General features: G+C 70.8%; 111 protein-coding genes, 1 tRNA gene and 1 pseudogene (1 of these 113 running past the window's edge). 73 read left to right on the plus strand and 40 right to left on the minus strand.

Annotated features, from left to right (window positions below):
- Positions 1–278 precede the first annotated feature (278 nt).
- From ACIBLA_RS07950 to ACIBLA_RS07960, 3 genes are all read left to right on the plus strand, one after another.
- The gene (locus ACIBLA_RS07950) at positions 279–1,040 is read left to right on the plus strand and encodes a DeoR/GlpR family DNA-binding transcription regulator (protein ID WP_399198087.1); all 762 of its coding nucleotides are present in this window, start codon (positions 279–281) and stop codon (positions 1,038–1,040) included.
- 237 nt (positions 1,041–1,277) lie between these two features.
- Positions 1,278–2,231: a 1-phosphofructokinase gene (gene pfkB, locus ACIBLA_RS07955; RefSeq protein WP_399198088.1), complete on the plus strand. Its 954-nt coding sequence runs from the start codon at positions 1,278–1,280 to the stop codon at positions 2,229–2,231.
- A 58-nt stretch (positions 2,232–2,289) separates the two neighbouring features.
- A complete protein-coding gene (locus ACIBLA_RS07960) occupies positions 2,290–4,296 on the plus strand; it encodes a fructose-specific PTS transporter subunit EIIC (protein WP_399198089.1) in 2,007 nt (668 codons plus the stop codon).
- Between the two features lie 18 nt (positions 4,297–4,314).
- Here ACIBLA_RS07960 and ACIBLA_RS07965 read toward each other — a convergent pair whose 3' ends face one another.
- Positions 4,315–5,088 (minus strand): DUF6227 family protein, encoded by a 774-nt coding sequence (locus tag ACIBLA_RS07965; RefSeq protein ID WP_363242172.1) that lies wholly within the window; start codon positions 5,086–5,088, stop codon positions 4,315–4,317.
- Between the two features lie 145 nt (positions 5,089–5,233).
- The gene (locus ACIBLA_RS07970; protein ID WP_363242171.1) at positions 5,234–6,265 is read right to left on the minus strand and encodes a P1 family peptidase; all 1,032 of its coding nucleotides are present in this window, start codon (positions 6,263–6,265) and stop codon (positions 5,234–5,236) included.
- A gap of 82 nt (positions 6,266–6,347) precedes the next feature.
- On the opposite strand from ACIBLA_RS07970, the gene ACIBLA_RS07975 reads away from it, so the two are divergent.
- Positions 6,348–6,590, plus strand: a complete 243-nt coding sequence (locus ACIBLA_RS07975) for a hypothetical protein (RefSeq protein ID WP_363242227.1) — start codon at positions 6,348–6,350, stop codon at positions 6,588–6,590.
- A gap of 3 nt (positions 6,591–6,593) precedes the next feature.
- Here the strand turns inward: ACIBLA_RS07975 and ACIBLA_RS07980 are convergent, their stop codons facing one another.
- The 6 genes from ACIBLA_RS07980 to ACIBLA_RS08005 form a co-directional block, all read right to left on the minus strand.
- On the minus strand, positions 6,594–7,073 hold the full coding sequence (locus ACIBLA_RS07980; protein WP_363242226.1) for an MscL family protein: 480 nt from the start codon (positions 7,071–7,073) through the stop codon (positions 6,594–6,596).
- A 165-nt stretch (positions 7,074–7,238) separates the two neighbouring features.
- Entirely contained in the window at positions 7,239–7,805 is a 567-nt protein-coding gene (locus ACIBLA_RS07985) for a hypothetical protein (protein WP_363242170.1), read from the minus strand.
- Between the two features lie 237 nt (positions 7,806–8,042).
- The gene (locus tag ACIBLA_RS07990; protein ID WP_399198090.1) at positions 8,043–8,903 is read right to left on the minus strand and encodes an S-methyl-5'-thioadenosine phosphorylase; all 861 of its coding nucleotides are present in this window, start codon (positions 8,901–8,903) and stop codon (positions 8,043–8,045) included.
- 108 nt (positions 8,904–9,011) lie between these two features.
- Positions 9,012–9,431 (minus strand): FmdB family zinc ribbon protein, encoded by a 420-nt coding sequence (locus ACIBLA_RS07995; RefSeq protein WP_363242168.1) that lies wholly within the window; start codon positions 9,429–9,431, stop codon positions 9,012–9,014.
- A gap of 66 nt (positions 9,432–9,497) precedes the next feature.
- Positions 9,498–10,844, minus strand: coding sequence for an MFS transporter (locus ACIBLA_RS08000; protein ID WP_399198091.1), 1,347 nt, complete (start codon positions 10,842–10,844; stop codon positions 9,498–9,500).
- A gap of 350 nt (positions 10,845–11,194) precedes the next feature.
- Positions 11,195–12,766 (minus strand): potassium/proton antiporter, encoded by a 1,572-nt coding sequence (locus ACIBLA_RS08005; RefSeq protein ID WP_399198236.1) that lies wholly within the window; start codon positions 12,764–12,766, stop codon positions 11,195–11,197.
- A gap of 282 nt (positions 12,767–13,048) precedes the next feature.
- Between ACIBLA_RS08005 and ACIBLA_RS08010 the strand changes: the two genes are divergently transcribed.
- Complete coding sequence (locus tag ACIBLA_RS08010) at positions 13,049–15,871, plus strand: penicillin acylase family protein (RefSeq protein WP_399198093.1); 2,823 nt, start codon at positions 13,049–13,051, stop codon at positions 15,869–15,871.
- Positions 15,872–15,913: 42 nt separating this feature from the next.
- On the opposite strand, the gene ACIBLA_RS08015 is transcribed toward ACIBLA_RS08010, so the two are convergent.
- Positions 15,914–16,510, minus strand: coding sequence for a 5-formyltetrahydrofolate cyclo-ligase (locus ACIBLA_RS08015; RefSeq protein WP_363242165.1), 597 nt, complete (start codon positions 16,508–16,510; stop codon positions 15,914–15,916).
- 105 nt (positions 16,511–16,615) lie between these two features.
- Between ACIBLA_RS08015 and galU the strand changes: the two genes are divergently transcribed.
- The 7 genes from galU (at position 16,616) to ACIBLA_RS08050 (ending at position 22,049) form a co-directional block, all read left to right on the plus strand.
- Positions 16,616–17,518: a UTP--glucose-1-phosphate uridylyltransferase GalU gene (galU, locus tag ACIBLA_RS08020; protein ID WP_363242164.1), complete on the plus strand. Its 903-nt coding sequence runs from the start codon at positions 16,616–16,618 to the stop codon at positions 17,516–17,518.
- Between the two features lie 4 nt (positions 17,519–17,522).
- A complete protein-coding gene (gene glp, locus ACIBLA_RS08025; protein WP_363242163.1) occupies positions 17,523–18,863 on the plus strand; it encodes a gephyrin-like molybdotransferase Glp in 1,341 nt (446 codons plus the stop codon).
- Positions 18,864–18,934: 71 nt separating this feature from the next.
- A complete protein-coding gene (gene moaC / locus ACIBLA_RS08030) occupies positions 18,935–19,468 on the plus strand; it encodes a cyclic pyranopterin monophosphate synthase MoaC (RefSeq protein WP_363242162.1) in 534 nt (177 codons plus the stop codon).
- 20 nt (positions 19,469–19,488) lie between these two features.
- Positions 19,489–20,049, plus strand: a complete 561-nt coding sequence (locus ACIBLA_RS08035) for a molybdenum cofactor biosynthesis protein B (protein WP_399198237.1) — start codon at positions 19,489–19,491, stop codon at positions 20,047–20,049.
- Complete coding sequence (locus ACIBLA_RS08040; protein ID WP_363242161.1) at positions 20,046–20,669, plus strand: GNAT family protein; 624 nt, start codon at positions 20,046–20,048, stop codon at positions 20,667–20,669. The genes ACIBLA_RS08035 and ACIBLA_RS08040 overlap by 4 nt, the downstream gene beginning before the upstream one ends.
- A gap of 142 nt (positions 20,670–20,811) precedes the next feature.
- Entirely contained in the window at positions 20,812–21,915 is a 1,104-nt protein-coding gene (gene glpR, locus ACIBLA_RS08045; RefSeq protein WP_399198095.1) for a gephyrin-like molybdotransferase receptor GlpR, read from the plus strand.
- A gap of 60 nt (positions 21,916–21,975) precedes the next feature.
- A tRNA-Ala gene (locus ACIBLA_RS08050) sits at positions 21,976–22,049 on the plus strand.
- A gap of 235 nt (positions 22,050–22,284) precedes the next feature.
- Here the strand turns inward: ACIBLA_RS08050 and ACIBLA_RS08055 are convergent.
- Complete coding sequence (locus ACIBLA_RS08055) at positions 22,285–23,295, minus strand: NAD(P)/FAD-dependent oxidoreductase (protein ID WP_399198096.1); 1,011 nt, start codon at positions 23,293–23,295, stop codon at positions 22,285–22,287.
- A gap of 155 nt (positions 23,296–23,450) precedes the next feature.
- Between ACIBLA_RS08055 and ACIBLA_RS08060 the strand changes: the two genes are divergently transcribed.
- The gene (locus ACIBLA_RS08060; RefSeq protein ID WP_399198097.1) at positions 23,451–24,191 is read left to right on the plus strand and encodes a class I SAM-dependent methyltransferase; all 741 of its coding nucleotides are present in this window, start codon (positions 23,451–23,453) and stop codon (positions 24,189–24,191) included.
- Positions 24,192–24,206: 15 nt separating this feature from the next.
- Here the strand turns inward: ACIBLA_RS08060 and ACIBLA_RS08065 are convergent, their stop codons facing one another.
- Positions 24,207–24,809, minus strand: a complete 603-nt coding sequence (locus ACIBLA_RS08065) for a DUF998 domain-containing protein (RefSeq protein ID WP_363242157.1) — start codon at positions 24,807–24,809, stop codon at positions 24,207–24,209.
- A 161-nt stretch (positions 24,810–24,970) separates the two neighbouring features.
- On the opposite strand from ACIBLA_RS08065, the gene ACIBLA_RS08070 reads away from it, so the two are divergent.
- Together ACIBLA_RS08070 and ACIBLA_RS08075 are read left to right on the plus strand one after the other, a co-directional pair.
- Positions 24,971–26,479, plus strand: a complete 1,509-nt coding sequence (locus tag ACIBLA_RS08070) for a TIGR00366 family protein (protein WP_363242156.1) — start codon at positions 24,971–24,973, stop codon at positions 26,477–26,479.
- 38 nt (positions 26,480–26,517) lie between these two features.
- On the plus strand, positions 26,518–27,717 hold the full coding sequence (locus ACIBLA_RS08075) for a winged helix DNA-binding domain-containing protein (RefSeq protein WP_399198098.1): 1,200 nt from the start codon (positions 26,518–26,520) through the stop codon (positions 27,715–27,717).
- Positions 27,718–27,738: 21 nt separating this feature from the next.
- Here the strand turns inward: ACIBLA_RS08075 and ACIBLA_RS08080 are convergent, their stop codons facing one another.
- Positions 27,739–29,004 (minus strand): cytochrome P450, encoded by a 1,266-nt coding sequence (locus ACIBLA_RS08080; protein ID WP_399198099.1) that lies wholly within the window; start codon positions 29,002–29,004, stop codon positions 27,739–27,741.
- A gap of 176 nt (positions 29,005–29,180) precedes the next feature.
- Between ACIBLA_RS08080 and ACIBLA_RS08085 the strand changes: the two genes are divergently transcribed.
- Together ACIBLA_RS08085 and ACIBLA_RS08090 are read left to right on the plus strand one after the other, a co-directional pair.
- Entirely contained in the window at positions 29,181–29,687 is a 507-nt protein-coding gene (locus ACIBLA_RS08085) for a DUF5949 family protein (protein WP_363242154.1), read from the plus strand.
- A 364-nt stretch (positions 29,688–30,051) separates the two neighbouring features.
- Positions 30,052–30,732, plus strand: a complete 681-nt coding sequence (locus ACIBLA_RS08090; RefSeq protein ID WP_399198100.1) for a vitamin K epoxide reductase family protein — start codon at positions 30,052–30,054, stop codon at positions 30,730–30,732.
- Positions 30,733–30,850: 118 nt separating this feature from the next.
- Here the strand turns inward: ACIBLA_RS08090 and ACIBLA_RS08095 are convergent, their stop codons facing one another.
- The 4 genes from ACIBLA_RS08095 to ACIBLA_RS08110 form a co-directional block, all read right to left on the minus strand.
- Entirely contained in the window at positions 30,851–31,192 is a 342-nt protein-coding gene (locus ACIBLA_RS08095) for a hypothetical protein (RefSeq protein WP_399198102.1), read from the minus strand.
- A gap of 140 nt (positions 31,193–31,332) precedes the next feature.
- The gene (locus tag ACIBLA_RS08100; RefSeq protein ID WP_399198103.1) at positions 31,333–32,070 is read right to left on the minus strand and encodes a hypothetical protein; all 738 of its coding nucleotides are present in this window, start codon (positions 32,068–32,070) and stop codon (positions 31,333–31,335) included.
- 279 nt (positions 32,071–32,349) lie between these two features.
- On the minus strand, positions 32,350–32,589 hold the full coding sequence (locus ACIBLA_RS08105; RefSeq protein WP_363242150.1) for a chaplin: 240 nt from the start codon (positions 32,587–32,589) through the stop codon (positions 32,350–32,352).
- A 225-nt stretch (positions 32,590–32,814) separates the two neighbouring features.
- A complete protein-coding gene (locus tag ACIBLA_RS08110; protein ID WP_363242149.1) occupies positions 32,815–33,057 on the minus strand; it encodes a chaplin in 243 nt (80 codons plus the stop codon).
- 230 nt (positions 33,058–33,287) lie between these two features.
- Here ACIBLA_RS08110 and ACIBLA_RS08115 point away from each other — a divergent pair, with 230 nt between their 5' ends.
- From ACIBLA_RS08115 to ACIBLA_RS08155, 9 genes are all read left to right on the plus strand, one after another.
- Positions 33,288–34,040 (plus strand): hypothetical protein, encoded by a 753-nt coding sequence (locus ACIBLA_RS08115; protein ID WP_399198104.1) that lies wholly within the window; start codon positions 33,288–33,290, stop codon positions 34,038–34,040.
- Between the two features lie 106 nt (positions 34,041–34,146).
- Complete coding sequence (locus ACIBLA_RS08120; protein ID WP_399198105.1) at positions 34,147–35,340, plus strand: glycosyltransferase family 4 protein; 1,194 nt, start codon at positions 34,147–34,149, stop codon at positions 35,338–35,340.
- The gene (locus ACIBLA_RS08125; protein ID WP_399198107.1) at positions 35,337–36,974 is read left to right on the plus strand and encodes a sugar transferase; all 1,638 of its coding nucleotides are present in this window, start codon (positions 35,337–35,339) and stop codon (positions 36,972–36,974) included. The genes ACIBLA_RS08120 and ACIBLA_RS08125 overlap by 4 nt, the downstream gene beginning before the upstream one ends.
- A 1-nt stretch (position 36,975) precedes the next feature.
- Positions 36,976–38,391, plus strand: a complete 1,416-nt coding sequence (locus ACIBLA_RS08130; protein WP_399198108.1) for an O-antigen ligase family protein — start codon at positions 36,976–36,978, stop codon at positions 38,389–38,391.
- 335 nt (positions 38,392–38,726) lie between these two features.
- Positions 38,727–40,262 carry a lipid II flippase MurJ gene (locus tag ACIBLA_RS08135; RefSeq protein WP_399198110.1) on the plus strand — a complete coding sequence of 512 codons (1,536 nt, stop codon included), beginning with the start codon at positions 38,727–38,729 and terminating at the stop codon, positions 40,260–40,262.
- Entirely contained in the window at positions 40,252–41,046 is a 795-nt protein-coding gene (locus ACIBLA_RS08140; RefSeq protein WP_399198112.1) for a polysaccharide deacetylase family protein, read from the plus strand. Before ACIBLA_RS08135 ends, ACIBLA_RS08140 begins: the two co-directional genes overlap by 11 nt.
- Positions 41,043–42,230, plus strand: coding sequence for a glycosyltransferase (locus ACIBLA_RS08145; RefSeq protein WP_399198113.1), 1,188 nt, complete (start codon positions 41,043–41,045; stop codon positions 42,228–42,230). The genes ACIBLA_RS08140 and ACIBLA_RS08145 overlap by 4 nt, the downstream gene beginning before the upstream one ends.
- Before the next feature lie 7 nt (positions 42,231–42,237).
- Entirely contained in the window at positions 42,238–42,960 is a 723-nt protein-coding gene (locus ACIBLA_RS08150; protein ID WP_363242143.1) for a lipopolysaccharide biosynthesis protein, read from the plus strand.
- Positions 42,960–44,186 (plus strand): GNAT family N-acetyltransferase, encoded by a 1,227-nt coding sequence (locus tag ACIBLA_RS08155; RefSeq protein ID WP_399198114.1) that lies wholly within the window; start codon positions 42,960–42,962, stop codon positions 44,184–44,186. Before ACIBLA_RS08150 ends, ACIBLA_RS08155 begins: the two co-directional genes overlap by 1 nt.
- Before the next feature lie 51 nt (positions 44,187–44,237).
- Here the strand turns inward: ACIBLA_RS08155 and ACIBLA_RS08160 are convergent, their stop codons facing one another.
- Positions 44,238–45,449, minus strand: coding sequence for a glycoside hydrolase family 26 protein (locus ACIBLA_RS08160; protein WP_399198115.1), 1,212 nt, complete (start codon positions 45,447–45,449; stop codon positions 44,238–44,240).
- Positions 45,450–45,598: 149 nt separating this feature from the next.
- Between ACIBLA_RS08160 and ACIBLA_RS08165 the strand changes: the two genes are divergently transcribed.
- Together ACIBLA_RS08165 and ACIBLA_RS08170 are read left to right on the plus strand one after the other, a co-directional pair.
- Complete coding sequence (locus tag ACIBLA_RS08165) at positions 45,599–46,921, plus strand: ATP-grasp domain-containing protein (RefSeq protein WP_363242140.1); 1,323 nt, start codon at positions 45,599–45,601, stop codon at positions 46,919–46,921.
- 58 nt (positions 46,922–46,979) lie between these two features.
- A complete protein-coding gene (locus ACIBLA_RS08170; RefSeq protein WP_399198116.1) occupies positions 46,980–48,281 on the plus strand; it encodes an FAD-dependent oxidoreductase in 1,302 nt (433 codons plus the stop codon).
- Between the two features lie 65 nt (positions 48,282–48,346).
- Here ACIBLA_RS08170 and ACIBLA_RS08175 read toward each other — a convergent pair whose 3' ends face one another.
- From ACIBLA_RS08175 to ACIBLA_RS08185, 3 genes are all read right to left on the minus strand, one after another.
- Positions 48,347–49,321, minus strand: a complete 975-nt coding sequence (locus ACIBLA_RS08175; RefSeq protein ID WP_399198117.1) for a chaplin family protein — start codon at positions 49,319–49,321, stop codon at positions 48,347–48,349.
- Positions 49,322–49,457: 136 nt separating this feature from the next.
- Positions 49,458–49,691, minus strand: coding sequence for a chaplin (locus ACIBLA_RS08180; RefSeq protein ID WP_363242137.1), 234 nt, complete (start codon positions 49,689–49,691; stop codon positions 49,458–49,460).
- A 276-nt stretch (positions 49,692–49,967) separates the two neighbouring features.
- Positions 49,968–50,378 (minus strand): rodlin, encoded by a 411-nt coding sequence (locus ACIBLA_RS08185; RefSeq protein WP_399198119.1) that lies wholly within the window; start codon positions 50,376–50,378, stop codon positions 49,968–49,970.
- Positions 50,379–50,596: 218 nt separating this feature from the next.
- Between ACIBLA_RS08185 and ACIBLA_RS08190 the strand changes: the two genes are divergently transcribed.
- Both ACIBLA_RS08190 and ACIBLA_RS08195 read left to right on the plus strand, forming a co-directional pair.
- Positions 50,597–51,007: a rodlin gene (locus tag ACIBLA_RS08190; RefSeq protein ID WP_363242134.1), complete on the plus strand. Its 411-nt coding sequence runs from the start codon at positions 50,597–50,599 to the stop codon at positions 51,005–51,007.
- Positions 51,008–51,198: 191 nt separating this feature from the next.
- Positions 51,199–51,606, plus strand: coding sequence for a rodlin (locus ACIBLA_RS08195; RefSeq protein ID WP_363242133.1), 408 nt, complete (start codon positions 51,199–51,201; stop codon positions 51,604–51,606).
- Positions 51,607–51,671: 65 nt separating this feature from the next.
- Here the strand turns inward: ACIBLA_RS08195 and ACIBLA_RS08200 are convergent, their stop codons facing one another.
- The gene (locus tag ACIBLA_RS08200; RefSeq protein ID WP_363242220.1) at positions 51,672–52,151 is read right to left on the minus strand and encodes a GNAT family N-acetyltransferase; all 480 of its coding nucleotides are present in this window, start codon (positions 52,149–52,151) and stop codon (positions 51,672–51,674) included.
- Between the two features lie 40 nt (positions 52,152–52,191).
- Here ACIBLA_RS08200 and ACIBLA_RS08205 point away from each other — a divergent pair, with 40 nt between their 5' ends.
- Complete coding sequence (locus ACIBLA_RS08205) at positions 52,192–52,992, plus strand: exodeoxyribonuclease III (protein ID WP_363242132.1); 801 nt, start codon at positions 52,192–52,194, stop codon at positions 52,990–52,992.
- Here the strand turns inward: ACIBLA_RS08205 and ACIBLA_RS08210 are convergent.
- Complete coding sequence (locus tag ACIBLA_RS08210; protein ID WP_399198120.1) at positions 52,977–53,657, minus strand: MerR family transcriptional regulator; 681 nt, start codon at positions 53,655–53,657, stop codon at positions 52,977–52,979. The two genes, ACIBLA_RS08205 and ACIBLA_RS08210, sit on opposite strands and share 16 nt — an antisense overlap.
- 143 nt (positions 53,658–53,800) lie before the next feature.
- Here ACIBLA_RS08210 and ACIBLA_RS08215 point away from each other — a divergent pair, with 143 nt between their 5' ends.
- The 4 genes from ACIBLA_RS08215 (at position 53,801) to ACIBLA_RS08230 (ending at position 57,396) form a co-directional block, all read left to right on the plus strand.
- Positions 53,801–55,306: a flavin-containing monooxygenase gene (locus ACIBLA_RS08215; protein ID WP_399198121.1), complete on the plus strand. Its 1,506-nt coding sequence runs from the start codon at positions 53,801–53,803 to the stop codon at positions 55,304–55,306.
- The gene (locus ACIBLA_RS08220; protein WP_363242129.1) at positions 55,303–56,235 is read left to right on the plus strand and encodes an alpha/beta hydrolase; all 933 of its coding nucleotides are present in this window, start codon (positions 55,303–55,305) and stop codon (positions 56,233–56,235) included. Before ACIBLA_RS08215 ends, ACIBLA_RS08220 begins: the two co-directional genes overlap by 4 nt.
- Positions 56,232–57,113, plus strand: a complete 882-nt coding sequence (locus ACIBLA_RS08225) for an SDR family oxidoreductase (RefSeq protein WP_363242128.1) — start codon at positions 56,232–56,234, stop codon at positions 57,111–57,113. The genes ACIBLA_RS08220 and ACIBLA_RS08225 overlap by 4 nt, the downstream gene beginning before the upstream one ends.
- A gap of 91 nt (positions 57,114–57,204) precedes the next feature.
- Entirely contained in the window at positions 57,205–57,396 is a 192-nt protein-coding gene (locus ACIBLA_RS08230) for a hypothetical protein (RefSeq protein WP_363242127.1), read from the plus strand.
- A gap of 103 nt (positions 57,397–57,499) precedes the next feature.
- Here the strand turns inward: ACIBLA_RS08230 and ACIBLA_RS08235 are convergent, their stop codons facing one another.
- Positions 57,500–60,955 carry a S41 family peptidase gene (locus ACIBLA_RS08235; protein WP_399198122.1) on the minus strand — a complete coding sequence of 1,152 codons (3,456 nt, stop codon included), beginning with the start codon at positions 60,953–60,955 and terminating at the stop codon, positions 57,500–57,502.
- A 181-nt stretch (positions 60,956–61,136) separates the two neighbouring features.
- Between ACIBLA_RS08235 and ACIBLA_RS08240 the strand changes: the two genes are divergently transcribed.
- Positions 61,137–61,709 carry a TetR/AcrR family transcriptional regulator gene (locus tag ACIBLA_RS08240; protein WP_363242125.1) on the plus strand — a complete coding sequence of 191 codons (573 nt, stop codon included), beginning with the start codon at positions 61,137–61,139 and terminating at the stop codon, positions 61,707–61,709.
- Positions 61,710–61,882: 173 nt separating this feature from the next.
- Positions 61,883–64,135 carry an MMPL family transporter gene (locus ACIBLA_RS08245; RefSeq protein WP_363242124.1) on the plus strand — a complete coding sequence of 751 codons (2,253 nt, stop codon included), beginning with the start codon at positions 61,883–61,885 and terminating at the stop codon, positions 64,133–64,135.
- A 47-nt stretch (positions 64,136–64,182) separates the two neighbouring features.
- Here ACIBLA_RS08245 and ACIBLA_RS08250 read toward each other — a convergent pair whose 3' ends face one another.
- The gene (locus ACIBLA_RS08250; RefSeq protein ID WP_363242123.1) at positions 64,183–64,596 is read right to left on the minus strand and encodes an SsgA family sporulation/cell division regulator; all 414 of its coding nucleotides are present in this window, start codon (positions 64,594–64,596) and stop codon (positions 64,183–64,185) included.
- A 224-nt stretch (positions 64,597–64,820) separates the two neighbouring features.
- On the opposite strand from ACIBLA_RS08250, the gene ACIBLA_RS08255 reads away from it, so the two are divergent.
- The 6 genes from ACIBLA_RS08255 to ACIBLA_RS08280 all read left to right on the plus strand — a co-directional run bounded on the left by ACIBLA_RS08255 (position 64,821) and on the right by ACIBLA_RS08280 (position 70,514).
- Positions 64,821–65,927: an energy-coupling factor ABC transporter permease gene (locus ACIBLA_RS08255; RefSeq protein ID WP_399198123.1), complete on the plus strand. Its 1,107-nt coding sequence runs from the start codon at positions 64,821–64,823 to the stop codon at positions 65,925–65,927.
- Between the two features lies 1 nt (position 65,928).
- Positions 65,929–66,690 (plus strand): cobalt ECF transporter T component CbiQ, encoded by a 762-nt coding sequence (gene cbiQ / locus ACIBLA_RS08260; protein ID WP_363242121.1) that lies wholly within the window; start codon positions 65,929–65,931, stop codon positions 66,688–66,690.
- The gene (locus tag ACIBLA_RS08265) at positions 66,687–67,451 is read left to right on the plus strand and encodes an energy-coupling factor ABC transporter ATP-binding protein (RefSeq protein WP_399198124.1); all 765 of its coding nucleotides are present in this window, start codon (positions 66,687–66,689) and stop codon (positions 67,449–67,451) included. Before cbiQ ends, ACIBLA_RS08265 begins: the two co-directional genes overlap by 4 nt.
- A gap of 44 nt (positions 67,452–67,495) precedes the next feature.
- Positions 67,496–68,698, plus strand: a complete 1,203-nt coding sequence (locus ACIBLA_RS08270) for a serine hydrolase domain-containing protein (RefSeq protein ID WP_399198125.1) — start codon at positions 67,496–67,498, stop codon at positions 68,696–68,698.
- Between the two features lie 7 nt (positions 68,699–68,705).
- Positions 68,706–69,497, plus strand: coding sequence for an SDR family NAD(P)-dependent oxidoreductase (locus ACIBLA_RS08275; RefSeq protein ID WP_363242118.1), 792 nt, complete (start codon positions 68,706–68,708; stop codon positions 69,495–69,497).
- A gap of 204 nt (positions 69,498–69,701) precedes the next feature.
- The gene (locus ACIBLA_RS08280) at positions 69,702–70,514 is read left to right on the plus strand and encodes an alpha/beta fold hydrolase (protein WP_399198126.1); all 813 of its coding nucleotides are present in this window, start codon (positions 69,702–69,704) and stop codon (positions 70,512–70,514) included.
- Between the two features lie 40 nt (positions 70,515–70,554).
- On the opposite strand, the gene ACIBLA_RS08285 is transcribed toward ACIBLA_RS08280, so the two are convergent.
- Positions 70,555–70,776: a DUF397 domain-containing protein gene (locus ACIBLA_RS08285; protein ID WP_363242116.1), complete on the minus strand. Its 222-nt coding sequence runs from the start codon at positions 70,774–70,776 to the stop codon at positions 70,555–70,557.
- A gap of 3 nt (positions 70,777–70,779) precedes the next feature.
- Complete coding sequence (locus ACIBLA_RS08290; RefSeq protein WP_399198127.1) at positions 70,780–71,640, minus strand: helix-turn-helix domain-containing protein; 861 nt, start codon at positions 71,638–71,640, stop codon at positions 70,780–70,782.
- A 257-nt stretch (positions 71,641–71,897) separates the two neighbouring features.
- Between ACIBLA_RS08290 and ACIBLA_RS08295 the strand changes: the two genes are divergently transcribed.
- Entirely contained in the window at positions 71,898–72,275 is a 378-nt protein-coding gene (locus ACIBLA_RS08295; RefSeq protein WP_363242114.1) for a recombinase family protein, read from the plus strand.
- Between the two features lie 4 nt (positions 72,276–72,279).
- A complete protein-coding gene (locus tag ACIBLA_RS08300) occupies positions 72,280–72,735 on the plus strand; it encodes an ATP-binding protein (protein WP_399198128.1) in 456 nt (151 codons plus the stop codon).
- Between the two features lie 432 nt (positions 72,736–73,167).
- Here ACIBLA_RS08300 and ACIBLA_RS08305 read toward each other — a convergent pair.
- Together ACIBLA_RS08305 and ACIBLA_RS08310 are read right to left on the minus strand one after the other, a co-directional pair.
- Positions 73,168–73,350: pseudogene (locus ACIBLA_RS08305) on the minus strand (IS5/IS1182 family transposase); the annotation flags it as partial.
- 194 nt (positions 73,351–73,544) lie between these two features.
- Entirely contained in the window at positions 73,545–74,507 is a 963-nt protein-coding gene (locus ACIBLA_RS08310) for a helix-turn-helix domain-containing protein (protein WP_399198129.1), read from the minus strand.
- Between the two features lie 367 nt (positions 74,508–74,874).
- Here ACIBLA_RS08310 and ACIBLA_RS08315 point away from each other — a divergent pair, with 367 nt between their 5' ends.
- The 4 genes from ACIBLA_RS08315 (at position 74,875) to ACIBLA_RS08330 (ending at position 76,954) form a co-directional block, all read left to right on the plus strand.
- Complete coding sequence (locus ACIBLA_RS08315) at positions 74,875–75,015, plus strand: hypothetical protein (RefSeq protein ID WP_399198130.1); 141 nt, start codon at positions 74,875–74,877, stop codon at positions 75,013–75,015.
- Between the two features lie 271 nt (positions 75,016–75,286).
- A complete protein-coding gene (locus ACIBLA_RS08320) occupies positions 75,287–75,742 on the plus strand; it encodes a DUF4333 domain-containing protein (protein WP_363242109.1) in 456 nt (151 codons plus the stop codon).
- A gap of 44 nt (positions 75,743–75,786) precedes the next feature.
- Complete coding sequence (locus tag ACIBLA_RS08325; RefSeq protein WP_399198250.1) at positions 75,787–76,053, plus strand: hypothetical protein; 267 nt, start codon at positions 75,787–75,789, stop codon at positions 76,051–76,053.
- A gap of 598 nt (positions 76,054–76,651) precedes the next feature.
- Entirely contained in the window at positions 76,652–76,954 is a 303-nt protein-coding gene (locus ACIBLA_RS08330) for a HEAT repeat domain-containing protein (protein ID WP_399198238.1), read from the plus strand.
- Between the two features lie 2 nt (positions 76,955–76,956).
- Here ACIBLA_RS08330 and ACIBLA_RS08335 read toward each other — a convergent pair whose 3' ends face one another.
- Positions 76,957–78,516: an MFS transporter gene (locus tag ACIBLA_RS08335; RefSeq protein ID WP_363242108.1), complete on the minus strand. Its 1,560-nt coding sequence runs from the start codon at positions 78,514–78,516 to the stop codon at positions 76,957–76,959.
- A gap of 120 nt (positions 78,517–78,636) precedes the next feature.
- The gene (locus tag ACIBLA_RS08340; protein ID WP_399198131.1) at positions 78,637–80,376 is read right to left on the minus strand and encodes a lyase family protein; all 1,740 of its coding nucleotides are present in this window, start codon (positions 80,374–80,376) and stop codon (positions 78,637–78,639) included.
- Positions 80,377–80,692: 316 nt separating this feature from the next.
- Here ACIBLA_RS08340 and ACIBLA_RS08345 point away from each other — a divergent pair, with 316 nt between their 5' ends.
- Positions 80,693–81,955 (plus strand): FAD-dependent oxidoreductase, encoded by a 1,263-nt coding sequence (locus tag ACIBLA_RS08345; RefSeq protein ID WP_363242106.1) that lies wholly within the window; start codon positions 80,693–80,695, stop codon positions 81,953–81,955.
- Between the two features lie 38 nt (positions 81,956–81,993).
- On the opposite strand, the gene ACIBLA_RS08350 is transcribed toward ACIBLA_RS08345, so the two are convergent.
- Positions 81,994–83,043: an aldo/keto reductase gene (locus ACIBLA_RS08350; RefSeq protein ID WP_363242105.1), complete on the minus strand. Its 1,050-nt coding sequence runs from the start codon at positions 83,041–83,043 to the stop codon at positions 81,994–81,996.
- Positions 83,044–83,242: 199 nt separating this feature from the next.
- Here ACIBLA_RS08350 and ACIBLA_RS08355 point away from each other — a divergent pair, with 199 nt between their 5' ends.
- The 3 genes from ACIBLA_RS08355 to ACIBLA_RS08365 all read left to right on the plus strand — a co-directional run bounded on the left by ACIBLA_RS08355 (position 83,243) and on the right by ACIBLA_RS08365 (position 86,015).
- Positions 83,243–83,986 carry a hypothetical protein gene (locus tag ACIBLA_RS08355; RefSeq protein ID WP_399198132.1) on the plus strand — a complete coding sequence of 248 codons (744 nt, stop codon included), beginning with the start codon at positions 83,243–83,245 and terminating at the stop codon, positions 83,984–83,986.
- 61 nt (positions 83,987–84,047) lie between these two features.
- A complete protein-coding gene (locus ACIBLA_RS08360) occupies positions 84,048–84,935 on the plus strand; it encodes a DUF4132 domain-containing protein (RefSeq protein WP_399198133.1) in 888 nt (295 codons plus the stop codon).
- Positions 84,936–85,064: 129 nt separating this feature from the next.
- Positions 85,065–86,015 (plus strand): SDR family NAD(P)-dependent oxidoreductase, encoded by a 951-nt coding sequence (locus tag ACIBLA_RS08365; RefSeq protein ID WP_399198134.1) that lies wholly within the window; start codon positions 85,065–85,067, stop codon positions 86,013–86,015.
- A gap of 35 nt (positions 86,016–86,050) precedes the next feature.
- Here ACIBLA_RS08365 and ACIBLA_RS08370 read toward each other — a convergent pair whose 3' ends face one another.
- From ACIBLA_RS08370 to ACIBLA_RS08385, 4 genes are all read right to left on the minus strand, one after another.
- The gene (locus tag ACIBLA_RS08370; protein ID WP_363242101.1) at positions 86,051–86,467 is read right to left on the minus strand and encodes an ankyrin repeat domain-containing protein; all 417 of its coding nucleotides are present in this window, start codon (positions 86,465–86,467) and stop codon (positions 86,051–86,053) included.
- 13 nt (positions 86,468–86,480) lie between these two features.
- The gene (locus ACIBLA_RS08375) at positions 86,481–87,332 is read right to left on the minus strand and encodes an EamA family transporter (RefSeq protein ID WP_399198135.1); all 852 of its coding nucleotides are present in this window, start codon (positions 87,330–87,332) and stop codon (positions 86,481–86,483) included.
- On the minus strand, positions 87,329–87,838 hold the full coding sequence (locus ACIBLA_RS08380; RefSeq protein WP_399198136.1) for a YbaK/EbsC family protein: 510 nt from the start codon (positions 87,836–87,838) through the stop codon (positions 87,329–87,331). Before ACIBLA_RS08380 ends, ACIBLA_RS08375 begins: the two co-directional genes overlap by 4 nt.
- Before the next feature lie 67 nt (positions 87,839–87,905).
- Positions 87,906–88,895: a helix-turn-helix transcriptional regulator gene (locus tag ACIBLA_RS08385; RefSeq protein WP_399198137.1), complete on the minus strand. Its 990-nt coding sequence runs from the start codon at positions 88,893–88,895 to the stop codon at positions 87,906–87,908.
- A gap of 154 nt (positions 88,896–89,049) precedes the next feature.
- On the opposite strand from ACIBLA_RS08385, the gene ACIBLA_RS08390 reads away from it, so the two are divergent.
- Positions 89,050–89,511, plus strand: coding sequence for a VOC family protein (locus ACIBLA_RS08390; protein WP_363242097.1), 462 nt, complete (start codon positions 89,050–89,052; stop codon positions 89,509–89,511).
- 72 nt (positions 89,512–89,583) lie between these two features.
- Complete coding sequence (locus ACIBLA_RS08395; protein ID WP_399198138.1) at positions 89,584–90,789, plus strand: epoxide hydrolase family protein; 1,206 nt, start codon at positions 89,584–89,586, stop codon at positions 90,787–90,789.
- 20 nt (positions 90,790–90,809) lie between these two features.
- On the opposite strand, the gene ACIBLA_RS08400 is transcribed toward ACIBLA_RS08395, so the two are convergent.
- Both ACIBLA_RS08400 and ACIBLA_RS08405 read right to left on the minus strand, forming a co-directional pair.
- The gene (locus ACIBLA_RS08400) at positions 90,810–92,435 is read right to left on the minus strand and encodes a penicillin-binding transpeptidase domain-containing protein (protein WP_399198139.1); all 1,626 of its coding nucleotides are present in this window, start codon (positions 92,433–92,435) and stop codon (positions 90,810–90,812) included.
- 146 nt (positions 92,436–92,581) lie between these two features.
- Complete coding sequence (locus ACIBLA_RS08405) at positions 92,582–94,303, minus strand: phospholipid carrier-dependent glycosyltransferase (RefSeq protein WP_363242094.1); 1,722 nt, start codon at positions 94,301–94,303, stop codon at positions 92,582–92,584.
- 85 nt (positions 94,304–94,388) lie between these two features.
- On the opposite strand from ACIBLA_RS08405, the gene rsmI reads away from it, so the two are divergent.
- From rsmI to ACIBLA_RS08465, 12 genes are all read left to right on the plus strand, one after another.
- The gene (gene rsmI / locus ACIBLA_RS08410) at positions 94,389–95,303 is read left to right on the plus strand and encodes a 16S rRNA (cytidine(1402)-2'-O)-methyltransferase (RefSeq protein ID WP_399198140.1); all 915 of its coding nucleotides are present in this window, start codon (positions 94,389–94,391) and stop codon (positions 95,301–95,303) included.
- Positions 95,304–95,431: 128 nt separating this feature from the next.
- Complete coding sequence (locus ACIBLA_RS08415; RefSeq protein ID WP_399198141.1) at positions 95,432–95,923, plus strand: hypothetical protein; 492 nt, start codon at positions 95,432–95,434, stop codon at positions 95,921–95,923.
- Positions 95,924–95,965: 42 nt separating this feature from the next.
- The gene (locus tag ACIBLA_RS08420; protein ID WP_399198142.1) at positions 95,966–96,850 is read left to right on the plus strand and encodes a TatD family hydrolase; all 885 of its coding nucleotides are present in this window, start codon (positions 95,966–95,968) and stop codon (positions 96,848–96,850) included.
- A gap of 151 nt (positions 96,851–97,001) precedes the next feature.
- Positions 97,002–98,348 (plus strand): ubiquitin-like domain-containing protein, encoded by a 1,347-nt coding sequence (locus ACIBLA_RS08425; RefSeq protein ID WP_399198143.1) that lies wholly within the window; start codon positions 97,002–97,004, stop codon positions 98,346–98,348.
- Positions 98,345–99,217 (plus strand): 16S rRNA (adenine(1518)-N(6)/adenine(1519)-N(6))-dimethyltransferase RsmA, encoded by an 873-nt coding sequence (gene rsmA / locus ACIBLA_RS08430; protein WP_399198144.1) that lies wholly within the window; start codon positions 98,345–98,347, stop codon positions 99,215–99,217. The genes ACIBLA_RS08425 and rsmA overlap by 4 nt, the downstream gene beginning before the upstream one ends.
- Complete coding sequence (locus tag ACIBLA_RS08435) at positions 99,214–100,158, plus strand: 4-(cytidine 5'-diphospho)-2-C-methyl-D-erythritol kinase (protein WP_399198145.1); 945 nt, start codon at positions 99,214–99,216, stop codon at positions 100,156–100,158. The genes rsmA and ACIBLA_RS08435 overlap by 4 nt, the downstream gene beginning before the upstream one ends.
- Entirely contained in the window at positions 100,155–100,973 is an 819-nt protein-coding gene (locus ACIBLA_RS08440) for a hypothetical protein (RefSeq protein ID WP_399198147.1), read from the plus strand. The genes ACIBLA_RS08435 and ACIBLA_RS08440 overlap by 4 nt, the downstream gene beginning before the upstream one ends.
- A gap of 112 nt (positions 100,974–101,085) precedes the next feature.
- The gene (locus tag ACIBLA_RS08445; RefSeq protein ID WP_363242084.1) at positions 101,086–101,517 is read left to right on the plus strand and encodes a hypothetical protein; all 432 of its coding nucleotides are present in this window, start codon (positions 101,086–101,088) and stop codon (positions 101,515–101,517) included.
- Positions 101,514–103,700 carry a tetratricopeptide repeat protein gene (locus ACIBLA_RS08450; RefSeq protein WP_399198148.1) on the plus strand — a complete coding sequence of 729 codons (2,187 nt, stop codon included), beginning with the start codon at positions 101,514–101,516 and terminating at the stop codon, positions 103,698–103,700. Before ACIBLA_RS08445 ends, ACIBLA_RS08450 begins: the two co-directional genes overlap by 4 nt.
- Complete coding sequence (locus ACIBLA_RS08455; RefSeq protein WP_363242083.1) at positions 103,697–103,966, plus strand: hypothetical protein; 270 nt, start codon at positions 103,697–103,699, stop codon at positions 103,964–103,966. The genes ACIBLA_RS08450 and ACIBLA_RS08455 overlap by 4 nt, the downstream gene beginning before the upstream one ends.
- The gene (locus tag ACIBLA_RS08460) at positions 103,959–104,585 is read left to right on the plus strand and encodes a DUF6879 family protein (RefSeq protein ID WP_399198149.1); all 627 of its coding nucleotides are present in this window, start codon (positions 103,959–103,961) and stop codon (positions 104,583–104,585) included. Before ACIBLA_RS08455 ends, ACIBLA_RS08460 begins: the two co-directional genes overlap by 8 nt.
- Positions 104,586–105,425: a methionyl-tRNA formyltransferase gene (locus tag ACIBLA_RS08465; RefSeq protein WP_399198150.1), complete on the plus strand. Its 840-nt coding sequence runs from the start codon at positions 104,586–104,588 to the stop codon at positions 105,423–105,425.
- A 7-nt stretch (positions 105,426–105,432) separates the two neighbouring features.
- On the opposite strand, the gene ACIBLA_RS08470 is transcribed toward ACIBLA_RS08465, so the two are convergent.
- The gene (locus ACIBLA_RS08470; protein ID WP_399198151.1) at positions 105,433–105,996 is read right to left on the minus strand and encodes a GNAT family N-acetyltransferase; all 564 of its coding nucleotides are present in this window, start codon (positions 105,994–105,996) and stop codon (positions 105,433–105,435) included.
- A 90-nt stretch (positions 105,997–106,086) separates the two neighbouring features.
- On the opposite strand from ACIBLA_RS08470, the gene ACIBLA_RS08475 reads away from it, so the two are divergent.
- Positions 106,087–106,788: an alpha/beta fold hydrolase gene (locus ACIBLA_RS08475; RefSeq protein WP_399198152.1), complete on the plus strand. Its 702-nt coding sequence runs from the start codon at positions 106,087–106,089 to the stop codon at positions 106,786–106,788.
- A 127-nt stretch (positions 106,789–106,915) separates the two neighbouring features.
- Here the strand turns inward: ACIBLA_RS08475 and ACIBLA_RS08480 are convergent, their stop codons facing one another.
- Together ACIBLA_RS08480 and ACIBLA_RS08485 are read right to left on the minus strand one after the other, a co-directional pair.
- Entirely contained in the window at positions 106,916–107,539 is a 624-nt protein-coding gene (locus tag ACIBLA_RS08480) for a DinB family protein (RefSeq protein WP_363242073.1), read from the minus strand.
- A 13-nt stretch (positions 107,540–107,552) separates the two neighbouring features.
- Positions 107,553–108,356 carry a helix-turn-helix transcriptional regulator gene (locus ACIBLA_RS08485; RefSeq protein ID WP_363242071.1) on the minus strand — a complete coding sequence of 268 codons (804 nt, stop codon included), beginning with the start codon at positions 108,354–108,356 and terminating at the stop codon, positions 107,553–107,555.
- Between the two features lie 87 nt (positions 108,357–108,443).
- On the opposite strand from ACIBLA_RS08485, the gene ACIBLA_RS08490 reads away from it, so the two are divergent.
- From ACIBLA_RS08490 to ACIBLA_RS08510, 5 genes are all read left to right on the plus strand, one after another.
- Positions 108,444–108,812: a nuclear transport factor 2 family protein gene (locus ACIBLA_RS08490; RefSeq protein ID WP_399198153.1), complete on the plus strand. Its 369-nt coding sequence runs from the start codon at positions 108,444–108,446 to the stop codon at positions 108,810–108,812.
- Between the two features lie 36 nt (positions 108,813–108,848).
- Positions 108,849–109,412 carry a YciI family protein gene (locus ACIBLA_RS08495; protein ID WP_363242218.1) on the plus strand — a complete coding sequence of 188 codons (564 nt, stop codon included), beginning with the start codon at positions 108,849–108,851 and terminating at the stop codon, positions 109,410–109,412.
- Positions 109,413–109,612: 200 nt separating this feature from the next.
- Complete coding sequence (locus ACIBLA_RS08500) at positions 109,613–110,161, plus strand: hypothetical protein (protein ID WP_363242069.1); 549 nt, start codon at positions 109,613–109,615, stop codon at positions 110,159–110,161.
- Between the two features lie 274 nt (positions 110,162–110,435).
- On the plus strand, positions 110,436–111,305 hold the full coding sequence (locus tag ACIBLA_RS08505) for a DUF4097 family beta strand repeat-containing protein (protein WP_399198154.1): 870 nt from the start codon (positions 110,436–110,438) through the stop codon (positions 111,303–111,305).
- A 121-nt stretch (positions 111,306–111,426) separates the two neighbouring features.
- Positions 111,427–111,560, plus strand: the 5' portion of a protein-coding gene (locus ACIBLA_RS08510; RefSeq protein ID WP_399198239.1) for an ATP-binding cassette domain-containing protein. It continues 883 nt past the right edge of the window; 134 of the gene's 1,017 nt are visible here — the first part of the coding sequence; it begins with the start codon at positions 111,427–111,429; its stop codon lies off the right edge, out of view.

A 111,560-nucleotide genomic window follows, 5' to 3' on the forward strand; every position in this document is an offset into this window, starting at 1 on the left:
CGGACACTCAGGCTGATTTGTGGCGCGTGAACAAGAAGGCCTCAGCGGATCCAACGAACCCTGCACGCGCCGTAAATCATGCCGTCCGGACATACCCCTCCGGAGACCCCGCACCCCGCCCCGGCCAACGAACCCGCACCCCAAAAACCCCCGCAACCGCCGGACGGCAACCCGCACCCCCAAGCCCCCCACGCCCACATGTGTTTACTTCCACGACCCGCCGCCGTAATCTGACCCGCGAAACCACAGACTCGGGCATCGATCGGACGTAAACCCACATGTACGCACCGGAGCGGCAGCAAGAGATCCTGCGCCTCGCCTGTGAGGGCGGCCGTGTCGACGTGCTGTCGCTCGCCGAGGAGTTCCAGGTCACCGCCGAGACCGTACGCCGCGACCTCAAGGCGCTCGACCGCGCCGGTCTCGTGCGCCGGGTGCACGGCGGCGCCATCCCCGCCGGCCGCCTCGCCTTCGAACCCGACCTCGCCGAGCGCGAGTCCACCGCCGCGGACGAGAAGGACCGCATCGCGCGCGCCGCGCTCGCGGAGCTGCCCCAGACCGGCAGCGTGATCCTCGACGCGGGCTCGACCGTCGCGCGGCTCGCCGCCGAGTTGCCGCTGGACAGCGAACTCACCGTCGTCACCCACGCGTTGCCCGTCGCCGCGCGCCTCGCCGACCACCCCGGCATCGACCTGCACCTCGTCGGCGGCCGGGTCCGGCACCGTACGCGTGCCGCCGTCGACGCGTGGGCCCTGCGGGCGTACGGCGAGATCCGCGCCGACGTCGTGTTCCTCGGCACCAACGGCTTCTCGCCGGCCGGCGGCCTCACCACCCCCGACCTCGCGGAGGCGGCCGTCAAGAGCGCGCTGGTCGCCGCGGCACGCCGCGTCGTACTGCTGGCGGACTCGGCCAAGCACGGCCAGGAACACTTCGCCCGCTTCTGCGCCCTCGCCGACGTGGACCTGCTGATCACCGACACCACCATCCCTCCCGACGCGCGCGCGGCGATCGAGGGCACGGGCACGGAGGTGCTGAGTGTCTAGGCCGTGTCCGCAAAGTCCCGTCCGGCTCACGACGCCCGGCACGCGCGCTCGCCGCGTGGCGGTCAGCGTTCTCGATGGCTGCCGAGTACGTCCGGGCCATCGACAACGCAGATCCTCCGCCTTGCGATCGCACGCACCAGCCGCCGTGAGCCCCGCCCTCCGGGCGGACGACGCCACTTTGCGGACACGACCCAGGACTTCGTCCCCGACGGCCTTCAGGAGCCGGAAGGCACCCGCATGATCCTCACCGTCACACCGAACCCCAGCCTGGACCGTACCTACGAGATACCCGCCCTGGACCGCGGCGAGGTCCTGCGTGCGACCGTCGAGCGGATGGACCCCGGCGGCAAGGGCGTCAACGTCTCGCGGGCGGTCGCGGCGGCCGGGCACCGTACCGTCGCCGTGCTCCCCCTCGGCGGCGCCCCCGGCGCCCTCGTCGCCGAACTCCTCGCCGGCCAGGGCATTGATGTCGCCCCCGTGCCGATCGTCGGCGCGACCCGCTCGAACATCGCCCTCGCCGAACCGGACGGCACGCTGACGAAGATCAACGCGCCCGGCCCCGAACTCACCCCCGCCGAGTCGGAGGCGCTGCTGTCCACGCTCCGCGCACACGACGTGGGCGCCGCCGGGGACTGGATCGCCTGCTGCGGCAGTCTGCCGCGCGGGCTCGGCCCGCGCTGGTACGCCGAACTCGTCGCCCGCGCACACGCCGCCGGCGCCCGGATCGCGCTCGACACGTCCGGCGCCTCGCTGCTGGCCGCGCTCAAGGAGCGCCCGGACGTCGTGAAGCCCAACGCCGAGGAACTGGCCGCCGCCGTCGGCCGCCCGCTGGCCACCGTCGGCGACGCGCTGAAGGCGGCGGAGGAACTGCTCACGTACGGCGCCAGGTCCGTCCTCGCCAGCCTCGGCGCCGACGGCCAGCTTCTGGTCTCCGGCGCGGGCGCCCACTTCGCGAACGCCCCCGTCGCGACGGTCCGCAGCAACGTCGGCGCCGGTGACGCCTCCCTCGCGGGCTTCCTCGCGGCGGGCGGCACCGGCCCGGAGGCGTTGGCTTCGGCCGTCGCCCATGGCGCCGCCGCCGTCCAACTGCCGGGCAGCGTGATGCCGTCGCCCGCGGATCTGGACCCGCGGGCGGTCACCGTGTCCGCCGACATCCCCCTGGACCGTCCCCTCTCGGAGCCCGCCCCATGACCTGTCCCCGTACCTCTCCCCGTACGTCCCCGAACCGTCCCCCACGAAGGAGCCCGCGATGAGCGACATGATCACCGCGGACCTGGTCGACCTCGACCTGGCCGCAGAGACGAAGGAAGCCGCGGCCCGCTCGCTGGCCGAACGCATGGTGGCCCGGGGCCGGGTCACCGACCTGGACGGCTTCCTGGCCGATGTGGCGGCTCGCGAGGCGCAGATGCCGACCGGGCTCGACGGCGGGATCGGCATCCCGCACTGCCGCAGCGAGCATGTCACCGAGCCCACGCTGGCGTTCGGCCGCCCGGCCGAGGGCATCGACTTCGGGGCGCCCGACGGCCCGGCGGACCTGATCTTCCTGATCGCCGCCCCGGCGGGCGCGGACGACGCGCACCTGACGATCCTGTCGGCTCTGGCCCGCCGGCTGATGGACCCGGACTTCACGGCGGCGCTGCGCGCGGCGACGGACCCGGCGGCGACCGCGAGCCTGATCAGCGGCGACACCGCGCCGTCGGCGCCCACGGCGGCGCCGGAGCCGGAGCCGGAAACCGCCGCCCCGGCCGAGGAACCCCCGCCCGCCCCCTTCCGCGTCGTCGCCGTCACCTCCTGCCCCACCGGCATCGCGCACACTTACATGGCCGCCGAGGCACTGGAACAGGCCGGCCAGGCCGAGGGCGTCGAGGTGGTCGTCGAACCACAGGGCTCCGCCGGGTTCACCCGGATTGACCCCGCCGTCATCGCCGCCGCCGACGGCGTGATCTTTGCGCACGACGTACCGGTACGGGAGAAGGAACGCTTCGCTGGCAAGCCCACCGTCGACGTCGGCGTCAAGGCCGGCATCAACCGCCCCGCCGAACTGATCGCCGAGGTCCGCGACAAGGCCGCCCGCGGCGAGACCACGGCCCCCGCCGGCACCGGCTCACCCGTGGACGAGGCGGGCGGCCCCGGCGAGGGATACGGCACCAAGCTGCGCAAGTGGCTGATGTCCGGCGTCAGTTACATGGTCCCGTTCGTTGCGGCGGGCGGCCTCCTCATCGCCCTCGGCTTCGCCATAGGCGGCTACACCATCGACAAGGCGCCCTCCGTCGCCGAGCACTTCGTCTGGACGGACTCCACCAGCTGGGCGGCCCTGCTCTTCCAGGTCGGCGGACTCGCGTTCAGCTTCCTGGTCCCGGTCCTGGCGGGTTACATCGCGTACGGGATGGCCGACCGCCCCGGTCTGGTCCCCGGCTTCGTCGGCGGCTCCATCGCGCTCACCATCAACGCGGGCTTCCTCGGCGGTCTGGCCGCCGGTCTGATCGCCGGTGGCACGGTCATGGCGATCCAACGGGTCAAGGTGCCCGCCGCGCTGCGCGGCATCATGCCGGTCGTCGTCATCCCGCTGATCTCCTCCGCCGTCGTCGGTTTCCTGATGTTCCTGGTGGTCGGCAAGCCGATCGCCGAGTTGCAGAAGGCCCTCACGGACTGGCTGTCCGGGCTCTCCGGCGCCAACGCGATCATCCTCGGCGTCGTCCTCGGTCTGATGATGTGCTTCGACCTGGGCGGACCGCTCAACAAGGTCGCCTACGCCTTCGCGGTCGGCGGCCTCGCCAACCCCAACGACGGCAGCCTGAAGGTGATGGCGGCCGTGATGGCGGCCGGTATGGTCCCGCCGCTCGCCATGGCGCTGGCCACCGTCGTACGCGGCGCCCTCTTCACCCGCACCGAGCGGGAGAACGGCAAGGCCGCGTGGGTGCTCGGCGCCTCGTTCATCACCGAGGGCGCGATCCCGTTCGCCGCCGCCGACCCGCTGCGCGTCATCCCGTCGGCGATGGCGGGCGGCGCGGTCACGGGCGCGCTGTCGATGCTCTTCGAGTGCACCCTGCGGGCCCCGCACGGCGGGATCTTCGTGCTCCCGCTGATCGGCAATCCGGTGCTCTATCTGATCGCGATCCTGGCCGGTACGGCCGTCAGCGCCTCTCTGGTCATCCTGCTCAAGGGCATGGGCAGGCGCGGTGGGAAGGACCCCGACCGGGACGGCGTCCCCGACACGGAGTCCGGGACCGCGCCCAAGGTCCCGGTCACCGTCTGAGCGGTCGCACCCGTCCTGTCATCTCACCCGCGCGCGAAGCTCCATGGCTTCGCGCGCGGCGCTCTGCGCGGCGTACACCTCACACATATGGCGCCCGTCGGGCGTCGCCGTGTGCTCGACCTCCCACAGGCTCGTCTCCGTGCCGTCGAACAGCAGGAACGCGTGCTCGTAGAGCGTGAACCCGGCGTCCTTGCCCTCGACATGGCCGTGCCGGCCGAAGACCTGGGTGATCTGGTGGGCGAAGGCGGCCCGCAGCGGTCCCGCGACCTCCTCGCCCGGTCTGTCCACGTTCTCCGCGCGGCGCAGCACGCGGCGCGCGTGGTCGGCGGAGTTGTCGGGGAGATAGACGCGGGGCAGTGGTGTCAGCGGCGCCGTCAGCAGGCCGCTGAGCAGTTCGAGATCGGCCGCGAGGTCGGACTCGAAGCTGGGATCGAGACTGGCGCCGAGACCCGGTTCGAAACGGGACTCCGCGCGGTCGGGGCGGTGCAGTCGAGAAGCGGCCAGGCGCACCTCGTACTCGTCGGTGTAGAGCTCATGCTGTTCGGCGCCGTCGCGCCCGGTGTTGTGGACCAGCTCCCAAAGGGTGAGGGCGGTGCTGTCGGCAAGCAGGTAGGTATGCCGGTAGGTCTCGCGATGCAGTCCCGCACTGTGGTGCGAGGACCGCAATGAACTGGCGTGCGCCAGAGCGGAGTCGAGCCGCTCGATCACGGCGTCGGGCAGATCGAAGGAGTTGAGTGCCCGACCCAGGAGACGCTCAAGATGCGTCTCGCTTGTCTCATATGGATCGTTCAAGGTGGGTCTCCAGGCCGTCGCCACATGTCACTTGGTGATTGCATAACGTAGCCCCTGGGACTGACATTGCGTCCCAAGTTCGGTAAAACGATTGGGGGCGCGCGAGAAGTTCCCTCACGCCCCCTCAACTCCCTTGCGCCGTCGGTCAGTCCGTGCCGTACAGATCGCGGTACGAGGGGAACGTACCGCCCGGCCCGTCGACACCCTCGGCCACCACCATCGCCCGCACGATCGCCCTGGTCACAGCGTCGGCCCCGGCTGCGAGCAGTTCGTTGAGCGCCAGCGGATTCCCGGTGTCGAGCGTGCGTTCGCCAGTGGCGAGCGTGAAGACCGTGTCGCCGTCGTTGAGCAGATGTACAGGACGGACGGCGCGCGCGATGCCGTCGTGCGCCGTACCCGCGAGCTTCTGCGCCTGTGCCTTGGAGAGGTCGGCGTCGGTCGCCACGACGGCGAGCGTGGTGTTCAGCGGAGGCCGCCCGCCGCGCTCACGCACCTCGGCGAGACGCGCGAGGGCCGCCTCGTGCACACCGGCCGCCGGATAGTCGGGACGGCCCTGGAAGTACCGCCCGTACAGCACCCCCGTCAGCGGATCGACCGCCGAGCCCGCCGCGTTCGCCACGACCAGCGCCGCGACGGTGATCCCGGACGCCAGCAGCACGCTCGCCGTACCCACCCCTCCCTTCAGCTGCCCCACCACGGCCCCGGTCCCGGCACCCACCGCCCCCTCGGCGACCGGTGCCCCCGCTGCCGTACCTGCCGCCGCCTCCACCGCCGCACGGCCCGTGGCGGCGTCGGGGCGGGCCCGCCAGTCGCCACCGCGCCCGAGGTCGAAGACACAGGCGGCCGGTACGACCGGCACCACCTGGGACGGATCGGGCCCGACCCGGACACCCCGCCCCCGCTCCTCCAGCCACGCCATCACCCCGGAGGCGGAGTCGAGCCCGTACGCGCTGCCGCCGGTCAGCACGACCGCCTCGACGCGCCGCACCAGATTCCGCGGATCCAGCGCGTCCGTCTCACGGGTGCCGGGACCACCGCCCCGTACGTCCACGGCGGCGACCGCTCCGCCCTCCGGTGCGAGGACGACCGTTGTACCGGTGAGCGCCCGCTCCCCGGTCACCCGCGCGTGGCCGACCCGGATCCCCGCCACATCCGTCAATGCGTCATTGGTTGCCATGGACCCCATGCGTACCACGTCGGCGAACCCCGCCACGGCGGATCACCCCGTCCGCCACACCCGCCGCCGTACGCTGGACACCATGAGCACCGCCCGCACCCCCGGATCGCGAGACACCGCCACGGAGCCGCCACGCCCGGCCCCGCCCAAGCCGGCACCCCCGAAGCCGGGCCCGCCCAGGCCGCCGCTCGTCTTCGACGACCCGCTGGACCGGCAGTCCTCCGACGACACGGACACCGGATGGGGCGAGCGCCCGGCCGCGAGCGGCGACAGCGCCGCCGACCTGGCCCGCTTCCTCGACGAGAAGCCGCCCCACCACATCTGAGCCCTAGGGAGTGTCGCTCCGGCCCGGCCCGCGCTGCTGAGCCACCAGGGCGTCCCTGATCTCCTTCAGCACCTCCAGCTCGCTCACCTCCAGAACTTCCTCCACCTGCTCCTTGGCGGCCTGCTGCCTGGCTCGCCTGGCCAGATACTTCGCCATGGGCAGGACCATCAGGAAGTACACGACGGCGGCGGTGATCAGGAAGCTGAGCGTCGCGCTGAGCACCGTCCCCCACATGATCGGGATGCCCGACACGACCTCGCCCGCTGCGTTGGTCTCGCACGGGGACTTGAGACATGAGGTGTAGCGGTCCAGGTCTTTGGTGCCGAACGCGCCGACGACCGGATTGATGACCCCCTTCACCAGGGAGTTCACCACGCTGGTGAACGCGGCGCCGATGACCACCGCGACCGCGAGGTCGATCACGTTGCCACGCGTCAGGAAGGCCTTGAAGCCCTCCAGAACGCTCTCCTTCTTGTCGCTCACCAGTGAGCCCTTCCTCGTGTGTGCCATGGGGGCGGCGATCGGGACCGCCAATCGCCTGGACACCATGGGCAACTCGCGCCCCGGCTGTCCAATCCGCCCATGCTTTCGTGTGACCAGTCTGCTCATCAGCACGACGACGGAAAGCTCGGGTCGGCTCAGAGCGGCTCAGCACAGCGTCACCGCCAGCCGGGAGTTCGTGCTCGCCCCCGCCAACTCGGCCGCCACATCACGTGCGACAGTCAGCAGGACCAGCGCGCCACCGTCGGCGGCGCTCTCCAGCGCCTGCGGAACGGACTCCACCAGGACGTCCCTGGCGAGCACCCGTGCGTCCGACTCCGCGCCGCCGGGGGAGTGGGGAGCGGCGATCACATCGACCCGGTCGCCCGGACGCAGCAGCCGGACCGTCGCCACATCCGCGATCCGCACCGGAGCGGTCACCAACTCCACCTTCTCCGCGCCCGGTTGAGCAGCCGCGCCCGCACCGGACGCGCCACCCGCCGCCGCACGGGCGGCGGCTTCGGCGCGCTCCTCAGCTCCGGCCGCGACACCGGGACCGCCCGCACCCGACGCCGCCAACGCGGCGGCCGTCACGGCCAGCCCGGCCGCCATGGCCCGCCTGCGCCGGAGCAGCGCCCTGCGCAGCCGCTGCCCGCCGCCCCGCACCCGCAGCGGATCGAACGCGGGCACCCCGCACGGCGCGGGCGCGGCGGCCACGGACGCGGGCACCGGCACGGGCGGAAGGAACGGAGGATCCGAGGGACGGGTGACGAAGGAACGAGGAAGGGAGCGCGAAAGGGAACGGGGGAGAGAACGGGAAGAGGAACGGGACATGGCAACCACCGCCTGCCGTGAGGAGTTTCTGCTGGTCGCTCCTCACGATCCACGCCCGGCCGAAATCCTGCCGAAGCCTGTGGACAACTACCCGAATGTGAATATCTCGCTCACCCGAACGAGGCCCGCTTCAGACGTTTACGGCAGCTCAAGCCCCGTATCGATACCGTCCAGCGCGTGCGAGCACAGACAGTCCCGCGTCTCCCCGGCCTGGAGCCCGCCCACCGTGTCGAACAGCACCGTGCGCAGCCGGTCCACGTTGGCGGAGAAGACCTTCAGCACCTCCTCGTGCGAGACACCCTCACCCGCCTCGGCACCGGCGTCCAGGTCGGTCACCAGCGTCAACGACGTGTAGCAGAGCCCCAGTTCACGGGCGAGCACGGCCTCGGGGTGACCCGTCATTCCGACCACCGACCAGCCCATCGCCGCGTGCCACCGCGATTCGGCGCGGGTCGAGAAGCGCGGTCCCTCGACGACCACCAGCGTCCCGCCGTCCACCGGCTCCCACTCACGCCCCCGCGCCGCGGCGAGCGCCGCCCTGCGGCCCTCGGGACAGTAGGGGTCGGCGAGCGAGATGTGGACGACCTTCGACGCCCCTCCGCCGGGCAGCTGCACACCGTCGTAGTACGTCTGCGTACGCGCCTTCGTACGGTCCACCAGCTGGTCGGGTACGAGGAGCGTCCCCGGCCCGAACTCCACCCGCAGTCCGCCCACCGCGCACGGGCCGAGCACCTGCCGCACGCCGACGGACCGCAGCGCCCAGAGATTGGCCCGGTAGTTGATGCGGTGCGGTGCGATGTCGTGCGCCCGCCCGTGCCGGGGCAGGAACGCGACGCGCCTTCCCTCGACATCGCCGAGGAACAGCGAGTCGCTGGGCGGTCCATAAGGGGTGTCGACGGTGACCTCGGTCACGTCGTCGAGGAATGAGTAGAGCCCCGAGCCGCCGATGACGCCGATCTCCGCGGTCTCCGAGCCCTGTGCGTTCGCCTTGGTCGCCATGACGATCACCCTAGCCGGGCTCCCAGGGCGCGCGGGGGGCCGGGCGCGGGAACGCCAAGGACCCCGCCGTACCGAACGGCGGGGTCCCGGACAGGAAGAGTCAGGTGATCAGGCGGCGGAGGAACCGCTGGAGCCGGAGCTGCCGCTCGAAGCGCCGGACTTCGAGCCGGAGGAGCCCGAGCCCGACGAGGACGACGAGGAGCCGTTCGACGACGAAGGGGACGAAGCCGACGCCGACTTCGAGTCCGACGACGAAGAGCTGGACGACGAGGACGCCTTGTCGCTCGAACCGCCCGACTCACCCGAGCCGTTCGACGCGCCCGCCTTGGCCGGCGTGCTGCTCGACGACGAGCCGCGACTGTCGTTCCGGTAGAAACCGGAGCCCTTGAAAACGATGCCGACCGCGGAGAACACCTTCTTCAGGCGTCCTCCGCACGCGGGGCACACGGTGAGGGAATCGTCGGTGAATTTCTGCACCGCCTCAAGGCCCTCGCCACAATCGGTGCACTGGTACTGATAGGTCGGCACTTGTTCCTCCTGGCACTCTCACTCAATGAGTGCTAACGACGCTCCATAGTGACGTATTCCGCTGGATCAGTCCACTGCCACCGGCACGCGGTGACCCATTCCACGCGCGACGACGCGCCCCGACGCCTTCGGCGTGAGCCGCGAGCGCAGGGCGACAAGCGTGGCCAGAGCCAGCGCGGTGCCCACCAGAGGCACCACGAATCCGGCGCTCGCGCCATGCGCGTCCGCCAGCTGACCGGCCGCCGACACCGCCCCGGCCTGGCCCAGCGCGACCGCTCCCGTCAGCCAGGTGAAGGCCTCCGTACGAGTCCCCGCGGGGATCAGCGACTCGATCAGGGTGTAGCCGCTGATCAGCGCGGGCGCGATGAACAGCCCGACCAGCAGGCCCAGTCCGGCGAGCAGCGGCACCGAGTGCACGGCCCACAGCCCGGAGGCGGCCAGCGCCAGGCCCAGATAGCCGGTGATCAGTCGGCGGCGGGGGCCGATCTTCCAGGCGACGGCACCGCACGCGATACCGGCGAGCATGTTGCCGGCGGCGAAGACTCCGTACAGAAGACCGTTCGCGCCGGGGTTGCCGATCTCCTCGGCGAAGGCCGAGAGTGAGACCTGCATACCGCCGAAGACCGAGCCGATACCGAGGAAGACCACTGCCAGTACACGTACGCCGGGCACGGACAGCGCGGACACACGCGCGCCCGCCGAACCGTCCGAGTCGCCGGCGCTCCTCCGACCCGCCGCACCGTGCTGCCGTGCGGGCTTCGGCTGCGTGCGCCGCTGCGCGGCGAACAGCAGCCCGCCCACCAGGGTCAGCGCCGCCTCCGCGACCAGCCCTGCCGCCGGATGGACACCGGTGCACAGCGCGGTCGCCAGGACGGGCCCGATGACGAAGGTGAACTCGTCCGTGACGGACTCGAAGGCGGCGGCCGTCGGCAGCAGCCGCGCGCGATCGTCGGAGCCGCCGAGCACAGCCGCCCAGCGGGCCCGCACCATCGGCCCCACCTGCGGCACCGAAGCACCTGTCGGTACGGCGGCGACGGACAGCGCCCACAGGGGCGCGCCCGCCAGCGCGAACGCGGTCAAGGCGGCGACGGACGCCGCGTGCAGCAGCACTCCGGGCAGCAGCACCGCGCGCTGCCCGAACCGGTCGGCGAGCTTGCCGTTCTGCGGCGCGAACAGCGCCATGGAGACGCCGGTGACGGCGGCGACGACGCCCGCGGTGCCGTACGAACCGGAGGTGTACTGGACGAGCAGGACGATGCCGATCGTCAGCATCGCGAAGGGCTGCCGCGCGGCGAAGCCCGGAAGCAGAAACGTCCAGGCGTCCGGCGTACGCAGCAGCTGCCCGTAACCGGGACGGCGAGCGGGGGCCGTTCCCTCGGAGGCGCCGGCGGTGGTGTCGACCGTGTCGGACACGGTCCTTGCCTTTCTGCCGCCTGGTGGCACCCCCGGTGAAGGGCGGGGGCTGCCGAGAGCTGTCCTCTTGCGCGGAACTGCGGTAGATACCCAGGGTCCACTGGAGGGGACACCACGGCCGCCATACGGTCGCGCCAGCTCTGCGTCAGGCAGAGTTGGTCGATCAAGTCAGTGCGTCACGTCCGCTTGACGCGACAGGCACGGACCTCATCGTACCTGGGAAATAGCAGGAAGATCCCGGCCCGTACCTGTGATTGAGGCCTCCGGAGAGCGCGGCCTTCGATTCCCAGGCCGTGCCTCGATCCCCATCCCGTCCCCATCCCCGAGGGGTATCCCCGTCGGGGTCCCCGTCAGCCGAGCCTTCGGCCGACTCCGCTCCCCGGCTTCCCCCGCACCCCCGACTTCCTGGTCGGCCCACCGGCCCCGGCCGCGCCGCCACCGGGCCCACCCGGCCCCCCAGTACCGTTCGTCCCCAGCCAGTCGGCCAGCTTTCCGCCCTGCCCGACGGCCCGCAGCCGCCGCTCGGCCGCGTCCCGTACCGGATCGGTCGCCACCACCAGCAGCTCGTCCCCCCGCCGCAGCACGGTGGACGGCCCCGGCACGAAGCTCTTGTCCTCCCGTACGACCAGCGTGACCGCCGACCCCGGAGGCAGCCGCAGCTCGCCGACCTCCACGCCGTGCATCTTCGACCGGTCCGGGATCGCCACGGACAGCAGATGACCGCGCAGCCGCTCCAGCGGCGCCGACTCGACCCCGAGATCGGCCGCCTCCGAGGGATCGCCGAGGTGCAGGGTCCTGGCCACCCAGGGAAGCGTCGGCCCCTGCACGAGCGTGTAGACGACGACCAGCACGAAGACGATGTTGAAGATCCGGTGGCTGCCCTCGATCTCCGAGACCATCGGGATCGTCGCCATGACGATGGGCACGGCGCCGCGCAGCCCCGCCCATGACATCAGCGCCTTCTCCTGCCAGGGGATCCGGAACGGCGCCAGGCTGACCAGTACGGACAGGGGCCGTGCCACCGCGGTCAGCACCAGGCCCACTATCACCGCGGGCCAGAAGTCGTCACCCAGTTCGTGCGGCGTCACCAGCAGCCCGAGCAGAACGAACATGCCGATCTGCGCGAGCCAGCCAAGACCCTCCGCGAAACCGCGCGTCGCGGGCGCGTGCGGCAGCTTGGAGTTCCCCAGCAGCATCGAGGCCAGGTACACGGCGAGGAATCCGCTGCCGTGGGCCATGGCCCCGGCCGCGTACGCGACGACGGCGATGGCCATGACGGCGATCGGATACAGGCCGGAGGCCGGCAGCGCCACCCGCCGGAGCCCGAAGGCGCCCAGCCAGCCGACCGCGATCCCGATGGCGGCGCCGATGGCCAGTTCCAGGAGGATCTCGCCGACCAGTACGTACCAGTGCTCCACCGGTCCGACGGTCGACAGCGCCACCACCATGATCACCACGGGGGCGTCGTTGAAGCCCGACTCCGCCTCCAGCGCACCCGTCACCCTCGACGGCAGCGGAATCTTCCTCAGTACGGAGAAGACGGCGGCGGCGTCCGTGGACGAGACCACGGCGCCGATGATCAGCGCCTGCCGCCAGTCCAGGCCGACGAGATAGTGCGCGGCGGTCGCGGTGACGCCGACGCTCACCGCGACACCGACCGTCGACAGGGCGACGGCGGCCGGCAACGCGGGTTTGGCCTCTTTCCACTTGGCGCCGAGGCCGCCCTCGGCGAGGATCACGACCAGGGCGGCATAGCCGATCACCTGGGTCAGCTCGGCGTTGTCGAACTTGACATTGAAGATGCCGTCCTGGCCCATGACGACGCCGATCCCGAGGTAGAGCAGCAGGCTGGGCAGCCCGCTCCGGGACGAGATCCTTACCGCGGCGACCGCGATCAGCAGCACGAGCGAGCAGATGAGCAGGAGTTCATTGAGCTGGTGGACAGTCAGCGGCCGATCCTTCCCCTCGCGCACCGGATCGTCTTCCCGGCAGTCGGCACTTCGTTACCTTACCTAATCTTTAACGTTTTCTTGACGCGATCGATCGCCCGTGCGATCGATCGGTGATTTCCTGTGTGATCGTCCGAGGAGTCCCGCCGGGTCATGCTCCTGGTCGTACTAGTGACACCGCGTCGGAACGGGTGAAGCGCTGCGCCTATGGTTGCTGCAGCATTCCAGGACCGCCCTGCCCCTCGAAGGACAGCGATGCCCGCCAACTCAACGCCCCCTGCCACCAAAAAGAAGGGGCGACGCGCCCGCTTTGTCGTGATCGTCCTGGTGCTCGCTCTGGTAGCAGGCGTTGGGTACGGCGCCTACTGGGGCGTCAGTACCGTGCGTGCCTCGCTCCCGCAGACGACCGGCACGATCAAGCTGCCTGGGCTCGACGGCCGGGTCGAGATCAAGCGCGACAGTTACGGCATCCCGCAGATCTACGCGAACACCGACAAGGACCTGTTCCGCGCACAGGGTTACGTCCAGGCGCAGGACCGCTTCTGGGAGATGGACGTCCGGCGCCATATGACCGCGGGCCGGCTCTCCGAGATGTTCGGCAAGGGGCAGGTCGCGACGGACGAATTCCTGCGCACACTCGGCTGGCGGCGGGTGGCACAGGAGGAGTACGACACCAAGCTCTCGGACGAGACGAAGAAGAACCTCCAGTCGTACGCGGACGGTGTCAACGACTACCTCAAGGGCCGCGACGGCAAGGACATCTCCGTCGAGTACGCCGCCCTGGGCTTCACCAACGACTACACGCCCGCGAAGTGGACCCCCGTCGACTCGGTGGCCTGGCTCAAGGCGATGGCGTGGGACCTGCGCTCCAACATGCAGGACGAGATCGACCGTTCGCTGCTCACGAGCAGGATGGACGAGGATCAGATCAAGGACCTGTATCCGGAGTATCCGTACGACAGGAACCAGCCGATCGTCACCGACGGCGCGGTCGACCCGCTCACGGAGGAGTTCGACCCCAAGGCCGAACCCGGCGGCACGACGGGCGACGGTACGGGAACGGGCACAGGTACAGGGACAGGGACAGGGACAGGCGCAGGTACGGGCACCGGTACCGGCACCGACGCGGGCGCCGCCACCCAGGGCCTGGAGTCCCAGCTCGACGCCCTCTCCGGCACCCTCGACGAGATCCCCGCCCTCCTCGGCCCCAGCGGCAGCGGCATCGGGTCCAACTCGTGGGTGGTGTCCGGTCAGTACACGACGACTGGCAAGCCGCTGCTCGCCAACGACCCGCACCTCGCGCCCCAGCTCCCTTCCGTCTGGTACCAGATGGGCCTGCACTGCCGCAGCTTCACCAAGGACTGCCAGTACGACGTCGCCGGCTACACCTTCGCCGGGATGCCGGGCGTCATCATCGGCCACAACAAGGACATCGCCTGGGGCATGACCAACCTCGGCGCCGACGTGACCGACCTCTATCTGGAGAAGGTCGACGGCGACACCTACCAGTACGGGAACGAGCAGAAGAAGTTCACGACCCGTCAGGAAACGATCAAGATCGCCGGGGCCAAGAGCCAGACCATCACGGTCCGTTCCACCAAACCGGTCCGTTCCACCGATCCGGGCCGCCCCGCCGAACCGGGCCGCCCGGTCGTCTCCGACCGCAACGCCGAGCTGCGCAGAGTCGGGGACAAGGCCCCCGTCAACAACGCGGCGCCCGACCGTCGCGACGGCTACGCGGTCTCCCTCCGGTGGACCGCCCTCGATCCGGGCAGATCGATGGACGCGGTCTTCCAGCTCAACAAGGCCAAGGACTTCGCACAGTTCCGCTCGGCGGCCGAGAAGTTCGAGGTCCCTTCCCAGAATCTGATCTACGCGGACACCAAGGCCAACATCGGTTACCAGGCGCCCGGCCGGATCCCGATCCGCGCCAAGGGTGACGGCTCGCTGCCGGCCCCCGGCTGGAACACGGACTACCGGTGGAAGGACTACGTCCCCTTCGACGAGCTTCCTTACGAGGAGAACCCGAAGCGCGGCTACATCGTCACCGCCAACCAGGCCGTCATAGGCGAGGACTACAAGCATCCGCTGACCGAGGACTGGGGTTACGGCGCCCGCAGCCAGCGGATCAACGACCTCGTCAAGTCGAAGATCAAGGACGGCGGCAAGATCTCCATGGACGACATGCGCACCATGCAGACCGACAACCGCAGCGAGATCGCCACGCTCCTCATGCCGTACCTGCTGAAGATCGATGTCTCGGACCCCTCCGTCCGCGAGGCCCAGAAGCTCCTCGAAGGCTGGGACGGCACCCAGGAGCCGGACTCGGCGGCGGCGGCGTACTTCAACGGCGTCTGGCGCAATGTCCTCAAGCTCGCCTTCGGGAACAAGCTTCCCAAGGAGATGCGCGTCGAGGACGAGTGCCTCAACGTGCGCCCCGCCGACAGCACGGGCCCGGTCGACGACCTCGCGGAGCTGGTACGGGAGTGCGGCCAGCGCTCCGCGGACTCGGCGCAGCCCGACGGCGGCGACCGCTGGTTCGAGATCACCCGCAAGATCCTCAAGGACGAGGACAACGAATGGTGGCAGTCCCCGAAGACGCGTACGGAGAAGGCCACGGAGACCCGCGACCAACTCCTGTTGCGCGCCCTCACCGACGCGCGCTGGGAGTTGACCGCCAAGCTCGGCAAGGACGTCTCCACCTGGAGCTGGGGCCGGCTGCACCAGCTGAACCTGGAGAACCAGACCCTTGGTACGGAGGGTCCCGGCATTGTCAAGACCCTGCTCAACCGCGGCCCGTGGAACCTGGGCGGCGGTGAGGCCGCGGTCAACGCCACCGGCTGGAACGCGGCCGGCGGCTACGACGTCATGTGGGTGCCGTCGATGCGGATGGTCGTCAACGTCGACGACTGGGACAAGTCCCGCTGGATCAATCTGACGGGTGCCTCGGGCCACGCGTACAGCGCGAACTACACCGACCAGACCGAGAAGTGGGCCAAGGGGGAGCTGCTCGACTGGTCGTTCAGCAGCAGAGCCGTGGAGGAGAGCACGGGGGACACCCTGACGCTCGCGCCGTAAGGCGCCAAGTCACCAAGGCGCTCTGCCGCCCCGTCGCGCCTCTCACGCGCTCTCGAAGCGCCTGGTCCCGCCCGGAGTCACCACCACGTGCACGGGGCGGTCGTGCGGCTCCTCAGGGACCCGCTCGACCACCTCGTGGTCGTACAGCAGCACCGCGAGTACGGCCCCATCCCCGGCCTCCGCCCCCGCGCCCTCCAGCCGGGCCAGGACCCGGTCGTACGACCCCCCGCCCCGCCCCAGCCGCATCCCGCGCGCGTCCACCGCGAGTCCGGGAAGCAGCACCACCCGCGCCTGAAGCACCGCGCCCACGCCCAGCCGCGCACCGTCCGGCTCCAGCAGCCCGCGCCCCGCGCGCACCAGCCGTTCGGCCCCCTCGTACGCCGCCCAGTCCAGATCGTTGTCCGGCAACAGCACCGGCAGGAGGACCCGCACCCCCCGCTCCCGCAGCGTGTCGAGCAGCGCGCGCGTGCCGGGCTCGCCTCCTACGGAGACGTACGCGGCGACGGTGCCGGCCCCCGCGATCTCGGGAAGGTCCAAAGCCCGCCGGGCGAGAACCGCCGAGGCGGCCTTGACGTCCTTCTCGGACAGCAGACGCCGGGCGGCAAGGAGTTCCCGCCGCAGTGCGGGTTTTCCTGACATGTCGTTGCTCACCGAACTTCGCAAATCTCTCGAATGTGTATGTATAGAGAGAAAGTTAACCGGAGCCACATCTTCCCCTCATCTGTGGCGGATAGGGTGCTCGGCATGACTCAGTCGCCCCCCAGGATCAGCAAGGCTGTCATCCCCGCCGCAGGCCTCGGCACACGGTTCCTGCCTGTCACCAAGGCCACTCCCAAAGAGATGCTGCCGGTCGTGGACAAGCCCGCGATCCAGTACGTGGTCGAGGAAGCCGTGATGGCAGGGCTCTCCGACGTTCTCATGGTCACCGGACGCAACAAGCGTCCCCTGGAAGACCACTTCGACCGCAACTACGAGCTGGAGGAGGCGCTCACCCGCAAGGGAGACACCGAACGCCTCGCCAAGGTGCAGGAGTCCAGCGACCTCGCCACGATGCACTACGTGCGGCAGGGCGACCCCAAGGGCCTCGGCCACGCCGTCCTGTGCGCCGCCCCGCACGTCGGCGACCAGCCCTTCGCGGTGCTCCTCGGCGACGACCTGATCGACCCGCGCGACCCGCTGCTGTCCCGCATGGTCGAGATCCAGGAGCGCGAGGGCGGCAGCGTCATCGCCCTGATGGAGGTCGAGCCCGACCAGATCCATCTCTACGGATGTGCCGCCGTCGAGCCCACCGCCTACGGCGACGTGGTCAAGGTGCACGACCTGGTCGAGAAGCCCGACGCGGCGGACGCCCCCAGCAACTACGCCATCATCGGCCGTTACGTCCTGGACCCCGCCGTCTTCGGGATACTGCGCGAGACCGAGCCCGGCCGGGGTGGTGAGATCCAGCTCACTGACGCGCTCCAGCAGCTGTCCGCCGACGAGAAGGTCGGCGGCCCGGTCCACGGCGTCGTCTTCAAGGGACGCCGCTATGACACGGGTGACCGTGGCGACTATCTGCGTGCCATTGTCAGACTCGCGTGCGAACGTGAAGACCTGGGACCGGACTTCCGGACCTGGCTGCGCAGTTACGTCAACGAGGAGATGTAGGACCTTGAGCAGTACGGCGACACCGGCAACGGCGCCCGTCTCGGGCCGAGGGCGGCTCTGGACGGTGGACGAGCACCTGGCGGACATCCTCGCCACGGTCCGCCCGCTCGACCCGATCGAGCTGCAACTGCCCGACGCCCAGGGCTGCGTCCTCGTCGAGGACGTCACGGTGCCGGTCGCCCTGCCGCCGTTCGACAACAGCTCCATGGACGGCTACGCGGTCCGTACGGCCGACGTGTCCGGCGCCGACGAGGAGTTCCCGGCCGTCCTGACCGTCATCGGCGATGTCGCGGCGGGCGGCGAGTCCCTGCCCCGCGTCGGCCCCGGCCAGGCCGCCCGGATTATGACCGGCGCGCCGCTCCCGCCGGGCGCCGAGGCCGTCGTCCCGGTCGAGTGGACCGACGGCGGTACGGGCGGCGGAGCCGCCACCTCCATGCGACCGGCCGGCTCCGCGCCCGAGGGCGCCAGCGGCGAGGTCCGGGTGTACCGCTCGGTGGAGGCCCGCGCCCACGTCCGCGCGCGCGGCAGCGACGTCCAGGCCGGGGACCTCGCCCTGGAGGCCGGCACGGTCCTCGGCCCACCCCAGATCGGCCTGCTGTCCGCCATCGGCCGCTCCACCGTCCGGGTGCACCCGCGCCCGCGCGTGGTCGTCCTGTCGACCGGCAGCGAACTGGTGCAGCCGGGTGAGGCGTTGGGCCAGGGCCAGATCTACGACTCCAACAGCTTCGCGCTCACCGCCGCCGCGCGCGACGCGGGCGCCATCGCCTACCGGGTCGGCGCGGTCACCGACGACGCGGACACCCTGCGGGCCACCATCGAGGACCAGTTGATCCGCGCGGACGTGATCGTGACGACCGGCGGTGTCAGCGTCGGGGCGTACGACGTGGTCAAGGAGGCGCTGTCCTCCGTAGGAGACGAGGACGAGCCGGGCAGCGGCATCGACTTCCGCACGCTCGCGATGCAGCCGGGCAAGCCCCAGGGCTTCGGCTCGATCGGCCCCGAGCACACTCCGCTGCTCGCGCTCCCCGGCAATCCCGTCTCGTCGTACGTCTCCTTCGAGTTGTTCGTACGGCCCGCGATCCGCGCGCTCATGGGCCGCCAGGACGTCCACCGCCCGACGGTGCGCGCGACCCTGAAGTCCGACCAGGCGCTGAGGTCCCCGGCCGGCCGGCGCCAGTTCCTGCGCGGTACGTACGACGCGGAGGCGGGCTCGGCCGTCCCCGTCGGCGGCGCCGGCTCCCATCTCGTCGCCGCCCTCGCCCATGCCGACGCGCTGATCGTGGTCCCCGAGGAGGCCACGTCGGTGGAGCCCGGAAGCGAGGTCGACGTGGTGCTGCTCGGCTGACGGCCGCCCGGTGGCGGTAGCGTGTCCTGCCTAACAGGCCCCGCCGGGCCCGGACCGGGAGCGCCACAGCGATGACTGCGTTTTCCCGGGGGGAGACCCCCGGACCTTCTCGACCAGGCCGACTGACGCATATCGACGAGGCGGGCGCGGCCCGCATGGTCGACGTCTCCGCCAAGGAGGTCACCGCGCGCACGGCGAGCGCGAGCGGCCGCGTGCTGGTGTCGCCGCGCGTCGTCGAACTGCTGCGGGGCGAGGGGATGCCCAAGGGCGACGCCCTGGCCACCGCCCGTATCGCGGGCATCATGGGCGCGAAACGGACCCCGGACCTGATCCCGCTCTGCCATCCGCTGGCGGTCTCGGGTGTCACGATCGATCTCGCCGTCACGGACGACGCGGTGGAGGTCCTGGCCACGGTGAAGACCACGGACCGCACGGGCGTCGAGATGGAGGCCCTGACCGCGGTCACGGTCGCGGCGCTGACGCTGGTCGACATGGTCAAGGCCGTCGACAAGGGCGCGGTCATCACGGACGTACGGGTCGAGGAGAAGACCGGCGGAAAGTCGGGCCACTGGTCCCGCCGGACACCGGAGAGGGGCACGGCATGACGGATCCCGCCACGAACGGCATGACCGATCCCGCCACCACCGCCACCGCCACCGCCACCGCCGGGGCCGCGGCCCCGGCGCCGCGCGCACGGGAGCCGTACCGCGCGCTGGTGGTCACCGCTTCCAACCGCGCGGCGGCCGGCGTGTACGCGGACACCGGAGGCCCGATCATCGCCAACGCCCTCGCCGAGTTGGGCTTCTCGGTCCAGGGACCGCTGGTCGTGCCCGACGGCGACCCGGTCGAGCGGGCCCTGCGTGACGGGGTGGCCGCCTCGTACGCCGTCATCCTGACCACCGGCGGCACCGGCGTCTCGCCCACCGACCGCACCCCCGAGGCCACCCGCCGCGTCCTGGACCGCGAGATCCCCGGCATCCCCGAGGCGATCCGTGCTGAGGGCGCCCGCAAGGTCCCCACCGCCGCGCTCTCGCGCGGCCTCGCGGGCGTCGCGGGCCGGACCCTGATCGTGAATCTGCCCGGCTCCTCCGGCGGTGTACGGGACGGGCTCGCCGTCCTCGACCGGCTGCTCGTCCACGCCGTCGACCAGATCCACGGCGGCGATCACCCCCGTACCGACGGATGACCCCCTTCTGGCCCGTGGCACTGGTGGACGGCGACGTGGTCCTCCGCCCCATAAAGCTGCGCGACCAGCGGGCCTGGCGCGAGGTGAACCGGCGCAACCGCGAGTGGCTGCGTCCCTGGGAGGCGACGATCCCGCCGCCGCCCCCCGGCGCCCCACTCGCCCAGCGCCCGACGTACCGGCAGATGGTCCGCCATCTGCGGGCCGAGGCGAACGCCGGGCGGATGCTGCCGTTCGTCATCGAGTACCAGGGGCGCTTGGTCGGCCAGTTGACGGTGGCGGGCATCACCTGGGGCTCCATGTGCTCGGGGCACGTCGGCTACTGGGTGGACCGCGACGTCGCGGGGCGCGGCGTCATGCCGACGGCTGTGGCACTCGCCGTCGACCACTGTTTCCGTATGGCGGGGATGCACCGGATCGAGGTCTGTATTCGCCCCGAGAACGGGCCGAGCCGCCGGGTCGTGGAGAAACTCGGATTCCGTGAGGAAGGCACCCGGCCCCGCTATCTGCACATCGACGGGGCCTGGCGGGACCATCTCGTTTTCGCGCTCACGGCCGAGGAAGTGCCGGAGGGACTTCTGCACCGCTGGCACCAGGCGCGACCTGGTACGCCACATAAATAAAACATTCGTTCGAAATTGATCGCGACCCGACCATCAAGCGATCCGAACAATCACAAAAAAAGTCCGTGATATCAGCCAGATCGTGCGACACACCGGCTCAATTGGCGGATCCCCTCGCGCGAACACCTCTACGGTGTGAACCGTGAGCAGCAGCGGCCTCATCTACGCAGTCATCGTCGGGGCCTGGGCCGCCTACTTGGTACCGATGTGGCTCCGCAGACAGGACGAGCTCAACGAAGCCCGTCCGACTGAACGCTTCAGCACCGCCATCCGGCTGCTGTCCGGACGCGCGGCCATGGAGCGCCGGTACGCCAAGGAGTTGCAGGACCGCACGACCGAGGAGGCCGGGCCCGACGGTGAACCGGACGCCGCGGCGGAGCCGACAAGCTCCGTCGACGTCCGGTCCTTCTCCGCGCCCGCGGCCCGTACGGAAGCCCGCCTGGAGATCCCGGCACCGACACCAGCCCCGGCACCGTCGCCCGCGCCGGCCCGCCCGGCTCCCGAACGGCGCGCGCGCCCCTCCGGCGCCGCGGCCGAACGTGCCCGCCGCGCCCAGCGTTCGCAGGTCCTCGCACGCCGCCGGCGCACCACCGTCGTCCTCTTCCTCGCCTTCACGATCGGCGCGATCGTCGCCGGCGTCCAAGGGCTCGCCTTCCTGTGGGCGCCCGGCGTCCCCGCCGTACTCCTCAGCGTGTACATCGTGCATCTGCGCGCCCAGGAACGGCGCCGCTTCGTCTTCACCATGGACCGCCGCAGGGCCGAGATCGCCGCGCAGCGCCTGCGCGAGAACCGCCCCCGCCGCCATCAGAAGGCCTCGGCCCCGGCCGAGTCGGACGAGGAGCCCGAACCGCGCCCCGCCCCGGAACCGGCCCCGACGGTCTCCCCGCAGGAGGCCGGCCGCCGCGCCCTGGTCGAGCAGACGGACCACGCGGAGTGGGTCGACCAGCAACGCGAGCGCGGCCCGGCCCGCGGCGACAGCTGGGAGCCGGTCCCGGTTCCCCTCCCGACGTACGTGACGGCCCCGGTCGCCCCACGCGCCACGGGCGGCGTGAACGTCAGCGACCCGGAGACCTGGAGCGCGGCCCGCTCCTCCACGGCGGAACCGACCCCGACGGAACCGACGGCCCCCGAGCCCCGCGCCCAACGCCACACGCCACCGCCCCCACGCCGCTCGCGCGACCGCGGCCGGACCCCGCTCTTCGACCAGTTCGACGAGGACGACCGCCCCCGCGCCGCCAACGAGTGACCAGCGAGGAACGGATTTCCAAGCAGCCCGAAGGGGGTGCTAAAGTTTCATTCGTCGCAAGGGCCTGTGGCGCAGTCTGGTAGCGCACCTCGTTCGCATCGAGGGGGTCTGGGGTTCAAATCCCCACAGGTCCACCGCGCGGCCGTTCACGAGTCAGCTCGTAGGCGGTTCAGGAGTCCCGTCCGATCACTTTGATCGGGCGGGATTTCGTCGTTTCTGGGGCTCGTCGGGAGATCTGGCCGCATGGGTCGGGGTGGCTCGATGGGGGCCGTGCTGCCGATTGCGAGGGTGCGGGTATGGCTGCGCACGCCGTCCCGGAGAAGGAGCGGCGTGCCCTGCGGGCGGACGGCGCTACTTCGCGGACACGGCCTAGTGGAAGCGATCCGGGCGGCAACCTGACAGAGTCGGCTCAACGGTTCCGTCGACCAACTCCCGTGCGACCAGGCGGCCCACGGCCGCGGCGAGCGTGACCGCCGCGTGCATCACTGCCACGTAGAGGCCGGGGACCTCGGCGACCGGGCCGACGATCGGCTCACCGTCGACCGGCATTGGACGCACTCCGAGTCGGGTGCTGAGCAGCTCGACGCTCCCGGCGCCATGGAATGTGGACCGGACGGCGGCAAGGGTCCGTTCGGGCGAGTCCGCGGCGGCGATCAGCCGGTCCGCGGCGACCTGCCGAAGATCGAAGTCCTCGGTGTTGACCACGGTGCGGACCAGACCGGCCGGGGCGCTGAGCCGGAACAGCGGAGACGGCGACGGTTCGACCGGGACGCGCACACCGAGCGGCGCGCCCAGCGCGGCCGTGGCAACTCCGGCCGCCAGCACCACCGTCGCACCGGAGAGGGGTCCTGCTGCCGTCTCGACCCCGGCGATCCGGCCCGCTGTATCCCGGCGGACCGCGGTAACCGGCGTGTCCAGATGTACCCGGGCTCCATGGGTGCGAGCGCCCGCGACCAGCCGCTCGGTCACGCCCACCGAGTCAACAGCGCCGTCCCCCGGCGCCCAGACAGCCCACTCCGGAGGCTGCCGAAGGTTGGGTTCGAGCGTCGCCACGGTGGCCGCATCCACGATCGTCTGCCCGGGCCCGGCGTCCGGCGCACTGTCCTGCCTGTTCCAGCTCAGCGAGCCGGACCAGGTCACCGGGAGTCCCGGCAACTCGGCCCCGAGCCGGTGGTACTCCGCCGTTGCACTGGCCCGCAGCCCGGCGGCCGGAACTGTGAGCACGCCGGACGATCCGATCCAGGCGAATGAGTCCGCCGTCACACCGGCGCCTGGCCGCCCGGCGTCGACCAACGTCACGTTGGCGCCCGCCCGGGCGGCGTGATAGGCCACCGATGCGCCGACAATGCCTGCGCCGACGACGACCAAGTCCCTACTCACCGATGGTCTCAACATGTTCACGACCCTAGTGTCCGCCCGCGCGGACTGGTGGGCCTTTTTTCCTCCTGAACACCCCACCGCGCGGCTGTTCTTGAGTCAGCTCAGGGGTTTGAGGACGTCGTGCCGGTCCTGGCGAGAAGGGCATACTCCACGGCATGGCGACTTACGACAGCATCGGTGCGACCTACGCCTCCACCCGCCGCCCGGACCCACGAATCGCCGCCAGGATCCATCAAGCTCTCGACGGTGCTGCCACCGTGATCAACGTAGGAGCAGGCACCGGCTCCTACGAACCGTCGCAAACGGTGCTCGCCGTTGAACCCAGCTCAGTGATGATCGCCCAGCGCCCGGCCGGATCCGCACCGGCCCTGGAAGCATCCGCGGAGTCGATCCCCCTCGCTGACGACTCGGCCGATGCCGTGATCGCCCTCCTGACCGTGCACCACTGGAGCGACCTGGAAGCCGGCATCGGCGAACTCCTCCGCATCGCCCGGCAGCGGGTCGTCGTCCTCACCTTCGACCCCGACATCAACCACAGGTTCTGGCTGCTGGAGGAGTACCTGCCCGAAGCAGCCGCGTTCGACGAAACACGAGCCCTCGCGATCGACCGCCTGGCCACGCTGTTGGGAGGCGCCCGCGTCGAAGACGTCCCCGTCCCGCACGACTGCACCGACGGATTCCTGGCCGCCTTCTGGCGCCGACCCGCGGCATACCTCGACCCGGAGGTGCGGGCCGGTATCTCCCTGTTCGCCCAGACCAGCGACGAAGCCCTCCAGCCAGGCCTGGCCCGGCTCTCCGACGACCTGTCCTCCGGACGGTGGCACCAACACCATGCGGACCTGCTCGACCGCGAAACACTCGATGCCGGCTACCGCCTCCTCGTAGCCGACCTGTAGCCGGGAAACCAACTGTCAGGACTCCGCCGGCGCGGGGCCGCCGGGCCAGAGCCGGCAGGAGACGGCCACCACCAGTGGCCACACGGCCTGGACGAAGGTGACCACCCGCTCCGCGACCCCCGGCGCCTTCCCGTTCCGCAGCTCCAGCACGAACCACAACGCGCACCCGCACATCAGCGCGCTCGCGATGACCGCCACCTTGAACCGAAGCCCCCACGGCACAGCTCGCCTGCGCCTCGCGGCCAGAGCGGGCCACACCGCGAGCAGCACGAAGCCGACAGCCGCGACCACCCCGTGTGCCAGCGTCCCACCACTGGTGGGCGCGGGCACCAGCGTCAGCGTCATCGCGGCCACCCCGCCGCCGGCCAGGGCGAACCGCCCGGCCAACGCGGCCTCTCGCAGTCCGTGCGCCGTGGCGACGTAGCACGTCCCCAGCACGAGCATTATTCCCGTCATCAGCCAGTAGCCGCGGGCACCGTAGGACGCCAGCACGCTGATGGTGTCCACCGTGGGGTTGTAGCGCGGTCCTTGCAGCCGCTGCGCAATCAGCCAGGCACCGACCAGAAGTAGAGGGGCGCCCCCCGAAGAGAGCAGGACCCACCAGGGGGCACGTCGCATCAGACCACCGTAAACAGCGCCCGCCCGCTCTTGCCGGTGACACACACTCAGCGGACGGGCGCTTCCCCGTCCTGGCGGAAAGCTGAACCACTCCCTCCGCCGCTCCGTGCCCCCTGTACGAGATCCGCGGCTCAGGCCGCCATTCCCACAGGAGAGCTCCCATGGCCACGGCGTCCCCACAACAGCCTGAACCGCAGCCTGAACCGCAGACGGCGGCGAGCGGCGGACCCGCGGGCAAGGACAACTGGATCGCGCGCATGGCGCTGCGCTTCACCGCGTTCACCGAGAAGTGGCTGCCCGACGCCCTCGGCTTCGTCCTCGTCGGTACGTTCGCGGTCTTCGCGATCGGACTGGCCACCGGGGAGGGGCTGTACGGGCGTCCCGACGATCCCGCCGACACCACCGGGTTCGGGCTGGTGGACGCGTGGGGGCAGGGGTTCTGGTCGCTCATCACCTTCACGCTCCAGATGGCGATGATCATTATCGCCGGGTACGCGGTCGCGGTCTCCCCGCCGATGAGCCGGCTGATAGCCAGAATCGCGCGCGTGCCCCGTACCCCACGCGGCGCCATCGCGTTCACGGCCGCCGTCGCCATGGTGACCGCGTACCTCAACTGGGCGTTCAGCCTCATCTTCACGGCGATCCTCGCCAAGGAGATCGCCCGCCGGATCCAGGGCGTGGACTACCGGGCGCTCGGCGCGATGGCATTCCTCGGGCTCGGGACCGTCTGGGCGCAGGGGCTGTCCGGTTCCGCCGCGCTCCAGGTCGCCAGTGAGGCGTCGAGTCCGCCCGCGGTCCAGGAGGTCATCGCGGACGGGCGCGGCAGCGGGCTCATCCCGCTCACCGAGACCATCTTCCTGTGGCAGGGCATGGTCGCCACGGCGATCATCTTCGTGATCGCGGTCGTCATGGCCTGGTTCCTGGCTCCGTCCCCCGAGCGGGCGAAGACCGCGGAGCAGCTCGGCATCGAGCTGGGGCCGAGCGTCGCCGAGAAGCGGGAGCAGACCCGGCGCGGCCGGCCGGGGGAGTGGATCGAGTACAGCCCCGTCTTCGCGATCCTGCTGTTCGCGCTCGGCGTCTGGTATCTCGTACGGCACTTCGCCCTCGCCGAGGGCGACCCGCTCAACGCGCTCGACCTCAACACCGTCAACCTGATCCTGATCCTGCTGGCCCTCATCCTGCACTGGCGCCCCGTCCGTCTCGCCCAGGCGGTCAAGGAAGGCACCCCGGCCGCCTCCGGCGTGCTCCTCCAATTCCCCCTCTACGGCGGCATCTTCGGGATGATCGCCTTCACCGGGCTGAGCAAGACCATCGCCGGCTGGCTGGTCTCGGTGTCGAACGAGTTCTTCTATCCGGCCTTCATCGGGATCTACAGCATGGTGCTGGGCGTCTTCGTGCCCAGCGGCGGCAGCAAGTGGGTGATCGAGGCGCCGTACGTCCTGGAGGCGGCCAACCAGCTCCAGGTGAACCAGGGCTGGATGGTCGTCGTGTACGACCTCGGCGAGGCCAGCGCCAATCTGCTCCAGCCGTTCTGGATGCTGCCCACGCTGACGATCCTCGGCCTCAAGGCGCGCGACATCATGGGCTACACCTTCGCCATGTTCCTCGCCTGTTTCCCCGCGGTGCTGATCCTGGTGACCCTTTTCGCCCGTACGCTTCCCTTCCCGTAGGGAAGAAGGACGGACCATGGCGCGAAGGAGCGGCTGACGTGCGGCGTATCGACGTGGCGGAGCGACGGGCACGGCTGGGCGTACGGCATCGGCTGGCCGTGGCCGCCCGCGCGGACGGCCCCGTCGAGGTGGCACGCGCCCTCGTCGCGCTGCACAGCACCGACCCGTCCTCCGTGTACGTCGCCACATGGACGCGGACGAACGGCGGTTCGGTACGGGACGTGGAACGCGCCCTGTACGAGGACCGCACCCTCATCCGGCTCCTCGGTATGCGCCGTACCGTCTTCGTCACCTCCCTCGACGTGGCCCCGGTGATGCAGGCCGCCTGCTCGCACGCGGTGGCCGCGCGCGAACGCCGCAAGCTCCTCGGGTTCCTGGCGGCGTCGGGGGTCGCGGACGACGAGGCGGGCGTACGGGAGTGGCTGGCCGGGACGGAGGACGTCGCCGTGCGCGCGCTCGCCGCGCGCGGCGAGTCCACGGCAACCGAACTCGCGGGCGACGACGCCCGCCTCAGTACGGAGGTGGTGCTCTCGCCCGGCAAGCACTACGAGGGCACCCAGAAGGTCGCGAGCAGACTGCTGCTCCTGCTCGCCGCCGAGGGCCGGGTCGTACGCGGCCGGCCCCGCGGCTCATGGACCTCGCACCAGTACCGCTGGGCGCCGCTGACCGACTGGTTCCCCGGCGGCCTCGTGCACTGGGACACCCACCGCGCGGAGGAGGAGCTGGCCCGGCGCTGGCTGCGGGCGTTCGGACCGGCCACGGCGGACGATCTGCGCTGGTGGGCGGGGTGGACGAAGACGCAGGTGAAGCGGGTGCTGTCGGTACTGAAGCCGGTCGAGGCCGATCTCGGCGGCGCGACGGGTCTGCTCCTGCCCGACGACCTGGAGCCCACCGCGCCACCGGAGCCATGGGCCGCGCTGCTGCCGGCGCTCGACTCCACGCCGATGGGCTGGCACGAACGCGACTGGTTCCTCGGCGAACACGGCCCACGCCTCTTCGACAAGGCCGGGAACATCGGCCCCTCCCTGTGGTGGGACGGCCGCGTCGTCGGCGGCTGGGCGCAGGACAGGAGCGGCGAGATCGTGTGCCGCTTCCTGGAGGACGTCGGCGCGGACGCGGAGGCGGCGGTACGGCACGAGGCGGAGCGCCTCGCCGTCCCCCTGGGCGAGGTCAGGCTGAGCGCCCGCACACGGGGCCGCACCTGGCTGGAGGACGAACTGGCGGGCACCGCCGCGTAACGGCGTACGCCCGCCCGGTCCCTACCGGCCTCCCGCGAACGCGCACGGCATCGAACGGACCCGGTTGTCGAAGTTCGACGGCACCAGCACCGGCGCGCCCACCGCGCGCAGTTCGGGTGATCTGGTCAGCAACTCCCGGAAGAGCGCCTTCATTTCCCGCTTCGCCAGGAACGTGCCCAGGCAGTAGTGCGGCCCACCGCCCCCGTACCCCACATGCGGGTTGGGGTCGCGGGTGATGTCGAAGCGGTCGGGGTCGGTGAAGACCGACTCGTCGCGGTTGGCGGAGGCGTAGAACAGCACCACCCGCTGGCCCCGCCGGAAGTCATGACCGTTCATCCGGTGGTCCTGGGTGAGCCTGCGCCGGAACTGGATGATCGGCGTCGAGTGGCGCACGATCTCCTCGACGGCGCCGTCCGCGTACCGGTCGAAGTCATCGAGGAGCAGGGCCCGTTGGTCGGGATGGTCGGTCAGCAGGGACAGCCCGTGCGCGATCGCGTTACGTGTGGTCTCCACCCCGGCGACCATCAGCAGTGAGAAGAACGAACCGAGTTGGCGCCCGTTCAGCGACTGGCCGTCGATATCGGCGTTCACGAGCGCGGAGATGAGATCCCCGGTCGGATTCCTGCGCCGTTGCCGCCCGAGGTCCGCGACCATTCCCTGCATGGACGCCAGTGCGCGAAGTCCCTTTCCGGGGATCCGAATTCGCTGCCGTACCGTACGCGCGACGCCTGTTTCGACGGACGCCCGATTCACCTGCGCGAGGATCGACGGGCGCTCCTTCTCGGGGATTCCCATCAGATTGCAGATGACTTCGAACGGCATACGTGACGCGACCGTCGTGACGAAATCCGCCGGCCGCTCCCTGAGCATGTCATCCACAATGCGGGTCGCCACCGAGCGGACATCCTCCTCCGTCGCGGCCAGAATGCGGGGCGTGAAAGCACGGGAAACGATACGGCGCAGCTGCGTGTGCTGCGGCTCGTCGAGATTCACCAGGGACTCCCCGAACAGCGCCCGCACCCAGCGGGCCGGCTCAGGGGTCGTGACGCCGGGCGCGCTGCCGAACACCTGTGCGTTACGGCTGGCCTCCACCACGTCCGCGTGCCTGACCAGTGCGTAGAACCCGCGCTCCGGCCGCAGTCGGCCACCCGGCCGCTCCACGAAGTACCGCGGCGCCCCGGCGGCGCGGAGCCGGGCGAAACCCGCCAGCCTTTCGGAATGCGGCAGTTGCCAGAACGAGGGGTCGGCGAGATTCGGTGTCTGCGGCAGTGTCGGTGTCGGCGTCATTTTTCATTCCTTCCGTGGATTTTGAGCTTCCCACGGCCGACAAGGCATCAGCGTGCGCCGGACACACGGCAGATGGGGGTATCCATGAACCCCTGTCGCACGGGAAGACGAATACTCCGCCACTCGGGTGACGCGAACTCACCTACGGCCCCCACGGGCCGCTACTGTGCCGAAGCATGACCTCTACCAACACCGAGCAGGGAAGAACGCAATACGCCCCCCTGCTCGGCACCCTCACGGTAATTCCCTGGACCAGCGAGCCCTCCGACGGCGAGCGCAACCCGCCTTTCCTGCTGGCCTATTCACTGGGCGACGGCCGCGACGGCCCGGAGGCCGGGGGAGAGGCGATGCACGCCGTCATCAAGGAGGTCGGTCTCAGGACCGGCGCCGGTCTGATCGATGTGGGCCAGTCGCCGGGCGTCCCGATCACGCTGCTGGTGCAGGCCGGGCGGGCCGTACTGACCATGCCGTATCTCAAGGCCCAGTGCGCCGTTCCGCCGGAGTGGGAGGAGGACGCGCGCGAGACCGGCGCGGTGTACTTCATCATCGCCACCCAGCCGTGGCCCGAGGGCACGCCCGGCAAGCCGGTGAGCGAGGAGGCGCTGCGCGCCTTCGTCGGCGACGAGACCGTGCTGACCGGCGCCGCCCACTGCCTGGTGCCGGTGAGCAGCCTGCGCGGCTGAGCGCGGCGGCGGCGGTACAACGCCGGGGGCCGCCCTGGGCGCCCGCGTCACCGACCGCCGTGGCCGGGCCCGCCGTTCGCGGGGACCGTACGCCCCGCCGCGCCCCACTCCCGCACCAGAGCGCTGTAGATGGGAGTGGGGATCGGCGCGGCGGTGGGTGGAGGCGGGGTCGGCGGAGGGGGCGGGGGAACCGCTTCGGCACGGAGCTCGGACACCGCTGAGAGGCGCTGCCAACGGGGTGCACGGACGGAGTTCATGCTCTGGCAACGCCGCACTTGACTCCGGAGTCACTGTGCCCGGCGTGTCGAGGGGGACAGCTGAAACGCTACTTCGAATGCCTGACCGGACCGGTGGAGTGGACACCATGGCAACAGCATTGACCGACAACGCGTCGTCGTCCGACGCGGACAAGTACACGGACAACTACACGGACAGGTACGAGGACGAGCCCCGGCGGCACGGGCCGCGGCCCCTCGGGGCGGGGCGGGTGCTGGCGTGGCTGCTGGTGGTGACGGGTGCGGCGGGTGTGCTGGCGTCGTGGGTGATCACGATCGACAAGTTCAAGCTGCTGGAGGATCCGGGTTTCACGCCGGGATGCAGTCTGAACCCGGTGGTGTCCTGCGGGAACATCATGACCAGCGACCAGGCGTCGGCCTTCGGCTTCCCGAACCCGATGCTGGGTCTGGTGACGTACGCGGTCGTGATGTGCGTCGGCGCGGGGCTGCTCGCGGGGGCGCGGTACCGCCGGTGGTTCTGGCTGGGGCTCAACGCCGGAATGCTGTTCGGTGTCGGCTTCTGCACCTGGCTGCAGTACCAGTCGCTCTACAACATCAGCTCGCTCTGCCTCTGGTGCTCGCTCGCCTGGGTCGCCACGATCGTCATGTTCTGCTACGTCACCACGCACAACATCAAGCACCGCATCCTGCCCGCGCCCGCCGGCCTGCGCACCGTGCTGGGGGAGTTCCACTGGGTGGTGCCGGTGCTGTGGATCGGGACCATCGGGATGCTCATCCTCACCCGCTGGTGGGACTTCTGGACCAGCTGAGCCCACGTACGGCGAAGCGGCACGGAAGCCGAAGCGGCCACACGGAGCCCGCACCCGCGTGCGATGACTCCGTGCGGCCGCCGGTAGTTACGGGAGTGGTGGCCGTCTTTTTAGGGGGCTACTTGCCGAGCGGGAGCCCGCCGAGCATCGCGCTGCCCTTGGCGGTCTTGCCCTTTCCGCCCTTGCCACCCTTTCCGTCCTTGCCGCCGCCGGTCAGGCCCTTCGCCACGTCGCCCACGCTCTTGACGAGCGAGCCGTCGTTCGTGGGGTCCAGCGCGTTCGTCTTCACCACCCGGGCGTCGAGCGACTCCTGGTTGGTCACCGTCTGAGCAGTGTCGCCCAGTCCGCCGTTCAGGCTCATCGGGAGATTGTCGGCGGCGAACGCGGGAGCGGCGGCACCCAGCGCCATCACGGAACCGGCGACGACCGCGGCGACCTTCAGGGGCTTCAACGGCTTCATGGTGAATCCTTCTTTCAACGGTGGTTCTCGCTTGCCTGGCCTCGTCCTCAGTAACGATCTCCAGCCGCGCCGGACACGACGAACGGCCGTACAGGCCCCGTGTTGACGGGACCGGTACGGCCGCTGCGACGTACGCGGTGCTACGGGAGCTTCGGCGTCGACGGCACGCCCGGAAGCTCCGGAGCCGGCGCGGGAGCCTCGGCGCCCGGCTGCTTCGGCAGCTCGGGCATACCCGGCAGGTTCGGAGCCGGCAGGCTGCCGTTCATGACGAGTGCCGCGGCGAGGTTGACCAGCGAGGTCACGACGGCCTTCGACTGAGTGGCGACGGCGTTCGTGTCCTTGGTGCCCGTCGCCTTGAGCAGCGCGTTCGTCGCCTTCCGTACGGAGACGACAGCCTCGGCCGTCATGTCGGCCGCGGCCTGGGTCTGGGCCTGGGCCTGGTTGTCGGCGCCCACGGCGTTGACGGGGTTGGCGTTGCCCGCGGTGCCCTCGGGCTTGGCGGGGTTGGCCGGGTTGGCGGGCTTGGCCGGGTTGGCCGGGTTGGCGGGCTTCGCCTGGATGGTCTTCTGCACGGCGTCCAGCGCCTTGTTGATGGCCGCCCGGTGCTTCTGGGCGTCCGCGGCGGAGATCTGACCGTTGTCGGCCGCCTGGACCGCCGTGAGCAGCTCGGTGACCGGAGCGAGGGCGTCGGAGAGGGAAGTCAGCGTCCGGATCTGCTGCTTGAGGGTCTCGTCGGCGATCGGGGCACGGGCCGCGTCGGCGCCGATACCGGCCGGAGTCTCGTGGACGGTGGTGGCGACGGCGGTGCCGCCGGTGCCGAGGACGAGTGCGGCGCAGACGACGGCGGCTGCGGCGCGGGATGAGACATGGGAACGCATGAAAGGTCCTTTCAGGACACGTAGGGAGGTTTCGTCTTCACCGTGAGTCGCGGGGCCGCCTCCCGCAACTGATCCACAACGCCGCCCGGTGTCCGCCAATCGGCCGCCTCGACCCCGCTGACCTGGACCGGGCCGCCGGAGATTCTCACCCGTCCGGGACGCGTGTCGCCGCCGAAAGGGTGGCCGGGGCCACCCCCGTACAGCGGAAGAGCCGCCCACCCCTGGACGGGGAGAGCGGCTCTTGCCGTGGTGACGGCAGATGTCCGGCTGCGGTCAGATTCAGGCGTTGACGCAGGTGTTGCCGAAGGCCGGGTTGAGCAGGCCGATGATGTCGATGGTGTTGCCGCAGACGTTCACGGGCACGTGCACGGGGATCTGGACGGCGTTGCCGGAGATGACACCCGGAGAACCGACAGCCGCGCCCTGGGCGCCGCTGTCGGCGATGGCGGCACCGGAGGCGCCGACGACGGCGGCGGCAGCCGCGGAGGACAGAACAACAGCCTTGGCGATACGCGACATGGGGATGAGCTCCTCGGTCTTAAGGGAATGGCGTTACGGGCGCAGTTGCCCGACTTACCGATCAACGCGGGGCGTGCTGATCGGTTGCGGTCCGAATGAGTGAAGAAACGGTTCCGGGCCCGGCGGCGGCGCTGCCGGACCCGGCGGGCCGACCGGTGTGCCGACTGGCGTCCCGGCCGGCCTCGGCCGGGACCGAGGGAGCGCTCGGGTGAGCTCCGTCGGAGGTCAGGCGTTGACGCAGGTGTTGCCGAAGGTCGGGTTGAGCAGGCCGATGACGTTCACCGAGTTGCCACAGACGTTCACCGGGACGTGGACCGGGATCTGGAGCAGGTTGCCGGAGAGAACACCCGGAGAATTGGCCGCGACTCCCTCGGCGGAGGCGCCGCTGGCGGAAGCCATACCGGCACCGGCGAGGAGAAGGGCGGCGCTCGACGTTGCCAGAACGACGGTCTTGGCGACTCGCTTCATCACCATATCCTTTCGATTTACCAATGGTGCGACAGGCTCAACGACCGGCGGCCGTTCGGGAAACGCGGGATCGGCCAATGAGTGCGAAAGGCCGGGCGGCCCCGGTGTGAGAACGGCCAGATTCCGGGAAAGCGACTGTGCTTTGGTACGGTCCGCGCGTCTCACGTGATTTTCAGTCCGCACTCTGTAAGGGTGCACTGGCGATTCATTCTTCGGGTCGGAGAGTCTCTATGCGAGAGAGTGCGGTTCATGCGGTAAGGCGCAGTCTGCTGTTTGCCGTAATGGCGTCTGCGTCTGCGTCCGCGTCGGTGACAGCGGTGGCAGTGCCTTCGACCTCGGCTTCGACAGCCCCGTCGGCCTCCTCCGCGAAAGAGGCGACCCGAATTCCGATCCGCGAGCGTTATCACGCGGTCCAGCACGGCGGGATCGTCCGGGCGGCCAACTCGGCCGTCACCTGCCGGACCACGGGTCGGAACCTCCGCGTCGGTGAGCAGAAGCCGCCGAAGGGCAACGGCCGCGTACTGATCGCCGAGCCCGGCGGTGCCTACAAGGAAGTCCTCTCCGAACGGCGGCGGGTGCCTGGGGCGGCTGGACGACGGTCGTCGCGTACGAGCGGCCCGGGGACCCGCTGCGCCATCTGGCCGTCCGGCGGCGCGGGTGCCATAGGGGTCGTCTCCTACGACGGGGATCCGGGGACGGGCGGTGATTCGGTGACCGTCCGGACGGGGCGCGGGATTGCGAGTTCGGTCAGCGACAGCGCCAACCCGACCCACGATGTGATGAATTCCAGCATCGCCGATGACGGATCCAATCACATTAAACGACAACCCGCTTACAAGAACACTCTTGGATATGACTCCGATGTCTACGACTTGCGTGAAGCACTCGTCTCGGGAGGCGACACTATGAACGTAAGTTTCCGGGTCGGGCGCGACTCGGTCTGGCTCGGCGCGTTCTTCGTAGCAGTGGACGCGCGGCGCTGAGCCGGCTCGTTCGTCGGCGCATCAGCAGCGCCTTGGGGTTTACCCGATTGTCCGATTCTCAACATCCTCGACATCAAAGACAAACACGAGTGGAGATGAGTTGCGCGTGCGGTCACCAAGGCCCAGTCCCGGTCCCGGTTTCACCGTGCTCCATCTTGTCCAGCCGGTCGACGGCGGAGTGGCCCGCGTCGTCGCCGATCTCGTTCGCGCGCAGATCGGCGTCGGAATGCGGGTCGTCGTCGCGTGCCCCGGCGGCGGGCAACTCGCCGCGGACGCCGCCGCGCTGGGCGCCGAGACCGAGATCTGGCACGCGACCCGCGACCCCGGAGTCGGACTGCCCGCCGAGATCCGGCGGGTCGCCGAACTCGTCGGGCGGATCCGCCCCGACGTGGTGCACGCGCACAGCGCGAAGGCCGGTTTCGCCGGACGCCTGGCCGTACGGGGGCGGATCCCGACCGTGTTCCAGCCGCACGCCTGGTCGTTCGAGGCGGTCAGCGGTACGACGGCGGCACTCGCCCGCGGCTGGGAGCGGCTGGCCGCCCGCTGGACCGCGCGTGTCGTCTGCGTCAGCGAGGCCGAGCGGGACCGGGGCGAGCGCGCCGGGGTACGGGCGCCCTGGTCCGTCGTCCACAACGGTGTCGACGCCGACCGCTTCCGCCCGGCGGACACAGCCGACGGGCTCGCCGCGACCGCCGCCGCCCGCGCGGCGCTTCCCCAGCTCGCCCAACTCCCCCCGGACACACCCCTGGTGACGTGCGTGGGCCGGCTCTGTCGGCAGAAGGGTCAGGACATCCTGCTGCGGGCCTGGCCACTGGTCCTGAAGGACGTGCCGCAGGCCCGTCTCGTCCTCGTCGGCGACGGTCCCGACGCGCGTTCGCTGCGCGAGAGCGCCCCGCCGTCGGTGCTCTTCGCCGGGGCCGCACGGGACACCGCGCCCTGGTACCGGGCCGCCGACCTCGTCGTCCTGCCGTCCCGCTGGGAGGGCATGGCCGTCGCACCGCTCGAAGCCATGGCCAGCGGGCGGACCGTACTGCTCAGCGACGTGGACGGGGCGCGCGAGAGCCTGCCGCCCGGCCAGTGGGCGCACTGTCTGGCCGCGCCCGACGACCACGCCGCGACGGCGACCGCGATCACCGCGCTGCTGCGCGACCGGCCGCTGCGCGAGGAGTTCGGCCGCCAGGGCCACGAACACGTACTCAGCACCTATGACGTGCGGCGGACCGCGAGCGCCATCGCGGACGTGTACAGCGACGTGGCCGCCGGGCCGCGCTTGGAGCACAGAGAGCCGATCGCCCAGTGACCACGGAAAGCACCAGCGTCCCCGCCCCGTCCGGGCGCGGACCGACAGGGCACCCGGCGACGGGTGCCGCGCCACGCGGCCGAAGGCCGAGAAGCCGGCGCCACGACGCGCTCGGCGGCCCCGGTGGGCTCGGCAGTTCAGGCGGGCACGGGCCGGCGACGGTCACGGCCACCGGACAGCCGCCGCACGGGTACGTCCCGATCGCGCCGCAGCGCGACGCGACCGACCGCCTCGCGCTGCCATCCCGCCGCCGTACGGCCGAGCCCCTGCGCTTCGCCCTGCCGCTCCTCGCAGCCGACGGGGCCGCCGCCCTGCTGAGCACCGTCGTGCTCGACTCGGCCCAGCGCCACCCGGCGCTGATCGCGGAGCTGGTGGTGAGCGTGACCGTCCTCAACGCGTACGCCGGTCTCTACCGACGGTCGGGACCGCGGACCGCCCTCGACGAACTCCCCGCGCTCGCCGCGCGGATCCTCGTCGCGTGGTGCGCCGCCGCCGCGCTGCTCGCCGCGCTCCTTCCCGCGTACTCACTGAGCCTCACCGCCCTGCTCGCCGGCAGCGGCACCCAGTTACTCGTGGCCTGCTGCTGCCGGGCCGTCGTCCACGGACACCGGCGGCATACGGCACCCAGGCGGCTGAGTTCCGCGCTGGTCGTGGGCACGGGGCCGGCGGGCCGGAGGCTCGCCGCGCTGCTCGTCCGGCACCCCGAGTACGGCCTGCGGCCCGTCGGCATCGTCGCCCCCGTACGTGGCGACGGACATCCGTCCGACGAGGACGCCGACGCCGACCGCGACACCCTCGTTCCCCCGCTCCCGGTGGTGACCACCATCGAGGAGATCCACCGCGCCGTGATCCAGAACGGCGTCCAGCAGGCGGTGTTCGTCGACGGCGCGAGCGGCACCGGCTGGGCCGACGCCGAAAGGGCCGGACTGGTCGCGCTCTTCCACGAATACGGCTGCGCCACCTGGTTCGTCGGCGGTGCCAGAGGTGCGGGCGGAATGTCCCAGCACGTCTGGGGCTTCACCTGGCGCCGGGTCGACCCACCCACCGCGGGCCGCCGCCGTGTCCTTGCCAAGCGCCTGCTCGACGTGGCCGTCGCGGCCCCGATCCTGCTGGCGATCTCGCCGGTGCTGCTGGTCTGCGCGCTCGCCGTACGATTCCTCGACGGCCCCGGTGTGCTGTTCCGTCAGGAACGCGTCGGGCAGCACGGCCGCCCCTTCACCGTGCTGAAGTTCCGCACCCTGCGCCCGGCCGACGACAACGAGGCGGCCACCCGCTGGAACGTTGCCAACGACCGGCGGATGAGCCTGGTGGGCCACGTCCTGCGCCGTACGTCGATGGACGAACTGCCGCAGATCTGGAACGTCCTGCGCGGCGACATGAGCCTCGTCGGACCCCGCCCCGAACGCCCCTTCTTCGTCGCCAACTTCAGCAAGACGCACCCCGGTTACGCGGCACGCCACCGGATGCCCGTCGGTATCACCGGCCTCGCGCAGGTCCACGGACTGCGCGGGGACACCTCCATCGAGGACCGCTCCCGATTCGACAACCACTACATCGACCACTGGTCGTTGTGGCAGGACGTGTGCATCATCATCCGAACCGCCCTCTCGCTCGTCCGCCCGGCGGGGAGCTGACGTGGCCGACGCCCGAGGCACGCTGCTCCTGGCCCCCCGTACCGAATCCCTTCCTCTTCCCCAGCACGACTGGCGCGACACGCTGCGCCGGGTCGCGCCGGTGCTGCCCGTTCTGGCGGTCGTGGCACTCCTCGCCGTCCCCGTGGCGGGTCCCGCCGGCGACGGGTCGGCCGGTTCCGGGACGGTGGCCGACGCGGCATCCGCCCTGCTGGTCGTCTTCTGTCTCGTACGGGTGCTGCGCGACCGCGCCCGGCCGCTGACCCGAACGGCCGCGCTGGTGCTGGGACTCCCGGTCCTCGGCGTGTGCGCCGCCGCGATCACGTCGTACGACCCCGTGTCCAGCCTGCCGGGCATCGCGCGCTACCTCCAGATCTTCGTGCTGGTGCCCGGCGCGCTGCTGCTGCTGATCAGGAACCGCCGGGACTTCCGGCTCGTCGCCTGGTCGATGGTGGCGCTGGCGCTGCTGCAGGGGCTCATCGGCGTCGTCCAGTATCTGACCGGCACCGGCGCGTCCTACATGGGCGAAGACGTCCGCGCGGTGGGCACGTTCGGCCCCACCGACGTCATGGGCATGGCCACCGTGGTGTCGTACGGCATGGTCGCCGCGGTCGGTCTGGCCCTGGGCGCCGGGAGCGGGCGCACTGTGCCGCGGAAGCAGCGGAACGCCGGGCTCTGCTGCGCGGCGCTGCTGTTCCTGCCGCTCGTGCTCTCCTTCAGCCGGGGCGCGTGGATCGCGACGGTCGTGGCCGTCACGCTGCAACTCGCGCTCTCCGGGCTGCGCCGCGCGGCACGGGTCGCGCTCGTGGCGGCGGCGCTCGGCGTCGTACTCGTCGGCGGACTCGGCATCGGCTCCCAGATGGTCTCCGACCGGCTCGGCAGCATCACCGAAGTCGCCGAGGCGCCCGACCGGTCGGTCACCGACCGGTACACGATGTGGGCGGCGGCGGCCGGGATGTGGCGCACCGACCCGGTCACCGGCGTCGGGCTGAAGGCCTTCCCCGCCTACCGCGACAGCCACTCCTCGATCGCGCTGTCGTCGGGCAGCGACACGGCGGGCGCGGGGATGATCTTCCAGCGCCAGCCGCTGCTCTCGCCGCACAACATGTATCTGCTGATCCTCAGCGAGCAGGGGCTCGTCGGCCTGCTGTCGCTGGCGGGGAGTTGGGCGGCGCTGCTGGTCCTCGCACTGCGACGGCTGCCCGTGGCACGGCGCGGACGCAGGGGCGTCGACTGCGCGCTCGTCGCCGCCGGACTGCTGATCTGGCAACTGGTGGACTTCGGTTACGCGGACATCGGCGGGCCCTCGACGGTGCTCACCGCCGTTCTGCTCGGCCTGGCGGCGTGGTGGGCGCTGGACCGCCGGGCGGTCGGCCAGGCCATCCATCGGGACGACGGCTCGGGGGCCGGTGCGGCATGACGGACCTGACGGACGCGACGCAACTCCCGCCCACAGAGGGCCAAACGCCCCCCGAACCCACGCTTCCGGGCCACCGCCCACCGCCTGCGGCGACGCAGGGGCCAGCACCCACCGCCGAACCCTCGGCGACGTCGGTGCGGGCGTCGGCGCTTGAGTCGGGGCCTCCGTCCGTGTCTTCACCTGCCTCCGCGCCCGCGCTCGCGCCCGTATTCACGTCAGCGCCCGCGCCCGTACCGCCCCCCACCACCCCCGCCGACGCACCACCCGCCAAGCAGGCCGGATCCGGCAGGCTGGGTGGGTATTTGTCCAATCGGTTCCTTGCTCGTGCCGCCCTGGTGACCGCTCTCCTCACCGCCGCCGGCGCCGGGCTCGGGCTGGTGCGGGATCAGACCATCGCCCATCTCTACGGCGCCGGCCCCGGCACCGACGCGTTTCTCGTCGCGTGGACCGTTCCCGAAGTCGCGTCGACGCTGCTCATCGAGGACGCGATGGCGCTCATCCTCGTACCCGCCTTCAGCCTCGCCCTCGCACGGCGGGGCGCCGAGGAGCCGCCCGTCCGCGACCCCGTGCACGCCCTGCTGCGTACGACCCTGCCGAGCCTCCTGCTCGTGCTCAGCGCGGGGGCCGTCCTGTTGATGCTGGCCGCGCCGTGGGTCGTCGCCCTGCTGGCTCCCGGACTCCCGGACACTCAACTGGCCATCGACTGCACGCGGTTGACGGCCACCTGCGCGTTCAGTTTCGGTATCGCCGGGTACTGCAGCGCCGCGCTGCGGGCGCACGGCAGCTTCGTACCGCCCGCGATGATCTACGTCGCGTACAACATCGGCATCATCGCCACGATGCTGATCCTCAGCGACCGGCTCGGAGTACGGGCGGCGGCGGCCGGGGTCGCCCTCGGGGGCGTGCTGATGGTCCTCGTCCAGGCACCGGTCGTCCTGCGCCGGCTGCGCGAGCGACGCACCACCGAGACCCCCGGACAGCCCGCCGAGGAACGGCCCGGCGCCGGACGGCCGCTCGTCGTCCTCGGGCTCCTCGCCCCCGTCATCGTCTTCGCCCTGACCCGCCAGTCCCAGGTCCTCATCGAACGCTTCCTCGCCGCGCCCCTGCCCGCCGGCGCCATCTCGCATCTCAACTACGCGCAGAAGGTCGCGCAGATGCCGATGGTCCTGTCCCTGATGCTCTGCACCGTCACCTTTCCGGTCGTCGCGCGCGCCATGGCGGCCGGGGAGACCGACCGGGCCAGGCGGCGCGTCGAGCGTGACCTCGCGCTCGCCGGTGTCATCGTGCTCGTGGGCGCCGCGACGGTCATCGCGTGCGCCCCGCAGATCATCGAAATCCTCTTCCAGCGCGGTGCTTTCGACCAGGCGGACACGGCGGCCACCGCCGCCGTGATGCGTGTGTACGCACTGGGGCTGCTCGGCCACACCCTCGTCGGCGCCCTGGTCCGCTGCTACTTCTCCGCCGCACGCCCCCTGTGGTTCCCGGCGCTCGCCATGATCGTCGGCCTCGCCCTCACCACCGCGGGCGGCGCACTGCTCGTCGGTCGCTGGGGCGTCCTCGGCATCGCGGCGGGCAACGCGCTGGGCATCACCATCGCCGCCGTACTGCTGCTGCACGGCGTCGCCCGCCACAGCGTGCCGGTGCGGCTCCGCCACATGACCGGAGGGCTCGTCAAACTCAGCGCCGCCGCCGCTGCCGCCACCGGCGCCGGATGGCTCTGCGGCGCCCTCATCCCGGCACCCGTGCCGGCGGTGGCCGTCGCCTGCCTGGTGGTCGCTGCCGTGTTCCTCGTCATCGCCCACGCCCTCCAGGCACCCGAGATCGACTCCCTCGTCCGCTCCGTCACACGAAGGTTCATCAATGTCCGCTGACACGGTCTCCGCAGGCCCCCTGTGGGCAGCCATGTATCACTCGATCACCGACTCGGCCGCAGATCCCTACCAGGTGACGGTCTCGCCCGCCCGGCTCGACCGGCAGCTGCGCTGGATGCGCCGCCACGGGCTCACCGGCGTCAGCATGGAGCGCCTGCTGCTCGCCCGTGCGCGCGGCAGCGCCGCCGGACTCGTCGGTCTGACGTTCGACGACGGTTACGTCGACTTCCTGACGAACGCCGTGCCGCTGCTGCGCCGGTACGAGTTCACCGCCACCGTTTATGTGCTCCCCGGCCGCCTCGGCGGCACCAACGAGTGGGACCGTCCCGGCCCGAGCAAGCCCCTCCTGACGGAGGACGGCATCCGCGAGGCAGCGGCGGCGGGCATGGAGGTCGGCTCGCACGGGCTGCGCCACACCGATCTCACCGAGGCCGACGACGCGCTGCTGAGGGAGGAGACGCGCGGCAGCCGGGAGGCGCTGAACGCGATCACGGGCGGCGAGGTGACCGGGTTCTGCTATCCGTACGGCACGGTCGACGAGCGCGCCATGACCGCCGTACGGGAGGCCGGTTACCGGTACGCGGTCGGCATCAGCCCGGGTCCGCTCACCGGTCTGTTCGCCCTGCCTCGCGTCCACATCGGGCAGGAGGACACCGCGCCCCGGCTGTTCCTCAAGCGCGCTCTGCACGGCAGGCGCCGCGAGCCGGTCCCGTACGCCGCGTACGCCCCGTACGTCGACACCCCGGCCGTCGAGGCCGCCGCGCAGGAAGGCAGCGCCTCGTGAAGGTGCTGCACGTCATCACCGGACTCGGCATCGGCGGCGCCGAACAGCAACTACGCCTACTGCTGGGCCAGTTGCCCACCGACAGCGCCGTCGTCACGCTCACCAACCCCGGCGCCGTCGCACGAGGCATCACCGCCGACGGCTTCCCCGTCACAGACCTCGGCATAAGAGGCAACCGCGACCTCGGCGCGCTGCCCCGGCTCACGCGGCTGATCAGGGACGGCCGGTACGACCTGGTCCACACGCACCTCTACCGCGCCTGCGTGTACGGACGCCTCGCCGCGCGTCTCGCGGGTGTACGCACCGTCGTCGCCACCGAGCACTCGCTCGGCGCCCACCAGATCGAGGGCCGCCCGCTGACCGCCGGGGCCCGCGCCCTGTACCTCGGCAGCGAGCGCCTCGGGACAGCGACCGTCGCCGTCTCCACGACCGTCGCGAACCGGCTGCGCCGCTGGGGTGTACACCGCGACCGTATCCATGTCGTGCCCAACGGCATCGACGTGCCGCGCTTCGCCTACGACGAGACGGCCCGGCAGAAGACGCGGGCCGAACTCGGCCTGCCCGCCGACGCGTTCGTGGTCGGCGGCGTCGGCAGGCTCAGCGCGGGCAAGCGCTTCGACACCCTGGTCAGGGCCGTCGCCGCACTGCCCGGTGCCCGTCTGCTGCTCGTCGGCGAAGGCCCCGAACGCGATCGACTGGGGTCCCTGGCACGGGCGTTGGGCGCCGCCGACCGCGTCCTGACGTACGGCGCGTGCGAGGACCCGCCGCCGATTCCCGGCATCGACGGCGGGCCTGACCTGCCGTCACTCCTCGCCGCCATGGACGTCTTCGTATCCCCGTCCGAGGACGAGGCCTTCGGGCTCGCCGTGGTCGAGGGCCTGGCCTCCGGGCTGCCCGTCCTGTACGCCACCTGCCCCGCCCTGACGGACCTGCCCGCCGACGCGGCACCCGGCGCCCGCCGTATCAGCGGGAGGGTCGCCGGTCTCGTCGCCGAACTGGGTGCTTTCCAGCGGCGGTTCGTAGTCGGAGAGGGTCCCCACCGGTTGCCGGTGCCGCCGGCCGCGCGCCAGTACGACATCTCCCGCAGTGCCGAACAGCTGATGTCCGTCTACGACCACGCCCTGCGCCGGAACGGCGGCGCCCCCGCGCGCACCGTCCGGCGCCCGACCAGCCCCGAGGAGTGAGTATCCGATGACCGAGAACGAGAAAGAGAACAAGACCGAGACGGAGAGCGACGGGCGCCGCGCGGGCGCTTGGCCCGGCCGCGTCCTGCCGAGGATGCGGGCCCTGCCCGTCTGGTGGATCGTGCCCGTCGCCGTCCTGATCGGGGCGCTCGCGGGCGGCGCGTACGGCATGCTCCGTACCCCGCAGTACTCCGCCACCAGCTACGTACTCGTCGTACCGACCAACAAGACCGACCCGGCCGCCGCGCTCGGCTTCGCGCAGGCGTACGGGCGGGTCGCCTCGCAGGTCGCCGCTGTCGGCGACGCCCAGGTGTGGGCCGGGGTCTCCTCGAAGGTCCTCAAGGAGAACGTCAAGACCGTCACCTCGCCCGACGCCCCGATGATCTCGGTGACCGCCACGTCCAGCGGGCGGCAGGCGGCCGTCAGCATGGCCGACGGCGTCGCGCGCTCGCTGGTGCTCAACGGCACACAGATGCAGGGCAGTACGAACGTACGGGTGGTCCAGTTCTCCCGCGCGGTCAAGCCCACCAGCCCGGTGTCACCGTCGGCGCCGCTGGCCGCGCTCGTCGGCGCCGCCGCGGGCGGACTGCTCGGCGGACTCGGGCTGCTGGTCCGCCCGAAGCGCCGGCCCGCCGCCGCCGAGGTGCACGCGGCTGTCCCCGGCCCGTCGACGGCCCCGACCGCTTCCCTCGCCTCCACGGCGCCCGTGCCACAGAAGGAGAGTGTCTGATGGCAGCGGAATCGACCACCAAGCGGCCAGGGCCGGTCCGGTCCGCGTCGGCGTCCACGCGCGCGTCCCTCGGCAGAGGCACCTTCACCGCACTCACCTCCGAGATCTGCCGCGACCCCGACCGGTTCGGCGCGCTCGCCGCCGAGTGGACCGCGCTCCACCGCCGCTCCGCCGCGGCCACCCCCTTCCAGAGCCACGCGTGGCTGCACTCCTGGTGGCTGTCGTACGGCGCCCCCGGCAGGCTCCGCGTCGTCCTCGTACGCCGAGGTGGCACCCTCGTCGCCGCGGCCCCGCTGATGCTGGTGCACCGGCCGTTGCCCGTGCTGGTCCAACTCGGCGGCTCCATCTCCGACTTCTCCGACGTCCTGCTCGACGACGACTACGCCGACAGCGCGGCCCAGGCACTCGCGAGGGCCCTCGCCACCGCCGCGCGCACCGCCGTCATCGACCTGAGGGAAGTACGGCCCGGCGCCGCCGCCGAACGCGTCTACGACTGCTGGGACGGCGCGCGCGACCGGCTGGCGGACTCGCTCTGCCTCGAACTGCCCGCCGTCCCCGTGGACGAACTGCTCGCGCGGCTTCCGTCGTCCCGCGCCCAGCGCTCCAGGGCCAAGATCCGCAAGATCGACTCGCTCGGTATCGAGGGACGCGTGGTGCCGGTGGACGAGATCGGGACCGCCGTCGAACGGCTCCTCCATCTGCACCGGCTCCAGTGGCAGGGGCGCGGAGTCACCCCCGAACACCTCAGTGCGCGTTTCGCGGCGCATCTGACCCGTTCGGCGCGCGCCATGGTCGAGTCCGGCGACGCGATGGTCACCGAATTCCGGCTCGCGGGCGAGGTGGTGGCCGCCGACCTCACCCTGATCTCGCCCCGGCTCGCGGGCGGTTATCTGTACGGCGCCGATCCGGCGCTGCGCGACCGCAAGGTCGACGTCGCCACGATGCTGCTGCGCGAGTGCGCCCGGAGGATCAGCGGCGATGGGGTCGGCGGGTGTACGACGCTGAGCATGCTGCGCGGCAACGAGCCGTACAAGCACCACTGGCGCCCTGAGCCCGTCCGCAACCAGCGGCTGCTGCTGGCACGCGGCCTGGTGGCCCCCTCGCTGCGGATGGTCGCCGCCCACGCCGCGGCGCGCGGCCGGGCCGCCGTCCTGGTCAACGAGCGGCTGCCGGAGATGAAGGCGGGCCTGGCGAAGCGGATGCGCCGCGGCGACGGCAAGGGGTGATCCGGAACACGATCCGGAACAGGCCCTTGCCGCCGCCGCGCTGACGACCGGTCAGGAAAGCCAGCGCTCCCAGCCGCTGAAGCGGAGGCAGACCCTCTTCCCGAGCAGGGTCTCGATCCACGAACTCAATGTCAGAGCCTGGCAGCTCGACGGCGCCTCGGGCTTCGTCGGGGTGCTGGGCTCCGGCTTGGGCTTGGGCGGCGTCGTGGGCGCGGGGACGGGCGTGACCGGCGGCTTGGTCGTCTCCGTTTCGGGCTTCAGCCCGTACAGCGCGGAACGGAACACCTTCGAGGACCGCGGATTCTTGTCGCACTGCCACACACCGTGCGGGCAGTAATCCGAGAGCGTTTGATACAGCGGCCGGTGCTCTTTGAACCACTTGAGCATTCCCCGCATGTAATCGGGGTTGTCGCCGTTGCGGAAGAGGCCCCACTCCGGATAGGAGATAACCTTTCCGTGTTCAGCGGCGAAGTCCACATGGTGACGGAGCCCGAACGGCTCATTCACCTGCTCGTCGAAAGTCCTTCCCGGCGGCTGGTCGTAGGAGTCCATTCCCACGATGTCCACGACGTCGTCGCCCGGATAGCACTCGGTCCAAGCAATGGCGTCCTTTCCGCGGTTCGGAGCGAAATCGAAACGGAACTTCTGACCGGGCACCGCGCGCATGGCGCCGACAATCCTCTTCCAGTACGCCTTCCACGACCGCGGGTCGGGCCCGCAGCGATGGGTGTACGTGGTGCCGTTCATCTCCCAGCCCAGTACGACGACCGTGTCCGGCACGCCGAGCGAGACCAGCCGCTTGGCCAGGACCTCGAAGTGCCGGTCGTAGTCGCCCCTCGCGCCCCGGCGTAGTTCCCTGCGGACGAGTTGGTCGCGTACCCGGCCCTCGTTGCGTTCGAGCATGGGGACGTTGAGCACGAACATGCGGTCGGCACGGGCCTTGCGCCAGTCGGCCCAGTCCCGCAGGAAGCTCGGACTCCCCTCGATGTTGGACCACACGTCGCCCGGCAGGTAGGTGTGCCCGACCCGCAGCTCCGTACCGCCGAGCCACTTCTCCATTGCGGCGATACGGCGGACACCCTCGGAGTCGTAGTTGAGGTACGCGCCGATCGCCGGTGATTTCACTTTGGGCGGTTCGGGACTGCCGGGAGCGTCCGGACCGGCGGCGAAACTCGCCATCGGCAGCACGGAACTTGAAGCAAGGAGGCCGGCCGTGATGACACCCAGCCAGGTGCTGAACAGCCGTCGACGTCGATAGGGCATGTGTGCTCCTCAAGAGGGGACGCGTTCCGTGTCGCACTGTTCCCAAAAGTATTTCTAATGAGCCGATCGGGAACCCCAGTCCGCCCTTTCACTAGACCGTTCGGGAATTTCACCCCCCGCATGGGTCATCGAAAATGAAGGAAACCACCGTGGCGAGCTTTGACATCAGCGTCCCCGCTGTTCTTGTACGGCTCGACCGGAATCCGTTTCACCACGGAACCCTCGGCGCCGTCAGATCCCTCGGCCGGGCCGGAATTACGGTGCACGCGGTGATCGAGTCGCCGCGGAGCCCGGTCGCCGGATCCCGGTATCTGCGCAGCGCGACGGTGGCCGAGGAGGGGGAGGGACTGCACGGTCTGCTGCTGCGGGTCTCGGAGCGGCTGGGCACGCCCGCCGTTCTCGTCCCCCTGGACGATCTGAGCGCGATCTCGATCGACCGTCTCAGACCCCGGCTGACCGGCCGTTACCTCCTGCCCGAACAGCCGTCAGGCCTGCCGGAGCGGGTCGCGGACAAGGCGGAGCTGGCCACGATCTGCGGCACGCTCGGGCTGCCGCATCCCCGCACGGCCGTCCCCGGCGACCGCGAGGAGGCCGCGCGGGCGGCGTGGGCGCTCGGGCTGCCGGTGATCGCGAAGTGGAGCAGGCCGTGGCTGCTGCCCGAGGGCGCCGGGCTGCGCAGCACGGTCGTGGTGCGCTCGCGGCGCGAGGCCAGGGAACTGTTCGCGCGGAGCGCGGAGGCGGGGAGCCGGTTGCTGCTCCAGGAAATGCTGCCGCCGGGGCGTGACGTCGACTGGTTCTTCCACGGCTACAGCGGCGGCGACGGCACGCTCCTGATGGGCGCGGCCGGACGCAAGGAACGGTCCTGGCCGGTGGGGGCAGGGCTGACGGCCGTCGGCCGGTGGCTGCCGAATCCCGCCGTTGAGCGACTGGCGGGCGAGGTGGTCGCCGCGCTCGGCTACCGGGGCATCGTCGACCTCGACTTCCGGCACGACGCCGCCACCGGCGCGTACCACCTGCTCGACTTCAACCCGCGGCCCGGCGCCCAGTTCCGGCTGTTCACCGACCCGTCGGGCACGGATGTCGTACGGGCGCTGCATCTGGACCTCACCGGGCGGACCGTCCCCGCCCTGGTGCCCGCGCACGGCCGGACGTTCGTGGTCGAGCACTACGCGCTGCTGTCCATGCTGTCTCTCCTGTCCTCGGCCTGGCGCAGGGACCGGCGCCGCGGCCGGTCCGGGAGGCTCCGGGCGGCGGGTACGGAGACGGCCTGGTTCGCGCGGGACGACCCGTGGCCCGCGTACACCATGTCCGTGGCCTGGCTCCTGCACGCGGCGCGCGGCGCCGTACGCCGACTCAGGTCCCGCCTCCGGCTCCGGCCCCGGCTCCGTACCACGCCGTCGCGATCGCTGCTTTCCGTCGTACGCCAGCGTCGGCGCGCCCCGGACAGCACGACTCCTCCCGTCCCGCGCTGACGCGTACGTCCGGCTGAGACCGAGAGACCCGAGAGAACAGAGAGAGCAGCGAACTCCTATGCAGGATTTGGTAGTTGTGGGTGCCGGACCGTACGGGCTGTCGATCGCCTCGCACGCGGCGGCGGCCGGTCTGCGGCCCCGTGTGTTCGGGCGGCCGATGGCCGCCTGGCGGGACGGCATGCCGCCCGGCATGTTGCTGAAGTCGGAGCCGTGGGCGTCGAACCTGTCCGACCCCAAGGGCGCGTACGGGCTGGCGGCCTACGCGGCCACCCAGGGAGTGGAGGCCCGGCACGGGGTCCCGCTGCCGGTCGGCCTCTTCGCCTCGTACGGTCTCTGGTTCGCCGAGAAGGCGGCGCCGCCGGTGGAGGAGCGGACGGTCACCGCCGTACGGCCGCGCGCCGGGGGCGGCTTCGGGGTCACCGTCGACGGCGGCGGGGACAGCGGTCGTCATCGTGAGACGTTCCTCGCCCGCACGGTGGTGCTCGCCGTCGGCGTGCGGCCCTTCGCGGACGTCCCCGGCCCGCTGCGCGCCCTCGCGCCCGAGCGGGTGTCGCACAGCGTCGACCACGCGGATCTGACGCGCTTCAAGGGCCTGGACGTCACCGTCGTCGGGGCGGGCCAGGCCGCCCTGGAGACCGCGACGCTCCTCGCGGAACAGGGCACGACGGTACGGGTGGTCGCCCGGTCCCACCAGCTGAACTGGAACACCCTCCCGCCGCCCGTGGAACGGCCGCTCGGCGAGGTCGCCCGCGCCCCGCACACGGGCCTGGGCTGCGGGTGGAAGAACTGGCTCTACGCCGAGACCCCCGGCCTCTTCCGCAGGCTGCCCGCGTCGACCCGCGCCCGTGTGTTCACCTCGGCGCTCGGCCCGGCCGGCGCCTGGTGGCTGCGGGAGCGGTTCGAGGGGGCGGTCGAGGTCCGGCTCGGCGAGAGCGTCGCCGCCGCTGCCCCGGCCGGGGACCGCGTACGGCTCGACCTGGTCTCCACCCGCGGTTCCGTGGACGCGGTCACAACCGACCACGTCATCGCCGCCACCGGCTTCACGCCCCGTCTGAGCCGGCTCGGACTGCTCGACGAGCGGCTGCGCCGGAGCCTGCGCAGGGTGGGCGCGAGCGGCGCCCCCGAGACGGACGCCGTCTTCGAGACCTCGCACCCCGGTCTGTTCGTGACCGGTCTGCTGAGCGCGCCGTCGTTCGGCCCGTCGATGCGCTTCGTACTCGGCGCGACGTACACGGCGGGACGGGTCGTACGCGGCGTACGGCGGCGCCTGGGCACGGGATCCCGGCAACTACCGTCGGGAGCATCGCGCGAGCCACTGCCGGCCGGTACGGCGCAGACGAACTGGATGGACGGATTCTGATGTGGGGCGACCCTTCGGCCCGGCGGACAGCTGCCGGTGCCGAAGGGTCGCGGGACGAACAGGCCTCAGCGGCGGCCGGCCGTGTTGCTGCGGCGGTAGAGGATGGCGCCGCCGAGCAGCAGACCGGCGCTCATCGCGGCGGTGGCGAGCAGGTTCGCCTCCGAGCCGGTCGCGGCCAACTGGTCGATGATGCCGCCCTCTTCGGCGGTCCGCGGCGGCTCCGGGTGCATGGGGTCGTGGTCGACCGGCACGGCCGGGGGCTCGACGGAGCGGTCTCCGGGCGGCGTCGACGGGTCACCCGGATTGCTCGGGTCGCTCGGGTCGTGCGGGTCGCTCGGGTCGTGCGGGCCGTTGGGGCCGTTGGGGCCGTTGGGGTCGAGCGGCGAGGGCGGCTGCAACGGGGTTGTGGGGGTCACGCCGTCGGAGCCGTTCGCGCAGCCGTTGCCGAAGGCCGGGTTCAGCAGACCGACCAGGTCGACGCTGTTGCCGCAGGCGTTCACCGGGGCGTCGACCGGGGCCTGGAGGAGGTTGCCCGCCAGCACACCGGGCGAGTTGGTCGCGGCGCCGGAGGCCGACGAGCCGCCGCCGTGGTCCCCGCGGCCGGCTGGGTGTCCGCCCTTCGCGGGTGCGGAACCGCCGTCGTCCTCACGGGAGTTGGCGCCGTGGGTGGAACTGTCGGCGGTGTTGTGGTCGGTCCGCGACGGGACCTGGGCGGGTACCGCGTTGGTCGCGGGCTCGGTGCGCGGCGGGTTGGCCTGCTTGTGGGGGCCCTGGTGGGGCTTGGGTGCCGCGTGCGCGCCTGAGGAGTTGCCGCAACTGTTGCCGATGGAGGGGTTGCCGGCGCCGACCGCGTTCACCGTGTTGCCGCAGACGTTGACCGGGACCTCGACGGGGGCCTGGACGCTGTTGCCCGACAGCAGCCCGGGTGACCCGGCGGCCGTGGCGGCGCCGTCGGTGGCCAGGGCGTATCCGCCGGTCATGGACAGCACGCCCGCCCCCGCCGCTGCGGTGAGCAGTCCCTTGCCGATCAGTTCTCGCATCTGGTTCTCCTGATATCACCGGTGTGTCGCCGGTGCGTCGGTGTCTCGGTGTCGGCTGCGGCCGGTCCCGAGGGCGTATCGCCGTACGCCTCGGGACCGGCCCCCGGGCGCGCCCCTCAGGGCGCTTCACTGCGTGTCAGGCGTTGATGCAGGTGTTGCCGAAGGTGGGGTTCAGCAGCCCGATCACGTTGATGCTGTTGCCGCACGCGTTGATGGGAATGTGCACGGGGATCTGGACGACGTTGCCGGACAGGAGGCCCGGGGAGCCCACGGCGGCACCTTCCGCGCCCGCGTCGGCCATCGCCGGCGAAGCGGCACCGACGGCCAGGAGAACGCCCGCGACAATGGCCGCTGCCTTCTTGCCATTCATGGTTGAGCCCTTCCGCAACGGAGGTCGCGCGCGCGGCTCTTGTATGCCACGCGAACACGGCTCTCTCGGCCCGCACCGCCGCTGCTCGAACTCCAACGAGCACGCACCTATGAGGAAACTGCCCTGATTTATTACCTTTGTTGGTTCACTCGATCGCCCCACGAAATGACGTTTCCGCAAGGCCGGTTACCGCTCGTACGACGCGGAAGCCGGCCGGGGCTGATTGCCCCGGCCGGCTTCCGTCGGCCCGGAACGGCGCCGCGACGGTCCTGGCTGTCAGCCGTTGCCCGTTCCGTTGGCCGAGAGGAGCGCGATGTCCTCCAGGAGGTGGGACAGGGGCTCGTCGCCCTTCGCCTGGGTGGAGTTCTCGGTGCACTGCTGGTTCTGCGGGGAGGACAGGACGTTGATGTCCTGGACCGCGATCGCCGCGGCACCCGCGAGGCCGCCGAGGTTGGCCTTGGCGGGCAGGCCGATGCAGGGCTTGTTGAGCGTGCCCTGCACGAGGCTGAGCTGCGGGCTCATGTCCCCGTGGGTCTCCGAGTTGCCGAACGACTGCTTGGCACCGTTGCCACTGAGTGACGTCGTGCCCGTGTCATTCCCGATCGCGAGCGCCGGCGACGCGGCCGCGGCAAGGCCGCCGACCACGGAGGCGCTGATCGCTGCGGCCGTCAGGATCTTCTTGATCACGGCTGGTTCCCTTTCCCAAGAAATGCAGGCGGTGAGGCCTGCCCAACCGAATGCCCCGGGTTTGGTTCCGCTGCTTCACTCGTTCGGCTTGCGGGCGGCGAGTGCGCTGACTGAGAGCCAAATGGGCTGTTGGGGTGAAGCGCGATAACTAAACCTGTGGAATGTAGTTGCACATGGCGCCCCGGGGACTTGGGGCATCCTTCAGAAGGGGACTCATCGTGATCAAGAAGGTTATGGCCTCCGCGGCCGTCGCTGCCTCCGTCATCGGAATGTCGGCCATGGCCGCGCCGTCCGCTTTCGCCGTCGGTGACGACACGGGCACGACGTCGCTCAGTGGCAATGGTGCCACGCAGGCGTACGGCAACTCCGCGACGTACGGGAACATGAGCCCGCAGATGGCGCTCATTCAGGGCTCGCTCAACAAGCCCTGCATCGGCCTGCCGGCCAAGATCAACGCCGGTTCCCTGCTGGGTGCCGTACCGATCGCGGTCCAGGACATCAACGTCCTGTCCTCCCCGCAGAACCAGCAGTGCACGGAGAACTCGACGCAGGCGAAGGGCGACGAGCCCCTGTCGCACATCCTGAACGACATCCCGATCCTGTCGGCCAACGGTGCGGGCAACGGCTGATATCGCGCCCGGATCACCTCTGCCGGGTCACCGCTGAATTCGGCGGTGACCCGGTCGTTTTCGTAGTTCCTGTGACGCGCCGATATGCCTTATGGGCTGTTCGGGGGAACGGGCGCAACCAAACGTCGCGTGGTGAGTTGAATATATCGGAACTCCGCCGGTGGGTTCCGAATTTCTGGAAAGGCAAGAAAATGAACAAGCTGTGGGCTACCGCTGCTGTAGCGGCCACAATGGTCGGCGGCCTTGCCGCGGCCGCGTCGCCGGCGCTGGCGATCGGGAATGACACGGGCACGACGTCGCTCAGTGGCAACGGTGCCAAGCAGTCGTTCGGCAACTCGGAGACCCACGGGGACATGAGCCCGCAGCTCAGCCTCGTGCAGGGCACGCTCAACAAGCCCTGCATCGGTCTGCCCGCCAAGGCCAACCTCGGCGGCCTCGTGGGTGCCGCGGCGATCGCGGTCCAGGACGTCAACGTCCTGTCCTCCCCGCAGAACCAGCAGTGCACGGAGAACTCGACGCAGGCGAAGGGCGACGAGCCCCTGTCGCACATCCTGGAGGACATCGCGCTCCTCTCGGCGAACGGCGTGGGCAACGGCTGACGTTCCCCCAGGGGCCCGGTCCGGCAGCTCGGCTGCCGGGCCGGGCTCCGGCGTGTTCGGGGGAGCTACGTGAGCGGCTTGGCGAGGCAGATGCTCAGCGGGTCGTTCCGGTAGTGGCCGAACTTCGAGCAGTCCGTGTAGCCGCTGGACCGGTAGAGCGCGATGGCCTCCGGCTGCTTGGTGCCCGTCTCCAGCACCATGCGGGTACGTCCCGCCGCGCGGGCGGTCTCCTCCAGCCGGGCGAGGATACGGCGGGCCAGTCCGAGGCCGCGGGCCTCGACCGTCACGTACATGCGCTTGATCTCGGCGTCGCCGTCCGAGTAGCCCTCGTCGTTGGTCTCCTGCGAGCGCCAGCCGCCGGTGGCGATGGGGCGGTCGTCGGCGTCGTAGGCGAGGAAGTAGATGCCGCCGGGCGGGTCGAACATCCTGGGGTGGAGGACGGTGGCGTCCCCCTCGCTTTCGTAGCGAGCCGCGTATTCCAGCTGGACCTCGGCGTCGAGCTTCACGGCGTCGGGGTGGTCGGCGGGGACCTGACGTATTTGGATGGCCACAGCATCGATCGTAGAGCCTGGATAGGGTGCCGGGATGCTCACTGTGACTTCCGTGAATGTGAACGGGCTGCGCGCCGCCGCGAAGAAGGGCTTCGTGGAGTGGCTGGCCGGGACCGGGGCCGATGTGGTCTGTCTCCAGGAGGTGCGCGCCGAGGAGGACCAGCTCACGGAGGCGGTGCGGAAGCCCGAGGGGTGGCACACGGTGTTCGCCCCGGCGGCGGCCAAGGGCCGTGCGGGGGTCGCGCTCTACTCGCGGCGGGAGCCGGAGCGGGTGCGGATCGGTTTCGGCAGCGCGGAGTTCGACACGAGCGGGCGGTACGTCGAGATCGACCTGCCGGGTGTGACGGTGGCCAGCCTCTATCTGCCGTCGGGCGACGTGGGCACGGAGCGCCAGGACGAGAAGGTCCGGTTCATGGACGAGTTCTTCGCCTACCTCGGCGGCCTCAAGGAGCGCGCGGCGGCCGACGGCCGTCAGGTGCTGGTCTGCGGCGACTGGAACATCGCCCACCAGGAGGCCGACCTGAAGAACTGGAAGGCCAACCGCAAGGAGTCCGGCTTCCTGCCCGAGGAGCGCGCGTGGCTGACGCGGGTCTTCGACGAGGCGTCGTACGTGGACGTGGTCCGCGCCCTGCACCCGGACCAGGCCGGGCCGTACACCTGGTGGTCGTACCGCGGGCGGGCGTTCGACAACGACACGGGGTGGCGGATCGACTATCACGTGGCGACGGCGGGGCTGGCGGGGCGCGCGGTGAAGGCGTGGGTGGAGCGCGCGGCGACGCACGGCGAGCGCTGGAGCGACCACGCGCCCGTGAGTGTAGTCTACGAACTGGGGTGATCCGGCTTGTTCCGGAGGCGGCGGTCCATCGCCATCGAGAGTTCCGCGTCCACCACGCTCTTGGCGAGGGGGCGCAGGGTCTCGGGGGGTGTGCCGGTCGCGTGGGTCCGGAGCGTGGTCGCGAAGAGTTCGGCCAGGGCGTCCGCGTGGGCGCGTATCTCGCGGGCGGCTTCGAAGACCGCGGACAGGGGGACGCCCGCGCGGACCATGGCGGCGGAGACGTCCAGGAGCCGGCGGCTGATGTGGACGAGGTCGTCGCCGTCGGTGGCGAGGTAGCCGAGTTCGAGGGCGGTGGCCAGATTCTCCGCCGTGACCTCGCCCTCGAAGTGGTCGGCCAGCTCCTCGGGGGTCAGGCGGACGGGTGTCTCCTCGGTCGGTTCGCCGAGGCCAAGGACCTCGCCCACGTCGCGGCCACTGTCGAAGGCGGTGGCGAGGTCGGCGATGCCGGTCAGGGTGTGGCCGCGTTCCAGGAGGGCGGCGATCGTACGGAGTCTGGCCAGGTGGTGGCTGTCGTACCAGGCGATCCGGCCCTCCCTGCGGGGCGGTGGGATCAGGCCGCGTTCGCGGTAGAAGCGCACCGTACGCACGGTGATGCCGGCCGCGTCGGCCAGCTCCTTCATGCGGTACTCGCGGACTTCCGCGCGGGCTTCCTCCAGGTCGGACATGGCGGCCAGCCTATGTCCTCGTACCGGCGGTAACTTTTCTCGTTCGCCCCCTACCCATGAGTAGGGGGCTGCCCTACCCTCCCAGACAGTGCCAGTGATCACTGGCGTGGTTCGGTGCGGGTACTCCGGCGGGAGGCGGCGGCATGGCCAAGCACGAGCACGTACGAGTGGCGGTGATCGGAACCGGATTCGGTGGCCTGGGGGCCGCCGTGCGACTGCGCCGCGACGGGATCACCGACTTCGTCGTCCTGGAACGCGCCGACTCGGTCGGCGGGGCGTGGCGTGACAACAGCTATCCGGGCTGCGCCTGCGACGTGCCCTCGCACCTCTACTCGTTCTCCTTCGCGCCCAACCCCGACTGGCCGCGCTCCTTCTCGGGGCAGCGGCACATCCGCGCGTATCTGGAGCACGTCACCGACACCTTCGGACTCCGGCCGCACCTGCGGCTGAACCACGAGGTGCTGATGATGCGCTGGATCGCCGAGGCGGCGCACTGGGAGATCGAGACCTCGCGCGGGACCGTCACGGCGGACGTCGTGGTCTCCGCGACCGGGCCGCTGTCCGACCCGAAGGTGCCCGACATCCCCGGCCTGGACGCGTTCCCCGGCAAGGTCTTCCACTCCGCGCGCTGGGACCACGGTTACGACCTGCGGGGCAAGCGCGTCGCCGTGGTCGGGACCGGCGCCTCCGCGATCCAGATCGTGCCGGCGGTCCAGCCCGACGTGGCGCGGCTGACGCTGTTCCAGCGCACCCCGCCGTGGGTGCTGCCGCGTGCGGACCGGGCGATCTCCGGGGCCGAGCGGTGGCTGCACCGGAAGGTGCCGGCGACCGCCGCCGCGCGGCGTGGACTGCTGTGGGGGTTAAGGGAGTTGCAGGTCCAGGCGTTCACCAGGCGGCCGGATGAACTGGCGCTGGTGGAGCGCATCGCCAAGGCCAACATGGCGCGGGCGATCAAGGACCCGGCGCTGCGGGCCGCGTTGACGCCCTCGTACCGCATCGGCTGCAAGCGGATCCTGCTGTCCAGCGAGTACTATCCGGCGCTCGCGCGGCCCAACGTGGACGTCGTCGCGTCGGGGCTGGCGGAGGTGCGCGGCTCGACCGTCGTGGCGGCGGACCGTGCGGAGACGGAGGTGGACGCGATCATCTTCGGGACCGGCTTCCATGTGACCGACATGCCCGTCGCCGAGCGGGTGGTGGGGGTGGACGGGATCACCCTCGCGGAGGCGTGGAAGGACGGCATGGCGTCGCTCCGCGGCGCGACCGCCGCCGGCTTCCCCAACTGGATGACCGTCATCGGTCCCAACACCGGGCTCGGCAACTCCTCGATGATCCTGATCATCGAGGCGCAGCTCAGCTACCTGGGCGACTATCTGCGCACGCTCGGCTCACTGGGCGCGGGCGCCGCGCTCACGCCCACGCCCGCGGCCGTCGACGCGTGGAACCATCGCGTGCAGGAGCGGATGAAGCGCACCGTGTGGAACACCGGCGGCTGCACCAGCTGGTATCTGGACGCGAACGGGCGCAACACCACCATCTGGCCGGGGACGACGACCGAGTTCCGCCGGGCGACGCGGGCCGTGGACCTGAGGGAGTACGACGTCGTCCGGGCGCGGGCGGCGACGACCGACACCGAGGAGAGCGTTCGATGAGCCGACTTACTCGATCAGTCCGACCCGCCCCGTCGGTCCGGCCCGTGCGTGAGATCTTCACGCGTTCCGGCGACGGCTCGCGCCTGCACATCGAGGTGTACGGCTCCGAGGGGGCGCCCGCAGTTGTCCTGATCCATGGGTGGACCTGCTCGACTCTCTTCTGGGCCGGACAGATCGACGACCTCGCCGCCGACCATCGGGTGATCGTCTACGACCAGCGCGGGCACGGGCGTTCACCGGCCGTCGGCCGCGGCGGCTACAGCACCGTCGCGCTCGCCGACGACCTGGAGACGGTGCTGGGCGCGACCCTCGCGCCGGGTGAGAAAGCCGTGCTGGCCGGGCACTCGATGGGCGGCATGACGCTGATGGCCGCGTCGGCGCGGCCCGCCTTCCGGGAGCACGCGGCGGCGGCGCTGCTGTGCAGCACGGGCAGTTCGAAGCTGGTGGCCGAGTCGCGCGTGGTGCCTATGCGGCCCGGCCGCGTACGCACCCGGCTGACGCGGCTGATCCTCGGCGCGCGGGCCCCGCTGGGGCCGGTCACGCCCGTCTCGAAGCGGATCCTGCGGTACGGGACGATGGGGCCCGGCACGGCGCCGGACCGGGTCGCCGCGTGCGCGCGGATCGTGCACGCGTGTCCGCGCGCGGTGCGGGTGGCCTGGTCGCATGTGCTCGGCGAACTCGATCTCGACGCGGGCGTAAGGGAGTTGCGGGTGCCCACGGCCGTCGTCACGGGGACGGCCGACCGGCTGACGCCTCCGGTGCTGGCCCGCAGGCTGGTCGAGGCGCTGCCCGACTGCGTGGGTCTGACCGAGCTGACCGGCATGGGGCACATGACGCCGGTGGAGGCGCCGGAGGCGGTGACCGCGGTGATTCGTCAGCTGGTGGACGACCACCTCAGGGCCGGTGTCGGAGAGGAGAGCGCCGTATGAGCAGGGTCGGTCTCGAAGGACAGGTCGCCGTCGTCACCGGCGCGGCACGCGGCGTCGGTGAGTCGCTGGCCCGCAAGCTGTCGGCGCGCGGTGCGCGGGTGGCGCTCGTGGGCCTGGAGGCCGACGAGTTGAAGGACGTGGCGAGCAGGCTGCACACCGAGTGCGAGCACTGGTACGCCGATGTCACCGACCACGAGGCGATGACCCGCGTCGCGGGGGAGGTCAAGCAGCGCTTCGGGAAGGTCGACATCGTGGTGGCCAACGCGGGTGTGGCGGCGGGCGGTCCGCTGCTGGACTCGGACCCCGTCGCCTGGCGGCGGGTCATCGAGGTGAACCTCGTCGGCGGCGCGGTGACGGCGCGCGCGTTCCTGCCCGTACTGATGGAGAGCCGGGGCTACTTCCTCCAGATCGCCTCGCTCGCCGCGATCGCCCCGGCGCCGATGATGAGCGCGTACTGCGCCTCCAAGTCGGGCGTCGAGGCCTTCGCGCACAGCCTGCGCGGCGAGGTCCGCCACAAGGGCGTCCGCGTCGGCGTCGGCTATCTGTCCTGGACCGACACCGACATGGTGCGCGGCGCGGACGAGGACGAGGTGATGCGCGAGATGCGGCGGCGGCTGCCGTGGCCGGCCAACAAGACGTATCCGCTGGGGCCCGCCGTCGAGCGCATCGTGTCGGGGATCGAGCGGCGTTCGCCGCATGTGTACGCGCAGTGGTGGCTGCGCGGCACGCAGTCCGTACGCGGGTATCTGCCGGGCATCGTCGCGACCGTCGGGGCCCGGCACATGCGGAGCCTCGAACCACGGGTCGGGGGAGTGGGGAAGGGGCTCGTGGGGGCGGGCGGGGCGGCGGACGAGCGGGCGCGTACGCAGCGTAATTGATCGAAATGCGCGGTATGTGGGGGCGTGCAAGGCTGGTTGAGGCCCTGGGACCCCACCATGGGCCTCACCGGACTTCCAGGAGTGAGTTCCCATGGGTATAGCGGACCAGTTCAAGGACAAGTCGCAGGAGCTCGCCGACAGGGCGAGGAAGGCGGACGGGGAGAAGGACGAGGCGGCCGAGCGCTCCTCGCAGGACGAGGACCGGACGCAGGACGAGCGGGCCCGCGCGCGGCAGCGCGCGCAGGACGCGCGTGACCGCTTCGCCGACGACTACGACGCCTGACGGTGTACGAGGAGTCTGTACGAGGAGACGCACCCGGTGCCGGGCACCGGGTGCGCCCCTTCGCGGGGCCGGGCGGCCACCGGGCGGACCCGGGCGGACCCGGTCAGGCTCGTGGCGGTAGCGGTGGGCGGCGGCGGTCCGGGACGGCGCCGTAGCCGGGTGGGGTCGCCGCCGGCTGCTTGGTCAGCAGTTCCAGCGCCACCCACACCGCGTCGTCGAGCTGCGCGTGCCGCCCCTCCGCCCAGTCGAGCGGCGTGCGCAGCGCCTCGATGTTCGGCTCCACACCGTGGTTCTCCACCGACCAGCCGTACGTGTCGAACCAGGCCGCGTTCATCGGCACCGTGATCACCGTGCCGTCGCCCAGCCGGTGCCTGCCGGTCATGCCGACCACCCCGCCCCAGGTGCGCTGTCCGACCACCGGGCCCAGCTTCAGCAGCCGGAAGGCGGCGGTGATCATGTCGCCGTCGGAGGAGGTCGCCTCGTCCGCGATGGCGACGACCGGGCCGCGCGGGGCGTTGGAGGCGTAACTGACCGCCTGGGCGTTACGCGTCAGGTCCCAGCCGAGGATGCGCCGGGTCAGTTTCTCCACGACGAGTTCGCTGATGTGACCGCCCGCGTTGCCCCGTACGTCCACGATCAGCGCGGGCCTGGACACCTCAAGCCGCAGATCGCGGTTGAACTGCGCCCAGCCCGAGCCGCCCATGTCGGGGATGTGGAGGTAGCCGCACTTGCCGCCGCTCAGCTCGCGGACGACCTCGCGGCGTTTGGCGACCCAGTCCTGGTAGCGCAGCGGCCGTTCGTCGATGAGCGGGACGATCGCGACCCGCCGTGAACCGCCGTGCCGGGCACCGCCGTTGGCCGGTGACAGGTCCTCGGCGGGGCGGAAGGTCAGCTCGACCGTCGTACCGCCGGCGGCGGACAGCAGGGGGAAGGGGCCGGTCACCGGGTCGACGGGCCGGCCGTCGACATGGGTGAGGACCGCGCCCTCGCGGATGCCCGTACCGGCAAGCGGAGAACGGGCCTTGGAGTCCGACGACTCGCCGGGCAGGATCCGCTTCACCAGCCATTCGCCGTCCCTGCACACCAAGTTGGCGCCGAGCAGGCCCATGGCGCGCTGGTAGTGCGGCGGTCCCTCGTTGCGGCGGGCGGGGGTCACGTACGCGTGCGAGGTGCCCAGCTCGCCGAGCGCCTCGCGCAGCAGATCGGCGAACTCGTCGGGGGACGCGACGCGTTCGACCAGCGGGCGGTACTGGTCGAGCACCGCGTCCCAGTCGATGCCGCACATCTCGGGTTCCCAGAAGTACGAGCGGATGATGCGGCCCGCCTCCGCGTACGCCTGGCGCCACTCGGCCGCCGGGTCGACCTCGTGCAGGATGCGGCGCAGGTCGAGATGGACGGTCGAGTCGCCGTCGCCGGTCTCGGTCGCGGGGACGGCGCGCAGTTCGTCGTCGTCCACGACCACGAGCCGGGAGCCGTCCCGGCTGAGCGCGAACCAGTCGAGGTGGTCGACGAGTTCGCTCTTGCGCGCCTTGGTGATGTCGAAGTGTTCGAGGGTCGGCCGGCCCGAGGTGTCGGCGGGGTTGGCGAACGTCTCGCCCAGCGCCCCGGAGATCGGCCAGCGCAGCCAGACCAGACCGCCGCCGCTGACGGGTTGCAGGGCCGAGTACTTGGACGCGGAGACGGGGAAGGGCGTGACGCGGCTCGCGAGTCCTTCGACCTCGACGGTGACCGTCCCTCCCCCAGAGCCTTCGGCCTGGGAGGTGCCCCCGTAGACGGCCGCCGTGCCGCCCGCAGGGACGGTGACCGTTACCGGGTCGAGACCGCCCGCGGCCGGGCGGCCGTCCGGGAGGAGCGCGAACGGCGAGGGGGTCGCCGACGACAGCGGTACGAGGTAGGGGCGGCAGCCCAGCGGGAAGGAGAGGTCGCCGGTGTGCACGTCGTACACGGGGTCGAATCCGCGCCAGGAAAGAAAGGCGAGATATCGGCCGTCCCGTGTGAAGACCGGATTCTCGTCCTCGAAGCGGCCGTTGGTGACGTCGACGATCGTGCGGTCGGCGATGCGCGCCATCTTGATCTGGCGCAGCGAGCGGCCGACGCCGGGGTGGGACCAGGCGATCCAGTCGCCGTCGGGGGAGAACGCGAGGTCGGTGACGGGGCCGTTGACGGAGCGGATCAGCTCGGTGACGTCCTCCGCGACCTCTTCCGTGCCGTCCTCCGGGACGGCGTCCCCCGTGGCATCCTCGGCGGACCCATCGACGCCCTCAACAGGCCCTGCGGACACGGGTTCTGACGTGCTGTCGTCGGACGAGTCGTCAGGAACCGTCAGTATCAGCAGCCTTCCGTCGTGCGTGCTCAGCGCCAGCCGTTCGCCGTCCGGATCGGCGATCAGCTCATGGACCCGCCCCAGCCGCCCGGAGGCCAGCCGCACCGGCGGCCGGTCGCCGGTCGCACGCGGCAGGTAGGCGATCTCGATCGCGTCCTCGCCGTCCGCGTCCGTGACGTAGGCGACCTTGCCGCCGCTGCCCAGCATCTCGGGGAGCCTGACCCGTACGCCCGGAGTGTCCGTGATGGTGCGGGCGGGGCCGTCGCGGTGGGTGAGCCAGTACAGGCTGCCGCGTACGGAGACGGCGCTCGCCCGGCCCGTGGTGTCCACGGAGATCGCGTCGACGTGGTGGGCGGCCGGCACCTGGTAGCTGCGCCGCCCGGCGCGCGGGCCACCGAGCCGTACCGACAGCTTGCGCGGCGTCGCGTCCGGCGCCAGGGAGTCCACCAGCCAGAGGTCGCCCGCGCACTGGTAGACGATCCGGTGGCCGTCGGACGACGCGTGGCGGGCGTAGAACGCGTCGTGGTCGGTGTGCCGGCGCAGGTCGGTGCCGTCGGGGAGCGTCGAGTAGAGATTGCCGACGCCCTCGTGGTCGGAGAGGAACGCGATGCGCCCGGCCACGAACATCGGGCAGTCGAGATGCCCCGGCAGGTCCTCCAGCAGCCGCTCGCCGTGCAGCCACAGCCGGCCGGTGGCGCCGCCCCGGTACCGCTTCCAGGCGGCCGGTTCGTGCGGCGGCTTACCGGTGAGCAGCAGGCTGCGCCGCTCACCCTCGATGTCGGCGATCGCGATGTCGGCGACCGGGCCCCAGGGGAGCTTTCCGCCGGGGGAGCCGTCGGTGGGGACGCTGTAGGCCCAGGAGTAGTACGAGAAGGGCTGGCCGTGCGAGGAGACGGCGAGGATCTGCGCCGTACCGTCCTTGTCCGGCGGCGTCCAGCCGCAGACGCGGGTGTCGGTCGATCCCCAGTAGCTCAGGCGGCGGGCCGGGCCGCCGGCCACCGGCGCCAGATGGATCTCCGGATCCAGGCTGCGCCAGCTCGTGTAAGCGATCTGGCTGCCGTCCGGCGAGAATCGCGGATGCCCCACTCTGGTGCGGTCGACGGTCACCCGCCACGCGCGGTCGGGGCGGTTCTTGGCCGACGAGAGCGGGGCGACCCAGAGATCGTCCTCGGCGGCGAAGCACAGCAAGTCGTCGTGCAGGTGCGGATAGCGGAGATACGCGACGTCGTCACTCACCCCCCAATGCTTTCCGTGTGGGAGGGGCGCGGCAACTCGTGGAATGAGCCAAGTTGGCCGGATCTATTCGGTGTGGTGGAGCCCACAAGCGAAACGTTGTCGTTTCGATGGGGGCGGGGTTATCTTCGTACTGTACGAAACCGTTTCGCTTGGCACTCGAAACCTTGACGGGAGGTCGACCATGGCACGCACCAGACTCACGCCGGAGCGCGAGAGCGAGTTGTACGGAGCCACGCTCGACCTGTTGCGCGAGGTCGGATACGACGCCCTCACCATGGACGCCGTCGCCGGTCGCACCCATGCCAGCAAAGCAACCCTCTACCGCCAGTGGGGGAGCAAGCCGGAGCTTGTCGCACGAGCCCTGCGCGCCAACAAGCCCGCCGATGTCACAGAGATCGACACCGGCTCGCTGCGCGGGGACTTCCACGCCATGGTCTCGTTGGCCGACGACTGCCAGATGGAACGGGACTCCGCGCTGATGCGGGGTCTGGTCCATGCCGTCCACAACAACCCCGATCTCCACCAGGCGCTGCGCGAACTGCTCATCGAGCCCGAACTCAACGGACTCGGCGTGTTTCTGCGTCGTGCCGTCGAACGGGGCGAGATCAGCGAGGACCAGCCCGCGCTGAAATACGTCACACACATGCTGGTCGGCGCCTTCGTCGCCCGGCAGCTCGTGGAGGACCGGTCGGTCGACCAGGCCTTCCTCCGCGACTATCTCGACGCCGTGCTTCTCCCCGCCCTCGGCGTCTGACCTCCCCGAAGCTCCGCAGCTACGCCTACGCATCCCTGGGCCGCTCGCCCACCTCCGGGGTTCCCCAGCAGTACCGGTGCCGCCCATGGCACCAGCACCTGACGCGTGTCGCTCTCGCGCCGTCGGTCGGCTCCCCATGCCCTTGACCCACCCCCAGACCGGGAGTACGCCTCGTGGCCACGTTTCTCTACAAACTCGGACGGTTCGCCTTCCGCCGACGAAATCTCGTCGCCTTCGTATGGGTGGCGCTGCTGGCTCTCGCCGGCGTCGGCGCCGCGTCCGCGTCCACCGCGACCTCCAGCTCCTTCTCCATTCCGGGCACGGAGGCCCAGAAGGCCTTCGACCTGCTCGAAGAGCGCTTCCCCGGCGGGAGCGCCGACGGCGCCACCGCCCGAGTCGTCTTCAAGGCGCCGGACGGCGAGAAGATGACCTCCGCCGCCAACAAGGCCGAGGTCGAGAAGATCGTCGACGAGCTGCCGGCCGGCTCCGACCAGATCGCGCAGGTCACCGACCCGTACACGGCCAAGGCCGTCTCGCAGGACGGGGCGACGGCCTACGTCTCGGTCACATACAAGGTCAGCTCGATGGAGCTGACGGATGAGACCCGTACGGCGCTGGAGGAGACGGGGGCCGACGCGCGGGGCGCCGGGCTGACCGTCGAGATCGGCGGCGACGCGCTCCAGGCCGTACCGGAGACCGGGGCCACCGAGATCATCGGCATCGCCGTGGCGGCGGTCGTGCTCGTCATCACCTTCGGTTCGCTGATCGCGGCGGGACTGCCGCTGCTCACCGCCCTCATCGGCGTCGGGATCGGTGTCTCGACCATCACCGCGCTGGCCAGCGTGATGGATCTCGGCTCCACCACCAGCATTCTCGCGATGATGATCGGCCTCGCCGTCGGTATCGACTACGCCCTGTTCATCGTCTCCCGCTACCGGGCGGAGCTGGCGGAGGGGCGTGAACCCGAGGAAGCCGCCGGGCGGGCGGCCGGGACGGCGGGATCCGCCGTCGTCTTCGCCGGGCTCACCGTCGTCATCGCGCTCGTCGGGCTCGCCGTCGTCAACATCCCGATGCTCACCAAGATGGGCGCCGCGGCGGCCGGAACGGTCGTCATCGCCGTCCTCATCGCGCTCACCCTCGTCCCGGCCGTGCTGGGATTCGCGGGCAGGCGGGTGCACGGCAAGAAGGTGCGCGAGAGGCACGCACGGGAGCGGGCCGCCTCGGCCGACGGCAAGGCGGCCGAGGGCAAGCCCAACATGGGCACCCGCTGGGCCGGTTTCGTGCTGCGCCGTCCCGTCGCCGTACTCCTCGCCGGAGTCGTCGGCCTCGGCATCATCGCTGTCCCGGCCGGCTCGCTGGAGATGGGGCTGCCCGACGACGGCTCGCAGCCGACGAGCACCACGCAGCGCAAGGCGTACGACCTGCTCTCGGACGGTTTCGGGCCCGGCTTCAACGGTCCGCTGATGGTCGTCGTGGACGGCAAGGGCGACGACAACGCCAAGCAGACCGCCGCCCGGGTCACCGACGCCGTGAAGGACCTGAGGGGCGTCGCCGCCGTGACCCCCGCCAGTTACAACAAGGCCGGCGACACGGCGACGATCACGGTCGTCCCGAAGGACCGCCCCTCGTCGGTGGAGACGGAGAACCTGGTCCATGCCATCCGCGACGCGGGCGGCGAGATCGCCTCAGGCAGCGAGGCGAAGGTCCTGGTCACCGGTGCCACCGCGATGAACACCGACTTCTCCGAGAAGATGAACGACGCGCTGCTGCCCTACCTCGCGCTCGTCGTGGGCCTGGCGTTCCTGCTGCTGATGCTCGTCTTCCGGTCGGTCCTCGTACCGCTCAAGGCGGCCCTCGGCTTCCTGCTCTCGGTCGTCGCCGCGCTCGGCGCGGTGGTCGCGGTCTTCCAATGGGGCTGGCTCTCCGGCCTGTTCGGGGTCGAGCAGACCGGCCCGGTCATGTCGATGATGCCGATCTTCATGGTGGGTGTCGTCTTCGGTCTCGCCATGGACTACGAGGTGTTCCTGGTCACGCGGATGCGTGAGGCGTACGTCCACGGGGAGCGGCCCGGACAGGCGATCTCCACCGGCTTCCGGCACGGGACGCGGGTCGTCACCGCCGCCGCGGTGATCATGATGGCGGTCTTCGCGGGCTTCATCGGCTCCAGCGAGTCCATGGTCAAGATGATCGGCTTCTCACTGGCCATCGCGGTCTTCTTCGACGCGTTCGTGGTCCGGATGGCCATCGTGCCGGCGGTGCTCGCGCTGCTCGGCAACAAGGCGTGGTGGCTGCCGCGCTGGCTGGACCGGCTGCTGCCCAACGTGGACGTGGAGGGCGAGCAGCTGCGGAAGATGCTGGAGAAGGAGACGGCCGGCGCGGGCGGGGACTCCGGGCCGGGCTCGGAGAAGGAGCTGGTGCGGGTCTGAGGTCCGGGTGGGGCCGGGTCGGTCGCCGACCGACCCGGCCCCACCGGTCACGGGTTGCGCAGCAGCCGGTCGAGGCCGCGCTTCGCGCGCAGCGGGTAGCGCTCCTCGCCGACCGGGACGGTCTCGTACGTCAGCCGCAGGAACCGGCGCAGCAGGGCTGTGTCGAACTGGGTCAGGGCCACGCCCTCCGGCGAGTGGAATTCGAGCATCGTCTGTGCCCGGCCGCAGGGCCAGACGCGTACGTCTCCGTCGCCGGAGGGGCCCCGGAGGCCCGATTCGAGCAGTTCGCGGGCGAAGGCCCACACCACCTCGCCGTCGTCACGCGACACCTCGGCCGGAAAGGCGACGCGGACGGCGAGTGGATCGGCGCTGTCGTAGCGGAGGGTGACCGACAGACGCCCGTGGTGCGGGGCGTCCGTGATGAGGCGGACCTTGGCAGGCTGCTCGACGACGGCTGACATCGCTTCGCTCCTCTGCGGCGTGCTCGCTTTACAACACAACATACCTTTTATCCGTTATTTAACGTCGAGTCGCCCGGAAAACTCAAATTTTCCGGGCCGTTCGGTGTGTCCGTACACCGGTTCGCATGGCACGCGCTCTTGCAACTCGTTCGCAAGAGAGGACTATCTATGCGGACGGCTCACTTCGAGCGGTTCACCACGCCTGCCGGAAGCGGAGCCCGCCCATGCATGTCCCCGACGGAATGATCAACCTGCCGGTGTCGGCCGCAGCCGGCGTCGTCGCCGCCGGTGCCGTGGCGGTCAGCCTGCGCGGCGCCCGCCGCGAACTGGGCGCCGGACCGCTCGCCGAGGGCCATGGCGCCGAGCGCACCGCACCCCTCGCCGGTCTCGTCGCCGCCTTCGTCTTCGCCGTACAGATGCTGAACTTCCCGGTCGGCGCGGGCACCAGCGGGCATCTGCTCGGCGGGGCGCTCGCGGCGATACTCGTCGGCCCCTACACCGGCGTCCTGTGCATCGCCGTCGTCCTGCTCATGCAGGGCATCCTCTTCGCCGACGGCGGGCTCACCGCGCTCGGCGTGAACATCACGGTCATGGGCGTCGTGACGGTCGTCGTCTCGTACGGGATCTTCCGCGGCCTGATCCGGGTCCTGCCCCGCGCGCGCCGCTCGGTGACCGTGTCCGCGTTCGTCGGCGCGCTGGTGTCCGTGCCGGCCTCCGCCGCGGCCTTCACCCTCCTCTACGCGATCGGCGGGACCACCGACATCCCCATCGGCAGCGTGCTCACCGCGATGGTCGGGGTGCATGTGCTCATCGGTATCGGCGAGGCCGCGATCACCGCCCTGACGGTCGGCGCCGTCATCGCCGTACGGCCGGACCTGGTCCACGGGGCGCGCGGGCTCGCGGCGCCGCTCAAGCTGCGGGTGAACGGGCAGCTGGTGGACGCGCCCACTGTTCCTGTGGCCGCGTCCACGGCCTCGCGCTCGCCGCGCGGGCTGCTCGCGGCCGGTCTCGGCACCGCCCTGCTGCTGGCCGGAGTCGTCTCCTTCTACGCCTCCGCCAACCCCGACGGGCTGGAGAAGGTCGCCGCGGACAAGGGCTTCGACGAAAAGGCCGATGAGCAGGCGCACGCCGCCGCCGGATCGCCGCTCGCCGACTACGGCATCAAGGACATCTCCAGCACCCGGCTCTCGGGCGGACTCGCGGGCGTGATCGGCGTCGGCGCGACGGTCGTCGTGGGCAGCGGGATCTTCTACGCGGTCCACCGCCGCCGTACGACGGAGAACGCACCGGCCGCGTCCTCCGGAACGCCCACCTCCGCCAAGGGGGCCTGACATGGGCGCGGGCCACGCCCACAAGCTCTACCGGCAGGGGAACTCCCCGGTCCACGCCCTGCCCCCGCACTGCAAGCTCGCCGCCGTCCTGTGCTTCGTGCTCGTCGTGGTCTCCACCCCGCGCGAGGCCGTGTGGGCCTTCGGCCTGTACGCGGCGCTGCTCGCCGGCGTCGCGGCGCTCGCCCGCGTCCCGGCCGGCTTCCTGCTGCGCCGGATGCTGATCGAGGTGCCGTTCGTGGCGTTCGCCGTCCTCATGCCGTTCGTGGTGCCCGGCGACCAAGTCCGGTTCCTCGGGCTGTCGTTGAGCGTTCCCGGCCTGTGGGGCGCCTGGAACGTGCTGGCCAAGGGCACGCTCGGGGTCGCCGCCTCCGTACTCCTCGCCTCCACCACCGAACTGCGCGCGCTGCTACTGGGGTTGCGGCGGCTGGGGCTGCCGCCGATGCTCGTACAGATCGCGTCCTTCATGATCCGCTACGGCGACGTGATCACCGACGAGCTGCGCCGGATGTCGATCGCCCGCCGCTCGCGCGGGTTCGACGCGCGCGGCGTACGGCACTGGGGTGTGCTCGGCAAATCCGCCGGCGCGCTGTTCATCCGCTCCTACGAGCGCGGGGAGCGGGTGCATCTGGCGATGCTGAGCCGCGGCTACACGGGCACGATGCCCGTCATCGACGAGATGTCGGCGTCCCGCGCACAGTGGACGTCCGCCGCCGCACTCCCCCTCTCGGCGCTCGCGGTCTGTCTGCTTGGCTGGACCCTATGAGCAGCCAGCCGCAGCCGCCGCCGTCCCTCGAAGTGCGCGGACTCGCCTACGCGTACCCCGACGGCCACCAGGCCCTCTTCGGTGTCGACCTGACCGTCGCGCGCGGCGAGCGGGTCGCGCTGCTCGGCCCCAACGGCGCGGGCAAGACCACCCTCGTCCTGCATCTCAACGGCATCCACACGGCGGGCGCCGGGTCCGTCACCGTCGCCGGGCTGCCCGTCGAGAAGCGGCATCTCGCCGAGATACGCCGCCGCGTCGGCATCGTCTTCCAGGACCCCGACGACCAACTGTTCATGCCCACCGTGCGCGAGGACGTGGCCTTCGGCCCCGCGACGTCCGGGCTGCGCGGCGCGGAGCTGGAGGCCAGGGTCGTCGCCGCGCTCAGCCGGGTCGGGATGGCCGAGTACGCGGACCGGCCGCCGCACCATCTCTCCTTCGGACAGCGCCGCAGGGTCGCCGTCGCGACGGTCCTGGCGATGGAGCCCGAGATCCTCGTACTCGACGAGCCCTCGTCCAACCTCGATCCGGCCTCGCGCCGCGAACTCGCCGACATCCTGCGGGCGTTGGACGTCACCGTACTGATGGTCACGCACGACCTGCCGTACGCGCTGGAGCTGTGCCCGCGCGCCGTGATCCTCAGCGAGGGCGTCATCGCGGCCGACGGGGCGACCCGCGATCTGCTCGGCGACGCGGAGTTGATGGGCGCGCACCGGCTGGAGTTGCCGTTCGGTTTCGACCCCGCGTCGGTGCCGTCTCGCTGAACCCGGTGGACCGGTCGGCTCCGCCGACCGTGCACCATGGAGGTATGAGCGGGATCGTAGGCGTCGCTGACGTCCAGGGCACGGTGGCCGCGGGCTTCGAACCCGTGAAGGACGCCTTCGTACGGAACTTCCAGGACCGCGGCGAGCGGGGCGCGGCCGTCGCGGTCTACCGGGACGGGCACAAGGTCGTCGACCTGTGGGCCGGCACGCGCGACGTCGACGGCGCGGAGCCGTGGGCCGTGGACACCGCGCAGATCGTCCACTCCGCCACGAAGGGCGTCGCCGCCGCCGTACCGCTTCTGCTGCACCAGCGCGGGCGCATCGACCTGGACGCGCCGGTGGGCACGTACTGGCCCGAGTTCAAGGCGGCGGGCAAGGAACGGGTGCTCGTACGGCACCTGTTGTCGCACCGCGCGGGCGTGCCCGTGCTCGACCGGCCGCTCAGCCCCGACGAGGCGCTCGACGGCGAGTCCGGCGCCCACGCGCTCGCCGCGCAGCGGCCCGTCTGGGAGCCGGGCACCGACCACGGCTACCACGCGTACACGTACGGCTGGCTGGTCGCCGAGCTGGTGAAACGCGTCACTGGACGCTCCGTCGGCCAGTGGATCGCCGATGAGATCGCCCGCCCGCTCGGCCTGGACTTCTGGATCGGGCTGCCCGCCGAAGAAGCGCACCGCGTGGGCCGTATCGGGAGGATCGAGGAGCCCGCCGGGGGCAGTGGGGAGCTGCGGCTGCGCGTGAAGCGCTCGGTCGCGGAGGCGTACAAGGACCCGGACTCCCTCACGCGGCGGGCGTTCGGCGCGATCGATCCGCTGCCGGACCTGAACAGCGCCGCCTACCGCGCCGCCGAAATGCCCGCGAGCGGCGGGATCTCCACCGCGCGTGGGCTGGCGCGCTGCTACGCGGCGATGATCGGCCCCGTCGACGGCCCCGGCCACGGCTACCGGGGCGGCGAGCGGCTGTTCGCGCCGGCGACGCTGACGCTCGCCCGTACCGAGGAATCGGCGGGCCCCGACCGGGTGTTGGTCGTCGGCACCCGCTTCGGCCTCGGCTTCATGCTGCACGGCGCGGGCACGCCGCTGCTCGGCCCCGGCTCCTTCGGACACCCCGGAAGCGGCGGCTCGCTCGGCTTCGCCGACCCGGAGTCGGGTATCGCGTTCGGCTATGTCACCAACGGCATGCGCAAGGGAGTGACGGCGGACCCGCGGGCACAGGCTCTGGTGCGGGCCGTCAGGTCGGCTTCATGATCGGCACATGAGGCGATTCGAGAATCACGGCGTACTGATCACGGGAGCCGGACGCGGGATAGGCGAGGCGATCGCCCGGCGGCTGGCCGCCGAGGGCGCGCGGGTGCTGATCACGGATGTGGACGCGGAACGGGCCGCGCGGGCGGCCGAGTTGATCGAAGGCGCCCGGTCGTTCGTGTGCGACGTCGGCGACCGCGCGTCGGTCGAGGCGGCCGTCGCGTACGCCGTCGAGCACTTCGGCTCGCTGGACGTCCTGGTCAACAACGCGTACTCCTGCACGGTGGACATGCCGCTCTTCGAGGACGAACCGGACGAACACTGGGCCCGCGACCTCGATCTGACCCTGACCGGGGCCTTCCGCTGCGCGCGGGCGGCGCTGCCGCACCTGGTGGCGTCGGGGCGCGGCGCGATCGTCAACATCGGCTCGGTCAACGGCGAGCAGGACTTCGGCAACCACGCCTACAGCGCGGCGAAGGCCGGCCTCGCGAGCCTGACCCGGACGCTGGCGGGCCACGCGGGGCCGCGCGGGGTACGCGTCAACCTCGTCGCGCCGGGCACGATCCACACGGATGCCTGGCGGGGCCGCGAGGCTGCCCTGGAACGCGCGGCGCCGCACTACCCGGCGGGCCGGGTGGGGCTGCCGGACGACGTCGCGTCGGCGGTGGCGTTCCTGGCGTCGTCGGACGCGGGATGGGTCACGGGGGTGACGCTGCCGGTGGACGGCGGGATCCTGTCGGCGAACGTGGGACTGCGGCGGGCGTTCGCGGGGGCGGCTGCCGTGTCGGGGGCGCGGGAGTAGCGGGGGTGGCCCCAAGAGGCCGGGCTTGTCCTCAATCGCCGGACGGGCTTTTTGAGCCCGTCCGGCGATTGAGGACGAACCGGTCACCGGTCGGGCCCCGGTCACTCCCGGGGCCGACCGATGAGTTTCGGCCCGTCCGGGCGTCATACCTACGTCACCGACCGAAAGTGACCCCGCGAGGTTCTACGCAAGGACGGCACCACCATGGTCAGCACCCACACACTCGACGTCCCCGGCGCGCACCTGTACTACGAGGTACGGGGCTCCGGACCCGTACTGGTGCTCACGGGCGCGCCCATGGGCGCCACGCACTTCGCGCCGCTGGCCGACGTGCTCGCCGACGAGTACACCGTCGTGACGAACGACCCCCGAGGCATCTCCGGCAGCACCCTGGACGATCCCGCTCAGGACTCCACCCCCGAGCTGCGCGCAGACGACATCGCCGCGATCCTGGACGCCATCGGCGCCGATTCGGCCCATGTGTTCGGCAGCAGCGGCGGCGCCGTGACCGGCCTCGCCCTGGTCGCGCGGCACCCGGCACGGGTACGGACACTCGTCGCACACGAGCCGCCCGTGCTGGCGCTGCTGCCCGACGCGGCGGAGCAGCGCGCGGAGATGGACGACATCGTCGAGACGTTCCACCGTGACGGCCCCGGCCCGGCGTTCGCGAGGTTCATGGCCGTCTCCGGCATGGACACCGGCGACGACGAGGGCGCCCCCACTCCGCCGTCCGAGGAGCCCTCGGCCCAGGACATGGCGGACGCGGCCCGCTTCCTCGGCCACGAACTGCGTGGCACCGCCGGCTACGTGCCCGACACCGACGCGCTGACGGCGGCCCCGTCCCGCGTCGTGATCGGCATCGGCGTGACATCCGGCGGGCTGATCACGTACCGCACCTCCACGGAACTGGCCGCACGGCTGGGCGTGCACCCGGCCGAATTCCCGGGCGGGCACGGCGGGTTCGTCGAGGCGCCGGGGGAGTTCGCAGAGACGCTGCGGAAGGTGCTGGCGGGCTGAGGGCGGACGTTGCTTGCCGGTCCGGCCGTCGTCGCGCTGGTTACCGCGCGGCGAACCGGCCGGTCACGACGTCGCGCACAAACGTGTCGAACAGCCCCGCGGTGAAGGCGAGAGCCCGGCCGTGGGGCCGCTTGCTGTCGCGCAGGAAGCGGCTGCCGTCGGGTAGGGCGGCAACTTCCACGCAGTCGCCATTGGCGCCGGAGTACGAGGACCTGACCCATGACAGTCCCGCTGCCGGAGCAGCCCCCCTGTGCGGCTTCATCGTCTATTCCATTTCCCTTATAGCGTCCTTGATGAGCTTCCGCGATTGACTGGCGTTCGCGGCGGCCACGTTGAGCCGCCTGAACAGTGTTGTGTACGTCTCCACGTCGGCTGCCTCTTCGTAGTACACCGTACTCGTGGGCGACTCGGTGTAGATGATGTCGGTCTCGGCCGATGTCGGGAAACCCATGATGACGAACGGGCCGAACAGGCAAGCGTTCATGGGGTCTTCACGCGGCAGCACCTGGAGCTGGATGTGCGGCTCGCGGCTGGCCTCGACCAGACTCTCCAGCTGGGACTTCATCGTAACGACACCGCCGACGCGATGGTGCAGCGCACTCTCCGCGATGATCACCCACAGTTCGAGGGGGGCCTCACGGCTGAGGATGCCCCGGCGTTCGCTCCGTACGTTGAGCAGTGTCTCCATCTGCTCATCCGTTGCGTCGGGAATCTGCAACTCGATCACCGCGCGGGTGTACTCAGGGATTTGCAGCAGGCCCGGAATCAGACTGGTCTGCACGTTGTAGAGCTTGGTCGCGTCCCACTCGACGGCGACGAACGCGGCATAGGCGGAATCGACGCTCTGGGCGTACCGCGACCACCAGCCCTTCTTCTTCGACTCGCGTGACAGGAGTTCGATCTCGCGGCGCTCGGCGGGATCGGTGACGCCGTACGCGTCCAACAGGGCGCGCAGGTCAGGGAGTCGGATGTTGGACTGGGCGTTCTCGATCCGTCCCAGTTTGGATGAAGCTGATTCGAGCACCTGGCACGCGTCCGCGTGCGTCAGGCCCGCAGTCGTCCGCAGCTCGCGAAGCACTCGCGCCAAACGCCTCTGACGGATCGTCGGGTTGCTGTTGATGGGCACGCGGATGCGCCTCCTTCACTTATTTACGCAGGCCAAGTGTGCCGTTCGAACATGGTGGCGACCAAGTTCTACTGCGACTCTTAGAAGTGGTGACTTGACACTTCGGGCACCGCACTGCGCGTAGTACTCGCAGTGGTCATCTCATGACCAACGGTTACCGAAATGGGGTCGGGTGCTGTTGACGCGTGGGCTCTCGCGGGATGCGTCGCGCCGATTCGCCCACCCCCACGGGCACGCCCTCACCGGAGGAGAACGTCATGAACTCCCGGACAGAAGCTCCACGCATGGCCTACGGATATCTCCGCGTCCTCTCCGAAGCGGCCGAGCGTGCGGCGTACGCGCAGGAGCGCGACATGAAGCGCTTTGCCGACGAGCGCGGCCTTCAACTCGTCGCCATTTACCACGAGTTCGCCTGCGGAGCCCTCGTCGCGTTCAACGAGCTGATCGACGCCCTCCGCTACACCGGCGCGCGCCATGTGCTGGTGCCGTCCCTCTCTCATTTCGGCGAGAGCGGCCCACTGCGCGGGGCCCTGCTCGACAGGCTTGAATTCGGCATCGGTGCGCATGCACACGCGTTGGACGAGTACGCGGACAGCGCCCGCGGCACTGCGGCCTCCCTCGTGACCGGTGCGTAGCGCCGTGTCGCGACAGTGCGCCGGGGACCGGCTCGTACTCCCGGCCGTACCGGAAGCAACGGGGCGAGCGAGAGCGTTCACAGCGGAGACGCTGCGGTCTTGGGAAGCCATGTGCATCCTGGACGACACACTGTTGGTGTCATCCGAACTGGTCACGAACGCCGTCCGCGCAACACGAGGAACGGACCTCGTGGCCGTACAACTCCGTGTCGCAGGGCGGAGCTTCTACATCGAGGTGTGGGACAGCGCTCCGGGTGTCCCTGTCGTGAACCAGGTGGACGCCGACGCCGAGGAAGGGCGCGGACTTCGGCTCGTCGACGCGCTGGCGACACGATGGGGCACCTGCTGGCCCCAGGCCGGAGGCAAAGTGGTCTGGGCCGAACTGCCGTTGCCCGGCGTTCCTGAAACGCCGCCCGCTGCCGCATCGGGCTCGCCGTCCCTGGAGCCGTTGCTGCGGTAGTTGTCAAGTCAAATGAGACGTTTGTGTTGCTATGAACCTTGTGGTTCGGGTTCTCTTCGTTTGGCGGGTTGTTGATCCAGACCTGGCCAGGTATCGCGGGTGGTCTCGGTCGGCGGGCAAAGCGTTCGGGGTGACGGGCGTATGCCTCGGCGAGGGCGACGGCCCGCTGGTCCCGGACCTCGTCGGCGGTGCCGAAGTGGACCGAGGCGGGGGTGTGCAGGCCGATCCCGGAGTGCCTGTGCTCGTGGTTGTAGTACGCGGTGAAGGCGTCCATCCATTCCCGGGCATGCGTCAGGGAGTCGAAGTTCCCCAACCTCGTGGCGCTGGTCCCGGACGGCCGCCCGGGACCAAGAACCGCCGTCCCGCACCCCGCTACGACGTGGGCAAGACCGTCAAACGCCCCGAGACCCTCAAGGCCATCGGCAGACCCGGTAGGTCTTGGTAGATAAAGAACAAGCTGAGGGTGGCCATGGCCTGTTCGACGAGTGCGTGGATCTTTGCGTGCGAGCGGTTGACGGCCTGCTGGCCTGCTGACAGCGTCTCCCAGCGTCCCGAGAGGGCAACGCGGACGGTGTCGGGGGCGCCCCGGTAGCCCTTATCGGCCCAGCACTCCACGCCGCGAGGGCTGGGGGTTCGCCCTACGCGTGAGCGCGTCAGCCGGCTCGAGGTGCGCTCGGCCGCGCCCGTGACGGCACCACGACCACGGAGCTCACCGAACCCAAGAACTGGTGCTGGTCGCCTGATCGCAGCCCCAGACCGAGCGCCCAAGGTCGGTCACGCGAAACGCGGCCTTGAGGGGGCCATCACGCTCAGGTGCGGGGGTGGTTCTGTTCGCGCCAGGCCCGCGGGGAGATTCCGTACGTTCGTTTGAACATCTTGCTGAAGTGCGTCGCGTCCACGAAGCCCCAGTTTCGTCCTATCGCTGCGATGGTCCGCAGTCGGCCGTTCGGGCCGGCCAGCTCTTGCCTGCATTCGGCCAGGCGGCGTGTGCGGATCCAGTCTCCGAGGCTGATGCCCGACCGGGACAGCACAGCGTAGAGATGGCGCACGGAGATGTCGTGTGCGGCGGCTATCTGTGCCGCCGACAGATTGGGATCAGCCAGGTGCGCCCGGATGTACTGGGTGATCCGCAGGCTGAGTGTCGCCTCCAACGGCCCCTTGGTCAGGCTGGAGTTACCGTGCTGGGACGTCAGGACGGCACGGAGGAGTTCGATGCTGGGTTCCACGACGGCGTCGGCGTGCACGCCCTGGTGCATTTCGTCGCTGACGGCCAGTTGGGAGAAGTAGGTGAAGGCGAGGCGCGCAATGGGGTTGTCGGGTCCCAGGGCGACCGCGGTGATGTCTCGTAATAGCCGCTCGGGGAGCGCGAGTGCCGCGCGGGGGAAACGGAAGAAGTGGTCGTTGATTCCCTCGTCGAAGAGAAGTGTGTAGGGGGCGGTCGATTCGTAGACGGCGAGGTCTCCCGGCCTCAGCAGGCACTGGCGATCGTTCTGCACCACCAGGCTGGTGCCCGTCGTCTGAAGACTGAGGAAGACGGCCGGCTCCTCGTCCTTGCGGGCCAGCCGCTCCGTCCGACGGAGAGCGGCCGCGGTCGCCCGCGCCGAACAGATCCTGAGGGGCCCAATGGCGTCGAACCCTACGCGAACGGAGATGTCCTCAGCCGGAGGACGGTGATCGATATCGACCGCCACCAGGGATTCCCACAGCGCGTGCCGGAGCACTTCCTCCCGGTCCCGCGGCGGTATGAACGCGGTGTCCAGGACCGGGCTCATGACGCAGACCTTCGTCTGCGTCGGTCACAGAGCCGGCCCGGCAGAACCTCGGCCTGTTCCCCCACAAGACACCCCTCGACACGGACGGTTCCCGACATCAGTTTGTCGGGATTCCCTCTCGCTGCGCAACGCCTTCGACGGGGACACGCAGGGCCCCCTCGCCTGATGCGGTGGCGCTGAGTCGAAGCTGTGCACTACTGACAAAGTTCCCTGCACGGATGACAAAGTCCGAAGCCCACGATGACCCTAAGGTCCATGAGCGAGGCCGTCACTTTTGACGTCGGCCGCGGCCTGGACTACCGGGCACCGCCGCCGTTGCGGCCAGGGTGGCCATCGGGAGTGGACGACGTTTGAGAGGACGATCTGGATGACGAACGAGACCGCACGATACGCGGTGGCCGGACTGGCCGTACTCGGTCTGATGACCGCGGCGCCGTCCGCGGCCGGCGCCGCGGACGATAAGACGGGGAGCGGTATCCGGGCTACCTACAACGGCCGGCCTTCCTGAACAACAAGATCAGACCTTCGATACGGAGAGCCCTGCTGCCCTTGAAGTGCAGCTGACTGCGATTCCGCGTTCGGTGTCCTGCTGACCCCATCGCGCCCGCCGGCAGCAGTCCCTGCTGCGCTGAGTGTTCGCGTGAGGCCGACAGGAGCCGCTCGGCGGAGCAGAAGGTGCTGATCATGTAACAGTCCAACTCAAACCGCTTATACGCAGAATCGGTTCAGCCGATCTGCACTCCTGATCTTTGTCTCATCATCCATAAACGGGGGAAAGAATGCAGCACACGGGGCGCAACAAGAGGATTGCGGCCGCGGCGGCGATGGGCGCACTGACGGTGCTTCTCGCCACCGGATGCTCCTTCAGCATTGGCGACGCGGAGAAGAAGAGTGAGGCGACGGCCAGCGAGGACGCAGCCGCCGTTGAGGAGGACCCGGCCGAGGAGAAGCCGGTCGGCGACGACCCCGCAGAGCCCGAGAACACGGGCGTCAACGAGGGCGGGGCCGTCCACAAGGCCCGAGTCGCGCAGACGATCTCCGACAAGCTCGCCGCGGACACCGGCAAGCGTCCCGACAGGGTCACCTGTCCTGAGCACCTCCCGGCCCGGGTCGGCGCCACGATCCGCTGCGAGCTCACTGCCGGCAGCGACACCCTCGGTGTCACCGTCACTGCCACCGCGATCAACGGCAACCAGGTCAATTACAACTTCAAGGTCAACGACAGCGTCGAGTAAATGAGCTTTTTCAGCGCGGCCACTGGTCGGGTGACGCTGGTGGAGTGCCCGCCCCGGCCCCCGACCTGATCGGCCGCCACTTCCACGCCGAGACGCCCGGCCGGAAGATCGTCGGGGACATCACTTACATTCCCACCGGCGAGGGATGGCTTGCCGACGAGGTCCGGGACCAGCGGGCCGTCACCCTCGCCGAGGCATACGCCCGTCACCCCGAACGCTTTGCCCGCCGACCGAGACCACCCGCGATACCTGGCCAGGTCTGGATCAACGACCCCGCCAAACGAAGAGAACCCGGACCACAAGGTTCATAGCAACACAAACGTCTGATGTTGCCGCCGGGATTACACGCACTCGCAGTCGCCAATCGCGCCCGCTTGCATTCACGCTCTCTGGCCGGCTGAGCGGGGCGTAGATCCCCCAACAGGCTGACACAAGGGGCGCGTTGGGTGAGAATTCGCCCATGCGGGGATGGCGGAGAACGGCGCTGATCGTCGGTTCGTGTGCGTTGATCGCGGCGATGATCGTGGTCTGGGTGGTGGTGGATCTCGGGACCGCGGACGGTGTGGCCAGTGTCGTCGGGGCGTCCGTAGGCGTCGTCGGAATCGTCTTTGCCCTCATCAGCGGTGCGGAGCCGAGTGCCTTCCGTGCCACGCGGACCGGCAAGAGCACGCCCAGCACTGGTCGGATGTTCCGGAGACGGTTGCGTTGATTCGTGAGCGTGTGACTGCCGACCCTCACGTGGACCCCCGGTCCACCGCTCTGGAACTGCTGGCTCGGTACTGGTCGGAGGATCCTCGGACGGTTGCGTGGTTCGCGAGCGTGTGACTGCTGACCCTCACGAGGACCCCCGTCACATCGCTCTGGGATTGTTGGCTCGGCACTGGCCGGAAGACCCTCAGGCGCGCGCTCATCCACGACCGCGCCACCACCGACCAAGATCCCGACGTGCGACTTGAGGCGCTCCGACTCTGGGCAGCGGAAGCCACCGACGAAGTTCGCGATGCTCTACAGGAGCATGCCCTGCGTGATGAAAGCGAGGATGTGAGGCACGGCGCCATGTGGATGCTGGCCTTTGGGTGGCCGGCCGATCCACTCACTCTCGTAACGCTTCAAGAGGCAGCCGCCGCCGATCCCTCGGAAGGCGTTCGCTCGGCGGCAGCACAAGCAGTGGAAGCGGTCGAGGCCATCGTGGCCGGTGGAGAGTTCCCGTAGCGTCAGGCGCCCGGTGTCGGCACGCCGCCCCGGAGGCGTTCGCGGTCCGATTCCCGGACCTGGATCACGAACACCGCGATCACGGCCGATACGGCGGCGAACACCGCCGCCACGATGAACGCGTTCGACACACCGTGTGCCAGCACCTCGTCGCTCCACGGCTTCGGCAGCGAACCCGTCTTCTGGAACGTCGCCTTCTGGGCCGGGGTCGCATGGGCCAGGAAGTCGGGTACCTGGGACTTGGCCTCGTCCTTGCTGGCCGTGCCGAACACCGTCACCAGGATGGACAGCCCCAGCGAACCCCCCACCTGCTGCGTCGCGTTGAAGACGCCGGAGCCCGCACCGGCCTCCTCCTGTTCGACACCCGAGAGCGCCATCAGGGTCAGTGACACGAACTGGAAGCCCATACCGAGACCGAAGATCAGCACCGGGCCCAGCAGGCTGCCCAGATACGTGCTGTTCACGTTCGTCAGCGTCAGCCACGAGAGACCCGCGGTGGCCAGGACCGCGCCGGACACCATGAACGGTTTCGGACCCCAGCGCGGCAGCAGTTGCGAGGCGAGGCCCGAGCCGATCGCGATGATGACGCTCACCGGCAGGAAGGCGAGGCCGGCCCGGAGCGGGCTGAAGTTGAGGACCTCCTGCACGAAGAGCGTCAGGAAGAAGAACATGCCGAACAGCGCCGCGGCCAGGCTCAGCATCATCCCGTAGACGCCCGCGCGGTTGCGGTCACGGAACATCCACAGCGGGGTGATCGGCTGCTGGGAATTGCGCTCGATGACGATGAAGAGGGTCAGGAGCACCACGGCGGCGGCGAAGGACCCGAGCGTCAGGCCGTTGGTCCAGCCCTCCTCGGAGGCCCGGATGAAGCCGTACACCAGACACACCATGCCCAGCGTCGCGGTGAGCGCGCCGATGACGTCGAAGTGGCCGGGGCGTGGCACGGACTCCTTGATGAAGCGGGGCGTCAGGCCGATGATCACCAGCCCGATCGGCGCGTTGACGAAGAAGATCCACCGCCAGTCCAGCCACTCCACCAGGATGCCGCCGGCCAGCAGCCCGATCGCGCTGCCGCCCGCCGACACGGCCGCGAACACGCCGAACGCCCTGTTGCGCGCGGGCCCTTCGGGGAACGTGGTGGTGATCAGCGACAGCGACGTCGGGGAGGCGATCGCGCCGCCGACGCCTTGGACGGCACGGGCCGCCAGCAGTTGCCACGACTCCTGCGCGAAGCCGCAGAGCAGGGAGGCGAGCGCGAAGAGCGCGACGCCGAACATGAAGACCCGGCGCCGCCCCAGGATGTCGCCGAGACGTCCGCCGAGCAGGAGCAGACCGCCGAAGGTGAGGGTGTAGGCGTTGACCACCCAGGACAGGTTCTGCGTCGAGAAGTCGAGGGCGCTCTGGATGTGCGGGAGCGCGATGTTCACGATGGTGATGTCGAGGACCACCATCAGCTGGCAGGAGGCGATGATGGCCAGCGCGATCCCGTGGCCGCCGCCCCCGTCCGGGGCGTCGGCGGACTTCGCGGTGTCCGGCGGCGGTGCCTGCGGTGAATCAGTCATGGGCGGGGGTGGTGAGCGGGGTGGTGCGAGCCCTCGGGCAGGGAACGCCGTCGTTCACCGGATCTGACTCTAAGTGGGGCGAAACGGACCCGCGACTCGGCGTGAGCGGTCAGCGGGCGGTCAGTGAGCGGCCTCCGGCGGGTCCTTGGGATCGTCGGAGGCCGCCCGCTCCTGGACCGCCCGCTCCGCGACCGCGTGTTCCGCCAGCGCGCGGTCCACGAGCGCCGGGGCGGAGCCCGTGTAGCCCGTCGGGTCGGTGAGGGCGCGCAGGCGCTCCTCCCCGATCAGCTCCGCGACCGCCGGGTCGGACTCCGTCAGCGCCTGCGCCAGCGGGATGCCGGCGGCCGACGCGAGGCGGGCGGCGGCGCCGACCAGCTCCTTCGCGCGGGCCACGCCGACGGCGGGGGCCAGGGCCGCCGCGAGCCGTTCGCTGACGAGCAGTCCGTGGGTGAGGCCGAGGTTGTCCCGCATCCGGTCGGGGAAGACCCGCAGGCCACGGGTGAGTTCGGCGGCGTCGCGGGCCGCTCCGCCGGTCAGCCGCAGCAGCTCGCGCAGCGGCTGCCACTCGGCGTGCCAGGGACCGGCGGGGCGTTCGTCCTCGGCGACGAGCGCCCCCAGCAGTACGGAGGCGAGCGCGGGCGCCTGCCGGGCGGCGGCGGCGATCAGGGTCGCCCGCACCGGGTTCCGTTTGTGCGGCATCGCGGACGAACCGCCGCCGCGCGCCTCGGCCACCTCCCCGATCTCCGTCCGGGACAGCACCAGCACATCGGCGGCCACCTTCCCGAGCGCGCCTGCCGTGAAGGCGAGCGCCGAGCCGAGATCGGCGACAGGAGTACGGAGGGTGTGCCACGGCAGCGTCGGTTCGGCCAGGCGGAGCTGGGCGGCATAGGCGGCGAGCAGCCGCAGGCCCGTGTCGGTGCCGGGCGCTTGCTGATCCGCCTCGACGGACGCCCTGGCCTCGTTCTCCTCCGACTCCGGGCCTTCGGGGACGGCCTCGGCGCCCGTCAGGTCATAGACCGGCTCGTCGGGCGGGGTGCCGGTGCCGAGTTCGGGCTCGGGATCGAGCCTCGGGTCGGTGCCGGTGGCGGGCGGGTAGTCGGGCAGCGGCTCGGGAGGGGTGTCCAGCGTGGAGTCGAGCGCGCCGGTCAGGTCGTAGACGGGCTCGCAGGACGCGGCGGTGGAGGTGCCGCGCGGCGCGCCGTCCACGGTGTCGTCCACCGGCGCGAAGGCCGCCAGCGTCCCCGCCGCGCCGCCCAGTTGGACCGGCGGCCGGACCGCCGCCAACCGGGCACGGGCGTCCCGTACGGACGCGAGCCAGCCCGCAGCCTTCAGCCCGAACGTCGTCGGGACCGCGTGCTGGGTGAGGGTGCGTCCCGCCATCGGCGTGCCGCGGTGAAGCGTGGCCAGGGCGGCGAGCGCGTCCGCCGTACGGTCCAGATCCGCCAGGATCAGCGGCACCGTACGGGTGGCGACCAGCATCATCGCCGTGTCCACGATGTCCTGGCTGGTCGCCCCCTGGTGGACGTAGCGCGCCGCGTCCGCGTCGCCGCCCGCGTTCTTGTCCTCGTCGTCCACCGCCGCCGTCAGATCCGCCACCAGGGGGATCACCGGGTTGCCCCCGGCGCGCGCCCGCAGCGCCACGTCCCGTACGTCGAACCGCTCCGCCGTCCCTGCCGCCGCCGTGATCGCCTCGGCCGCCGCCATCGGGGTGAGACCGACCGCCGCCTGGGCGCGTGACAGTGCCGCCTCGGCGTCGAGTATCGCCCGGAGGAAGGCGGCGTCGCCGGTCGCCTCCTCGGCGGCGGATCCCGCCCGGCCGGGGGAGAGCAGCCCCGCGTCGCTGTCAGGGGAGGAAGTCAAGGAAACCGTCTCCTCGTCGCCTGCCGGGTGTGCGCCCGGCCTTCGTGAACAGGGTCTCTCGCCGGTCCGCGTCCGGCGAGGCGAGCAGCGAGGCGAGCGGCGGAGCGGAGTCGAGCCGAGCGGGTGAGACGGCGTGGGGCCGCAGGCCTGGTCGGGTCGTGTGCGGAGTCGTAAACAAGAGTCGGCGCCCGCCGCCCACGGCCTCAACCGGCTTGGAAACTCTGAACATTTCGGGGATTTTTAACACCTCTTCACAAGGGCCGGGTAAAGGTCCAGTGGGGGCAATGAACCTTGTGCGAACAGGGAGGAGGCCGTGTTGAGCGGGACACGCGGGACCGACGGAACGCTCCGTCATATCGCCGTCGTCGGCGCCTCCCATACGGGAATAGCCGCGGCGGAGACCCTGCGTCGACAGGGCTTCGACGGCCGGCTCACCCTGGTCGACGCGGGCCGCGACATCCCGCCCGGCCTCGATGCCGAGCCGCTGCCGAACACGACGGCCGAAGGGCTGGATCTCACGAGCCGCACCGGCCGCAGCGGTCGCACCGGCCGCACGGGCGGCTCCGTCCGGTTGTCCGGCGGCGGGCGGGACCTGGACTTCGACGGGCTGATCATCACCACCGGCGCCGAGGCCCGCCGGCCCGCCGGGCTGCGGAGCGGCCATCCGGCCGTCTTCGCCCTCCGTACGTCCGAGGACTCCCTGGACTCACTGGACGCCGAGGACTCCGTCGCCCTGCGCGCCGCCCTCAGCGGCAGCCCACGGGTCGCCGTCGTAGGCGCCGGATTCACCGGCTGCGAGATCGCGTCCTACTGCCGGACCCGCGGCCTCGACGTCACCGTCGTCGAGTCGGCCGCCGCCCCGCTTCAGCGCGTACTGGGCAAGGCCATGGGGCGGGAGCTGGCCGACCTGCACCGCGACCACGGAACGGTCATGACGACCGGCACCCCGGCCGTCTCCCTCCGCCCCGACGGGGTCGTGACGGCCGACGGCGCTCTCGTACCGGCCGACGTGGTGGTGATCGCGGCGGGGCGCGCGCCGCGTACCGCATGGCTGCGGGGGAGCGGGCTCGACATCGGGGACGGGGTGCTCCTGGACGCGACCTGCGCGGCGGTGGCGGCGGTGGCGCCCGTGGCGACGGTGGGCGTCTGGCGCCCGTCGGTGCGCGTCCCGCGCGTCGTCGCGGCCGGGAGCGTGGCCCGCTGGTACAACCCGCTGTTCGGCGAGGTGATGCGAGTCGAGCACCGGGCCGACGCCCTGGCACAGGCCGTGGCCGCCGCCGACACGCTGCTGGCGGACGGCGAGTGCGCGATGCCCTTCGAGTCGGTGCCGTATTTCCGGTTGGAGCAGTACGGAACGGAGATCCAGTTCGCCGGGCTCGCGACCGGTGTCCCGCACCTCCTCGCAGGGGCGCTCGCGGAGCGCCGGTTCGTCGCCGTGTACACGGACGGGCAGCACGTCACCGGCGCGCTGTGCGTGAACGCTCCGTCCCAATTCGAGCGCTACCGGCGGATGGTGGCGGCGCGCTCCCCGACGGATGTCGTGTTCGCGCCGCCCACGATGTTCAAGTCGGCTGTCTGACAGGCCACTCGCGGGCCTCGCGCTACGCCGCCGCGCCGTTACGCCGCCGCGCGGTCGCCGACCGGCCGCCGGCGCAGCGAGGCGTCCGTCAGTACGGGCGGCTTCCAGGAGCCGTCCGGCTCGTAGACGTTCGTCCCCGGCGCCACGATCTCGTCGATACGGTCGAGCGTCGCGTCGTCCAGCGCGAGCGAGGCGCCCTTCAGCAGCCCCTCCAACTGCCCCATCGTGCGCGGGCCGATGATGACCGACGTCACGGCGGGATGCGCGACGGTGAAGGCCACGGCCAGCTCGGGCAGCGTGCAGCCGATGCTCTCCGCAAGGGCGATCAGCTGCTCGACGATCTCCAGCTTGGTGATGTTCACCGGCAGCGCCGGATCGAACCTGCCCGGAATCAGCGCCGGCCGGCCCGTGGTGAGGTCGATCGCGCCGCCCTTGCGGTACTTGCCGGTCAGGAACCCGGAGCCGAGCGGACTCCAGGTCAGCACCCCCATCCCGTACCGCTCGCAGACCGGCAGCACCGACTTCTCGATGCCGCGCGCCAGGATCGAGTACGGCGGCTGCTCGGTCCTGAACCGCTGGAGCGCACGGCGTTCGGCGACGACATGCGACTCGACGATCTCCTCGGCCGGGAACGTCGAGCAGCCGAAGGCACGGATCTTGCCCTGCCGTACGAGGTCGGTCAGCGCGGAAAGAGTCTCCTCGATGTCCGTCGTGTGGTCGGGCCGGTGGACCTGGTAGAGGTCGATCCACTCCGTCCCCAGCCGCCTCAGGCTCTCCTCCACCTCCTGCACGATCCAGCGCCGCGAGCTGCCGCCGCGGTTGCGGCCCTCGCCCATCGGGAAGTACACCTTGGTCGCGAGGACGACGTCGTCGCGGCGGCCCTTGAGCGCCTTGCCGACGATTTCCTCCGACTCCCCGCTGGAGTACATGTCGGCCGTGTCAAGGAAGTTGATGCCCCGGTCGAGGGCGGCGTGGATGATGCGCACACAGTCGTCGTGATCGTCGTTGCCGACGAAACCGAACATCATGGTGCCGAGGCAGTGGGCGCTCACCTCGATACCGGTGCCGCCGAGAGTGCGGTAACGCATGTCGTGCTCCCTTGCTGGTCAGGCGGTCAGACGTCTGTGGGGGGCGTACGCCGGGCACTCTAGGACCTGGAGTGCGATCGAGGTCAAGGCACGACGGGCGGGGATGCGACGGCCTCCACCGCAAGGCCCATACTTTGGTTACGCCCTCGGATCCCTTCGGCGGATACCGGCCCCGGCTGCCGCTTCCTAGCCTCGCCGCATGAGCATGAGAAAGCGACCGAAGCCCGCCCCCGTGGCCGACACGGCACACGGCACACACGGCGCCGACGTCACGGTGGTGGCCCAACCGGTCTGGCTCGTCCCGGCGTTCGCCGCCGCCGGCGCGCTCGTCGGCTGGCTGGTGAAACTGCTCGCCAACTGGCTGGTGACGCTGCGCTGGGCACCGATGAAGGGCCCGGCGGAGTTGCTGAACTCCATCCCCGAGCCGTGGCTCACCCTCCTGGGGGTGGTGGTGGGTGTGCTGCTCGGGGTGCTGCTGGGATTCATCACGCTGTACGAGTCGCTGACCGTACGGGTGTCGGACACCCACGTCACGCTCACCATCCACGACGAGTCGCGCGACCTGCGCCGCGCCGACCTCGGCCCGGTTTTCCTGGACGGCAAGACCCTCGTACTGCTCGGTCTCCACACCGAGGAGGCGGCCCGCGAGCCCTGCGACCTGGACCGCGCGGACGTGGCCGCCGCCTTCACGGGCCACGGTTACGCCTGGGTCGCCGAGGACCCGCACAAGGCCGACTTCCATCTCTGGGTCCCGGACACGCCGGGTCTCCCGGTGGGCGCGAACGCCCTGCTGAGCGCCCGCGCGCACGCGATGCGCAAAACGGGCACGGCGGAGGACGTACGGGCGCTGCGCGACGAGCTGAACGGCCTGGGCCTGGCGGTCCGTGACGAGGACAAACGCCAGTACTGGCGGCTGCCCGCACCGCCCCGGCAGGGGGTCTGAACCGATCCGGTGACGGGGCCGGCACACGGCATTGTCAGTGGTCCCTGGCAGAGTCGGTGCCATGGCGACCACTTCCACCGGACCGCACTGGGTCCCCGCTGTCCGCGGCCATGAACTGGCCCTGGACGGAACGACGTTGATCTGCCGCAGGAGCGGTGACGGACAGCTCCTCAGCTCGGTCCCACGGGCCGCGCGCGCCAGCCGCGCGGGCGAGCGGCTGACCGAGCTGCGCGAGCGGCTGATACGGCACGAGGAGGAGTGCCGGTCAACCGTCGAGTCCTGGCTGCTGTCGGCCGGCGGGCCGATACCCGCCGCACTCCTCGGACGGGTGTGGCCCGACCCGGCCTGGCGTACGAGCCTGGCGCACCTCGTCGTGACCGTCGACGGACTCACCGGAGTGCTGACCGATGTCGCCGACGACGGCCGGACCACGCTCCTGGACGTGGACGGCGGCGCGCACACCCCACCCGCCGGTCCTGTGTCGCTCCCGCACCCGGTCCTGCTGCCGGACCCCGACCGGTGGCGGAAGCTGCTGGACACATGTGAACTCACCCAGGGCATCGCGCAGTTGGCGCGTGACGTGCATCATCGGCCGGCGGACGTCGACCCTCTCGCCACCGGCGTGGACGACTACGCGGGCAGCCACTTCGAGGAGCTGCGCGACGCCACGGCGCGGGCCGTGCGGCAGGGCTGCGTCATGCACGGCGGCTTCGCGACGCTGAGCGTGGCGGACGGGGGTGTCGGAGTGCAGGCGCGCTACTGGCTGGGTTCCGACGACCCGTACAGCGCCACCGAGACCGGGCGGCTGCTGTGGGTCGACGGTTCCGAACGGCCCGTGGCGCTCGGCGAGATCGGGCCCGTGGCGTGGTCCGAGGGGGTCCGGATGGCGACCCTGATCCACGCGGGCGGCACACACTCCCCACGTACGGCGGGTGATCCGGAGGGCTGACGGGCTGCTCCGCCTCCCCTGAAGGACGCCCGGCCGGTGGTTGGCTTGCGGGGTGTCGACCGGGATGCCCGGAAAGTCTCGTTCGGCAACCCAGTGGGACCCGAGCGATCCGAAAGAGCAGGCAGCCCCATGACCACCGACTCCCCAGGCCGTATCACCACCCCGTTCGGCGCCGAGTCCACCGCGGCCGAGGTCGTCGCCGGTGTCGATCTCACCGGCCGTCGCGCCGTCGTGACCGGCGGCTCCTCCGGCATCGGCGTCGAGACCGCCCGCGCGCTCGCCGGCGCGGGCGCCGAAGTCACCCTGGCCGTACGCGACATCGACGCCGGCGAGCGCACCGCCCGTGACATCGGCGCCACCACTGGAAACACGCGCGTGCGCGTCGCACGGCTCGACCTCGCCGACCGGCGGTCCGTCGCCGATTTCACCGCCGCGTGGGACGGGCCGCTGGACATCCTCATCAACAACGCCGGTGTGATGTTCACGCCCGAGCTGCGGACGCCGGAGGGCTGGGAGCTCCAGTTCGCCACGAACCATCTCGGCCACTTCGCGCTCGCCACCGGCCTGCACCCGGCGCTCGCCGCCGGAAACCGGGCCCGGGTCGTCGCGCTCAGCTCGGTCGGGCACCTGCGGCAGCCGGTGGACTTCGACGACATCGACTTCCGCCGCCGGCCGTTCGACACCCGGCTCGCCTACGGCCAGTCCAAGACGGCCGACTCGCTCTTCGCGGTCGAGGCGAACCGGCGCTGGGCCGGTGACGGCATCACCGCCAACGCCGTCCACCCCGGCGCGGTCCTGTCGAATCTGACCCGTCATATGAGCCAGGACGAACTCGACAAGGCCATCGCCTCCGGCTACAGGTTCAAGACGCCCCAGCAGGGCGCGGCAACCTCCGTGCTGGTGGCGACCTGGCCAGGGCTCGACGGCATCGGCGGCCGGTACTTCGAGGACTGCAACGAGGCGCGTCCGCACCGCGAGGGCGACGCGGGCGGCGTCGCCGCGCACGCCCTGGACCTGGTCGCGGCCGAGCGGCTGTGGCAGGTCTCGCTCGACATGCTGGCCTCGGCCCCGCGAGCCTGACGCGCCCGCCGCCCGTCCCGGCCCCGGCGCGCGCTTCACGTCCGCGCGCCCGCTTCCTCCAGCAGCCGGACAGTCTCCGGATACGGCCCGGTCCGCGCCCATTCGAGCGGTGAGCGCCCGCTGCCGCCGTCCTCGCGCAGGTGCGGATCGGCGCCGTGGGCGAGCAGTTCGCGTACGGCGCCGGCATGGCCCCAGCACGCGGCCCCGCACAGCGGCGTGCCCTCCGTGCCGTCCCCGCTCTCGCTGTCCGGCAGCGCACCCGCCGCCAGCAGCAGGTGTACGGCGTCGGCGTCGCCGTGCACGGACGCCGCGTACAGGGGCGTCGAGCCCTCGGAGTCGTACGTCTGCGCCGGTGCGCCCGCCCGCAGCAGCGCGCCGACCTCCGCCGTGCGGCCCAGCCTCGCGGCCCACACCAGACGCCGCGACAGCTTCTTCCGCCGTCTTCGGTTCATCCGGGCCCCGTCCTCAACTCGTACGCAGCATCAGGCTGATGCCGACCACCATGAGCCCGGCCGCCGCGATGCGCGGCATGCCGAACCGTTCCTTGAAGAACACCGCGCCTATCGCCGCCCCCACGATGATCGACGACTCCCGCAGCGCGGCGATCGGTGCGAGGGCCGCGCGCGTCTGGGCCCACAGCACCAGGGCGTACGCCCCGACCGACAGCACCGCACCGAGCAGGCCGAGCCGTATGTGCGGGCGCAGCCGGGCGATCAGCCCGTCCCGGCGCGCGTACAGCGCGTACAGCGGGATCAGCGAGCCCTGAAGGATCATCAGCCAGCCGATGTAGCCGAGGGGAGTGCCCGATTCGCGTACGCCCACGCCGTCCACGACGGTGTACGCGGCGATCGACACCCCTGTCGCGAGTGCGGCCGTCAGCGCGGGCCACTGCGGCTTCGTCCCCGCGCTCCGCATGCCCCACAGGGCCACGCCGACGAGCCCCGCCGACGCGACGGCCACGCCCATGGCCTGCCAGCGGTCCAGCGACTCGCCCACGAAGACGGCGGCCAGGACGGTCACCAGCAGGGGCGCGGTGCCGCGCGCGATCGGATACATCTGGCCGAAGTCGCCGAGGCTGAACGACCGCATCAGCAGCGCCTGGTAGCCGACATGCAGCAGCGCGGAGGCGATCAGGTACGGCCATGCGCCGGCGGCCGGGAACGGCGCGAAGCACACGAGGAGGGCGCCGATCACGGCGCCGCCGCCGGCGATCAGCGTGAAGGCGATCAACTGGTCCTTGATGGTGTGCGCGATCGCGTTCCAACTCGCGTGGGTGACGGCCGCCAGGAGGACGGCGGCGGCGACGCCCGGCGTCACGCCGTGCGCTCGCGGACGTCCACCAGGGTGCCGCCGGCGTACGAGACCACGCTCTTGGGGTCCATCGGGAACACCGTGTGCGGCGTGCCCGCCGCCGCCCACACCACGTCGTGGTCGAGCAGGCCCCGGTCGGCGAGCACGCGTGTCCTGGTGCGGTGACCGAAGGGCGGTACGCCCCCGATCGCGTACCCGGTGGTCTCCCGTACGAGATCGGCACGCGCCCGCTTGACGGTCCCGGCGCCCAACTCCTCTCGTACGCGCTCCACATCGACGCGCGAGGCACCGTCCATCAGCACCAGGACCGGGACTCCGTCGGCCTCGAAGATCAGCGACTTGACGATCTCGCTGAGCCCGCAGCCGATCGCGGCGGCGGCCTCGGCCGCCGTGCGGGTGGCGTCCGGGAAGGTGCGGACCTGGCCGGTGAGGTCGTCGAGGCCCAGTTCGCGCAGGGCCGCGACGAAGCGGGGATGGGCCGGGGTGTCAGGCGTGCCGCCGGGATCGCTCATGGCGGGCACGCTAGCCCTACGGGTACGGGGAGGGCGAACACGTTTCACCGGCGCCGCTCGGTCTCGGTCACCGTCCAGGCGTCGTACCGGCCGATCTCAGTCTCTCCGCCAGGGCGTGACAGCGGTCCGCGAGTTCCGGCGGGTCGAGCACCTCGAAGTCGTGTCCCAGCAGCAGCACATGCATGAGGACGAAGTCGAGACTGCCTCCGCCGCTGAGCAGTTCACAGCGCCCGCTTCCGCGTGGCCGTACGACGGCCGCCGACGCCGGGATCTGTTCGCGCACCGTGTCGGCGGGCGCGTGCACGAGGAAGCGCGCCTGGTGTGCGTAGGCGCGGCTGGCCACACCCTCCTGCACGTACGCCGCCGCGTCGGGCGCGGCGCGGGGGCGGAAGTGCCATGTCCGTACGGACACGTCGGTCATCCGGTCGACGCGGAAGGTGCGCCAGTCGTCGCGGTCGAGGTCGTAGGCGAGGAGGTACCAGCGCCGGTCGGAGGCGACCAGGCGGTACGGCTCGATGCGCCGGCGCCGTGTCTCCGCCCCCGAGGGGTAGTCGAAGCCGGCCTCGACCTCGTCGCGGCAGGCCCTGGCCAGCGACATGAGCACATCCGGGTCGACCGGCGAGCGCCCGCCGCCGAAGAACGCCACCGAGCCGGACAGCGCGCGCACCTCGTGCCGCAGCCGGCCGGGCAGTACCTGGTCGAGCTTGGTCAGTGCCCGGAGCGCGGCGTCACCGGCGCCGACGACCGCGCCGCTCGCGCCGCCACCGGCGCCGGCGAGCAGCGAGACCGCCGTGGCGATCGCCTCCTCGTCGTCGAACAGCAGCGGCGGCAGGTCCTGCCCCGAGCCGAGCCGGTAGCCGCCGCCGACACCCTGCCCGGCATGGACCGGATAGCCGAGGGCGCGCAGCCGCTCGACATCGCGCCGCACGGTGCGCGACGTCACCCCGAGCCGGTCGGCCAGCTCGGGGCCGGTCCACAGCCGGCGCTGCTGCAACAGCCCGAGCAGCGTGAGCACCCGCTCCGTCGTGCCCCGCTCGGCACCGCCCGTCGTATCCATGTCGCCCAGACTGGCAGAGATAGCGGACCGATCCTGTCCGCCAGGGGTGTCAGGGTGGCCCCGTAACGAACCGCGTGACGAACCGCGTGACGAACCGCGTGACGAATCCCGTCACGAATCCTGTAATGAACCCCGCCATGAACGGAGCGACCCGATGAGCCGCACCATCCAGATCACCTTCGACGCCCACGACCCCAACGCGCTGTCCACCTTCTGGCGCGACGCCCTGGGCTACGTCCACCCCGCCCCGCCCGGAGTCGAACTGCCCGAGGGCGCCGACCCGCTGGCCGCGTGGGACGACTTCCTGGCCGGGATCGGCGTACCGGAGGGGGAGCGCAACACGAGGTCGGCCGTCGAGGACCCGGACGGGCAGGGCCCACGGCTGTTCTTCCAGCAGGTGCCGGAGGACAAGGTCGCCAAGAACCGCGTCCACATCGACGTTCGCGCCGCCCCCGGACTGACGGGGGAGGAGCGGATGACGGCGCTGGAGGCCGAGTGCGACCGGCTCGTCGCACTGGGGGCGACGCGGATCCGCCGCGACGAGCCCGCCCCTCCGCTGGGCCCCGGCCTGATCGTGATGGCCGACCCCGAGGGCAACGAGTTCTGCCTGGACTGACGCGGGTTGGGAGTCGGCGCCGTTGCCGTACGGTGCCGCGCCCCGCCCTCGTCCGGTCCGTAGGATCGCCCCATGCCGGACGCCACCACACCCCGCCCCGAGCCGTTCACCGCGCGGACCTCGTCCGCCGAGTTGGAGGACCTGCGCGCGCGACTGCGCGCGACGCGCTGGCCGGACACGCCCGAGGACGCCGGGTGGGCGCTCGGGACCGACCTGGACTACCTCCGGGAGCTGGTCGCCTACTGGGCCGACGAGTTCGACTGGCAGGCGCAGGAGGCGGCCCTCGCCCGGTTCCCCCGCTTCCGTGTCCGGCTCGGTGGCCTCGGGATCCACTTCGCGCACGCGCGCGCCGCCACGACCACCGGGTCCGCCACGACCGCCGGGCCGGCGCTGCCTTTGGTTCTCTGCCACGGCTGGCCGGACTCGTTCTGGCGGTACGCGAAGGTCATCCCACTCCTCACCGACCCCGGCGCGCACGGCGCCGACCCCGCCGACGCGTTCGACGTGGTCGTGCCCGACATGCCGGGCTTCGGATACTCCGACCGCCCCACCGGCCAGGCCCTCGACTCCGTCGCCGTCGCCGGGCTGTGGGCCGAGCTGATGGGCGTCCTCGGTTACGCGCGGTTCGGTGCGGCCGGCGGGGACATGGGCAGCCATGTGAGCCGCTATCTCGCCCTCGACCACCCCGACCGGGTCGCCGCCGTCCACCGTACCGACGCGGGCCTGCCCGTCTTCAACGGCGATCCGGCGGACCTTGCCCCCGAGGAGCGGGCCTGGCTCAAGGAAACGGCGGCCTGGGGCGCGACCGAGGGCGCGTACGCCGCGATGCACCGTACGAAGCCCCAGACCGCCGCCGTCGGGCTCACCGACTCACCGGCCGGGCTCGCCGCGTGGATCGTCGAGAAGCTGCGGTCGTGGAGCGACTGCGACGGCGACATCGAGCGCAGCTTCACGAAGGACGAGATCCTGACGAACGTCACGCTCTACTGGCTGACGGGGACGATCGGTTCAGCGATGCGCATGTACCGCGCGAACGCCGCGATCCCGCCCGCGCAGCTCACCCGCCGGGTCGAGGTGCCGTCCGGCTTTTCGATCTTCTCCGGCGATGTCGTCCGCCCGCCGCGCGCGTGGCTCGAACGCACGGCGAACACGGTGCGGGCGACGGAGCCCGCGCGCGGCGGTCACTTCGCGGCGTTCGAGGAGCCCGAGCTGTACGCGGAGGAACTGCGCGCGTTCTTCCGCCCCTACCGGGCGGCGGCAGCGGCAGCCGGCGCCTGAGAAACCGGGGTCAACCCGGGTTAACCCGCCGCCAGCACCGCCGCGACCACCGGCCCCGCCGCGTCACCGCCGTGTCCGCCGGACTCGACGCTCGCGGCGGCGGCCAGGTCGTCCTGGAAGCCGGTGAACCAACTGTTCGACGTGGCCTGCCCGTCCACCTCGGCCGACCCCGTCTTCGCGCCCTTGTCACCGCCGAGCCCGGACATCGCGGTCTTGCCGGTGCCCCACGCGGCCGTCTCCCGCATCATGTCGCGCAGCTGCTGACCCACCGCGCCCGGCAACTGCCGCTCCGCGACCGCCAGTTGGCGGTTGTCGAGCCCGCGCGGGACGATGACCGGCTGGCGGAAGGTGCCGTCCTTCGTGGTGGCCGTGACGGACGCGATGTTCAGCACGTTCATCTGCACGGTGCCCTGACCGATGTACTGCGCCGCCGCACCGCCCCCGGCCGCCTCCGGCACACTGCCGTCCGCGGACGCGACGCCGGTCTGCCAGTCCAGCCCGAGACCGAAGACCTCGCGCGCCTCCGCCGGCAGCGCGTGGTCGTCCTTCGTGTCGTCTATCAGCTTGATGAAGGCGGTGTTGCAGGAGCGGGCGAAGCTCTGCGTGAACGTGCCGCCCTTGATGTCGAAGTTGTCCAGGTTGTGGAACGAAGTGCCCTGGTAGAGCACCGTCTTGGGGCACTCGGCCGGCCGGCCCGCGCCGACCAGCCCCTTCTCCAGCAGCATGGCCGCGGTCACGATCTTCATCGTGGAGCCGGGCGCCTGCTTGCCGAGCATCGCCGCGTTGAAGCCGTCCTTGCGGTTGTTGGCGACGGCGACGATCTCGCCGGTGCTCGGCTTCACCGCCGCGACGGACGCCTCGCTGAACTTCTTCACGGCCTGCTCGGCCGCCGCCTGCACCTTCGCGTCGAGCGTCGTCGTCAGCTCGCCGCTCTTGCCCTTGGAGAGCGTCAGCAGCGTCGTACGGGGCGCGTTGTCGTCCTCGCTCTGGAGCCACATCTCGACACCGGACGTGCCGCCCGCCTTCTCCCCGTACTTGTCCCGCAACTGGTCGAGCACCGGCGCGAGCGAGGGGTACTTCTCCGCCGTCAGCTCGGTCCCGTTGCGGTCGACCGCCTTGATCGGCGGCGTCGCGGCCTCGCCGGTGACCAGGGTCGTGGTCTTCGTCAGCTTCGGGTGAATGACCGTCGGCGCCCAGTCGACGAGTGGCTTCCCACTGGTCAGCCCTCGGACGACGGTCAACTCGGAGGCGTACGACAGGGGCTTGCTCAGTCCCTCGAACTTCACCGTCGCCTTGACGGTGAAGGGCACCTTCGCGCCCGTCGCCCGTCCCGGAGTGATCACGGCATCGGTGATGTGCGCCTGCTCGCTGTACGAGGCGACGACGTCCTTCGCGACGGCCGGGTTGTTCGTGTACGTCGCGGCGAGTTCGGGATCCTTGCCGTCCGCCCACGCGGTCAGGAATTCCTCGGCGGTGTTCTTGACTTCTTCCGGGCTGAGCGGCCCGGATCTGACCTCGGTCGACTTCGAGGCGGTCTCCGTACTCCCGTCGCCCCCGCCGAGTACGTTGTACGCCCCGTATCCGATCCCACCGGCGACAACGACGAACACGCCGCCGACGATGGCGACTTTCGCTCCACTGCGCATGAGTGCGGTCCCCTCCCCCCAGGAGTGCCCCGACATATTTGAACGTGTTCAAGGGCAACGATTTCGCACTCTACGGGACATGAGTGAACAAGGGCGGTCCCGTTATCGGACCGGGACGATCGCTCCGGTCGGCGTGGTTCGCGGGGTCACACCCAGGTGTCGAACCACATCCGGTCCTGCCACTCCCCGATGGGGATCGTCTGCCCGGTGTAGATGGGCCAGAAGTAGATGAAGTTCCAGACGATCAGCAGCACCAGCACACCCGCCCCCACCGCGCCGATCGTCCTGCGTCTCTCGTCCGAGCCCGCCGGGCCCAGCATCGCGCCGATCATCATCGACACCGCCAGACAGAGGAACGGGACGAAGACGACCGCGTAGAAGAGGAAGATCGTGCGTTCCTGGTAGAAGAACCACGGGACCCAGCCCGCCGCGACCGCGCACGCGATGGCGCCCGCGCGCCAGTCGCGGCGGAAGAACCAGCGCCACAGGACGTACAGGAGCGCGAAGCAGGCCGCCCACCACAGCAGCGGGGTGCCGATCGCCAGGACCTCCTGGGCGCACTTGTCCGCCGGGGCCGCCGTGCAGCCCTCCGTGCCGCCCCTCGGGTCCTCGTAGAAGTACGAGACGGGGCGGCCCAGGACGATCCAGCTCCAGGGGTTGGACTGGTAGGTGTGGCCGGAGGTCAGATTGACGTGGAAGCTGTAGACCTCGTGCTCGTAGTGCCACAGGCTCCGCAGCCAGTCCGGCACCCAGAACCAGAAACCGCCCCGGCCCTCGGTGGCGGCCCAGTCGCGGAAGTACCCCTTGTCGGTGACGATCCAGCCGGTCCACGAGGCGATGTACGTGACGATCGCGACCGGGACCGTCGAGGCGAAGGCCGGCCCCAGATCGCGCGACAGCACGGCCAGATACGGGCGTACTGCCCCGGCGGTGCGCCGCGCCCCCACGTCCCAGAGCACCGTCATCAGGCCGAAGGCCGCCAGGATGAAGAGGCCGTTCCACTTCGTGGCGAAGGCCAGTCCCAGCATCAGACCGGCGGCGACACGCCACGGCCGCCAGAGCAGCCACAGACCGTCGCCGACCGCGGCGTCCGGGCGTAGCAGCCCGTCCGCGTCCACCGGCAGCGCGTCGGCGAACCGCCTTCGTGCCCAGTCCCTGTCCAGCAGCAGACACCCGAACGCGGCCAGCACGAAGAACATCAGCACCAGGTCGAGCAGCGCCGTACGGCTCATCACGAAGTGCAGCCCGTCGACCGCGAGCAGCCCGCCCGCCAGACACCCCAGGAACGTCGAACGGAAAAGCCGGCGGCCGATACGGCACAGCATGAATACCGACAGCGTGCCGAGGACCGCCACCATGAAGCGCCAGCCGAACGGGTCGAAGCCGAACATCAGCTCGCCGAGCCCGATGACCCACTTGCCCACCGGCGGGTGCACCACATACCCGGGGTCCACCGGCAGCGGCACCTTCGAGGGGTCGTCCAGGATCAGCTTGTCGACGTCCTTGGGCCAGCTCGCCTCGTACCCCTGCTTGACCAGCGCCCACGAGTCCTTCGCGTAGTACGTCTCGTCGAATATCACCGCGTCGGGCTTGCCCAGCTTCCAGAACCGCAGCACCCCGGCGACCAGCGCCACCGCCAGCGGACCGAGCCACGCGGACCAGCGGACCAGCCGGTCGGCGAGCAGCGGCGGCACGCCGAGCACGATCCACAGGCGGTCGGAGGGCCGGGTGTACGGCGGGACCAGCCGCTCGCGCAGCCCGATCACCGGTCTCGGCGCATAGCCGAACCGCCGCAGCCGCTGGGGCCATGACGGCGGTCTGTCCTCGGCGTCCCGACCCTGGAGGGCTTCTGGCGCAGTACTGGTCACCGCGCCATCGTAGGGAACGCCGCTGTGTGAGGTGGTCACACGGGCACCCCGCGCCGCACTCAGCCGCCCTGCGAGGATGGCGTACGTGACTACTGTGCCCTCCCGCGGAACGGCCCCCGCGGCCCCGACCGGCGTTCTCGTCCTCGCCGGGACCCCCATCGGCGACACCTCCGACGCCCCGCCGCGCCTCGCCTCCGAGCTGGCGGGAGCGGACGTCGTCGCCGCCGAGGACACCCGGCGGCTGCGCAGGCTCACGCAGGCGCTCGGCGTGCAGACCACCGGCCGCGTCGTGTCGTACTTCGAAGGCAACGAGAGCGCCCGTACGCCCGAACTCGTCGAGGCGCTGGCCGACGGCGCCCGTGTGCTCCTCGTCACGGACGCCGGGATGCCGTCCGTCTCCGACCCCGGCTACCGGCTCGTGGCGGCGGCCGTCGAGCGCGACATCAAGGTGACCGCGGTGCCGGGGCCGTCCGCCGTACTGACCGCGCTGGCGCTGTCCGGGCTGCCCGTCGACCGCTTCTGCTTCGAGGGGTTCCTGCCGCGCAAGGCCGGTGAGCGGCTGGCGAGGCTCCGCGAGGTCGCCGAGGAGCGGCGCACGCTCGTCTACTTCGAGGCGCCGCACCGGCTCGACGACACTCTCGCGGCGATGGCCGAGGTCTTCGGCGCCGGGCGCCGGGCCGCCGTCTGCCGCGAGTTGACCAAGACGTACGAAGAGGTGAAGCGCGGCGGCCTCGGCGACTTGGCCGTATGGGCGGCCGACGGCGTACGGGGAGAGATCACCGTCGTCGTGGACGGAGCCCCGGAGCGGGCGCCCGTGACGGACCCCGAGGAACTGGTGCGCAGGGTGCGGGTGAGGGAGGAGGCGGGTGAGCGGCGGAAGGAGGCCATCGCCGCGGTCGCGGCGGAAGCGGGGGTTCCCAAACGGGAGGTGTTCGATGCGGTCGTGGCGGCAAAGAATGCCGCCCGGACAGGCCCCCAGGACGGTAAAGGACTATCTTGAAAAGCAAAGCGCAGACCGTGTGCCGGGCCCTTTAGGCATGCGGAGGCCAAGAGCCTGCCATTAATCGACAGCGCTGATGCGCTCCCGCCCGAATAGGCGTCCACTGGATCGAGTGGAGAGGAGCCGGCATGAGTGAGATCACGGGCAACGCCGTCGCCCACGAGGCATATGCCTTCTGCTGCATGCGCTGCGGCCATGGCTGGGAGCAGGCGTACGACATAGAGCACCACACGGACGCGTCGGGACAGGAATACGTCGTCTACAAGGCGGACGGACTGCGGGTGCCTTCCCCGCTGTCGAGTCCGACCTGCGTCAATTGCGGACACCACGTCGTGCGCATAATGCGCTCGGGACAGGTGTCCTCGGTGCACGCCCTGAGCCAGCAGTGGAACTCCTCCTGGACGCCGAGGACGCCGAGGACGCCGAAGGAGCCCAAGGCACCCAAGGCCCCGAAGGCGCACAAGCCGCACAAGGCGAAGCCCACCAAGCCCGCCAAGCCGATACCCGTGACCGACGAGGCGGGCGGGGCGGCCGTCGGGGCCGTCGCCGAGGGCGCGCGGGGCAAGCAGGACCACCACTGGCACCTCTCGGACCTCCTGCACCCCTTCCACCGCAGGTAGCCCGTCCCGGTCGCCGGGCGCGGCCCTCGTACGATCGAGCGCATGAGCCCCAAGAGCGCCGCACGCGCCGACGAAGCGCCACCGGCACCCGAACCCCTCCGGGTGCCGGTCGCCGATTCGCACACCCACCTGGACATGCAGAGCGGCACCGTCGCGGAAGCCCTCGCCAAGGCGGCCTCCGTAGGAGTGCCGACCGTCGTCCAGGTGGGTTGCGACGTGAAGGGGTCCCGCTGGGCGGCCGACACCGCCGCCGCGCACGAGTCCGTGCACGCGGCGGTCGCGCTGCATCCCAACGAGGCGCCGCGCATCGTGCACGGCGACCCAGACGGCTGGTCGCGCCAGGGCGCGCGCGAGGCCGGCGGGGACGCGGCCCTGGACGACGCGCTCGCCGAGATCGACCGGCTGGCCGCGCTGCCGCATGTGAAGGCCGTCGGTGAGACCGGGCTCGACCACTTCCGTACGGGGCCCGAGGGAATGGCCGCGCAGGAACGTTCGTTCCGTGCGCACATCGAGATCGCCAAACGGCACGGAAAAGCACTCGTCATCCACGACCGCGACGCGCACGCCGACGTGTTGCGTGTCCTCGCCGACGAAGGCGCTCCGGAGCGGACCGTTTTCCACTGCTATTCGGGCGACGCGGAAATGGCCGAAATCTGCGCCGCCGCAGGGTACTTCATGTCCTTCGCGGGAAATATGACGTTCAAGAACGCGGGCCCGTTGCGTGAGGCGTTGGCCGTCGCTCCTCTCGAACTCGTTCTGGTGGAGACAGACGCGCCTTTTCTGACGCCCGTTCCGTACCGAGGACGGCCCAATGCGCCGTATTTGATTCCGGTGACGGTGCGTGCGATGGCGGATGTGCGCGGAATCGACGAGGACGCGATGGCGACGGCGATTTCGGCCAACACGGCGCGGGCTTTCGGGTACTGAGGCGGCCGGTCCGGGTTGGTCCGGCGTCCGCGGCACGCCACTCGAACACATGACGGTGTGTAGTCGTGCTGCTTTGGAGAGTGAGCATCGCTCCGCTAGTCTCCGCCGGGCATCGCGTGGGCCGGACCGGACTTGTGGAGTGTCGAGCGTCGTGACCAATTCTCAGGGCAGCCACCGTGCCGGACATGGCAGACGTCGCGGGGCCGGGACTGACATGGACGCCGCTGTGTGGCCCAGCACCGAACCCGAGCCCACAGTGCCGTGGTTCGCCCCCACCGAGGTGCTGGTCCCGCACCAGGCACCGCCACCACAGCCGCAGCCACCACTGCCCGCTCCGGACCCCGGCGGCGCCGACGTCGGCGCTGACGCAGGCGCCGACCGTACCCCGCGCCGCCGCCTCGTCCCGCAGGCACTCGTCGTCGCCGTCCTGGCGGGCGGCACCTCCGCGTTCGTCGCGAGCGACAAGGCCGTCAAGCTGAGCGTCGACGGCACCCCGCGTACGTTCCACACCTTCGCGGACGACGTGGACGAACTCCTCGCCGACGAAGGCGTGAAGATCGGCGAGCACGACATCGTCGCCCCCGGCCGGGGCGCCGAACTCACCAACGGCGACACGGTCGTTGTCCGCCACGGCCGCCCCGTCATGCTCACCCTCGACGGCCGGCGCCGCCAGATCTGGACGACCGCCGACACCGTCGAGGGAGCGCTGCGGCAGCTCGGCGTCCGCGCGGAGGGCGCCCTGCTGTCCGTCTCGCGCTCGTCGGCGATCCCGCGCAGCGGACTGGCGCTGGACGTCCTGACGGAGCGCACCGTCACGTTCATGGCCGACGGGCGTGAGCGCACCATCCGTACGAACGCCGCGACCGTACGCGAGGCCCTGGCCGACGCCGGGCTCACGCTGCGCGGCGAGGACACCACCTCCGTACGGCCCGACAGCTTCCCGCGCGACGGCCAGACGGTCACCGTGATGCGCATCACCGTCGGCGAGATGGTGCGGGACGAGGTCATCCCGTACGACACCGAACGCACCTGGGACGCCTCACTCTTCACCGGCACGGAGGTGATCACGCGCCAGGGCGAGCAGGGCACGCGCCGCCTCACGTACGCCGTGCGCGCTGTCAACGGTGTGAAAGAGAGACCCCGCAAGATCGCCGAGAGGATCGTCCGCGCGCCCGTCACCCAGCGCGTCAGGGTCGGTACGAAGCAGCGCCCGGCCCCCGTCGCGGGCACCGGGGGCCGGGCCCCCGTCGCGGGCGCCGACGGCCTCAACTGGGCCGGACTCGCCGCCTGCGAGTCCGGCGGCCGGCCGGACGCGGTCGACCCCTCGGGGACGTACGGCGGGCTCTACCAGTTCGACACCGGCACCTGGCACGCCCTCGGCGGCAGCGGGCGCCCGCAGGACGCGTCGGCGGAGGAGCAGACGTACCGGGCGAAGAAGCTCTATGCGCAAAGGGGGGCGAGTCCGTGGCCGCACTGCGGCCGTAGGCTGCACGGGTGAGCACCACAGAGCCCCCTGATGCCCTGCTCGGCCCCGCGGACGTGCGCGAGCTGGCCGCGGCCCTCGGCGTACGCCCCACCAAGCAGCGCGGCCAGAACTTCGTCATCGACGCCAACACGGTCCGCCGAATCGTCCGCACGGCCGGCGTACGCCCCGACGACGTGGTCGTCGAGGTGGGCCCCGGGCTCGGCTCGCTGACGCTGGCGCTGCTGGAGGCGGCCGACCATGTGACGGCCGTCGAGATCGACGACATCCTCGCCGCCGCGCTCCCGCGCACGATCGAGGCCCGGATGCCGGCCCGCGCGGGGCGCTTCTCGCTGGTGCACGCGGACGCGATGCGGGTACAGGAGCTCCCTGGGCCGGCGCCCACGGCGCTGGTGGCGAATCTTCCGTACAACGTCGCCGTGCCCGTCCTGCTCCATATGCTGGAGCAGTTCCCGACGATCGAACGCACCCTGATCATGGTCCAGGCGGAGGTCGCGGACCGGCTGGCGGCGGCGCCGGGAAACAAGGTGTACGGCGTGCCGTCGGTGAAGGCCAACTGGTACGCGGAGGTCAAGCGCGCCGGAGCCATCGGCCGGAACGTGTTCTGGCCCGCGCCGAACGTCGACTCGGGTCTCGTCTCCCTCGTACGGCGCGCGACGCCGTTGACGACCACGGCGTCGCGTACGGAGGTCTTCGCGGTCGTCGACGCGGCCTTCGCGCAGCGCCGCAAGACGCTGCGAGCGGCGCTCGCGGGGTGGGCCGGGTCGGCACCGGCGGCGGAGGAGGCACTGGTCGCGGCGGGCATCTCGCCGCAGGCGCGGGGGGAGTCGCTGACGGTGGAGGAGTTCGCACGTATCGCGGAGTCGAAGGGAACGCTCACGTGAGTGACACGGGCACGAACAAGGACACGAGCACGGGCACGGGCACGGACAGGGTGACCGTACGGGTCCCGGCCAAGGTCAACGTCCAGCTGGCGGTGGGCGCGGCGCGCCCCGACGGCTTCCACGACCTGGCGAACGTCTTTCTGGCGGTGGGTCTCTACGACGAGATCACCGTGACCCCGGCCGACGAACTGCGCATCACCTGCGCCGGCCCGGACGCGCACCAGGTCCCGCTGGACGCGACGAACCTCGCGGCGCGCGCGGCGACAGCACTGGCGCGGCGGCACGGGAGGGAGCCGCGCGTCCATATCCACATCGACAAGGACATCCCCGTCGCGGGCGGCATGGCCGGCGGCAGCGCGGACGGCGCGGGAGCACTGCTCGCCTGCGACGCGCTCTGGTCGCTGGGCTCGTCCCAGGCCGAACTGCTCACCATCTGCGCCGAGTTGGGCAGCGACGTGCCGTTCAGCCTGCTGGGCGGCGCGGCGCTCGGCGTCGGCCGCGGGGAGCGGCTGACGCCGCTGGACGTCGGGGGCACCTTCCACTGGGTGTTCGCGGTCGCCGACGGGGGGCTGTCGACCCCGGCGGTGTACGCGGAGTTCGACCGCCTCACCGCGACGGCGGACGTCCCGCCCCCCACCGCCGACCCAGCCCTGCTCACGGCCCTGCGCACGGGCGACGCGACCTCCCTGGCGGCCACCCTCACCAACGACCTCCAGCCCGCGGCCCTCTCCCTGCGCCCCTCCCTCGCGACAACGCTCACCACGGGCACATCGGCGGGCGCCCTGGCGGCCCTGGTCTCGGGCTCGGGCCCGACGACCGCGTTCCTGACGAAGGACGAGGAGTCGGCGACGACGGTGGCCGAGGCCCTGCTGGCCTCGGGCAACTGCCGTACGGCCAGGGTGACTTCGTCACCGGCGGCGGGTGCGCGGGTGGTGTCGTGACAGGCGGATCGAAGAACGTGGCCGATCCGGCCGTTTCCGCAGTCGGAACAGAGTCGCTGATCGCCCTGCTGCGAGAGATCGCCGACAGCTCCGACGGCCTCGTAGAGCTCCGCCCCGGCCTGTCCGACAGCCGGATGGACGCGTGGGCGGCGCCGGTGCCCGAAGAGATCCGCGTACTGCTGCGCGCCGTGGGCGGTGTCCGGATCGCCTTCGGCCGCCGGAAGGACAACGGCACCTGCCTCTTCTCGGAGATCGACTTCGACGAACCGCTCAACGAGGGCAAGGCCCCCGGCGGCGGGGACGGCAGTTGGTACGTGAGGCAGGCAGGCGGCCCCGGCACCCACCGCTTCGTCCATCTCGACTCGGCCGGTGGCTTCACCTACGTGGACGTCGACCGTGAAACCGGCGCCTGGGGACCGGTGTTCATCTTCTGGGACGACAACGACTCGATACTGCTCGACGGTTCACTGCACGCCTGGCTGCACCGTACGGCCGTATGTCTGCACGGAGCCCTGCGAGACGCCGCCGGGAACGTGCACGCGTTCGACTCCGCGTTCACGGAGACCTGGAAGGAACCGCAGCGGAACACGCCTCAGGTGCCGACGATTCCCGCCGCCGAGGCACGGACCAGCCCGGACCCGGTCATCCGGTCCGTGGCCGCCGCGCTCCCCGACGACGGGGCCCTGGCCGACCTCCGCGAGGTGGCCGGCGCCGCGCTGGTGATGTTCGACTTCCCGGAACTCTGCCGGTTCGGGCGGGCCCACCGCGGAACCGTCCTTACCGCGATCCCGGCGAGTCCGGACGAGGAAGACTGACGCGTAAGCCGCCGACGGTGACTAATGGCCCGCCCCGCAAGAGGTTCACTGTACGTGAGTCCTCGGTGCGCTTAGTGTGATGCGTCACGCGGGCTTGAAGGGGGTTGGGCGGATGGAAGCGGAACTGGCCACTCTGGCGGCCACTGCCGGAACAACCCTCGTCACTCTGCTGGCGACGGACACCTGGAACAGCATGAGAGAGGGCATGGTGCTGCTCTGGCGGCGGGCCCGGCCCGATTCGGCCGAGGATGTCGGCACCGAACTCGACGCCTCCCGTGAGGAGTTACTCGCCGTACAGGCCGCCTCCGACCGACAGAACGAGACGGAGACGAGAGCCGAGATCAGGGCGGAGTGGCAGGGGCGGGTCCGAAGACTGCTGTACGCCCACCCTGAGCTGGCCGAGGACCTGAGGGCGCTCCTGGCCGAGACGGCGTCGGCCGCTCCCGCGTCGCCCGTTCCGCCCGTCCCGACCCAGCAGGCCACTGCCTCCGGTGAAGCGCGGATCTATCAGGCCGGTCGTGACCTCCACCTCGATCAGCGGTGACCGGTCGTAACGACGGGCAGGCCGAAGGCCAGGGCCGCGTTTATCAGGCGTCGGGTGATCAGCACATCACCGAACATCACCATCACGACCTGCCGGGCCGGGGACTCTCGGACCAGAATCCGTCGCCGCGCGGTCCGGACTCGGTACGCCACCCAGCCGTGGGCCGAGCCCCCGCGATACTGCGGGATCGCGACGGGCTCATGCTGCGCCTGCGGGCCGCCGTCGCCCACGGTGCGGCAGGCGAGGTGCTCGTCCTCCACGGTCTCGGCGGCTGCGGCAAGACCGCTGTCGCCCACACGCTCTTCCGGCACGCGGCGAACGAGGCCGGCCGACTCGGCCTCTGGGTCAACGCCTCCGACCACGCTTCCTTACGCGCCGGAATGCTCGCCGTGGCCGCCGACCGGGGAGCGCGCGACGGCGAACTCATGGCGGCGCGCAACGGGCTCCGGGCCGCCGCCGACCTCGTCTGGGACCGCCTCGACGCCTCCGACAGACCCTGGCTGCTGGTCTTCGACAACGCGGACGATCCGGCGGTGTTACGGGACGGAGGCTGGCTGCGAACAAGCCCGCGCGGCACGGTACTCGTGACCACGCGTCAGTCGGCCACGCACTGGTGGCCGGCGGCCGAACTGCTGCACGTCGGAGTGCTGCCACGGGACGACGCGGCCCAGGTGCTGTGCGATCTCGCACCCGGAACCGGGACCGCCGAGGAGGCCCGCACCGTCGCCGACCGGCTGGGCCGGCTACCTCTCGCACTCACCCTCGCCGGTGGATTTCTGGCGCATCAGGTGATCGAACCCTGGACCATGTCCGAATACGGTCGGCGCCTCGAAGACCGCGGGGACCCGATCGAACTCATCGACCGGGGCGCGGGCGCCGTCGGCGGCGACTCCCGGCATCTGGTCAGCGGCACCTGGCAACTTTCGCTGAACGCCCTTGTCAGGCAAGGCATGCCGGACGCGACTCCAATTCTGCGCCTGCTGGCCTGCTGGTCCGACGACCCGCTCCCGATCTCACTGCTCGGCGGCGTCGAGTTCGGACCGGAACTGCCGGCGGCCCGTGTGGAACCCGCGCTTCGAGGACTGCTCGACCATTCACTCACCGAGCTTGTGTCCAGCGGCGACCTGCGGTGCCTCCGTACCCATGGGGTGCTGCTCGACAGCGTCGCACGCGGTACACCGGACGACCGACGTGAGTCGCTCGTCGCCACAGCCGCGGGGCTCCTCGCGGCGGCGCTCCCGGAAGCACCGGAGCGCGGGACACGGGACCCGCTGCTCAATCTCCTTTCCCCGCACGTCTTGGCGCTCCTCAGACGTGTGAGGGACTGGTCCGGGGTGAGTCAGCCGACGGCGGAGACGGCGGCCGAGTGCGCTCTGAGGCTGGTGATCGGTCAGCACCGCTCCGGTGAGTACGCCTCCGCTCTGGCAGCGGCGACCGAGGCGGCGGAACTCGTGGCGCGGCGGCTGGGCGAGGAACACATTCTTGTCCTCCGGCTCCGTCAGCGCGTGGGAAAGGCCCTCGACCGACTCGGGCACCTCCAGGATGCGGCGGAATGTCACCGGCAGGTGCTTGCGGACCTGGAGCGCCTGTCAGGCGCCGACTCACCGGACACGCTGACGAGTTGCCTCCAGCTCTCACGTCCGCTCACCTGGCTGGATCGTACGGCGGAGGCAGTGGCGCTGATGCGCAGGACGGTGACAGGCCGCTCGGCGACCCTCGGTCCTCGGCATCCTCTGACGCTGGAAGCGCGGACCTGTCTGCTGGAACTCCCACCTGGAGCTGAGCTGGAGGAGGAAGTGGGAGGAGGTCCCGAGCTGGTCGCCGTCTGTTCACGCGAACTCGGCCCGCACCACCCAACCACTCTGGCGGCGGAACTCAACTGCGCACACGCCCTCTTCAACACCGGTAGCCCAACCGAGGCACTGGCGCCGGCGCGCCGCGCCTTGACCGCACATGAACGTCGTTACGGAGCCGAATATCCGATCACCTTGGCCGCACGAAGCCTGCTCAGCGCTGTCCTGGCCGCCCTGGGTGAGAGCGCGGAGGCCATTGAGCAGATCGAGAGGGTCATCGAGGGGCGAGAGCAAGTGCTCGGCCCTGCTCATCAGTGGACGTTGGCGGCCCGTAAGAAGCGCGACAACTACCGGAAGCAGCAGAACGGCTTACCTGGAGGACACGAATGATTCGTGGGTGGGAAGCAGATCCCTCATCACCGCTGGCCCGGCGCCTGGGCAAATCCCCCGAAGAACTGGGCACGACGGGTGGTGAGTCCGGATGCCCTGACATCTGGGAACTGGAGAACGGGGACATCGCCGTCATCGGCAGGGACCTCACTGATTCCTACCGCGCAGAGCTACCCGACGGCGTGAAGATCGCTCCGGACGAGCGCTTGGTCGTCATCCCGCGCAGGACGGCCGTGGCCGCGAAGGCGGACACCCCCGATGCGTAGGCTGCTGATCGAGGCTTCCGGCGACCGGCTTGCGCTGGACGACTATCTGGAGGATTTCGACAAGCGCTTCTGGAACGCCGGCTCATTCGGTGAAGCGGGATTCTGGAAGTTCGAACGTCAGCAGTCCTTCAGAGAACCAGGGGTGGAGAGCTGGGAGGCGTTCTTCCGTGGGGACTGGGACGCGTCTCTGGCGTTGATCGCCGGACAGAGAAGCCATTACGAGCAGTACTTCCAGAAAATCGCGGACCACGGTTTCGGGCTGCATCGTGTTCGAGTGGTCGAGGAGCCCGTCACTCCCTATCTGCAATGGGAGCTTCATCTCCTGCGACTGAAAGAACAATGCGGCGAGGATACGCGGATCGTGCAGGCGGATGCCATCTCGCTGCTCGAATCCGGTACGCAGTTACCTGAGATCGCCATCATCGGGTCGTCCGCGTTGTACGAAATCATCTACGATGACGACGGGACACTGGCCGGCGGTGTCAGGTACACCGACGGCCGGCTGATCGCGGAGTGCCGGGAAATTATTCGAGGAATTCACAGATCCGGCGAGCAGCTCGACAGCTTCTTCAAGCGTCGGGTGCTCTCCCTCCCGCCGCCCGAGGTTGAAGGGGCATGAATGCGTGTCATCTTGGTGTCCTACTCCGCCCGCGGGTTCGCGGTCCTTCGCGCGGCCTGTGCGGAGTCAGGGCATCTGCCTGTGGCGTATCTGCACGCTCGGTCACTACGCCCCGGTGGGCCAACGAGGGCCGGGGCCGGGCCGGTGGTCGCTGAGATCGTCGAGAGCGTTCCGCCAGGGGTGGACCTGCTGCTGCCAGGAAGTAAGAAAGTGCTGCTGGCGCGGACGCTACGGGAGTACGAGGCCGACATCATCGTCTGTTATGGATTCCCCTGGAAGTTTCCTCCCGCAGCCTTGCAGGCCACGGCATCAGGGGCCATCAATGTGCATACGTCGATGCTGCCGAAATATCGAGGGCCCATCCCGGTGAACTGGGCGATCCGAAACGGGGACAGTGAGATCGGGGTAACTGTCCACCACATGACTGAGGAATTTGATTCCGGTGGGATTCTGGTCCAGGAGTCTGGAATCGCGCTGGACGATGATGTGGTACCGGATCTGCTCTGGAATGAGGTGGACGAGGTCATCGCTCGGCTCCTTCCCGCTGCGCTGACGCGTGTCGAGGAAGGGTTTCCAGGAATTGCTCAGAGTGAAGACCAGGCATCCTACGCCGGATGGATGGAACCTGGATTCTCCTGTATTGACTGGAGTCACACGAGGAACGCCATCCACAATCAGGTACGGGCCACGCGATTCGGCAGTTCAGGAAAGTCCGGCCCGATCGCGAACCTGCCCGGCGAACAGATCAGAGTGCTGCGGACCTCGCTCGAACCTACCGGCGGCAGGCAGGTGATGTGCGCGGACGGTCCTCTGTGGATCGTGGCTTCGATGCCGGTCTGACTGGGCGTCACATGGAAAGCCCGTCAATGGATGAGCCCGGAGCTTCCCGTACGTGCTGGTGCCCGTCGAGGGGGAACGGTGGCCGGGCGGGCAGGGTCTGGCGGTAGGTGTAGCCCGCCTTCTCCGCGACACGGCAGGAGGCGAGGTTGTCGACCTGGTGGAGCAGTTCGAGACGGGTGACTCCGGGGAGGGTGCCGAACGCCCAGCCGGTCAGGGCCTCCAGCGCCCGCGACGCGATCCCGCGCCCGCGGGCCTCGGCGGCGGTCCAGTACCCGACCTCGGCGCGATCGGCTTGGTCCGCGGCCCGTTTGACGACGACGTTGGCCACGAGCCGACCCTCTTCATGTACGGCAAAACTGAGCCGCTCCCCGGTCCGCCACCCGTCCCGCTGAATCGCCAGCCACCGCAGCGCGTCGTCCACTCCCGTGACAGGCAGCCGAGTCCACTGCCGGATCACGGGATCGCGGTAGATGTCGATCAGCGGCTGGATATCACTGTCGTCCCAGGGCCGGAGGTCGAGGGCGGGGTGCCCGTCGGGGCTCGGGTCGACGTGGAGTTCGGCGGTCAACACACCGCCGATTATGTCCGAACAGTCTGGCCCTCTGAACGGTCTGGACGGTCTGGACGGTCGACTGTCAGACCCCTGGGCTAGATTCCCGGCATGACACATTTCGTACTCGTGGCAGGCGCGTGGCTCGGTTCGTGGGCGTGGGACGACGTGGTGGCCGACCTGCGGGCCGCCGGGCATGACGTGCACGCGCTGACGCTGTCCGGCCTCGCCGAGAGGCGGCAGGAGCGGCGGGATGCGCCCATTGGTCAGGAGACACACGTCCAGGACATCGTGGACGCGGTCGAACGCCTCGACCTGCGCGACGTCGTCCTGGTCGGGCACAGCTACTCGGGCATCCCGGTCGGCCAGGCGGCCGAGCGGATCGGTGACCGGCTGGCCCGCGTGGTGTTCGTCGACTCGAACGTGCCGAAGGACGGTGAGTCCTTCGTCTCCGCCTGGCCGGACGGCAGGGCGGCGGTAGAGGCGTCGATCGCCGAGAGCGGCGGCTTCTGGGCGCCGCTCACGGCTGAGGAGTACGAGGGGCAGGGCCTCACGGACGAGCAGATCACCCGCATCGTCTCGGGCGCGACGCCGCACCCGGGCGGGACGCTGACCGAGGCGGCGAAGCTGCACCGCCCCCTCGGTGAACTCCCGGCGACGTACATCAAGTGCCTGCTGGACTGGCCGGAACCGAGCCCGGACGTGGTCGAGTTGCTGAAGAGTGAGCAGTGGCGGCTGGTGGAGATGAACACGGGCCACTGGCCGATGTTCTCGCAGCCCCACGAACTGGCCCAGATCCTGCTCAACGCCTGACCACCGGCCAGGCGTGGTTCGTCATCGCCTCGGCCCGGTCCCGTAGCAGCGACTGGGAGTGCGCGGATCTCTCCGTCGTGTGGTGAGGCGCCAGAGCGTGATCAGGAGGTCGGTCCGGGCCGGGCCCTTACCCCGCCGACCGCGCCACGTCCTCCAGTACGCGGCGGTAGGTGTCCCACGAAGTCCCTTCGTCCGACGGCATGTTCTCGTTGCCCTTCCGCATTCCGACCGCGCCGTCGATCAGCTCCCGCACGATGTCGGCGTGGCCCGCGTGTCGGCCGGTCTCGGCGATCACGTGCACCAGGATCCGGTGCAGTGTCACCTCGCGCTGGTCCTCCCGCCACCACGGGACGTGACCGGTCGCGTCGAGCGGCAGCGCGGCGATCGTGCTGTGCGCGTGCTCCCACACCTGGTGGTACAGCCCGATGATGTCCTCGCGCGACTCGTCCGCGGTGGCCCACATGTCCGCGTTCGGCTCGGCGTCGTCCCCGTACCACGACGGCACTTGGCCCTCGGCGAAGAACGGCCGCCCGAACACTTCGCCGAAGTACCCCGCCTCGACCCCGGCGAGGTGCTTGACCAGCCCCAACAGGTTGGTCCCCGTGGGTGTCAGAGGGCGGCGGACGTCGTACTCCGAGAGCCCGTCGAGCTTCCACAGCAGGGCGTCACGCGCGGCTTGCAGATAGCGGAGAAGATCCGCCTTGGGCTGATCCGTCGTGGGCTGATCCGTCTTCGGGTTCGTTTGCACCATGGCGTGCAGTCTTTCATTCGGTGCCGACGACCGGGCTCCGCGCGGTTGCGAGGGTGCGCAGGAGGGCGGCGCTGTCGGCGTCCGCCGGGTAGTACGACTCGATCGAGATCTCGTCCAGCGTGATGTCCTGGGGCGTTCCGAACGTCGTGATGGTTGAGAAAAGGCTCAACTCCCGCCCCTGGAAGCGGAAGATCATCGGAGTCGCGACCTCCGACTCCGGCGAAGGCGGAGGCACCGCCTCCTCGGGCCCGTCCTCCGCGAAGAACTCGTCGTACAGCGCACCGACCACCGGATCACCGGTCCGCGCGACCTGCCGGGACAAGCGGGCACGGAGGAACGAGCGCACCTCGGCCAGGTTCACGATCCGGGAGGCGAGGCCCCGCGGGTCGAGACCCAGCCGCACCATGTTGACCGGCGCGACGAGCAGATCGGGATCGACGTCCGCGAGGAAGTGCTCGACCGGGGCGTTGGCCAGCACGATGTTCCACCGCCCGTCCACGACCAGCGCCGGATACGGCTCGTGCGCGCGCAGCACCCTGACCACCGCGTCCCGGACGGCCGACATGTCCGGTCCGTCGAGTGGCCGCTCGCGGTATCTCGGCGCGAACCCGGCCGCCACCAGCAGCCGGTTGCGATGCCGCAGCGGCACCTCCAGCTGAGCCGCGAGCCGCAGCACCATGTCGGCGCTCGGCCGGGACCGCCCCGTCTCCACGAGGCTGACGTACCTCGGCGAAACACCCGCCGCCAGCGCGAGATCGAGCTGGCTCAGCTGTCGACTGTGCCGCCACTCGCGCAGCAGACCACCCACCGTCTCCACGGCCCCGACCTTAAACGCAGGCTCCGGCACGGTCCATGAACTGCGAGTTCATCGACAGCCCACACCTGCTTGGCCACACTCCGGGCCATGAACACTGACTACAAGGGCCTGGTACTCAACTGCCTGGAGCTGTACGGCAAGGGCGACCTCGACGCCGTCGCAGGTCTCCTGCGCGACGACTACGCGGATCACGGCCTGCCCTTCCGGACCTCCACGAAAGCGGACTGGATCGCGGAGGCGCGGAAACTGCCCCTCGCCGAGCTGCGGATCGACATCCGCCGTCTCGTGGCGGAAGGCGACTACGTGACGATGTTCTCCCGGCGATGGCTGCCCGGCGGGGCGCTCGACATCGCCGTCGCCGACATCTTCCGTATCCAGGACGGCCTGATCGCCGAGCGCTGGGAGGTCGTCGAGCAGATCCCGGCCGGCGCCCCGAATCCGGTGGCGATCCTCTGAACCGTGCGGTAGCCGGGCATGGTGAAGACTGCCGGGATGGAGTTCTTCTGCTACCACCGCGACCGGCCCGGCTCCCTGGCGCTGCGCCATGAACTGCTGGAGGAGCACTGGTCGTACATGGACGGGTACGCACGGGAGATGATCGCCCGCGGCCCGACCCTGGCCGGCGACGGCACACCCACCGGCAGCGTCCACATCCTCGACCTGCCGAACCCCGCCGCCGCCCGCGCCTTCGCGTTCGACGAGCCCGGCTATCAGGCCGGTGTGTACCGGGACGTGTCGCTGCGCCGCTGGCGCAACGTGCTGGGGCGCACCATGTGGGACTTCCCCGGCGGCCCCGAGGACGGCAACCGCTACCTGGTGCTCGGCCTCGGCTCGGGACCGGCGGGGCCGGGCGGAGCGGCCGTCGACCTCGCAGTACCGTCCGACTCCGGCGAGCTGATCGCGTACGGGCCGTTGATGTCCGACGACGACACCGCGTGGCTGGGCACGGCCGCGCTGCTCCGCGCCCCGGACCCGGAGACGGCTCGGGCCGTCCTGACGCCGGAGGGGTACGCCGGCATCGAGGTCCACCGCTGGCAGTTCGGTGGGCGGTCGTGAGGTGCCACCAGTGGCGCTACATGGCGTCACGTGGTGCCACCAGAGGTGCCAAGGTGAGGCCGTGGCTCCGCGTGGTGTCACATTGATGTGCGTTGCTGTCTGCTCATTCTTGCAGGTCAGGGTCGTGCTGCTGGTTTCCGCCCGCCGTTGATTCCGGCATGGGCTTGCGTGTGGTGCCAAAATAGTGCCACTATTGCGCCATGGACCTCACGCCGTATGTCGACAACCTCCGCCGCGAACTCGCGGTGGCCGCCGAATCCGGCGGCGAAGAAGCCCGCGAGCTGGCCGAGCGGCTCACCGCCCCCCTGGAGTCGGCGACCCGCCTGACGATGCTCAACGTGCTCTCCGCCGCGATGGACGAGATCACCCGTGAACTCGCTCCGGGCTCGGTCGACGTACGTCTGCGCGGGCTCGACCCGGACTTCGTCGTCACGCCGCCGCCGCGCGACGAGACGTACGAGACGTACGACGCGTACGAGGGCGGGAGCGGGCCCGCCGAGCAGCCGCTCGCGCCGGCCCCGGCGCCCGCCGACGGCGACGAGGGTGGCACCGCCCGCGTCAATCTGCGCCTGCCCGCCCATCTGAAGACGCGGGCCGAGGAGGCCGCGAGCCGCGAGGGCCTGTCGGTCAACGCGTGGCTGGTGCGGGCCGTGTCGGCCGCGGTCGACGGCGGCACCCCGTCACGTACGACGGAGAAGACCCGCATCACCCGGACCGTCGGACAGAGCTACACGGGCTGGGTGCGCTAGGCCGTGTTTCAGAAGTCCCGCCTGGCGCGCGACGCCCGGCACGCACGCTCGCCGCGTTGTCGGAGTCGCCCGAGTACGCCCAGTACGAGAGCGATCCTCCGCCTTGCGATCGCACGCACCGGACACCGTGGGGCCCGCCCTGCGGGCGGACGGCGCTACTTCTAAAACACGGCCTAGCCGCTTCGACGCCGGTCCAGCGCAGCCCATTGCGCTCCACTCCACACCACTTCGAATCACTTCACTTCGCTCCAAGACCCAAGAGGACGGGACAGCCATGCCTTCTTCCGACGCTCCCTTCGCCACTCCCGAGCCGATCTCGGCCACCGCCCATGTCGAAGCCGGATCCATCCAGTTCATCGCGACCGACCGCCTCGACACCGTCGTCGACGTACAGCCCCGCGACCCGAAGAAGGATCAGGACGTACGGACCGCCGAGCAGACCGAAGTGCGTTACGCGAGCGGCCTGTTGACCATCAGGACGCCCAAGAGCCGCTACTTCGTCGGGCGCACCGGCACCGTCGACGTGACCGTCGAACTGCCCACCGGCTCGCAGGTGGAGATGACCGGCGCCTGGGCCCAGACGCACAGCGACGGCCGGCTCGGTCAGGTCCGCGTGAAGACCTCGTCGGGCGATGTACGCCTCGACACCACCGGGCCGCTGAACGTGACCGCGTCCCACGGCAACATCATCGTGGAGCGTGTCGAAGGGGCTGCCGAGATCACCACCAGCACCGGCAGCCTGCGCTTGGGCACCCTCGAAGGCCCGGCCGTCCTGAAGAACTCGCAGGGCACCACGACCGTCGCCAACGCCCTGGGCGATCTGCGCGTGAGCGGCGCCCACGGCGACATCCTCATCGAGAACGCCGAGGGCTCCGTCGCCGCCACCACCGCCCACGGCACCCTGCGCCTTGAGGAAGTCGCCCGCGGCACCGTCCAGTTGGAGAACTCCTACGGCGCCATCGAGATCGGCATCCGCGAGGATACGGCCGCCTGGCTCGACGCCAGCTCGGGCTTCGGTCAGGTACGCAACACGCTCACCGCGTCCGCGACTCCGGACGAGTCCGAGGACACCGTCAAGGTCAAGGCCCGGACCCGCCACGGCAACATCGACATCCGCCGCACCCGCACCCGCCCGCGCGCCTGACCGGCACCCGCGCACCTCAGCCGCAGCCTCAGCCTCAGTCTCAGTCTCACCCTCGCCACCGACCAGCGCCCACTCACCGCGCCTTCGAATGGAGGGCTCCATGCCTTCTTCTGTCATGCCCATGTCCATGTCGCCCAGGCCGGGCGACGGCCACCCGTCGCCCGCAGCCGTCAGCACCGCCGATCTGCGCAAGTCGTACGGCGAAAAGACCGTCCTCGACGGCATCGACCTGCGCATCCCGTCCGGCACCGTCTT

Source organism: Streptomyces sp. NPDC050433, assembly GCF_044458565.1.
Classification (GTDB): domain Bacteria; phylum Actinomycetota; class Actinomycetes; order Streptomycetales; family Streptomycetaceae; genus Streptomyces.

What these genes read in the sequence shown, in the direction of transcription:
- ACIBLA_RS07970 (WP_363242171.1), bottom strand. Translation starts at nt 6,265, where the DNA reads ATGGCAACCAATGACGCATTGACGGATGTGGCGGGGATCCGGGTCGGC.
- ACIBLA_RS08150 (WP_363242143.1), top strand. Translation starts at nt 42,238, where the DNA reads ATGACCGAGAACGAGAAAGAGAACAAGACCGAGACGGAGAGCGACGGG.
- ACIBLA_RS08140 (WP_399198112.1), top strand. Translation starts at nt 40,252, where the DNA reads ATGTCCGCTGACACGGTCTCCGCAGGCCCCCTGTGGGCAGCCATGTAT.
- ACIBLA_RS08355 (WP_399198132.1), top strand. Translation starts at nt 83,243, where the DNA reads ATGAGCATGAGAAAGCGACCGAAGCCCGCCCCCGTGGCCGACACGGCA.
- ACIBLA_RS08210 (WP_399198120.1), bottom strand. Translation starts at nt 53,657, where the DNA reads ATGTCCGACCTGGAGGAAGCCCGCGCGGAAGTCCGCGAGTACCGCATG.
- ACIBLA_RS08060 (WP_399198097.1), top strand. Translation starts at nt 23,451, where the DNA reads ATGGCGACTTACGACAGCATCGGTGCGACCTACGCCTCCACCCGCCGC.
- ACIBLA_RS08465 (WP_399198150.1), top strand. Translation starts at nt 104,586, where the DNA reads ATGCGTGTCATCTTGGTGTCCTACTCCGCCCGCGGGTTCGCGGTCCTT.
- ACIBLA_RS08090 (WP_399198100.1), top strand. Translation starts at nt 30,052, where the DNA reads ATGGCAACAGCATTGACCGACAACGCGTCGTCGTCCGACGCGGACAAG.
- ACIBLA_RS08395 (WP_399198138.1), top strand. Translation starts at nt 89,584, where the DNA reads ATGCCGGACGCCACCACACCCCGCCCCGAGCCGTTCACCGCGCGGACC.
- ACIBLA_RS08370 (WP_363242101.1), bottom strand. Translation starts at nt 86,467, where the DNA reads ATGAACCGAAGACGGCGGAAGAAGCTGTCGCGGCGTCTGGTGTGGGCC.
- ACIBLA_RS08285 (WP_363242116.1), bottom strand. Translation starts at nt 70,776, where the DNA reads ATGAAGCCGCACAGGGGGGCTGCTCCGGCAGCGGGACTGTCATGGGTC.
- ACIBLA_RS08335 (WP_363242108.1), bottom strand. Translation starts at nt 78,516, where the DNA reads ATGACTGATTCACCGCAGGCACCGCCGCCGGACACCGCGAAGTCCGCC.
- ACIBLA_RS07975 (WP_363242227.1), top strand. Translation starts at nt 6,348, where the DNA reads ATGAGCACCGCCCGCACCCCCGGATCGCGAGACACCGCCACGGAGCCG.
- ACIBLA_RS08205 (WP_363242132.1), top strand. Translation starts at nt 52,192, where the DNA reads ATGCTCACTGTGACTTCCGTGAATGTGAACGGGCTGCGCGCCGCCGCG.
- moaC (WP_363242162.1), top strand. Translation starts at nt 18,935, where the DNA reads ATGACTGCGTTTTCCCGGGGGGAGACCCCCGGACCTTCTCGACCAGGC.
- ACIBLA_RS08420 (WP_399198142.1), top strand. Translation starts at nt 95,966, where the DNA reads ATGAGCCCCAAGAGCGCCGCACGCGCCGACGAAGCGCCACCGGCACCC.
- ACIBLA_RS08385 (WP_399198137.1), bottom strand. Translation starts at nt 88,895, where the DNA reads ATGGATACGACGGGCGGTGCCGAGCGGGGCACGACGGAGCGGGTGCTC.
- ACIBLA_RS08040 (WP_363242161.1), top strand. Translation starts at nt 20,046, where the DNA reads ATGACCCCCTTCTGGCCCGTGGCACTGGTGGACGGCGACGTGGTCCTC.
- ACIBLA_RS08110 (WP_363242149.1), bottom strand. Translation starts at nt 33,057, where the DNA reads ATGAAGCGAGTCGCCAAGACCGTCGTTCTGGCAACGTCGAGCGCCGCC.
- ACIBLA_RS08315 (WP_399198130.1), top strand. Translation starts at nt 74,875, where the DNA reads ATGACGAACGAGACCGCACGATACGCGGTGGCCGGACTGGCCGTACTC.
- ACIBLA_RS08280 (WP_399198126.1), top strand. Translation starts at nt 69,702, where the DNA reads ATGGTCAGCACCCACACACTCGACGTCCCCGGCGCGCACCTGTACTAC.
- ACIBLA_RS08270 (WP_399198125.1), top strand. Translation starts at nt 67,496, where the DNA reads ATGAGCGGGATCGTAGGCGTCGCTGACGTCCAGGGCACGGTGGCCGCG.
- ACIBLA_RS08350 (WP_363242105.1), bottom strand. Translation starts at nt 83,043, where the DNA reads ATGCGTTACCGCACTCTCGGCGGCACCGGTATCGAGGTGAGCGCCCAC.
- ACIBLA_RS08180 (WP_363242137.1), bottom strand. Translation starts at nt 49,691, where the DNA reads ATGAATGGCAAGAAGGCAGCGGCCATTGTCGCGGGCGTTCTCCTGGCC.
- ACIBLA_RS08495 (WP_363242218.1), top strand. Translation starts at nt 108,849, where the DNA reads ATGGAGTTCTTCTGCTACCACCGCGACCGGCCCGGCTCCCTGGCGCTG.
- ACIBLA_RS08460 (WP_399198149.1), top strand. Translation starts at nt 103,959, where the DNA reads ATGCGTAGGCTGCTGATCGAGGCTTCCGGCGACCGGCTTGCGCTGGAC.
- ACIBLA_RS08220 (WP_363242129.1), top strand. Translation starts at nt 55,303, where the DNA reads ATGAGCCGACTTACTCGATCAGTCCGACCCGCCCCGTCGGTCCGGCCC.
- ACIBLA_RS08365 (WP_399198134.1), top strand. Translation starts at nt 85,065, where the DNA reads ATGACCACCGACTCCCCAGGCCGTATCACCACCCCGTTCGGCGCCGAG.
- ACIBLA_RS08230 (WP_363242127.1), top strand. Translation starts at nt 57,205, where the DNA reads ATGGGTATAGCGGACCAGTTCAAGGACAAGTCGCAGGAGCTCGCCGAC.
- ACIBLA_RS08475 (WP_399198152.1), top strand. Translation starts at nt 106,087, where the DNA reads ATGACACATTTCGTACTCGTGGCAGGCGCGTGGCTCGGTTCGTGGGCG.
- ACIBLA_RS08215 (WP_399198121.1), top strand. Translation starts at nt 53,801, where the DNA reads ATGGCCAAGCACGAGCACGTACGAGTGGCGGTGATCGGAACCGGATTC.
- ACIBLA_RS08455 (WP_363242083.1), top strand. Translation starts at nt 103,697, where the DNA reads ATGATTCGTGGGTGGGAAGCAGATCCCTCATCACCGCTGGCCCGGCGC.
- ACIBLA_RS08295 (WP_363242114.1), top strand. Translation starts at nt 71,898, where the DNA reads ATGAACTCCCGGACAGAAGCTCCACGCATGGCCTACGGATATCTCCGC.
- ACIBLA_RS08265 (WP_399198124.1), top strand. Translation starts at nt 66,687, where the DNA reads ATGAGCAGCCAGCCGCAGCCGCCGCCGTCCCTCGAAGTGCGCGGACTC.
- ACIBLA_RS08115 (WP_399198104.1), top strand. Translation starts at nt 33,288, where the DNA reads ATGCGAGAGAGTGCGGTTCATGCGGTAAGGCGCAGTCTGCTGTTTGCC.
- ACIBLA_RS08065 (WP_363242157.1), bottom strand. Translation starts at nt 24,809, where the DNA reads ATGCGACGTGCCCCCTGGTGGGTCCTGCTCTCTTCGGGGGGCGCCCCT.
- ACIBLA_RS08360 (WP_399198133.1), top strand. Translation starts at nt 84,048, where the DNA reads ATGGCGACCACTTCCACCGGACCGCACTGGGTCCCCGCTGTCCGCGGC.
- ACIBLA_RS08415 (WP_399198141.1), top strand. Translation starts at nt 95,432, where the DNA reads ATGAGTGAGATCACGGGCAACGCCGTCGCCCACGAGGCATATGCCTTC.
- ACIBLA_RS08505 (WP_399198154.1), top strand. Translation starts at nt 110,436, where the DNA reads ATGCCTTCTTCCGACGCTCCCTTCGCCACTCCCGAGCCGATCTCGGCC.
- ACIBLA_RS08500 (WP_363242069.1), top strand. Translation starts at nt 109,613, where the DNA reads ATGGACCTCACGCCGTATGTCGACAACCTCCGCCGCGAACTCGCGGTG.
- ACIBLA_RS08095 (WP_399198102.1), bottom strand. Translation starts at nt 31,192, where the DNA reads ATGAAGCCGTTGAAGCCCCTGAAGGTCGCCGCGGTCGTCGCCGGTTCC.
- ACIBLA_RS08085 (WP_363242154.1), top strand. Translation starts at nt 29,181, where the DNA reads ATGACCTCTACCAACACCGAGCAGGGAAGAACGCAATACGCCCCCCTG.
- ACIBLA_RS08380 (WP_399198136.1), bottom strand. Translation starts at nt 87,838, where the DNA reads ATGAGCGATCCCGGCGGCACGCCTGACACCCCGGCCCATCCCCGCTTC.
- ACIBLA_RS08250 (WP_363242123.1), bottom strand. Translation starts at nt 64,596, where the DNA reads ATGTCAGCCGTCGTCGAGCAGCCTGCCAAGGTCCGCCTCATCACGGAC.
- ACIBLA_RS08175 (WP_399198117.1), bottom strand. Translation starts at nt 49,321, where the DNA reads ATGCGAGAACTGATCGGCAAGGGACTGCTCACCGCAGCGGCGGGGGCG.
- ACIBLA_RS08170 (WP_399198116.1), top strand. Translation starts at nt 46,980, where the DNA reads ATGCAGGATTTGGTAGTTGTGGGTGCCGGACCGTACGGGCTGTCGATC.
- pfkB (WP_399198088.1), top strand. Translation starts at nt 1,278, where the DNA reads ATGATCCTCACCGTCACACCGAACCCCAGCCTGGACCGTACCTACGAG.
- ACIBLA_RS08480 (WP_363242073.1), bottom strand. Translation starts at nt 107,539, where the DNA reads ATGGTGCAAACGAACCCGAAGACGGATCAGCCCACGACGGATCAGCCC.
- ACIBLA_RS08105 (WP_363242150.1), bottom strand. Translation starts at nt 32,589, where the DNA reads ATGTCGCGTATCGCCAAGGCTGTTGTTCTGTCCTCCGCGGCTGCCGCC.
- cbiQ (WP_363242121.1), top strand. Translation starts at nt 65,929, where the DNA reads ATGGGCGCGGGCCACGCCCACAAGCTCTACCGGCAGGGGAACTCCCCG.
- ACIBLA_RS08320 (WP_363242109.1), top strand. Translation starts at nt 75,287, where the DNA reads ATGCAGCACACGGGGCGCAACAAGAGGATTGCGGCCGCGGCGGCGATG.
- ACIBLA_RS08160 (WP_399198115.1), bottom strand. Translation starts at nt 45,449, where the DNA reads ATGCCCTATCGACGTCGACGGCTGTTCAGCACCTGGCTGGGTGTCATC.
- ACIBLA_RS08155 (WP_399198114.1), top strand. Translation starts at nt 42,960, where the DNA reads ATGGCAGCGGAATCGACCACCAAGCGGCCAGGGCCGGTCCGGTCCGCG.
- ACIBLA_RS08240 (WP_363242125.1), top strand. Translation starts at nt 61,137, where the DNA reads ATGGCACGCACCAGACTCACGCCGGAGCGCGAGAGCGAGTTGTACGGA.
- ACIBLA_RS08445 (WP_363242084.1), top strand. Translation starts at nt 101,086, where the DNA reads ATGGAAGCGGAACTGGCCACTCTGGCGGCCACTGCCGGAACAACCCTC.
- ACIBLA_RS07990 (WP_399198090.1), bottom strand. Translation starts at nt 8,903, where the DNA reads ATGGCGACCAAGGCGAACGCACAGGGCTCGGAGACCGCGGAGATCGGC.
- ACIBLA_RS08400 (WP_399198139.1), bottom strand. Translation starts at nt 92,435, where the DNA reads ATGCGCAGTGGAGCGAAAGTCGCCATCGTCGGCGGCGTGTTCGTCGTT.
- ACIBLA_RS08015 (WP_363242165.1), bottom strand. Translation starts at nt 16,510, where the DNA reads ATGTCAGGAAAACCCGCACTGCGGCGGGAACTCCTTGCCGCCCGGCGT.
- galU (WP_363242164.1), top strand. Translation starts at nt 16,616, where the DNA reads ATGACTCAGTCGCCCCCCAGGATCAGCAAGGCTGTCATCCCCGCCGCA.
- ACIBLA_RS08070 (WP_363242156.1), top strand. Translation starts at nt 24,971, where the DNA reads ATGGCCACGGCGTCCCCACAACAGCCTGAACCGCAGCCTGAACCGCAG.
- ACIBLA_RS08255 (WP_399198123.1), top strand. Translation starts at nt 64,821, where the DNA reads ATGCATGTCCCCGACGGAATGATCAACCTGCCGGTGTCGGCCGCAGCC.
- ACIBLA_RS08195 (WP_363242133.1), top strand. Translation starts at nt 51,199, where the DNA reads ATGAACAAGCTGTGGGCTACCGCTGCTGTAGCGGCCACAATGGTCGGC.
- ACIBLA_RS07950 (WP_399198087.1), top strand. Translation starts at nt 279, where the DNA reads ATGTACGCACCGGAGCGGCAGCAAGAGATCCTGCGCCTCGCCTGTGAG.
- ACIBLA_RS07960 (WP_399198089.1), top strand. Translation starts at nt 2,290, where the DNA reads ATGAGCGACATGATCACCGCGGACCTGGTCGACCTCGACCTGGCCGCA.
- ACIBLA_RS08275 (WP_363242118.1), top strand. Translation starts at nt 68,706, where the DNA reads ATGAGGCGATTCGAGAATCACGGCGTACTGATCACGGGAGCCGGACGC.
- ACIBLA_RS08390 (WP_363242097.1), top strand. Translation starts at nt 89,050, where the DNA reads ATGAGCCGCACCATCCAGATCACCTTCGACGCCCACGACCCCAACGCG.
- ACIBLA_RS08035 (WP_399198237.1), top strand. Translation starts at nt 19,489, where the DNA reads ATGACCGATCCCGCCACCACCGCCACCGCCACCGCCACCGCCGGGGCC.
- ACIBLA_RS08225 (WP_363242128.1), top strand. Translation starts at nt 56,232, where the DNA reads ATGAGCAGGGTCGGTCTCGAAGGACAGGTCGCCGTCGTCACCGGCGCG.
- ACIBLA_RS08080 (WP_399198099.1), bottom strand. Translation starts at nt 29,004, where the DNA reads ATGACGCCGACACCGACACTGCCGCAGACACCGAATCTCGCCGACCCC.
- ACIBLA_RS08100 (WP_399198103.1), bottom strand. Translation starts at nt 32,070, where the DNA reads ATGCGTTCCCATGTCTCATCCCGCGCCGCAGCCGCCGTCGTCTGCGCC.
- ACIBLA_RS08010 (WP_399198093.1), top strand. Translation starts at nt 13,049, where the DNA reads ATGCCCGCCAACTCAACGCCCCCTGCCACCAAAAAGAAGGGGCGACGC.
- ACIBLA_RS08310 (WP_399198129.1), bottom strand. Translation starts at nt 74,507, where the DNA reads ATGAGCCCGGTCCTGGACACCGCGTTCATACCGCCGCGGGACCGGGAG.
- ACIBLA_RS08490 (WP_399198153.1), top strand. Translation starts at nt 108,444, where the DNA reads ATGAACACTGACTACAAGGGCCTGGTACTCAACTGCCTGGAGCTGTAC.